Origin of the sequence: Corynebacterium tapiri, assembly GCF_006334925.1 — a bacterium.
Taxonomy (GTDB): Bacteria; Actinomycetota; Actinomycetes; order Mycobacteriales; family Mycobacteriaceae; genus Corynebacterium; species Corynebacterium tapiri.
The window spans coordinates 1-114,104 of the sequence record NZ_VDHJ01000005.1 but is presented as its reverse complement, the minus strand read 5'-3'; the positions used below and the strand labels follow the sequence as shown (position 1 = coordinate 114,104).

The following is a 114,104-nucleotide window of genomic DNA, read 5'->3' as shown; positions in this document are numbered from 1 at the left end:
TTGAGGAAGCCTGCGCGCGGGTCCTCGGTGACGTAGAAGCCGAGGGTGGAGTTGTTTGCGGTAGCTCCGAAGGAGGTGAACAAAACGTTGGCGTCCTTGAGCTCTGGGTGCTTGGCCAGGGCGTTATCTACGTCGGTGTGGATGTCTTCGGTGAGCTTCTTGCCTTCTTCTGCCTTGCCCAGGGCGGCAGAGTTCATCTCGATGCTGGTATTCAGCGGGGTGGACCAGGGCTTCTCCGGGTAGGCGATCACCGGCGCAATTTTGGACAGCGTCTTGTAATCGTCTTCGGTGATGCCGGAGTAGGAGGCCAGGATGACGTCCGGCTTGGTGCCCGCGATGGCCTCGAAGGGCAGGCCGTCGGTTTCGTCGAAAAGCACCGGGGTCTCGCCGCCGAGCTCGGCGATCTTGTCCTCGGCCCAGGGGAGGATGCCGTCGCCGTCGTCGTCGCCGAAGCTGGCCTTGGTCATGCCCACCGGAGTGATGCCCAAGGCGAGCGGAACCTCGTTGTTGCCCCAGCCGACCGCAGCGACGCGCTCCGGGGCGGTCTCGATAGTGGTCTCGCCGAAGGCGTGGTGGATCGTGGTGGGCAGAGCTCCCTGCTCAGAAGAGTTGTGGGCAGAGGTGTTGGTGGCGGGTTCGTTTCCTGAGCAGGCAGCCAGGGTAAGAGCTGCGCTTGCCGCGATGGTGGCGGCGAGGATACGACGATAGGGGGTGGTCACAGCGATACTCTCCTTTGAGTAGGTTAGGCTGCCCTTAGTTGCAAAGTGGTCCCAGTTAATCACGTGTACGGGTGCGAGCAAAACCCCTCGCCCTTTCTCGACTACGGTTTTGGACTGTGAAAATCCTGCCCTCGCTTCCTGCAAGAAGTCCTCGCCCCCGTCAGACCGAAATCAGTTCCCGTCGCCGTGCCATCGCCATGCTGGCGCTCGCGTTGGGGGGATTCGGCATCGGAACCACGGAGTTTGTCTCTATGGGGCTGCTGCCGCTGATCGCCCAGGACTTTGGAATTAGTGAGGATCAGGCCGGTCATGTCATTTCCGCGTATGCCTTGGGCGTGGTCATCGGTGCGCCGCTCATCTCCGCGACGACCGGGCGTGTTCCGCGGCGGCGCCTGCTGTTGATTCTCATGGTGGCCTTTATTCTTGGCCACCTCATTGCGACCTTTGCCGCCGGGTACGGCACTCTCATGGCGGCACGCTTCCTGGCCGGTCTTCCTCACGGGGCGTACTTTTCCGTCGCGGGTCTCGCTGCAGCCAGCATGTCGCCTCCCGGAAAGCGTGGCCAGGCGGTGGCCTATGTCGGTCTTGGCCTGGCGGTAGCCACTGTGGCCGGTGTGCCCGCGGCCCAGGCCCTGGGGCACGCACTCGGATGGCAGAGCGCCTACGCCCTTGTAGCCACGATCGGTCTGGCCACCCTGGTGTCGTTGTGGTTTGTCATGCCCCACATGTCGGAGATGAAACCCACCAGCATGCGCACCGAGCTCGGGGCGCTCAAGCGCACTCAGGTCTGGCTCACCCTGGCGTTGGGCACCATCGGTTTTGGCGGAATGTTCGCGGTATACACCTACGTCGCCTGGACGATGACCGAGCGCGCCGGGCTGCCTCCGGCCCTGATGTGGATCCCGCTGATGGCCTACGGCGGGGGCATGGTCGTGGGCAACTTCGTGGGCGGCTGGTTGGCTGATCGCAACCTTGACCTGGGAATTCTGTTCTCGCTTTCGATGATTGCGATCGCCCTGGTTTGCTACTACTTCACCAGCCAATTCGTCGTCTTGGGCATCATCAACTTCGGCGTGATCGGATTCTTCGGCTCCACCCTCGTGCCCTCCCTCCAGGTGCGCCTGATGGACGTAGCCGGGGATGCTCAGATGCTGGCGGCCTCGCTCAACCACTCCGCTCTCAACCTGGCCAATGCATCGGGCGCGGCATTGGGCGGCGCCGTCATCGCGGCTGGCTACAGCTACTCCGCTCCGGCCCTCGCCGGTGCCTGTCTGGCGGTAATCGCGATTGTCATATGGGTGCCCACGACCCGTCTGCGCCAACGACTAGGCTAACCGTCATGATTATTGCCAGCGTGAACGTCAACGGGATCCGCGCAGCGGTCAAACAACGCAACGAGAACAATCCCGGAATGCTGGCCTGGTTAGAAACCACCCCAGCCGACGTGGTGCTCATGCAAGAGGTGCGCGCGACTGAACAGCAGACTCGCACAGCGCTTGCGCCGGCGTTGGAAGACGGCTGGCACCTAGCCGTCCACGAGGCGGAGGCCAAGGGGCGCGCGGGAGTGGGGATCCTTTCCCACATTCCGCTGGAAAATGTCCAGGCCGGATTCGGGTCTTTCCAGGCAGCCGGACGCTACCTGGAGGCGACGGTCGGGGATGTGCGGGTGGCCTCCCTGTATCTGCCCTCCGGCTCAGCGGGGACAGCTAAGCAGGATGAGAAGTATGCCTTCCTGGATGAGTTTTCTGAGGTGCTCGAGCAGCGGGCGGAAGACTTTCCATCCATGGTGGTGGCGGGCGACTGGAACATTTGCCACCGCGAGCAGGATCTGAAGAACTCCAAGAGCAATCGCAAGAAGTCTGGGCACCTTCCCGATGAGCGCGCCTGGATGGACTCCGTCTTTGGGTGCTTTCCCGATGACGTTGCCCAGACCAAGGCCGGACACGGGGAGTTCTTCGGGGTCGTGGATTATCCCCACCGCCCCGTGCGCCAAGCGGCACAGTCTCCGCGCTGGTTCGACGTGGCCCGGCGCCTTGACCCCGACAACGCTGCATACACGTGGTGGACGTTCCGCGGGCAGGCCTTTAACAACGACGCGGGATGGCGTATCGACGTCCAAGCAGCCACCGAGGCGATGCTCAACCGGGCTCGCCGCTCGTGGGTAGACCGCGCCGAGAGCGTGGAAACCCGTTGGTCTGACCACAGCCCCCTGCTTGTCGACTACTCCGGATAGATGAACACCGAAGCACTCCTCGTCGTCACTTACATCGTTGGTATCACCGCCGAGGCCATCACGGCTGCGCTGTCCGCCGGCCGGCTCAAGATGGATTGGTTCGGGGTAATCGCGCTGGCGTCCATCACCGCGCTGGGAGGTGGCACCCTTCGCGTGGTGCTTCTCGACGACTACCCGATGACCTGGGTGGAGCACCCCATTTATCTGGTCATCGTGGTCGTGGCGGCGCTGGCGACGTGGCAGATGGCCTTTCTCATGCCGCATTTTCGCCGGCTGTTCCTGGTGGCCGATGCCGTGGGTCTGGCCACGTTTTCCGTGCTGGGCACCAAGGCCGCCCTGGAGCTCGGGCACGGCTTCATCATCGCTTCTGTGGCGGCCACGGTTACCGGGGTATCCGGCGGCGTGATGCGCGACATCATGTCCGACCGAGTTCCGCTGGTGTTCTCCCAGGAGATCTACGCTGCAGTGTCTATTCTGACGGCCGCGCTGTACATCATCCTGCTGGAAGCGGGAGTGGATGAGCACTGGGTGATCATCATCTCGTTGGTGGTGGCCTTCGGCGTTCGCCTGCTAGCGATTAAGTCGCACAAGCACTTCCCGCAATTTCACTACCAGGGGCGGGATACTCCCGTGGATCCGCGACTTCGTCTCTCTGCGCAGTTCGTGCGCCGGGGCGTGCGTTCGGCGGCTCGCCGTGCTGGCCAGTTGCGGATTGAGGCATCGAATTATTCCCTCATGGATCGGTTCTCGTCTTCCACGAACGCCCGGGAGCAGAAGTGGACGGTCGGGGAGGATTCCTAAGTGCTACCATGAGGCACCGTTCTTTTTCGTAGACCCCTGAAGGATTGAATAGCGTATGCGCGCAGCCCTCTTGCTCATTCTCGGTGCGATTATTCTGGCCGCTGGCGTGTGGCTAATTTCGAGCGTGGGGTTTACTCCGCTCGCTATCGTGGCCGCACTGGTAACCGCGCTCGGCGGCAGCCTGGTTGTGGCCGGAATTGGCGGTTTCCTAGATTCCGCCGCTCCCACCCGCAAGAAGATTTAACTGCGGCGCTAAACTCGGGGGTCATGAGTCACACGCAGAGTCGAGTCCTATCCGGAATTCAGCCCACCGCGGATTCCTACCACCTGGGTAATTACCTCGGGGCAGTGAAGCAGTGGATCGATCTGCAAGACTCCTTCGACGCGTTCTATTTCATTCCGGATCTGCACGCCATCACGGTGGAGCAGAACCCGGAGGAGCTGCGCGCCCGCACGATCGCTGGCGCCGCCCAGCTCATCGCGCTGGGAATCGATGCTGATCGCTCCACCTTGTTTGTTCAGTCCCACGTCCCGCAGCACGCGGAGCTGAGCTGGATCTTGAGCTGCCTGACCGGGTTCGGTGAGGCCTCTCGCATGACCCAGTTCAAGGACAAGTCCGCCAAGCAGGGCACCGATCGGACCACGGTGGGTCTGTTTACGTATCCCGTGCTGATGGCCGCGGATATTCTTCTCTACAGCCCGCAGCACGTGCCGGTGGGAGAGGACCAGCGTCAGCACCTGGAGCTCACCCGCAACCTGGCTGAGCGCTTTAACTCTCGCTTCGGCGAGACCTTCGTGGTTCCGGAACCCTTTATTCCAGAGGGCTCCGCCAAGATCTACGACCTCCAGGACCCCACCAGCAAGATGAGCAAGTCCGGCTCGAATCCGAAGGGCCTGATCAACCTCCTCGACGAGCCCAAGGTTTCCGCTAAGCGCATCCGCTCCGCGGTCACCGACACCGACAACGTCATCGCATTCGACCGCGAGAACAAGCCTGGTGTGTCCAACCTGCTGGCCATCCAGTCGGCCCTGACCGGTAAGAGCATCGACGAAATCGTCGCGCAGTACGACGGCGCCGGGTACGGAGCGCTCAAGGTCGATACCGCCGATGCTCTCGAGGCGTTTACCACTCCCTTGAAGGCGCGTTACGACGAACTGATGGCCGACCGCGGCGAGCTCGAGCGCATCCTGGCTCGCGGAGCGCAACGCGCCCAAGAGGTGGCCCAGCCGCTTTTGGATACGGTGTACGAGAAGGTCGGCTTCATGGCGCCGCTGCGGTAGCCCGGCCCGCCAATTACCTTGGTGTTGACTGAAAAAAGTTTGGTGAAAGAGGAAACGGACAATGGCTACCAGTACGCAGCCCCGTAAGAAATACACGGACCACTACGGGATCGAGCGCTCCCGGGCGAACGAACCCGGAGCGCTGGACAAGGCCCGCGAGAAGTCTTCGGTCTTTGACCACATCATGCGCATGCAGGATCGTTTTGCCAGCGAGGGCGGCAACCAGTTCTCCGCGGGCATTACGTACTTCTCGGTCATGGCGATCTTCCCGCTGACCATGCTCACCTTCGCGGTGTTGGCCATGGCGCTGGCGGCTCGCCCTGACATGCTGGCCGATATCCAGAATCAGATCTCGTCTGGTCTGCCCCAGGACATTGCCGGCCTGGTCAACCAGATCATCGATCAAGCCATCGAACAGCGCGGCACCGTGGCAGGTATTGGTGCGTTGACCGCGCTGTGGTCCGGCTTGGGCTGGATGGGCAACCTACGTGCTGGTGTCTCTGCCATGTGGCTCATTGATCCCACCGAGGGCGGCAACTTTGTGATGAAGAAGCTGGCCGACCTCGTGGCACTGATCGGACTTCTTATCGCGTTGGTGTTTGCCTTCGGCGTGACGGCGATTGGTACCTCTGGGCTGACTGACCCGATTCTTAACTTCCTTGGCATTGAGTCATTCCCGGGGCTGCGGGCCATCATCTTCGTGCTTGGCCTGGTGATCGGCGTTTTCGCGAACTTCTTGGTTTTTGCCTGGATGCTCATGGCGCTGCCGCGCACCAAGGTGCCGCGTCGCTCCGGGTTTAAGGCGGCGTTGATCGGGGCGATTATCTTCGAGGTCATCAAGCAGCTGTCCACGGTGATCTTCGGAGCACTGCTGGGCAATCCCGCCGGCGCCGTTTTCGGTCCGATCATCGGTCTGATGCTGATCATGTACCTGGTCTGGCGCGTCGTCATGTACCTGTCTGCCTTCGCGGCCACGACGCGTGAGTCTCTGGAAGCTACCCCGACTCAGGCTCCTGACCCGGCAGTGATCCACGTGCGCAACAGCGTGCGCACCGCGCCACGCACCTCGACGACGCTCGGAGTGGGCGCGGCTCTGGGCGCTGTGGCTACCGCCGTAATAACACTGCTGAAATAGCCAGGGCAGCAAGTACGCCCACCACCGCGATCAACCCCGTGCTCTCCGAGCGCGGGGTTTCCTCGTGCGCCTCTACTGGGGGAGCGGGCTTCTCCAGCGTGGCTACGTGGCTATTTGCTTGGTAAGCGGCGTCGAGAAGCGCCTGCGCCTGCTGCCACGGGCGGGTGGAATCAGCTGTCGTGTCCAGCAAGATGGCCATGAGGCGGCGCCCATCGCGATCCAGTGCACCCACAAAGGTGTGGTGGGCGTCGTCGGTGTAGCCGGTCTTTCCGCCGATGCCGTGTGGGTCGTTCATGAGCAGGCCATTGTCGTTCCACACCTGGTACCCGGGGTGCCCCTCGTACCCGGGAAAATCGATGTGGTCGGTGCCCACGATGCGCGCGAAGGTGGGGTTGGCAAAGGCGGCGCGATACATCAGCGCCAGGTCGAAGGCGGAGGAGGACATACCGGGGGCGTCGAGCCCGGAGTAGGTGCTGACATGCGTGTCGGTGGTGCCGAGCGACTGTGCCAGGTCGTTCACCTTGCGCAAAGTGGCTTCGTCCCCGCCGAGCTCTTGAGCAAGCGCGTGGGCGGCGTCGTTGCCGCTGGCTAAGAGGAGTCCATGCAGGAGCTGCTCGACCGTGTAGGTTCCGCCTTCTCCGATGCCGACTGCCGAGCCGTCCTGCGCGGCGGACTCGTGGCTTACCTGCACCGGTTTGTTGAGATCCAGCTCCTCGATAACCACCAGGGCAAGCAGCACCTTGATGATGGACGCCGGGCGATACCGGCCATGCGGGTCCTTCATGGCGACGATGTCACCGGTATCAAGGTCGACCACCAGAAATGCGGACGCCAGCACTTCCGGAGGGACCACCATTCCGGCGGGGACACTTACTCCGCAGTGCGTCGTATCGGATGCCGGGAGGGGAGTGGGGCTCGGCTGCCCGGGAGCGAGTGCTTCGGAGGTGGTGGTGGGCTCGGGTGGCGTCAACGAGTTCGGGCAGGAGTCCGTGTTGGGGGCGATCGAGCGGGTGCTAGATTCCTCGGCAACCACAGGGCTCGCGCACGCTAAAGACAACGCGCAGGCCGCGGCGCCGGCGCGAATGAAAAAGGATTGCATAACGCTTAGGGATATTAGCCCGCTACCATGGCCCGCATGCACGAAGCGCCCTTAATCGATCCCGCACACAAGTCCGCGACCCGCGAGGTGGTTGCCTCCCTTCCCAAGGTCATCCTCCACGACACGCTCACCGTAGACGGCGCGCGTGGGCAGGCCGACGTCGAGGTAGCTGCACGCGATCATGTTGCCCGCCTCGCCGAAGACAACGTGGTGTACGCCGAGCTGCGCTTTGATCCGCTTCTCGACGCGCTATCGCTGGAAGATGCCATTGCCGCAGCTGAGCGAGGTGTGCGCAGCATCGACGGCATCGATGCCCGCCTGATTCTGGTGGCCAAACAGGCGGACGAGGCAATCGTGGATGCAACCATCACGGCGCACGCGCGCGGGGTAGTGGTGGGCTTTGCTGGCCCGGCGGATGCGCCAACACTTCAGAAGCTGCGCCGGGCTTTCGTTCCGGTGACGGTGGATGCGAACACTCCGCTCGAGATCGACGAGGCCCTGGAGCTGGGAGCTACCCGCATCGGGCACGGAACCCGTGTGTACGAGGACTTTGCTGTCGATGAGAACGGGGTGCACCCGGGTCCGGTGTCCTCGTGGGTGCGCGATCGCGGGATCGCGCTGGAGATGACCCCGTCGTTGGACGTGGCCAGCGAAGAGGTCGAGGAGCTCTCCGAGCACCCGATCACGCTGCTGCCGGAGATGGGTTTCACCTGCACGCTTAACCCAGCGGACTCCATGACCGACGAGTTCATGAGCCTGGTGGAAACTGCTGACTTCGGTTACGACGAGATCTTCGGGCTGACCCGGACCGCGCTGGAAAACGCGTTTATTCCCGTTCCCTCACGCACGGCCCTGCTGGCACAGACGATCATTCCCGCCTACCAGAAGCTCACGGCCCTGTTTAACGAGGACTTCGAGTCCTAGAACTTGCTGAATCGCTTGGTCAGCATGTCCTCGAGCTCACGCCAGGAGTTCGCCTTGTCGTCGAAGGGGCGACTCGGCACGTAGCCGGCGGACTCCGAGGAACCGAGCATGTAGCTCAAGTAGTCCTGGAAGCGGGGGTTAGCCAGCAGGTAGGAGTTCAGCGAGTCGTCGCCCGCCCAGTCGGCGGCGTCGGCCATGAGCTCGTAAGCGCGGTTCATCTGCTCGCTGTCCACGGCCTCGGGGCCGGCGGCGATGACCTCGGCTATCCCGTTGAAGGAGTAGGCGTTGTCGGGGTGGACCTGAACCTCTAGCTCGCCCGCATTGGCCAGCGTGGATAGGTCCGACCAGGTGGATACGCGGGCCAGGTCATGGTCGTTGTTCTCCACCATCCAGCGGCCGAGTTGCTTCGCCGAGGGGAAGGTGAAAATTTCCCCATACGAGCCCAGGAACACGGGGCTGGAATCCACATACGTGCGCAGGCTGTACACAGTTTTTCCCTGGAGGGAAATCTTGATCGGGTCGATACCCGCTGCCGCCCAGGCCGAGGAGTCGTAAGGGTCAGCGTTCTCAGCCTCGGCTGCGCGACGTTCCTCGGCCTCGGCGCGGGCAGCCTCTGCCTGCGCGGTGGCCTGAGCGATTCGGTCGTGTGCGTCGTGCTTGCGTTCTTCGCTGAACTGGAGGTCGGGTACGCGCACGACCTCGTTGATGGATTCCATGACGGCGGCCCAGTTGTTGGCCACGGCATGACCGATGGCGTTCCACTCCGCCTGATCCTTGGAATCGGCGAAGTGGTCAGCACCGCGGTGCACACCGCGCGTGACCGAGTTGGACGCAAAGAAGATCGTGGCGGTATCTGCCCCGCCGACGTTTGCGAGAGCTTCGGTCAGCTCGAAGTCGCCAGCAACGCGAGAGACGTTTTCGTAGGACGCGCGTCCAGCCAGTGCTTCCGGAGTGGTGACCAGGTCGTAGTGGTCCCGCTCGCGGGGAACGACGCGGTGGGCCGGCTGGGCGTGGAAGCGGTTCCACTCGGGGTGGCTGCTGAGGTCGTGACGCTCGTGGGTCTCGATGTACAGCAGGAGGTCCTCGGGGTCGTGAAAACCCAGAATCGTGGTGTCGTCGCCAAGGAAGGCCTGCCATTCAGCGCCATTCTCGCGCCAGGGAGGAGCCCAGAGCGTGTAGACGTCTCCCTGGTTGAGCGAGAGTTTGACGGGAACAATTGCGCGCTTGTTCATGGCTGCCGATGTTACCGGCTCCTATCCGGTCGGGCGCCAAAAGCCCTTGAAGGCCATTCCCATGTTGGAGGTGCGCACCGGGTTGGTCTGGACGGGGTCACCAGCCTCGACAAGCATGCCGTCTCCGGCGTACATCGCCACGTGCCCATCCCAGACGGCGAGATCGCCGGGTTGTAGTTCCTCTGCAGAGACTTGGCGGCCCACGGTCTGTTCTTCTGCCAGGCGGGGTAGCTCGATGCCTGCCTGACGGTAGGCGAACTGGGTTAGCCCCGAGCAGTCGAATCCGCTGCTGCTGGTGCCTCCCCAGGCATAGGGCGCTCCGACCTGGCTCAAGGCGGCCTGTGCGGCGGCTTCGCCCGCGGGGTTTCCGGAGGACGGTGGCGGGGCAGGGGTGCTGGAAGTGCTATTCGTTGTTGGTTCGGGGGATTCGACAATCTGCTCGGAGCGCTCAGTGAGGCTGGCGAGGTCACTCTGCAAGGCCGTCACATGTGTTGCAGCAGCGGCAAGGGCCCGTGCAATGTGTCCTTCGAGGGTTGCTCGGGCGGAGGCTTGAGCGGCTGGGTTGGGGATCGCCAACGCGGGCAGCAGAGGCAGGGCCTGGGTGAGCAGGTTAAGGGCTTCGCCAACGAGCTTGCTGATCGTATTTTCGATGAGCGGCTGGGCCTCGGTAGCGATTGCTTCCAGTTCGTTGCGTTGCCGGGAGTGTTCCCCGAGCATGTCCAGGGTAGTGGTGGGATCTGACCCCATCTGCTTCGCCAGCGGGGTGAGAACGTCCAGGTTAGGCAGGGGCGGGACGTGGAACGCAGGCAGTTGGGCCGGCGCTGCCTGAGAGATGGAATGCAGGGCGTCGACAACGTGCTTCATAGCGTGTCTCCCCAGGAGCGTGCGAGGCTCTCGTCGGCGTGCGTCGCGGAGTCGCTAAAGGTTTGTGCATGCGAGGCGAGCGTCGATAAGCGATGCGCAACCCCAGTGGATCGGCGCGCGACAGCCTCCGTGGCGTGGCTAAAGGCGCTGAGAAAGTCGGCGGTGGCAGGGCAGCTGGCGGAAGCTGGGGGAAGCAGGCGCGCGCTGACGTCGGTGTGATCGGCAGCGTGTGCGAGATCGTGGGCGTGTCGACGAATGAGGTCTGGGTCAATGTGAAGGAGGTCCATATCTTCTTTGACTGACCTCGGGCCCCAAAGGTTCCCTCCGGGGATCTAAGCTAGCCAGTATGCACATCACTGTCGTTGATCACCCGCTCGCAGCCGCCCGCCTTTCCATCATGCGCGACGAGCGCAGCGATAACGCCGCTTTCCGCGCAGCGCTTAACGACTTGGGCGCCATGCTCGTGTACGAGGCTTCCCGTGAACTGAACACCGAAAAGTTTTCGCTGCAGACCCCGGTGGCAGCGACGCAGGGAACTCGCCTGGAAACTCCGCCGATTATTGTTCCGGTGATTCGCGCGGGTCTGGGCATGGTGGACCCGGCGCTGTCCATGATTCCGGACGCCCAGGTGGGGTTCATCGGCCTGGCGCGCGACGAGGAGACTCACGAGCCCGTGCCGTACCTGGAGGCGTTGCCGGAGGATCTGACCGGACAGCCCGTTTTTGTGGTGGACCCGATGCTGGCCACGGGCGGTTCGCTCTTGCATGCGGTTCGTCTGTTGGCCGAACGCGGCGCGACCGACATCACCGCCATCTGCGTGGTCTCGGCGCAGCCGGGCGTGGATGCACTGGCGGATTCCGGTCTTCCGGTACGCCTGGTAACGGCCACCGTGGACCCGGAGCTCAACGACAACGCCTACATCGTCCCGGGCCTGGGCGATGCAGGTGACCGCCTCTACGGTCCGCGCAACATCGACCTGTAAGCAATCAAATTGCGAAGTATTCTCCCCTGGGCCACTATGTGACTAGTTTTCGCTGTTGATTACGGGGGAGCGCGGCGCATGGAAACGACAGTCCACTGGAACTCGTACGGGCACGTCCTGGCGGAAAGGCTGCGTAGTTTGCGGGCCGCGCGCGGGGTGAGCCAGGGACACTTGGCTGAACTGGCCGGGCTGTCGCGCAATGTGATCTCCAATCTGGAACGCAACGAGACCTCGGCTGGGTCCTCCTCGGATCCGCGCTTATCCACGATTTATCGCCTCGCCAAGGCCCTCAGCGTGCCTCCATTTGTGTTGCTCCCGGGAGCGCATAGGCACGTGGATGCGGTCTGTGTCTCCCACGAATCCGAGATTTCCGCGCAGTGGCCGACGTGCCCGGAGGACACAGCTCGCTACTCCGACTACTTCCTCGCGCTGGGGGAACGAGGCGATACACCGGAGTTTGCGCTCGATTAGTGAACCGCTTGGTCTATTCGCTAGACTCGTTCGGAAGTACACCACGAGTAAGCGGGAGGCACGGAATGTCCATCACTGACCACGTCCGGGCCTTCATGCACACTCATCGCGACGAAGTCATCGGGTGGCGTCGCCACATTCACGCCCACCCGGAGCTATCTGGCCAGGAGTTTCGCACCACCGAATTCATTGCCGAGGTGCTGCGCTCCTATGGCCTGGAGCCGGTGCTCTTTCCGGGCACTGGTCTTATGGTGGACCTGGGGCCAGACGGTGGGGAGCGAATCGCGTTCCGCGCGGACATTGATGCTCTGCCGCTGACCGAGACGACTGGCCTGGAATTCACCTCCACCGAACCGGGGGTGGCGCACGCCTGCGGGCACGACGTGCACACCACGGTGGCTCTTGCTCTTGCCTGCGCGCTCAGTGACGTTGAGCTCGCCGTCGGGGTGCGGATTATCTTCCAGCCCGCGGAGGAGACCATTGTCGGGGGAGCCACCGACGTCATCTCTTGGGGCGCGCTCAAGGGAGTGCGCGCCATCTTTGCCATCCACGTCGAGCCCAAGCTGCGTGTGGGCCGGGTGGGCGTGCGTACGGGAGCGATCACGTCGGCGACCGACATCCTGGAGATTTCCGTGCACGGTCCGGGCGGGCACACCTCGCGCCCCCACTTGAGCTCGGACGTGGTCTATGCGCTGGGCTCACTGGTGACCCAGTTGCCGGGGCTGTTGTCCCGCCGCGTCGATCCGCGCACGGGAACGGTGCTGGTGTTTGGCCAGATCGAGTCTGGTTATGCTCCCAACGCGATTCCGGAAAGCGGTGTGGCGCGGGGAACACTGCGCACGGCAGACATCACCACGTGGCGCACTATCGAGCCGGTCATCCGGGAGCTGACCGAGCACGTGCTGGCCCCCACCGGGTGTAGCCACACGCTGACGCACACGCGGGGAGTCCCGCCAGTGCTTAACGACGAAGTGGCCACCGCCATGCTCGCTGCAGCCGGAACCCGTGTGGATCCCCAGTCCGTGGTGCAGGCACCCCAGTCTTCGGGGGGAGAGGATTTCTCCTGGTACCTCGAACAGGTCCCGGGATGCATGGCCCGCCTGGGCTGCTGGTCCGGGGAGGGAGACCGCCACGACCTGCATCAAGGTGATCTCCTGGTCGACGAGCGGGCCATTACGGTCGGCGTGAATCTGTTTGGCTCCTTGGTTGACGAGTACTGCCAGAAGCCTTAAAGCTGACAACCAGGTAAAGTCGCGTGCGGTTTTACGTTCACGCACTTACTTGGAGGTTGGGGCTTTTCATGAAGAGGCGAATCGTCATCATTGGCGGTGGCCCGGCGGGATACGAGGCAGCTTTGGTTGGCGCTGCCCAGGGAGCCGACATCACGCTGGTCGAGGACCAGGGCATGGGAGGAAGCTCGGTCCGTCTTGACTGTGTGCCGTCGAAGTCGTTCATTGCCGCAGCCAACATCAAGACCGACCTGCGCCGTGCGGACGACATGGGGCTCAACGAGGGCATCGGCAAGACCCACCTGTCGCTCACTGCTCTGAACGCTCGCGTGACCGAGCTGGCCGAGCAGCAATCGGGCGACATCCACGCGCAGATGGAGCGCGTTGGCGTGCGCGTGATCAACGGACGCGGTTACTTCACCCAGGACGAGCGCCACTCCGCCGTCCACGTGGTCAGCGTCGATGCCGCTGATGGCTCCCATGAAGAGATCGAGTGCGACATGGTGCTCATTGCGACCGGTGCGCACCCGCGCGTGCTGCCCGGAGCGAAGCCGGACGGGGAGAGAATTCTCGACTGGCAGCAGATTTACGGGCTCAAGGAGCTGCCGGAGCACCTGGTCGTCGTGGGTTCCGGCGTTACCGGTGCGGAGTTCGTCTCCGCGTTCGCCGAGCTGGGAGTGAAGGTGACGATGGTCGCCTCGCGTGACCGCATCCTGCCGCACGACGACGCCGATGCCGCCGACACCCTGGAGACCGTGCTGGCCGAGCGTGGCGTTTCCCTGGAAAAGGACGCGCGCGTCGAGGAGGTCGTCAACACGGGTGACGGCGTTGTCGTGCGCACTCAGGATGGCCGCGAGATTGCTGGTTCGCACTGCCTGATGTCCATCGGTTCCATCCCCAACACTGAGGGGTTGGGGCTGGAGACCGTCGGCGTGGAGACCGTGCCGTCCGGGCACATCCACGTGGATCGAGTGTCGCGCACCAATGTTTCCGGTATCTACGCCGCCGGCGACTGCACCGACTTGATGCCCCTAGCTTCGGTGGCCGCGATGCAGGGCCGCATCGCTATGAACCACGTGCTGGGCGAGGGTGTTAACCCGCTGCGCCTGAAGACGGTCTCCCAGGCCGTGTTCACCCGTCCCGAGATCGCCGCGGTGGGCTGGACTGAGAAGCAGCTGGAGGAGCGGGGTATGGATGCGCGCGTGATCACGCTGCCGCTGGCATCCAACCCGCGTGCCAAGATGCGCTCCCTGCGCCACGGCTTTGTCAAACTGTTCTGCTCCGACCGCTCCGGCGCGCTGCTTGGTGGTGTGGTCGTTGCTCCGACCGCTTCCGAGCTGATCCTGCCAATCACCATCGCGGTCGCCAACGGTCTGACGGTCAACGACCTGGCGAATACGTTTACCGTGTACCCGTCCCTGTCCGGGTCGATCACTGAGGCTGCTCGTCGCCTGATCAAGCACGACGAGTTGGACTAGTTTCTCTGGCTGCTGTGAAAGTCGACGACAACACGGCGGCCTTCCTGGGGGAATGCCCGCTGCGCGCACTGCTCGCGCGGGCATAACCGACAGCCGGGTCCGATCTCGGTGGCAGCATCGGGGGAGAGGTTGAGCCCGTCGGAGTACACCAGGCGATGGGCTTGGGAGATCTCGCATCCCAGGGCGACCGCGAATTCCCGGCGGGGAGCGGTGAATCCGCGAGTCGGAGATGAAACGTAGCGGGCTACCCAGAGGTAGGTGCGCCCATCGGGCATGCGTGCCACCTGGCGGGTGGGCCGCGCCGGGGTCTCGAACGCGCGGTGAACCACCCACAAGGGGCACGTTGCCGAGTCGGCGGTGAAATTCACACCACGGGCACTCTGGCGCTTGGATACGTTGCCTGCCCGGTCAATGCGCACGAAGTTGAACGGCACTCCCTTGGCGCCTGGTCTTTGCAGGCTGGACAGTCGGTGGCAGGTGGACTCGTAGGACGCCAAGAAGTGCGAGGCGATGCGATCGACGTCGTAACGCGTGTCCTCGGCGACCTCCAGCACCGCCGAGTACGGCAGAGTGACCGCCGAGGCGAAGTACTGCGCCAACCCGAGCAACGCCACGTCACGTGCGTCGGGGGCGTCGAGATCCTTGACCTCGCTGTCGAGCAAGTCTTGGTGGACACTCAGGGCGTAGTGCAGCGCCATCTCAAAACACAGCTGGGCTTCGTTGAGCCCGGTGCGCAGCGTTAAGGTGCGGGTCAGAGGGTCGTAGCGGCGTCGATGGCCGGTGGCATCCCCGCGGAAGTTGACGTTGACTCCGGCGTCGCTCTCCAGGGCGGCGGCCATGCGACCGGCCCGCAGGTGAATCGGGCCCAGATAGGTGGCAAGTTCCTCGCCCGCCACATCCAGATCGTGGATGTAGGAGCGGGTGGAGAAGAAGTAGTCGCGCACCGTGTCATAGGGGTTGGCGGCGGGGTTGAAACGTGTGGATAGGCCGCGCGCGAGATCTGGGTAGCGGGTGGCGAGGTCGGATAGCTGGTCCGCGGGGACATCGGGGAAAATCCCGCGCAGGGCGGTGAGCTTTTCGACGTCGCTTTCCGGCGCAAAGTACCCAGCATCCACATCAAAGGCCTGCGTGAGGGCGAGAAGGACCGAGACGCTTATCGGGCGTTGGTCGTTTTCTAGCTGGTTGAGGTAGCTCGTCGAGACGCCGATGCGCCGGGCCATCTCGGCCTGCGTGAGGCGAGCCCCGCGCCGAAGCGTATGGATGCGTCCCCCCGCGAAGTGCTGTGCCACCATCTCCTCCTCGAGAAAAGGGTCTGTGAGCTGACCTTTTTGCTGTATTTGCTTATTGTTTCTCTCTTCTTTGCAAAAGTTTACCCGTTTTACAGTGATGTGCGACACACTTTGTGGCTTTAGTGTCTCGGATAACCCACATCGCCTTGCTGAGAAGGGAGAACCCATGATCGACCACGAAGTACGCACCCGACGATCGGCAGAAGACTTCCCCTACGAGGAGCACCTGGCCTATCACATTGCCCGAGTGGCCGCGGACCCGGTGGAGGTTCCCGCCGAGACCGAAGAGATGATCATCAACCGCATCATCGACAACGCGGCGGTCTCCGCGGCCTCGGTGCTCCGTCGGCCGGTGACCGTGGCGCGCCAGCAGGCCCTGGGTCACCCGAAAGCCGGCGGGGCGAAAGTTTTCGGTGTGGAAACAACCGTCTCGGCGGAGTGGGCTGCCTGGGCCAACGGCACCGCCGTGCGCGAATTAGATTTTCACGACACGTTCCTGGCGGAGGAGTACTCCCACCCTGGAGACAACATTCCGCCGATCCTCGCCGCGGCACAGGCGACGGGAGCGAATGGCCGCGATCTCATTCGCGGATTAGCTACCGGCTATGAGATCCAGGTCGACCTGGTTCGCGGGATGTGCCTGCACAAGCACAAGATCGACCACGTCGCGCATTTGGGTCCTTCCGTGGCTGCCGGCGTGGGAACGCTGCTCGGACTGGACGTCGACACCATTTACCAGGCGGTCGGGCAAGCCCTGCACACCACGACGGCCACGCGCCAGTCCCGCAAGGGTGCGATCTCCTCGTGGAAGGCCTTTGCGCCGGCCTTTGCAGGGAAGATGGCCTTGGAGGCGGTCGATCGTGCGATGCGTGGCGAGGGCGCACCGGCTCCCATCTGGGAGGGCGAGGACGGCGTCATCGCCTGGCTGCTGGGAGGCCCTGGGCACAGCTATAAGATTCCACTGCCGGCAGAAGGCGAGCCCAAGCGCGCGATCCTGGACACCTTTACTAAGCAACACTCCGCGGAGTACCAGGCCCAGGCCATCATCGACCTGGCTCGTCGCCTGCGCCAGCAGATCGAGGATCTTTCTGCGATCGAGTCCATCGTGTTGGAGACGTCCCACCACACCCACAACGTCATCGGCACCGGCGCCAACGACCCACAGAAGATGGATCCGGACGCATCCCGCGAGACGCTCGACCACTCGATCATGTACATCTTCGCCGTCGCCCTCGAGGACGGCACCTGGCACCACGAGCGCTCCTACGCGCCCGAACGCGCCCACCGCCCTGAAACCGTCGAGCTCTGGCACAAGATCTCGACCGTGGAAGACCCGGAGTGGACGCGCCGTTACCTCAGCACCGACCCCGCGGAGAAGGCCTTTGGCGGCCGTGCGGTGGTCACGCTTAACGACGGAACGGTGCTGGCCGACGAACTAGCCATTGCCGACGCCCACCCGCTCGGTGCTGCCCCCTTCAAGCGAGCCGATTACATCGCGAAGTTCCGCGAGCTTGCCGAGGGTGTTGTCGACGAGCAGGAACAGGACCGCTTCCTGGCCGCTGCCGAACGCACCAGTGAGCTCACCGACTTAAGCCAGCTCAACATCGAGATCAGCTCGGATGTGCTCGCCCAAGCTCCCCAGATCCCGGAAGGACTGCTCTAATGCCTGGCCTCTACGCTCCCCAAGAAACCCCCACCCAACGCCGGCAGGCGCTGCGCGCTGGCCTGACGTCTGGCAAGATCCAGAAGCTTCCTGGTGCTTTTTCCCCGCTGGTCGCCCGGCTGATTGAGGACCTGGGCGGATTCGAAGGCGTCTACGTCTCAGGCGCGGTACTCGCCAATGACCTCGCGCTGCCCGACATCGGGCTCACCACGCTGACCGAGGTCGCTGGCCGCAGCCGTCAGATCGCCCGGGCGACCTCGCTTCCCGTGCTAGTCGATGCCGACACCGGATTCGGCGAGCCTATGTCAGCAGCCCGCACCATTTCCGAGCTGGAGGACGCCGGCGTCGCCGGCTGCCACCTGGAGGATCAGGTCAACCCCAAGCGCTGCGGCCACCTCGATGGCAAGGAGGTGGTTCCGGCAGAGGTGATGGTTCGACGCATCACTGCGGCTGTCAACGAACGTCGAGACGCGTCGTTTGTCATCTGTGCGCGTACCGACGCCGCAGCCACCGAGGGAATCGACGCCGCCATTGAGCGCGCCAAGGCCTACGCCGACGCCGGCGCGGACCTGATTTTCACCGAAGCCCTACGTACCCCAGAAGACTTTGAGCGTTTCCGGGCAGCGGTCGATGTGCCATTGCTGGCCAACATGACGGAGTTCGGCAAGAGCGAGCTGCTGAGCGCTCAAACGCTTGAGGACATTGGGTTCAACGCCGTGATCTACCCCGTGACCACCCTGCGCATCGCGATGGGGGTCGTGGAAGACGCACTGAAGGACATCCGTGACACCGGCACCCAGACAGCCTGGCTGGACACGATGCAGCACCGTTCCCGGCTCTACGAGCTCGTGCGTTACGCGGACTACAACGCCTTTGACACGTCTGTTTTCACCTACCGAGGAGAGTGATCCCCATGACCGAGATCCACAAGGGTTTGGCCGGCGTCGTCGCCGATTACACCGCCATTTCCAAAGTCAACCCCGAGACGAATTCGCTGCTCTACCGGGGATATCCGGTGCATGAGCTTGCCGAGAACTGCTCCTTCGAGGAGGTGGCGTACCTGCTGTGGAAGGGGGAGCTGCCCACCGCTGAGGAACTTGCCCAGTTCAAGCAGGAGTGCTGGAACGGCCGAGAGCTGGACCAGAAGACGATCGACGTGGTCATGAACATGCCGGTGGATTGCCACCCGATGGACGTGCTGCGCGGAGCGATCGCTTTCTTGGGGACCTACGACACCGAACACTTCACCCCCGACTCGGACCACATCCGGCGCATCGCTCGCCAACTGCTGTCCAAGATCCCCACCATCGTGGCGCTCGATATTCGTCGCCGCCGTGGGGAAGGCTACGTCAGCCCGCGCAAGGACCTGGGATTCACCGAGAACTTCCTGTGGATGGTCTTTGGCGATGGGCCGGATTCCCCGCTCAACCGTCCGGGCGATGTCGAATGCTTTGAAAAGTCGATGATCCTCTACGCGGAGCACTCCTTCAACGCATCGACGTTTACCGCGCGAGTGATCACGTCGTCCATGAGTGACACGTGGTCGGCCATTGTGGGCGCGATCGGAGCGCTGAAGGGGCCGCTGCACGGTGGTGCTAACGAGGCGGTCATGCACAACATGCTGGCCATTGGGGATCCGGACAAGGCCGAGCAGTGGTGCAAGGACAAGCTCGCACGCAAGGAGCTTGTCATGGGCTTCGGTCACCGCGTGTACAAGAAGGGCGACTCTCGCGTTCCGACGATGGAAGCAGCCTTTAAGAAGCTGGCGGCCGAGCACTCTGATGAGTCGACGGATACCTGGGTGAAGATGTACGACATCATGGCCGAAACCATGTACGAGAACACGTCCATCAAGATTCGCCCCAACCTCGACTTCCCGGCGGGCCCGGCGTACTACATCATGGGCTTCGACATCCCGTTCTTCACGCCGCTGTTTGTCATGGCGCGGATTACGGGTTGGACAGCGCACATTATCGAGCAGTTTGAAAACAATTCACTGATCCGTCCGCTGTCCTCCTACAACGGCCCAGCTGAGAGGCACCTGAAAGCCTAAAGTGCTATCGCCGGCTTTACATGATGCATAGAATCAGTCAGGTATCCGTATCAAGGAAAGGATCCCCCTCGTGGCTGAATCCCCATTGCCGTCGTTTGGCAAAGTTCTGGTAGCCAACCGCGGTGAAATCGCCGTTCGAGCGTTTCGCGCCGCCTTTGAGACTGGCGCGAAGACCGTCGCAGTCTATCCACGCGAAGACCGCAACTCCTTCCACCGCCCCTTCGCCGATGAAGCGGTGCGGATCGGGGAGGAGGGAAACCCGGTCAAGGCATACCTCGACATCGACGAAATCATCCGGGCAGCGACCCAGACCGGGGCGGACGCCATTTACCCCGGCTACGGATTCCTTTCCGAGCGGGCCGACCTGGCGCGTGCCTGCCGTGACAACGGAATCACCTTTGTAGGACCCACCCCGGAGACGCTCGATCTCACCGGTGACAAATCCGCGGCTGTCGAAGCAGCCAAGGAGGCGGGGCTGCCGGTGCTCCAGGACTCCGAGCCGTCTACGGACGTGGACACTCTTGTGGGGTACGCAAAGGACTTTCAGTTCCCCGTCTTCGTGAAGGCAGTAGCCGGTGGCGGCGGGCGTGGCATGCGCTTCGTCGAGAAGCCTGAAGACCTCGCCTCCCTGGCAGCTGAGGCCTCCCGCGAAGCCGCGGCAGCCTTCGGAGACGGGCACGTCTACTTGGAGACCGCGGTCATCAACCCGCAGCACGTCGAGGTGCAGATCCTTGCCGACGCCCACGGCGACGTCATCCACCTTTACGAACGTGACTGCTCTTTGCAGCGCCGCCATCAGAAGGTCGTCGAGATCGCGCCAGCGCAGCACATCACCGACGAGCTGCGTGAGCGCATCTGCTCCGACGCCGTGAAGTTCTGCCAGCACATCAACTACCGCGGAGCCGGCACGGTCGAGTTCCTGGTGGATGAGGCCGGCAACCACGTCTTCATCGAGATGAACCCGCGCGTTCAGGTTGAGCACACCGTGACGGAAGAGGTGACCGGCGTTGACATCGTCAAGAGCCAGATCCACATCGCCGCCGGCGCGCGACTTGCCGACCTCGGGCTAACCCAGGACTCCATCGAGATCACCGGTGCTGCGCTGCAGTGCCGCATCACCACAGAGGACCCGCACAACGGCTTCCGCCCAGATTCGGGAACCATCACGTCCTACCGCTCCCCAGGCGGTGCGGGCGTGCGTCTCGACGGCTCTGTAGCCGTAGGAACCGAGATCACCCCGAACTTCGACTCCCTGCTGGTCAAGATGACCTGTCGTGGCGCCGACTACGCCACCGCAGTCTCCCGCGCCCTGCGTGCACTCAACGAATTCACGGTGTCCGGAGTCTCCACCAACATCGGATTCCTGCGCGCCCTGCTCAGCGAAAGCGACTTCCAAAGCGAGCGCATCTCCACCAGCTTCATCAACGACCACATCCACCTGCTCGAGGCCCCGCCCGCTTCCGACGAGAGCGAGCGCATCCTCGACTACGTGGCGGACGTGACCGTCAACAAGCCCAACGGCGCTGCCCCCACTCGCCTGCAGCCGTGGCGCAAGCTCATGCACCTGGACACCTCACACGAGCGCCCGCGCGGCTCCCGCGACGAACTACGTGAGCTGGGGCCAGAGGAGTATGCACGTCGCCTCCGTACCCAAAGGAAACTCGGCGTCACCGACACCACCTTCCGCGACGCACACCAGTCACTCCTGGCCACCCGCGTGCGTACCGACACCCTCGTCCACGCCGCCGTGGCCACGAGCTACCTCACGCCTGAACTGTTTTCCGTAGAGGCCTGGGGCGGAGCAACCTACGACGTAGCCATGCGCTTCCTCTTTGAGGACCCCTGGGAGCGCCTGGACAAACTGCGCGAGGCCATGCCAAACGTGAACATCCAGATGCTCCTGCGCGGCCGCAATGCCGTCGGATATACCCCGTACCCCGAGAGCGTGAGCACCGCCTTCGTTGATGAAGCCGCTCGTTCCGGAGTCGATGTATTCCGCGTGTTCGACGCGCTCAACGACGTCTCACAAATGCGCCCAGCCATCGAAGCCGTGCTGAACACCGGCACGTCCGTTGCCGAGGTAGCGATGGCGTACTCGGGTAACCTTCTGTCCCCCAAGGAAGACCTGTACACGCTGGACTACTACCTCAAGCTCGCCGAAGAAATCGTCGGTACGGGTGCTCACGTGCTGGCGATTAAGGACATGGCTGGATTGCTTCGCCCCGAAGCGGCGCGGCGTCTGGTTACTGCGCTCCGTAAGGAATTCGACCTTCCGATCCACGTGCACACCCACGACACCGCAGGAGGTCAGCTGGCGACGTACCTGGCGGCCGCCGAGGCAGGCGCAGACGTCGTCGATGGTGCTTCCGCTCCGCTGGCCGGCACGACGTCCCAGCCGTCCCTGTCAGCCATTGTGGGAGCATTTGCCAACACTGATCGTGACACGGGGATCTCGGAGCAAGCCGTGGCTGAGCTCGAGCCGTACTGGGAGGGCGTACGTCAGGTCTACGCTCCGTTTGAGTCCGGCATCCCCGGCCCCACTGGTCGTGTCTACCGCCACGAGATCCCGGGAGGTCAGCTATCCAACTTGCGCACCCAAGCGGCAGCACTGGGCCTTGCGGACCGCTTCGAACTCATCGAGGATGCCTACGCTGGCGTGAACGAGATTCTCGGTCGCCCCACGAAGGTGACCCCGTCCTCCAAGGTGGTCGGCGATCTTGCTCTCTCGCTAGTGGGTACGAACACAACTCCGGAAGAGTTTGCTGCGGATCCCCACAAGTACGACATCCCCGACTCCGTTATTTCCTTCCTTCGCGGGGAATTGGGCACGCCTCCTGGCGGATGGCCAGAGATCACGGAGAAGATCCTGGAAGGCCGCGGCCAAGGACAGCAAAGCTTGGTTGAGGTCCCCAAGGAGGAGGCCGAGAATCTGGCAAGCGAGGACCACAAGGTTCGTCGCGCAAGCCTGGATCGGCTGATGTTCCCCAAGCAGGCACAGGAATTTCTTGCGCACCGCAGGCAATTCGGAAACACCTCCCAGCTTGAGGACCACATTTTCTTCTACGGGCTCGAGGAGGGGCAGGAGTCGGTTATTCGCTACGGAAGCGACGAATCCTCCCCATCCATGGTGGTGCGTCTCGACGCCATTGGTGAGCCTGATGAGAAGGGGCACCGTCGTGTAGTCCTCAACGTCAATGGCCAGATTCGCCCGCTCCTTGTTCGGGACCGCAGCGTGGAGTCTTCCGTAGCGGAGGTTGAAAAGGCTGACGCTTCTCAGCCAGGCCATGTCGCTGCGCCTTTCGCTGGTGTGGTCAACGTGACGGTTGAGCCGGGGGACAAGGTGAAGGCTGGTGATCCTGTGGCATCGATTGAGGCGATGAAGATGGAAGCCAGTATCTCGGCAACGATCGATGGCACTGTCGAGCGCGTTGCTCTGAAGGCAGCAACGAAGGTCGAGGGCGGCGACCTTATCGTGGTGATCGCACAGGATTAGGCTGCGAGCGCGAGTTGGCGGGCACTCAGGCGCCGGACTGGGAGTCGGTTGGGGTGCCCGTCCCAATAGAGTTCGCCGTCGTCTCCGCGGCTTAGGTGAGTGCCTACCTGTGCGTGATGACGTGGGCAAAGCAGCGCCAGGTTGAGTATGTCCGTGGAGCCGCCGTCTGCCCAGGCGACGATGTGATGAGCTTGGCATTCGGCGGCTGAGAATCCGCAGCCGGGGGCCGCGCACGTGAGCTGATGGGCCGCGAGGGCGGCCCTTTGTGCTGGGGTGGCGAAGCGATGGATCCGGCCGACTGCCAGGGGCGTACCGCCATCACCGTAGGCCATAGCCCAGCCACTGGTAGCGATTCGCTTGTTGATGAATTCGGCCAGCGGCATGGTGGTGCCGTCGGTAAGCGCAACCGAGCCATGAGACACGTGGCCGACGAGGTCGCGATCTGTGATGACCACGCTCGGTGCCAGAGCAGGTGAGGGGCCGGCGCCGGCGCGGAACAGCTCGACGAATGCGTCGGCGGCCAGTTGATCGAAGCGGGGTCCGCCTGAGCGGTCGAAACGCGCGGAGGCGATGGAGTTCACGCGGTTCATCACCTCGGACATCACGGGCTCAGGCAGGCGCAGAAGGAGGGTGCGGCACCCATCGGCGTCGACGTTGCGGGAAAAGCGCGCGGTGCGCTGTTGGAAGGCATGGTCTGTGGGGTTGGGGCGTCGCTTAGCGACGACATCGCGCCCCACCGCGATCAGCTCCTTGACGCTTAACCCGGGTGCCTGGCGAGAGATTTCCAGGCGAATGCTTTCACGCTGGTCAGGGATCTTGCGAGCGGCTTTTGCGATCTCGAGCATGGCGAAGATCGACACGGAATGGCGGGTGTAGAGCTCGAGCGATTCTTGGCGTTGCGCCTCGTCAATCGGGTTCTTGAGGGGCTTGTGGAGTTCGTTGGACAGGCGCACGATGGCGCGGGCCGTTTCGGTCTTCAATCCCAGGAAGTAGGCGAGATCGTCGATCTCAGTGGCGGAATCATGAACCGCCGAAACAATATCGACGCCGCGCTTGAGAAGCTGAGCGAGCTGCGTGAGGAGTGCGGTCATGGCAGCGAGACTAGGACCCGGGTAGCTCTAGACCCTATGGCCGCGGATGGCGTTGTGTGGATAACCCAAGTTTTTGGGGTTGTTGTGGATAACTTGGCTAGTGGGGCGTCGAGAAGCGTTCAGTAACGCCATAATGAGAAGACACGCCACCACTGCCTGGGCCGCGTGCTGCGACCACAAGGACGTAATTCGCTCGCCTTCCCGATAGGTCCCCAAGAAAACATCAGGGCGAGCGAGCCGAGCGCGGCCCCTATCGTGAAGATTCGCTTACGTCCGGAAGAGTCGGCGAGTCCACCCAAGGATAAAGCCGGCGAGGGCCCTGTTATCACCGCGATAAGTCATGCGCTGAATGTAGGGACTGCCTCGCCGGCGCGTCAGGCTCCTGGGCTATTTGATTTCCAGAAGTACCGTGCCCTTGGTGACCTGCTGGCCCGCCTCGATGCTGAGTCCGGTGACAGTACCGGACTTGTGCGCCTTGACGGGGTTTTCCATCTTCATGGCCTCGAGAATGGCCACCACGTCACCCTCGGCGACCTCGGCGCCTTCTTCGACGTTGAGCTTGATCACAGTGCCCTGCATCGGGGCAGTGACGGCATCGCCGGACACCGCTGCTCCGGCGGAGCCACGCGAGCGCTTGCGCTTCTTGCGGGGCGCAGGGCCACGACCGAAGCGAGCCGGCAGTGCGACCTCGATGCGGCGCCCGTTGACCTCTACGACGAAGATTTGCTTCTTCTCGTCCTCAGTCTCTTCCGGAGCGTCAGCAGGATCCACGTAAGCAGACAGCTGGTTGTCCCACTCCTCCTCGATCCAGCGGGTGTACACGCTGAAGTTGTTGCCATCGCCAACGAACGCGGGGTCGGTCAGCATGGCCTGGTGGAACGGGATGACCGTAGGTAGCCCCTCGACGGTGAACTCGGACAAGGCGCGGCGGGAACGCTCGATGGCCTCCTGGCGGGTCTCGCCGGTAACAATCAGCTTGGCCAGCATGGAGTCGAATTGCCCGCCGATTACGGACCCCTGGCGAACACCCGAGTCGACTCGCACACCAGGGCCGGTGGGCTCGTTGTATGCGGTGATCGTGCCGGGGGCGGGCATGAAATTCGTGGCGGCGTCTTCGCCGTTGATGCGGAACTCGATGGCATGACCGCGCGGCTGGGGGTCCTCTGTGAACCGCAAGGGATGGCCCTCGGCGATGCGGAACTGCTCACGCACGAGGTCAATGCCGGTGGTTGCTTCCGTTACGGGGTGCTCGACCTGCAGGCGAGTGTTGACCTCTAGGAAGGAAATCAGGCCGTCGGAGCCGACCAGGTACTCCACGGTTCCTGCGCCGTAGTAGCCGGCGGCGCGGCAGATATCCTTGGCGGAGGAGTGGATGCGCTCGCGCTGTTCGTCGGTGAGGAAGGGGGCCGGGGCCTCCTCCACCAGCTTCTGGAAGCGGCGCTGCAGGGAACAATCGCGCGTGCCGACGACGACGACGTTTCCGTGCTGGTCCGCAAGAACCTGCGCCTCGACATGGCGGGCCTTGTCGAGGTAGCGCTCGACGAAGCACTCGCCGCGCCCGAAAGCTGCCGTCGCCTCGCGGGTGGCTGACTCAAAGAGCTCAGCGACCTCGTCGTGCGAGTAGGCAACCTTCATGCCGCGCCCGCCACCGCCGAAAGCAGCCTTGATGGCGATGGGGAGTCCGTGCTCTTTAGCGAAGGCCTGGACGTCGGCAGCATCGGAGACCGGGTCTTTCGTACCGGGAGCCATCGGAGCGTTGACGCTCTCGGCGATGTGGCGGGCGGTGACCTTGTCGCCGAGGTCGGCGATTGCCTTGGGGGAGGGGCCGATCCAGGTCAAGCCGGCGTCGATAACTGCCTGGGCGAAGTCGGCGTTCTCCGAAAGGAACCCGTAACCGGGGTGGATGGCGTCGGCGCCGGAGCGGGCTGCGGCGTCGAGGATCTTGTCGAAGTCCAGGTAAGAGTCAGCAGAAGTGGTGCCTCCCAAGGCGAAGGCCTCGTCGGCTAGGGCGACGAACGGAGCGTCTGCGTCGGGTTCTGCGTATACCGCTACGGAAGAGATTCCCGCATCCTGGGCGGCGCGGATTACGCGCACCGCGATCTCGCCACGGTTGGCCACGAGGACCTTGGTGATCTTTACGGTCTCAACTGCCACTAGGGATACCCTTCTGGTTTAATGCGTCAGCTTTAACGTCATGAATGATTATCCGTAGAGGCTAACCTACTCTACGGTAACTTTCCACTACCAAAATACTTTCGAGGGGAACTTCGCGGATTAATCCTTGGCGATTGGCACCCGTACCAAGTTTCCCCACTCCGACCACGATCCGTCATACACCCGGATGTTTTCAAATCCCAGCAGGTTACGGAGCACAAACCACGTGTGTGCGGAGCGATCACCCAGGCCGTCGTACACGATGGTCGGGGTTGCCGGGTCGAACTGCTCGTAGCGCTGCTTGATCTCGTCGAGCGAGCGGAATCGAGCATTGGGGTGAATACACTTGCCCCACGGGATGCTGACCGCTCCGGGGATGTGACCGGTACGCAAGACGCCGGGATTGTCACTGGTCTTGCCAGCGTATTCGTCGGCCTCGCGGACGTCGATAAGCGCAATGTCGGAGCCCAGCAGCTGGCGGACCTCGTCCTGGAACACGCGGTGGGTGGAATCGTCGCGCGTAACGACGGGGTAGTCCGTCCGCGGATAATCCGGCACATCGAACGTGGTGTCGCGCTCTTCACCCATCCACGCGTCGCGGCCGCCGTCGAGGAGCCGGACGTCCGGGTGCCCAAACAGCTCGAAAACCCACAGGGTGTAGGCGGCCCACCAGTTGCGCTTGTCGCCATAGATGACCACGGTGTCGTCGCGAGAGATGCCCTTCTCGCTCATGAGGCGGGCAAAGGCCTCTCCGTCGATGAAGTCACGCGTGAGCTCATCGTTGAGGTCGGTACGCCAGTCGATGCGCACCGCGCCGGGCAGGTGGCCGATGTTGTACAGCATGGAGTCCTCGTCGGACTCCACCACCTTGAGCCCCTTAACCCCCAGGCGAGCAGAGAGCCAAGCGGCCGAAACCACCTTCTCTGGGTGGGCGTAGTGAGCAAACTCAGGAGACGGGTCAGCCTCGATAGTCACGGCATTTTCACCTCACACAGGGGACGGGTTGGTACCTTCGGACACTTTACCCTTTCCGCTCCTCAAGCAACCGCTCAACGGAGGCAGGGTCAGCATCCGAGAGCATTTGGCGGCAACGATCGTACTCGGCGTCCTCGCCGATCGCCCGAGCGGCCAAGGCGAGTGCAGCGATGGCGCGCAGCACACCCTGGTTGGGCTCGTGGTCGAAGGGCACAGGACCCCAGCCCTTCCACCCGTTGGCGCGCAAGCGGTCCAGGGAGCGGTGGTAGCCGGTACGCGCGAAGGCGTAGGCGACGAGAGTCTCTTCCGGAGCGGAAGAAGAAGCCAGCGCCTGCTCAGCGCGCTGTGCCCACGCTAGCGGCGATTCCGGATGAGCAAAGAGCACCTGGGGATCGCTCGCATCGCGTCCCTGGGCGGGGTCGGCGGGCAGACGGATTGGCTGGGGAGCGAGCATGTCCTGAAATTCCATGCCGCCCAGCTTAGCTATGCCAGAACTCGCTGACGTCCACCCCGAACGAATAGAGAGCGCGACGCACCAATGGCAGCGACAGCCCGATCACGCTCGAGGGATCACCCTCAATGCGGTCGATGAACCAACCGCCGAGAGCCTCCAACGTGAAGGCCCCGGCGCACTGCAGGGGCTCCCCGGTGGCGGCATAGGCTTTGATGTCCGCCTCCGTTGCGGGGGCAAAATGGATCTGGGTGCGACCGGTGGCGATGAACTCCTGTGCTCCGTAAGAGATGCAGTGCCCGGTCAAAAGCTCCGCCTGCCGGCCGGCCTGGGCACGCCAGCGTTCGATTGTGGCTTCCCTTGTGTGGGGTTTGCCTTGCAGCTGGCCGTCGAGAAGCAGCATCGAATCGCAGCCGATGACCACGTCGTCGGGGTACAGCTCGGAGACTGCCCGGGCCTTTGCGGCAGCGAGCGCCTCGACGGTTTCCTCCGTACCGGAAGAGACCGCCTCGATGGCCCGTTCATCAACATCTGCGGGGTGAACAACCGGTTCCACCCCAGCGGCGCGCAGGATTTGCAGCCGCGAGGGCGACTGAGAGGCGAGGACGATGCGCATTCTCTTTAGAAGTAGGAGACGTTGCGGAAAGCGTTGGGGTTGTACACGTGCTCGCGGCGGCGCGACTGGTGCTGGCCCCACAGGTTTCGATCCCCGCGGGCATCGCTCTGGGCCTCGGCCGTGATTTGGGCGAGAACTGCCGAAAGGGCCGCCACCTCATCGTCGGATGGGTTGCCGCGTACGACCTGAAATTCCGGTGCGCTCATGTCAGCTTCGGTGTCCTTTTCTTACAAGGGAAGGTTGCTGTGCTTCTTCGGCAGGGTCGGGACCATCTTCCGATCCAGCATTCGCAAGCCCTCGACGAGGTGGTGGCGGGTGCGCGAGGGCTCGATGACGGCGTCGACGAGACCATGCTCAGCAGCCTGATACGGGGTGAGAAGATCGGCCTCTGCGCCGGGCGTTGCGATCTCGGCGGTCGGCCAGGCAAAGACGAGGTCAGCACCCGCGGCCTTCGCACCGAGCAATGCGTAAGCGCTGCCGTGGGCACGGCGAGTGACCACAGTGACCAGTCCCACGGTGGACTCGGCGAAGGCGTGGACCAGCTGTGCTGCGGCGCGTGCCGAGCGGGCATCGCCGTGCGCGAAACCAGGGGAATCGACGACGAAGATTACCGGCAGGTTGAACGCGTCGCACAGACGCAGGAAACCGGCGGCCTTGGTCGCGGCTTCCGGGGTGACGGCGCCGAGATCGTGCTGCGGGTTGGTGGCCACGACGCCGATGGCGCGGGAGTCCACGCGCGCGAAACCGGTGAGGATGTGGGGCGCGTGTTCGGGGTGCAGCTCGAGGAACGAGTCGGTGTCGATGAGTTGCTTGACGACGTCCGCTGCGTCGTAACCCTGTGCGACATCATCCGGCATGAACGTGTCCAGGTCTGCATCGACAGGGTTCTCACCGGCGGTGCGAGGCGCTTCGGCATGGTTGTTGGTCGGCAGGTAAGACACCAGCTGGCGAGCACAGGCCAACGCGCTGGCGATGTCTTCCTGGACCAGGTGGGCCGGGGTGGCTTGCTCGGCGGAGGGCTGGTTGGGGGCGTCGTCGAGATGCAGCGTCGTCCCCGAGACCTGGATGATGATGTCGGCGAGATGAGGTGCGACGGCCGCCAGGCCAGAAGTTTCTCCGGCAACGATGGCGATCTGGGGAACCAACCCCGAGGCTGCGGAGGCGGCCTTGAACAGGCCGGCGTAGGTGCTCAGGGCGGCCACGCCTTCGACATCGCGCACGCCGTGGGAGGCGTGGATGCTGATGATGGGAACACCAGTCTTGGTGGCCAGCGCGTACATCTTGGCGATCTTCTCACCAAACACCTCGCCGAGAGCGCCATCGAAAATGGACTCATCGTGTGCGTAGAGGCAGACGCGTCGCCCGTCGATGGTTCCATAACCGGTAACCACGCCGTCGGTGGCGGGTCGGTTGCGGTCCATCTTGTTGATGGTCACCCGGTGACGGGCCAGTGCGTCGGTCTCAATGAAGGAGCCAGGATCGACCAGCGCTTCGATCCGCTGGCGTGGGGTCAGGCCTTCGGCGGCCTCCGAGTTTCCAGCGTCGAGGGATTCGGCAATGCGGGCGCGCAGATCGGCCAATTTGCCGGACGTGGTCTTCAAATCGGGCTTGGCTTCGCTCATGGGTCCTTACTCTAAAGCGTTGTGGGGGTTAGCAGTAATAATTGGTCGCCCCCACAGTACGGCGTTGCGGTTTAGAGCGGAATATTGCCGTGCTTGCGGGCGGGGCGAGAGACCTTCTTGTCGCGCAGGAATCTTAAGCTGCGCGACAGAGCTCCGCGGGTTTCCGAGGGCATGATGACCGAGTCGATCAACCCACGCTCAGCCGCGCTGTACGGGTTGAGCATGTGATCCTCGTACTCGCGCTCAAAGCTGAGCGCCAGCTCTTGGACATCGATCCCGCGCTCTGTCGCCTGCTTCAGTTCCTTGCGGTAGATAAAGCCCACTGCCCCGGCAGCGCCCATGACCGCGATTTGGGCGGTCGGCCAGGCCAGGTTGAGGTCCGCGCCCAGGCCTTTGGAACCCATCACGCAATACGCACCTCCGTAGGCCTTGCGCATGGTCACCGTGATCTTGGGCACGGTGGCCTCACCGTAGGCGTACAGCAGCTTTGCGCCTCGACGTAGGATCCCGCCGTATTCCTGGCCGGCGCCGGGGAGGAACCCGGGGACGTCGACAAGCAACACCAGGGGAATGTTGAAGCTGTCGCAGGTGCGCACGAATCGCGCTGCCTTCTCTGAGGAGTCGATGTCGAGGCAGCCGGCGTTGACCATGGGCTGATTGGCGACGAAGCCGACAGATTGGCCGTCGATGCGCCCGAAGCACGTGACCACGTTGTCGGCGCGATCAGCTTGGATTTCTAGGTACTCGCCGTCGTCGGTAAGCGCTTCGATGACGGTGTGGACGTCATAGGGCTGGGTGGGCGAGTCGGGGATGAGCTCGTCGAGGGTGAGATCGTCGGCGGTGATGTTGTCGCCGATCGAGCCGACCTCGAGCTCGTGAGGTTCCACCGGAGCGAGTTCGCGATTATTGCTAGGCAGATACGCGATGAGGTCAGCGACAAAGTCCAGCGCCTCCTCATCCGTCTGCGCGACATAGTGGCAGTTTCCGGCGGTGGACATGTGCGTGGAGGCGCCGCCCAGCTCCTCTTGGGTGATCTCCTCGCCGGTGACGGTCTTGATCACGTCTGGGCCCGTCACAAACATCTTGGACGTCTTATCCACCATGACCACGAAGTCGGTCAGGGCCGGGGAGTAGGCATTGCCGCCGGCACACGCGCCCATGATCACGGAGATCTGTGGGACCACGCCGGAATTGTTGATGTTGTGCCAGAACGTCTTGGCGATCCAGTCCAGGGACACCGCGCCATCCTGGATGCGTGCCCCCGCGCCCTCGTAAAGGCCGATCAAGGGGCGGCCGGTGGTGACCGCCAGCTCCATGATCTTGCACATCTTCTCGCCGTACACCTCGCCGAGCGCTCCTCCGAAGACGGTGCCGTCCTGGGAGAAGATGCAGACCTCGCGCCCGTCGATGGTTCCCCAGCCGGTGACGATGCCATCGGTCTCGGGGCGCTTGGCCATCATGTTGAAGTCATGGGTGCGGTGCTTGGCCAACATGTCGGTCTCCACGAAGGAGCCGGGGTCGAGCAGGTGATCGAGGCGCTCACGTGCGGTCAGGCGTCCAGCGTCGTGAACCTTGGTGACCGCGGCGGGGCCCATGGGGTAGGTGGCGGCGGCGCGGCGTCGGCTCAGCTCGGCAATTTTGTCGGCAGTGGTAGCGCGCGCGTGCTCACCTGTGATCTCGGGCGATTGTGAGGAAACGGTCATGCTGGGGGAGTGTAACGCGCTGCGCGATTACTTTCCACCCCAAAACACTATGTTTCTCTAAAAAACTTACGAAACCGTAGGTAGCGGGAGTGCAAGCGCATCCTGAATGCTGGGATTTTATGGCTACAGAGTATGACCTGACGCGGATTCGCCACGACCTGTTGGGGAAGGGATTGCTGCGCTCCATCGACTTCGTGGAGTCCACCGGCTCCACCAATGCCGACCTCCTGGCTGCCCGGCCGAGCGATGGCGCTGTTCTCCTAGCCGGTGAGCAGACCGCGGGCCGTGGACGGCTGGGGCGGCGTTGGGAGAGCCCGGCCGGGGATCAGCTCATCTTCTCCCTGGGGTTGGTGGTGGACGAGGCGCGCGTCAAACGACTCGGCACCCTTCCGCTGGCGGTTGGCGCTGGTGTGGCAGACGCGGTGGTCGGCGTAGCTCCGAACGCTGGGTTGAAGTGGCCCAATGATGTGCTTATCGACGGCCGCAAGCTCGCCGGCATCCTGGCAGAGGCAGCCCCTCTGGAAGCGGGCAAGTACCACGTCGTCGTCGGCTGCGGGATCAATACGGGAATGCCGGCCGAGCGCCTGCCGGTTGCGCATGCCACCTCGCTGCGAGTCTGTGACATCGAATTTGACCAGGAGAAACTGGCTGTTGCGGTGCTGGGGAGCGTCGAGAAGCGTGTCCAACAATGGCGGGCGGATGACCCGCAGATGCTTCAGGACTATCGCCAACACTGCGTGACTATCGGGCAGCGGGTGAAGCTGGAAACTCCGCGGGGTGAAATTGTGGGCCTGGCGGAGACCGTGGATGACGAGGGGTGTGTCGTTGTAGACGGGCAGGCGTACTCGGCGGGCGATGTGACGCACTTGCGGCCGCGTCAGTAGTGGCCCCTGTGACGCAATAACAGCTAAGTTGTAAGGCACTATGAGGATGCCAACGATGATGCCCGGGGAGCAGGTCCGCGCTGACCTGACCTCTTCGCCGCGCGTCATGGTTTTTCCCGTCATCGAATTGGTGGCCACGACGGGACTCTTGTGGATGGCTATTGGTTTTCTTGATAGTCCAGCCTCGCCGTTTCCTGATCAACTGCGCAATCTTTTCGTGGTGGCCTGGATGCTCGCGGTGCTGCTGCGTTTTGTAGTTCCGCTGGTTCGGGCTCGGCGCCGGCGGTTCATCGTGACCAATCGGCGCGTAATCGCCCGACAGGCACAGCTGCGCGGGCGAGTGGACTCCATTCCCTTCGCGGACATCCACTCCGTGCGCCGTCGCAAGGGTGGGCTCTCTGTGGCAATCCTGGGGCAACCGGCGCCGCTGTTCTACCCCGAGGTGCCTAAGTCGCGCCGGGTTGAGGAGATGATTAATCGCTCCTTGCCGCCGCGCCTGTATCGCTAGCGCGCATCCCCCGTATGATCGGAAAACGTGACTTCGACGAACCAATCTGCTCACGCTTCCGGCGCTCCTGTGGTGGTTGTGGTCGGCGACGGCCAACTAGCACGAATGATGCACACCGAGGCCATCGAGCTTGGCCTATCCCTGCGTGTGCTGGCATCAGCCCCTGACTCGTCGGCCGCGCAGGTCGCTCACGATGTGGTCCTGGGGGACTACCGCGAACGCGCGGACCTGAGTGCGGTGGCCGCGGGTGCCGACGCCGTGACCTTCGACCACGAGCACGTGCCCAATGAGCTTCTCGACGAACTCATCTCCCAGGGGATCAATGTGCAGCCCCAGCCCAGTGCCCTGATCTACGCGCAGGACAAGCTGCACATGCGCACCAAGCTTCAGGAGATCGGCGCCCCCGTCCCACCCTTTAGCGCGATCACGTCCGTCGAGGACGCCCGAGCATTCTCGGAGTCGGTCGGCGGGAAGGTCTGCCTGAAGTCCCGACGCGGTGGCTACGACGGCAAGGGCGTGTGGTTTCCCAAGAATGACGAGGAGCTGAACTCCTTGGTCACGGAGCTTCTCGACGCCTCCGTCGACCTCATGGCGGAAAAACTCATCCCGTTTGAACGTGAGCTCTCTGCAATGGTGGCCCGCACTCCCTCCGGCCAGACACAACCGTGGCCGGTGGTGCAGTCTCGCCAGTCCGGAGGCATCTGCGTGGAGGCAGTTGCACCGGCTCCGGACATGTCGGACGAGCTTCGTCAGCGCTGCGAGGAGCTGAGCGCGCGAGTGGCCACTGAGCTGGGCGTAACCGGTGTGTTGGCGGTGGAACTGTTTGAGTACCGCGACGAGGACGGCCAGCCAGCCATTAGCGTCAACGAGCTAGCCATGCGCCCCCACAACACCGGGCACTGGACGCAGGATGGCTGCGTGACCAGCCAGTTCGAACAACACCTGCGGGCGGTGCTCGACCTGCCGCTCGGTGATACCCGCACTGTTGCTCCCGTGACCGTAATGGCAAATGTCCTCGGCGGGGAAGAGGACGGGACCCCATACGAGCGGGTCGCCGAGCTCATGCGCCGTTTCCCGGAGGCCAAAGTGCACCTTTATGGCAAGGATGTGCGCCCGGGCCGCAAGATCGGGCACGTCAACATCGTTGGTGCCTCCGAGGACAGCGTGGCCGAGGTGCGCGAGCGCGCCCAGCAGGCGGCGCGGTTCCTGGCTACCGGATCCTTCTAAAGAAACCACAAGGAGAAAACTCGAATGTCACCCCAGGTTGGAATCATCATGGGCTCGGACTCTGATTGGGACACCGTAGCCCCGGCTGCCGAGGTCCTCGCCGAGTTCTCGGTGCCCTTCGAGGTGGGAGTCGTCTCTGCCCACCGCACCCCAGAGAAGATGCTGCGTTACGCCCAGGAAGCGCACAAGCGAGGTATCAAAACCATCATCGCCTGCGCCGGTGGAGCCGCCCACCTGCCCGGCATGGTGGCGGCAGCCACGCCGCTGCCGGTTATTGGTATCCCGCGCGCGCTCAAAGACCTAGACGGCATGGATTCTTTGCTGTCAATCGTCCAGATGCCCGCCGGTGTACCGGTAGCGACTGTGTCCATCGGTGGTGCTAAGAACGCCGGATTGCTGGCTGTGCGCATCCTGGGGGCGGGCGATCCCGAGCTCGTGGAGAAGATGGCGGACTACCAGGCCGAGATGGCCCGTGAAGTCGAGCGCAAGGACGAGCGTCTGCGCGAGAAACTCATGGGTAATTAGTGGCAGTCGTTGTTCTGGGGGCGCAGGTCCGCGATGGCTACCCACGCCCTGTTCTCGCCAGGCGTTTAGAGCGTGCCCTGCACATCGCCCGGGCGCAGGGCCAGAGGATCATCGTCAGTGGAGCCGGCGAGGCACCAGCGATGGCGCGGTGGCTGGGCCAGCGTGGCTTTACCCAGCTACTCATCGAGGATCAGGCACGCAGCACCAATGAGAACTTGGAAAACTCCCAACGCCTAGCTCCCGGGGAGCCACTCATCGTGGTGACCAGCAACTATCACGTGCTCCGCACCCGGTTGTGGGTGTGGCACCTGGGAATAGACGCCCGGGTGGTGGGGGCGACCTGCCCGCCATCGGCGCGTCGTAAAGCGATCGCGCGAGAGACGCTGGCGTTGGCACACTCTGCACTGCGCGTCGGCTGGCGACGCCTAGTGTCCTAGAAGGTCCGCGCAGTCACGCGCTCATTGCCGGCAATGTCCTCCAGGCGCTCGGTCGACGCAGGTCCTGCGACCACGACCGCAGAACCGCCGGCAGCCAGCGGCGCGATCACCTGGGCTTCGAACTCCTCCTGATTATTCCACCCCAGGCTGAGCAGGCGTTCCGCGCTGGGGGCGGGTGCTACCACGCTGGGGAGATCTGGGGCGTCGCCGAAGTACTGGTCGGGATAGAAGCGAACCGTCGGGCCAAAGTCGATGGCCCCGTCCGGCAGCGTGTCTCCGGATTCCTCGATGCCGCGGCCGAATGGGTCACCGGAGACCAGGGAGCATTCCACCCCGGCGGCCTCCCAGGCGGGGTAATTATCCAGCGCACAAAATGCCACGCTGGCCTCCTCTACGGGGCCGGAAGCAAAAACCGGGCGAATGCGGGCCGTATAGCACCCCAAGGCAATAACCACGGCTTGCCAACTCACGGGCAGGTCGATGGCTACGACCGAACCGGGCTCGAGGTCGTGCTCCTCCTCGAGCATCGCGGCGATCTTTGAAGCCCAGTTATCCAAGGTCTGGGCGGAGAAATCCATGCGGGCACCGGTGGCTTCGTTGTATACGGTTAGGCGCGGGGAGGCGGGGTCGCTGTGCAGGAGGTGCTCGAGAAGCTTCATGACGCCCCACCATAGGCGTTTTCTACCGGCCGGTAGCATGAATGCGCACTGAAGTACGTAACTGGCGAGCACAGGAGGGCCAATGGCTGCACGCTCCCCATTGGAGCTATTCAACGCCGCGTCCCACCGAGCTGCCGCGGGAATCATCGGCGAATATTCTTCCAGCTTTTCCCTGGCCACCGCGCTACTACACCCATCGATACGGGCAGACATCCGCAACCTCTACGCCATGGTGCGCATAGCCGACGAGATCGTGGACGGAGCAGCCGCTGGAGCAGGACTTCACCCAACCGAGATCGCCGCTGTGCTCGACGACTACGAGCAGGCAGTCCTGAGCGCACCCCAGCGGCATTTCGATCCCAACCCAGTCCTCCATGCCTACGGCAGAAGTGCTCGCCGGTGCGGTTTCGCCCCCGAGCACGTGCGCGCCTTTTTTGCGTCCATGCGTAGCGACGTCCCCACCGCCGACCAGCCCAGTACTGACCTGAGGACCTACGTTTACGGCTCGGCGGAAGTTATTGGTCTGCTTTGCCTCGCGGTGTTCTTCGCCGACCAACCCCGTCCGGCGAACTTCCCGGAGCTAGAGGCGGGCGCGCGCCGCTTAGGCGCGGCGTTTCAGAACATCAACTTCCTGCGTGATCTGGGTGCTGACACCCAGGAGCTGGGGCGGGAATACCTCTCCGGTACACAAGAAACCCTCGACGAAGACGCCAAGCGGCAAATCATCGCTGGGATCCGCGCTGATCTGGGTGCGGCATACGCGATGATCGGCGAGCTTCCGCTGAGTTCCCGCGCCGGGGTATTGGCTGCCGCGGACTTGTTCAGCGAGCTCACTGACAAACTGGAGGCGACCCCGGCTCGGCAGCTTTATCTCTGCCGAGTACGCGTCTCGCAACCGCGGAAGGCGGTCATCGCTGCACGCGCGCTTGCCCGGGCGCGCCGTAGATCTCTTCGGGGAGGTTTATCATGACTAGCCCACACTCGGTGGTGGTCATTGGGGCCGGAATCGCCGGTCTGGCCACCGCCGCCTTGCTGTCCAAACATGGTTACCGCGTCACCGTTGTGGAAAAGAACCCCACCACCGGCGGCCGTGCCGGAGAGATCACCGTGGACGGTTTCCGCTTCGAGACCGGCCCCTCGTGGTACCTCATGCCCGAAGCCTTCGACCACTTCTTCGAGCTCATGGGGACGAGCACAGAGGCCGAGCTCGACCTGGTTGCCCTCGATCCGGGGTATCGGGTCTTCAGCGAGGATGGCTCGTCCATCGATGTTCCTTTCGGAGCAGAGAACGTCTGCGCTCTCTTCGAATCCCTCGAGCCCGGCGCGGGGCAGCGTCTGCGGGACTACCTCGACTCTGCGCAGCACGTCTACGAGCTGGCCATTCAGCGCTTCTTGTACACCACGTTTTCCTCCCCCGGGGCCTTTGTGCACCGGGAGGTGCTTACCCGCTTGGTCGATCTGGTGGGTTGGCTGAGCACCTCGCTGGCACGCTACGTCGAAAAGCGTTTTAGCGACCATCGCCTGCGGCAGATCCTGCAGTATCCGGCAGTGTTTCTCTCGGCTCGTCCAGAGACTGCGCCGGCGCTGTATCACCTGATGAGCCACACGGATCTCACCCAGGGGGTGCGCTATCCGCAGGGAGGTTTTAGCGCGGTCGTCGCCGCCATCGAAAAGCAGGCGCGGGCGCACAAAGCGGAAATTCGCACAGGCGTTACTGTCACCGCCATTGAGTGCGCGCAAGGGCGGGCCACGGGTGTGCGGGTCATCGATGAAGACGGGGCCGAGGATGTCATCGCGGCAGACGTCGTGGTCTCGGCGGCGGATCTGCGGCACACCGAAACAGCACTGCTCCCCAAGGAACTGCAAACCTATCCCCACAGGTACTTCGAGCGGCGAGACCCAGGGCTATCGACCGTGCTGGTCCTGGCCGGGGTTGCCGGGAAGCTGCCTGAGCTGACGCATCACAACTTGCTGTTCAGCCAGGATTGGCAGCCCGACTTCGACGCGGTCTATGCCGGGGGATCAGCTCTGCGTCCGAGTGGGGCGTCGCGTTCGATTTATGTGTGCAAGGCGTCGGAAAGCGACGACTCTGTAGCACCCGCGGATAGCGAGAACCTGTTTATTCTCGTGCCCGTTGCCGCCGATTGTGCGCTGGGAACTGGGGATGCCTATGAACCGCAGGCGAGCCCCGCGGTGGAGCGCATTGCGCACGAGGCGCTGCAGCAGCTGGGGGAGTGGGCCGGTATTGCAGACTTGGATCAGCGAGTTACCACGTTGCGCACGATCGGTCCGGCGGACTTTGCTCAGCGCTATCACGCCTGGTCGGGCGGGGCGATTGGGCCCGCGCATACGCTGCGCCAGTCCGCGTTTTTGCGGGGGAAGAACAAGTCGGCGAAGGTCGCCAACCTCTATTACGCCGGGGCGACTACCGTCCCGGGAGTGGGCGTTCCGCTTTGTCTGATTTCGGCGGAGAACGTGCTCAAGCGCCTGACCGGAGACACCAGCTCCGGCCCGCTCACACCCTAGTTCACGCAGCGAGGGCCGTTGCCACCGGCGTTGATCTCGGGGGAGACCTCCGCGGCGCCGAAGTCCGCGCCAGGGGTGCCCACGGTTTCGGAGGGGGAAGCCGAGGCGGTTGTGGCGTCTGCTGCGTCTACCGGCTCCTGGGCCGAGGTCGGCCCGGAGTATCCGTCGTGCGTGACGACGATGATCGTCGACGCATCGAGCGAGGCATTGGCCACGACCTCGAGCCCGCCCAGTTGCTGGGCAAGCTCCTGCGCAGCAGGGCTCGAGGGATCGGCGGCCAGAACCTGCGAGGTGGAGTACAAGCCCGGCTGGGCGTTGGCGACCTCGGCGACCTTGACACCGTGTTCCTTAAGCCAGGAGCCGACTCCGCCCGCCATGCCCGAGGTGGATCCGGCGTTGAGGACGTGGACTTCCACGCCGCGCAGCGCGTCGCTGGCCTCGGCGGGTGCGTCGGCTGGCGCGTCTTCAGCAGGGGATTTACTTGCTGCAGCCGCTTCTTCCTTGTCCACGACGAGGTCGTCGAAGAAGTTATGGACCTCCTCCGGGTCGACGGTGATGATCGACTCGCCGTAGTCGCCAACTCCATCCACGGAGGTCACCGGGATGGTGCTGAAGGTGACGTTGCCGCCGGCCAGGTCGGAAAGCTGGGTGGCAAAGGAGGCGATGTCCCATCCCTCGTCGATGACCACGGAGCGCTCCACGGCGTCTGCCATGTTCGACAGCTTGGATGGGTTGGTCAGCGTTCCAGTGGACAACACCTTATTGACCAGAGAGGCCATGAAGGCCTGCTGGCGCACGATGCGGTCCAGGTCGCCGCGCGGAAGGCCATGGCGTTGGCGCACGAAGGCCAGGGCTTGGTGGCCGTCCAGGCTCTGCCGGCCGGCGTCGAATTGTGCGCCCGAGTACGGGTCGTCCACGGCCTGGTTGAGGCAGACATCCACCCCACCGACGGCGTCGGTGAGTAGGACGAATCCGTTGAGGCCCACCTCCGCATAGTGGTCTACATCGACGCCGGTCAGGCGGGACAGAGCGGTGATCAGTCCAGTGCGGCCGGCCTGAATGGACTGCTCTGCGATCTCCTTTTCGCTCGCCCCTTGAGCTGCGAGTTCCTCCGCCTTGTGCTGCTTGTGGGCCCCATAGACGCCGTTGATCTTCATGTTCCCGAACTCCGGGTCCTTGACGTAGGTGTCGCGGGGGATCGACACGGCGGTGGCCTTGGAGCCATCCGCGGGCACGCGCACGATCATCATCGTGTCCGTGTTTTCCTCACCGTCGGCCACGCCGGCGTTGAGCCTGGCCAGTTCCTCCTCGCTGAGCGGGTTGCCCTGGGCGTCGGTGCGCGAGTCGGTGCCCACCAGCAGGATGTCGAGCGCGCCATCGGCCAGCTTTTCCTGGCGCTTCTTGTCGCCACCCAGGGCGAGGTTCGAGGCCGAGGCAATGTCGTTGCCGAGCCGGCCGACCGTGGCGTATCCAATGCCGGATACCGCCAGCACCGCCGCCGAGAGCACGGTCAGGCCCACCTTTATCGGAGCTGGGCCATGCTGGCGCAGCGAGCGGGCTGCGCGCGGCGCCGGCTGAATGTCACGAACGTAACGGCGGTGATCGGTCACGGTACGGCTGCTCTTCCAAGTATTCGGCGGGTAGCGGGGCAAGAACCGCAACGTGCGAGCTCGCCCGCGCTGAGAGTGAGAGTTGTTAGGCAGTTTAGGGCATGAGAGCCGGAGCGCTCGAAATTCTCGGTGCGCCGCACCGGGCGGGGCGTCAGGTGCCTTGTAGCATCGACCGCATTGTGACTCAGAATGCCTCGAAAACCTCCGGCCACTCCTCAGGCCCTGCCTTAGGAGTGGTCACGGTGACCTATTCGCCCGGTAAGCACCTGACGGCCTTCCTGGACTCGTTGGCTGCGGCCACCACCCGCGAGGTGGAGGTGGTGCTGGCAGACAACGGATCCACTGACGGTGCCCCGGAACGCGCGGCAGAGCTGCGCCCAGAGGTCAGCCTCGTTCCCACCGGCGGCAACATCGGCTACGGTGCGGCGATGAACGCCGGCGTCAAGGCGTTGCAGGCCAGCGACGGCGAGTTCGTGTTGCTGTCCAACCCGGACGTCGAGTTCCATGCAGGAGCTATCGACGAACTCCTTGCCTGCGCGCAGCGACACCCACAAGCGGCAGCGATCGGTCCGCGCATCGTGGAGCCCGATGGTTCGACCTACCCCTCGGCCCGCAGCGTACCCACGCTGGGCACAGGCATCGGCCATGCGCTGCTCGCCCCGATCTGGCCGAACAACCCTTTCTCAGCGCGCTACCACGCAGACCAGGATATGGAGTCAGAGCGCGCTGCAGGCTGGCTCTCGGGTTCGTGCTTGTTGGTGCGTCGAGAAGCATTCGCTCAGGTCGGAGGGTTTGACGAGAGCTACTTCATGTACATGGAGGACGTTGACCTCGGAGACCGCTTCGGGCGCGCCGGGTGGAGCAACATCTACTGCCCGCAGGCGAAGATCTCGCATGCGCAGGGGCATTCCACAAAGGCTCACAAGTCATCGATGGTCCCGGCGCACCATGCGAGTGCCTTTAAGTTCCAAGCGGATCGTCACGTGGGTGCCGCCTGGTGGCCGCTGCGGGCAGCGCTGTGGGCAGGGCTGAAGCTGCGATCTGGCCTAAGCACCCGCCTTGCCCGGCGAGCCGGACGTTAAATCCGCCGGTAATCGAATTACATTGCTAGAGATACAAGCCGCATACATCCAGATAGACCGGAGAGGCGAAAGAGTCGGATGACAAGCAATCCCGAGACCAGCACGCGTGATGTGGATGCCGTGATCTTGGTGGGAGGCCGAGGCACACGCCTGAGGCCGTTGACGGTGAACACTCCGAAGCCGATGCTTCCTACCGCCAACTACCCGTTCCTGCAGCACCTGCTTGCGCGCATTAAGGCGGCGGGCATTACCCATGTGGTGTTGGGCACCTCCTATAAGGCGGAGGTCTTTGAGGAGTACTTCGGCGACGGCTCTCAGATGGGCCTGGAGATCGAGTACGTCGTGGAGACGGAGGCACTGGGCACCGGCGGTGGCATTCGCAACGTCTACGACCGCCTGCGCAGCGAGACGGTCATGGTGTTCAACGGCGACGTGCTGGCTTCCACCGACCTGAATGCGGTGCTGGATACGCACTACAGCAAGCAGGCGGACCTGACCATGCACCTGGTGCGCGTCTCCGACCCGCGCGCTTACGGCTGCGTGCCCACCGACTCCAACGGCAACGTGACGGCCTTCCTGGAGAAGACCGAGGATCCACCGACGGATCAGATCAACGCAGGCTGCTACGTCTTCCGCCGCGAGCTCATCGCGGAGATCCCGGAGAACCGCGTCGTTTCCGTCGAGCGCGAGACCTTCCCGTCCATTCTGCAGTCTGGGCGAAAGGTGGTGGGCCACGTAGATACCGCCTACTGGCGCGACATGGGGCGACCGGATGACTTTGTACACGGTTCCGCTGACATCGTGCGCGGCATCGCGGATTCCCCGCTGGTGGAGGGACGAACTGGCGAGTCCATCGTCGACGAGACCGCGGGCGTGGCCGGCGGCGTGCTTCTGCTGGGCGGTACGTCCGTGGGGCGGGGAGTGGAGATTGGTGCCGGTTCCCGCATCGACGGTTCCGTCATCTTCGACGGCGCGACCATCGAGCCCGGTGCCCAGATTCGCGATTCCATTGTGGCGGCAGGTGCTCGGATCGGAGCAAACGCGCACATCAGCGACTGCGTCATCGGCGAGGGGGCGTCCGTAGGTGCACGCTGCGAACTCCAGGGGGGAATGCGCGTGTGGCCCGGGGTCTCGATCCCGGATTGCGGTGTTCGCTTCTCGACGGACGCCTAAGCGTTTCCCACCCCTTGGGTCGGCAACCACAAGATGTAGTACCCCCGGTTGCTGCCCCCAAAGCGCGCCCAGTGTTACTCGTGTGACTTGAGTTAACTTTAACCTGCTGATTTATCAAAATGCCGCCGATAACCTCGCATTCGGGTTGACGATATTTAGTGGTGACGGGTTTAATCACAGTCGTGTAACTCACCCGCCTCCTCCACGGGGCGGGCTACGAGTAACCTGGCGAGACCAACGGGCAGCTGCAGAAAGGACAAGGCGTGGAAGATATGGCGGGCGGCGCTATTCTCCGTGGCGGAGCTGCCGCGCAGATGTCCCTCGATGAGCTCTTTGGTGCGGTAGAGCAGGAGTGGCAGGACCAGGCCCTCTGCGCACAGACCGACCCGGAAGCATTCTTTCCTGAAAAGGGCGGATCGACTCGCGAAGCCAAGCGAATCTGCCAGGCCTGCGCTGTGCGTGATGAGTGCCTGGAGTACGCGTTGGAGCACGACGAGCGCTTCGGTATCTGGGGAGGCCTCTCTGATCGTGAGCGGCGTCGTCTGAAGCGCCAGATCGGCTAGCGCAGACAAGCCTTCTTAAAGCTCAAAATCGGGGTCAATATCTCGGGGGTCGAGATTCATGTGGGTGGCGGTAAGCGCCGTGATCACCCACGTCAGTAGCTCCAGCTCCTCAGCCGGCGTAGTGCAGCGCTGTTGAATGGGCTGACGAAATACCACCATGCGTGCCCGGGTAGGGCGACCGTGCGCGTCCACGCCGGCCGGCAAGACGCGGCCGAGTGGAACGGGGCCGTCTGCAGCGATGTCATCAGGCAAAACGGTGGAATCTGCGCTCAGGCGCATGCGGGGGATAACGTCCACCGCGATGTCCAGATTGGCCAGCTGGTCCGCGAAACGTCGATGGATCGGCGCGTAGGCCTGTAGTACGCGGACGTCGAAAAGCTCCGAACGCGTGCGAAAGCGCGGGACGGATTGGGGCAGCAATGGGCCCCGAATTCCTCGGCCGCGACGGTCTCTCGACGTTCTCATGTGCACGATGTGTACTTTAAGCCGACCGGGGAGCCGCAATTTCCAGCCACGCCGATCGCTAAGCCAAGAAATCTCAATGCTGGGTTTAGACTTGCGGGCTGTGAATCAGTTCCGCCGATGCTCCCGCCCAGGCTGCGGCAAACCTGCCGTAGCGACGCTGACCTACGCTTACGCGGAGTCCACTGCCGTCGTGGGGCCACTTTCTCCCACGGCGGAACCCCACAGCTGGGATTTGTGCGAACACCACTCGGGCCGTATCACCGCCCCGCGCGGATGGGAGCTGGTGCGCGTGACCGACGTGGACCTGGACGACGAAGAGGAGCTCACCGCCTTGGCCGAAGCCGTGCGTGAAGCGGGACGGGTGACCAGTGGGCTGGTGGACATCGACGGGGGAGACCCCATCGAGCATCCTCACAACGACGTTGCTGATCCGGCTACCTCGGACCACCCGGTGTTTCGCACGAAGCGACTGGCCGAAGAAAACTCTCAGCGGCGCGCACACCTGCGCGTGGTTCGCTCCCACACCGACTAGACTGCTCCCCCATACACGGCCTAAAAAACCGGGAACTACTCAAAGGAAGAATGTAATCGTGGCTCAACGCACCCATGAAGCCCTGGCGAACGTGATCAAGGCGTATGACATCCGCGGAGTTGTCGGCGAGAATATCGACGCCGAGCTAGTCAAGGAAGCGGGTGCAGCCTTCGCTTCCATCCTGCGCGGGGAAGGCGAGAAAACCGTCGTGGTGGGCCACGACATGCGCCCGAGCTCCCCGGAGCTCTCGCACGCTTTCGCTGAGGGCGTGTGCGAGCAGGGACTGGACGTGACTTTCATTGGTCTGGCCTCCACCGACCAGCTCTACTACGCTTCCGGCTCGCTCGGCTGCGCTGGCGCCATGTTCACCGCCTCGCACAACCCTGCCAAGTACAACGGCATCAAGCTGTGTCGCGCAGGCGCCAAGCCCGTGAGCACCGCCACCGGCCTGTCGCAGATCACGGACATGCTGGTCGAGGGCGTGCCTACCTTTGACGGGGAGCGCGGAAGCATCAACGAGCGCGACGTCCTGGAGGGTTATGCAGACTTCCTGCGCGAGCTGGTGGACATCAGCTCGGTGCGCCCCCTGGTTATCGCGGTCGATGCAGCCAACGGCATGGCAGGCCACACTGTTCCCGCCGTGCTCAACGGGGAGAACCTGGACATTCGCGATCTCTACTTCGAGCTGGACGGCACCTTCCCCAACCATGAGGCCAACCCGCTGGATCCGGAGAACCTGAAGGATCTGCAGCGCTTCGTCGTGGAGCAGGGCGCTGACATCGGCCTGGCCTTCGATGGTGACGCTGACCGCTGCTTCGTTGTAGATGAGCGCGGCGAGCCGGTTTCCCCCTCGGCAATCACCGCCCTGGTGGCCAGCCGCCACCTAGCAGAAACTCCGGGCGCGACGATCATCCACAACCTGATCACGTCGAAGGCTGTTCCGGAGATCGTGGCCGAGCAGGGCGGCACCCCGGTGCGCACGCGTGTGGGCCACTCCTACATCAAGGCGGAGATGGCTGAGCAGTCCGCGATCTTCGGCGGCGAGCACTCCGCGCACTACTACTTCGCCAACTTCTACAACGCGGATTCCGGAATGCTGGCCGCCCTGCATGTGCTCGCCGCGCTGGGGCACTCGGACGCCCCGCTCTCCGAGCTGATGAATTCCTACGAGCGCTATGCCGCCTCGGGGGAGATCAACTCCACGGTGGACGATCAGCAGGCTGCCGTCGACGCGGTCCTTAAGGAGCTGGAGGCGGACATCGAGTCCGTGGATCGCCTGGATGGAGTGACCGTCGAGCTCAAGGGAACCCCCGCCTGGTTCAACCTGCGCGCCTCCAACACCGAGCCGTTGCTGCGCTTGAACGTTGAGGCCCCGACCGAGGCTGAGGTCCAGGAGATTGTCACCCGTGTATTGGGAGTCATTCGGCGCTAGTCTGGCGCTATGGACTCAGACCTGCCTTATGACGCACCGGCTGCCGGGTATGACCCGGAAGCGGTGCGTTTTTTCGACGTCGCGCATGAGGGCGCGCAGATCAGAGCGATCGCGGAGGCGGCCTCCGATCAGGGCATCCTTTCGACCCTGCGAGGCATACAACCACGCAGCGTGGTCGTTGTCGCCCCGGCAAGTGAAGCACAGGCGTGTGCGAGGTTGGCCTGCGCGCTGCGGTCTCCCTTGCGTGTACCCGTCGTTATTTCCGACGTCCTCCCCGCCTACGTCGGAGCCTTGGACGTGGTGGTCGTGCTCTGCGACGCTGCCGATGACCCGGAAGTAGCACACGCCGCGTTGAGCGCAGATCGCAGAGGCGCGACCGTGGTCATCGCTGGTCCGGCGCGCGGTCCCATCGTGGAGGACTTCCCAGAGCGGGCTTTGACCATCCCGGCTCTTCCCACGACTGCTTCGTTTTCTCCGCTGCGCGCGTTGGTCACCGTCGTGAGTGTGCTGGACCTGCTGGAAGACGCGGAGCATCTGTGCACGGATTGCTTGCTCAAGACCGCCGAGTGCGTCGATGAGGAATTGTCTAGCCTGGCTCCGGATAAGGACGTCAGCATCAATCCGGCGCGTCAGTTGCGAGAACAACTCGAGGGCGCGCGCATCGTTCACACTGGAGTGGACCACCTCACGCAGACGGTCGCCCACGTGGCTTCTCAGCTGCTCACGGCAGCGGGTCTGACCGGCGGGACCGTGGACCAGGAAGCCCTGCCCGCTCTGTGGGAGCGCGAGCCCAGCTCGCAGCAGAGCATCTTCCACGATCCCTTCCTGGACGGGCCGGATACTCTGCTACCGTTAAAGGTCATTGTGTGGGGTGTCGACACCACCAGCGCACCTAACGCGTATGCCGTCCGCGTAGATGGGGCATCGCGCAGCGCCGCCACGTTGGATGATGCGGCGCGTTTACTTGTGCGCGCACTCGCAGCGGGTGTGTACACCCTGCCACTGAACGATTAACGCCTGTGCACTGGCACGGGTGACGTCGATAAGCCCACCGGCGAGGAAAGGACTACCCACCACCATGCAGCACCTACACGGAGCGCTTCGTTACTACCCTTGGGGTTCGCGCACCATGCTGGCGAAGCTTCGGGGAATCGAGGAGCCCAGCCAGCGTCCCGAGGCTGAGATGTGGTTCGGCGCGCATCCCGCTGCCCCGGCGCAGGTCGACGGCGTGGATCTCACCGACATCATCGCGCGGGATCCGGAAGGGGAGTTGGGGGCGCCAATAATCGAGCGCTTCGGCGAGCGCCTTCCCTTCCTGGTCAAGCTCCTGGCTGCCGACCAGCCCCTGAGCCTGCAGGCTCATCCCTCCCTGGAGCAGGCCCGCGAAGGCTTTGCGCGGGAAAACGAGGCGGGACTCCCGCTGGACGCCCCGAACCGAAACTACCGCGACGCCAGCCACAAGCCCGAGGTCATCATCGCGTTGACATCCTTCCAGGCGCTCACGGGATTCCGTCCGCTGGATAAGACGCGGGAGCTTTTCGACGTCCTGGCGTGCCCAAAGCTCAGCCACTACGCCGATATCTTGGACGGCCACACAGCGGAAGATTCTGCAGAAAACGGCGACCTGCGTGCGCTGTTTACCACCTGGCTAACTATTCCGGCCACCACGCGCTCTGAGCTCATTGACTCCATCGTCGAGGCAGCTCAGGCGCACCTGGATCGGGATGACTGGATTGGTGATACGCTGCGCGTTGTCGTCGATCTCAACGAGCGCTACCCCGGTGACCCCGGAGTGTTGGGGGCGCTGTTGCTTAACCTGGTGACTCTCGAGCCGGGAGAGGCCGTCTACACCGAGGCCGGCCAGCTTCACGCCTACGTGCATGGCCTGGGAGTCGAGGTCATGGCCAACTCGGACAATGTGCTGCGCGGTGGGCTCACCCCCAAGCATGTGGACGTTCCGGAGCTGGTGCGCGTCCTGCGCTTCGAGGAAACCATCGATCCGCGTGTCGCCGTGCACAGTGATGGAACCGTGGACGCACCCGCCGCGGAGTTCCGCGTGCAGCGTGTGGACCTTCAGCCAAACGAGTCGCTCACGGTGGCAGAAGACGGCCCGGTCATTGTGTTGTGCGTGGCCGGAGAACTCTCGGGGGCACAGGCTGCAGAGGCGCTGTGGATCTCGGCTCAGGAGAGTGCGACCGAGCTCACTGCGGGCCCCGAGGGCGCGCAGGCGTTCAAGGTGACGGTCTAAGAACCTGACTTCAGCCCGAACGGCCACCACGCAGGAATGGTGGCCGTTTGCTTGTTTTCTACCGGCTGTTCCTCACGCGCGGGCTGGGTAGGCTGAGCGGTCTCGGCTGGTGACTGCGTCGGGGTGGGCGCCTGGTAAGGAGCCTGGCTGGGGGCGGGCTCCAACACGGGGGGCTGCGGCAGATCCTCGATCCGCGGGGCTTCGATTTCGCTCGGCAGACCCGGTACTGGCGGCAGCGGAAGCACGGGCTGTTCGGTCGGTGTCTGCTCAGGCGTGGTTGGGCCGCTCTCTGTGGGCTGCTGAGCTTCAGACGTCGGCGTGCCGCTCACCGTAGGAGTCGCCTGGTCGGTGCTGGGCTGCTGCGTCGGTGAGACGGGATTCTGTTGAGTAGGCTCTGCGCCCGTGCCACTCTGCGTGCCCACGATGTTCTCGGGACGGTAGACGGTCGTCGGCGCAGACTGCCGTGGTGCAGCAGCGATAGCGTTGGGCGCCAGGTAGGGATCGTCTTGCGCAGGGGCGGCAAAGTTGGAGGGGCCAGAGGGTTCTCCAGCGGCCTCGTTGCTGCCTGTCGACTCCGCGTTAGAGGATTCCGTCTCGGTCGTCGCGCTCGTGCGCGATGTGCTCGACTCGAGAGTTCGGCTTGCGCTACTGGTGACTCCGCCGTTAGAGGCGGTGTGATCGACGGCAGTGGGAGATCCAGCACGCCAGACACCCACCGCGAGAGCAAACGCGGCGAGCAGTCCCACGATCACAAAGATCAGGACATTGCGGGTCTCTGATTTCACCGGGATGTACGTCCTCACTCAGGTCTCGAATGTCACAACTCGATAACAAGGTAACAGATTTTTTGCCCGGTGCACATAGATTGCAATGGCGCAGAGCAGAAGTAGGCTCAGCTCTAGTAAGACGTCTCTTAATACAGTCCTGCAAGGAGAACGCAGATGAGTACGTGGGATTCGGAAATTTTTAACGACGACGCGAACGAGGAGTTCCTCGCCGAATTGGATGGGCTCCCGGAGGACGACATCGTGGAGGCTGTTCGCGATGCGTGCCTGCTTACGCTCAAGCAAGGCAACGTCTCCGCCGAGGAAGAGGCGAATGGTCTGGCCGCTGCCACCATCGCCGCGATTTGGGCGGGCGCGCCGTTCTCGGCGGCGGAGATCGTCGATACGCATCCCTTCATCCGCGACCTGATCGGCAGTGCGGACGCTGAGCTGTGTGAGGCCGCGGCACAGGTACTCGAGACCGCCGAGACGGAAACGGACATCGATCAGTTCATCGAAGCCGTTTCCTAGCCAACCCGATAGAGTGGGCGGAGTTCACTAACAAGACTCACTTCCTCTAGCCCGCAAAGGAGCGCTCACTCACTATGGCGAAAGAGATCGACTTTAAGGTCGCTGACCTCAGTCTCCACGAGGCAGGACGCCACCAAATTCGGCTTGCGGAGCACGAGATGCCGGGGCTGATGGCGCTGCGCGAGGAATACGCAGACGAGCAGCCACTGGCCGGGGCGCGCATCGCTGGGTCGATCCACATGACCACGCAGACGGCCGTGCTCATTGAGACCCTGACGGCCCTTGGTGCTGAGGTTCGTTGGTCCTCCTGCAACATCTTCTCCACCGAGGATGCCGCAGCGGCCGCCGTGGTCGTGGGTAAGAACGGAACCCCAGAAAACCCGCAGGGTGCGTCCGTATTCGCCTGGAAGGGTGAGACCCTGGACGAGTACTGGTGGTGCGTGAGCCAGATTTTCGACTGGGGCGAGCGTGAGCCCAACATGATCCTGGACGATGGCGGCGACGCCACTATGGCCGTGATCAAGGGCCGTGAATTCGAAAACGCCGGTGCCGTGCCGGCGGACCAGCCCTCCGATTCGGATGAGCAGAAGGCCTTCTTTGCCATGCTGCGCACCAAACTCGCTGAGGACGGCCAGTTCTTCACCCGCATTGCCGAGAGCGTCAAGGGTGTTACGGAGGAGACCACCACGGGCGTCCACCGCCTCTACCACTTTGCCAACGAGGGCACCCTGCCGTTCCCGGCCATGAACGTCAACGACGCGGTGACCAAGTCCAAGTTTGATAACAAGTACGGCACTCGCCACTCCGTGATTGATGGTCTCAACCGCGGCACCGACATGCTCATCGGTGGCAAGCGCGCACTGGTGTGCGGATACGGCGACGTGGGCAAGGGCGTGGCCGAGGCACTGGACGGTCAGGGAGCCAACGTTAGCGTGACCGAGGTCGATCCGATCAACGCTCTGCAGGCCATGATGGATGGCTTCGACGTGGTCACGGTGGACGACTTCATCGGCAAGGCCGACATCGTGATCACCGCCACCGGCAACAAGGACATCATCTCCTTCGAGCAGATGGAGAAGATGAAGGACCACGCGGTGTTGGGCAACATCGGTCACTTCGACAATGAGATCGACATGCACTCGCTGCTGCATCGCGACGATGTCACCCGCGTGCAGATCAAGCCTCAGGTCGACGAGTTCACCCTGCCCAACGGCAAGTCCATCATCGTGCTCTCGGAAGGTCGCCTGCTCAACCTGGGCAATGCCACCGGGCACCCCTCCTTTGTGATGTCTAACTCGTTTGCGGACCAGACGATCGCCCAGATCGAGCTGTTCCAGAAGAGCGACGAATACGACGCGCAGGTCTACCGCCTGCCCAAGCACCTCGACGAGAAGGTCGCCCGCGTCCACGTCGAGGCCCTCGGCGGCAAGCTGACCGAGCTCACCAAGGAGCAGGCTGAGTACATCGGCGTCGATGTTGCCGGCCCGTACAAGCCGGAGCACTACCGCTACTAATGATTTTGGCAGTAGAAGGCGTCGACGGCGCCGGTAAAAACACCCTGGTCACGGCCCTATCCCAGCAGCTGGGGGCCGAGCGTGTGAGCTTTCCGCGCTACAGCGAATCCCTGCCGGCGCACCTGGCGCAGGAGGCCCTGCACGGGCGCATGGGAGACCTCACGGACTCGGCCTACGCCATGGCCACCCTGTTTGCCCTGGATCGTGCTGGTGCGCGCGAGCAGCTGCTCAGCTATGCGGGTTCTCCGGACAAGGTGATCATCCTGGATCGCTACGTCGCCTCCAACGCGGCGTATTCCTGGGCTCGGACGGGAGACGAGGGCATCGTGGAATGGGTAGCCGACTTGGAGTTCTCGCAGATGGGGCTGCCCAAGCCTGATCTGCATGTGCTCTTGGCCACCGCTCCGGAAGAAGCCCGCCGGCGGGCGCAGCGTCGAGAAGCCACTGATAACCGACAGCGTGATCGCTACGAAAAGGACGCCGGGCTCCAGGACCGCACCTTCGCGGCCTATCAAACCCTGGCGCGGCGAAACTGGATGTCGCAGTGGGTGGAGACCTCCAACCCGGACGAGGTGGCCGCTAGACTGGCAGAGATTAGATAGGTAACCGTTTTTCGAGGGAAGGAAGCGGCCGTGGCAGCAACGATTTTGGTGGTCGATGACGATCCCGCAATCTCCGAAATGCTCACCATCGTGCTGGAGGCGGAAGGGCTCAAGCCCGTTCCGGTCATGGACGGTGGGGAGGCCGTGGAGGCTTTCCGTAAGCACCAACCGGACCTCATCCTTCTGGACCTCATGCTGCCTGGCATGAACGGCGTGGACATTTGCCGCGCGATCCGCACGGAGTCCTCGGTGCCGATCGTCATGCTCACGGCCAAGACGGATACCGTCGACGTGGTTCTGGGCCTGGAATCTGGCGCGGATGACTACATCACCAAGCCTTTCAAGGCGAAGGAACTCATCGCGCGCATCCGCGCTCGCCTGCGTCGCACCGACGATCATGAGCCGGCCGCAGAGATTCTCGAGGTGGGCGATCTGCGCATCGACATCGGTGAGCACACCGTGATGCGAGGGGGCGAGGAGATCGGGCTGACTCCGCTCGAGTTCGATCTGCTCCTCGAGCTGGCCCGCCGCCCCGGCCAGGTGCAGTCGCGCGAGGAGTTGCTGGAGAACGTGTGGGGTTATCGCCATGCCTCAGACACCCGATTGGTCAACGTGCACGTGCAGCGCCTGCGCGCCAAGATCGAGAAGGACCCGGACAACCCGCAGATCGTGCTGACGGTGCGCGGCGTTGGCTACAAGACCAACAAGTCAGCGCACGCTAGCAACTAGAGGCACGACGTACACGATTGTGACTACCGTTTTACGTCGCGCCCGGTCGCTGCAGGAGGCTGCCTCCGAGGCCTGGCGGACCTCCCTGCAGGTCCGCGTTATCGGCTCCATATTCGCGGTATCTGCAGTGGTCATGCTGCTGCTCGGATTCGCGCTGGCCAGCATGTTCTCTCAGCGGTTGGTGGACGCGAAGATTGACATCGCCAGCAACGAGATTGATCGTGCCCGTTCGGTCGTGGAGCAACAGGTCAACGCCAGCGGCACGAACGCCTCCTTGCAGGCCCGCCTGAACTCAGCGCGCGCCGCCCTGACCCAATTGCCGCAGCAGCCCAGTGAGGCATCGAGCGCATTCGAGTCGGTGCTCCTGGTCGATCAGTCCAACGGGGGCGTGGTCACGAGCCCGGAGAACTATCGCATCCCGGATGGTCTCCAGCATTTTGTCTCCGAGGGGCAGGTCTCCTATCAATTCGCCGAGACCGAGCGCGCGGATGGCTCCCGCTACAATGCGCTGATCATCGGTACGCCTACTGACTCCGACATCCCTAATCTCCAGGTCTATCTGGTGATGAGCATGGAGAGCGAAGAGGCAACGCTAGCCCTCATGCGCGGTCTGCTCGCCCTGGCCGCAGGTGTTGTGGTCGTGTTGCTCGTGGCCGTGGTGTGGTTGGCAACCCAACAGGTGACCACTCCCGTGCGGGCCGCCTCGCGCATTGCCCAGCGTCTGGCCGCCGGTCACCTGCGCGAGCGCATGGCGGTCAACGGTGAGGATGAGATGGCCCGCCTCGCCCTGAGCTTCAACGACATGGCGGACAAGCTGTCCAACCAGATTCACCAGCTAGAGGAATACGGCGACTTGCAGCGCCAGTTCACTTCTGATGTGTCCCATGAGCTGCGCACCCCGTTGACCACGGTCCGCATGGCAGCAGACCTGATCGCCGCCGATGCCGACGACTTCGAGCCCCACACCAAGCGCGCAACCGAGCTGATGATCCGCGAACTCGATCGCTTCGAGGTGTTGCTCGGGGATCTGCTGGAGATCTCGCGTCACGACGCCGGTGTGGCCGACCTGTCTACGGCGCGCATCGATGCGCGCCAGTGCCTGGAGTCTGCGTGGGAGCAAACCCAGCACCTGGCACAGCAGCTCGACGTGGAGGTGCGTTACGACGTCCCCGAGGAGCCCGTATGGTTTGTCGGCGACTCGCGCCGTATCGAAAGAATTCTGCGCAACCTCATAGCCAATGCTATCGACCATTCGGAACACAACCCCGTAGACATCAAGCTCAAGGCCAACGAGGACACGGTGGCCTACACCGTGACTGACCACGGCGTGGGACTCAAACCCGGGCAGGAGGCCCTGGTGTTTAACCGCTTCTGGCGCGCCGATGCTTCTCGCAAGCGTCACTCGGGCGGTACAGGTTTGGGACTGGCCATTGCCCAGGAAGATGCGGTGCTGCACGGCGGTACTCTCGATGCCGCTGGCACATTCGGCGTGGGCTCGCAATTCCGGCTGGTGCTTCCACGTGAGCCAGGTGACCCGGTGGATAACCCGGCGATTGCCCTGCATGCCCCGGGGGAGGAGCGATGATGGTGAAAAATGCACGTCGATACGCGTGCGCCCTCGTACTTAGCGCAAGTTTGGGATTGAGCTCCTGCGCAACCCTGCCGCACAACAGCGCGCCGCAGGCGCTGCGCACCTTTGAACCCCTACGCGATAAGCCCACCAACCTGGGCCCCACGCCCAACCAGGAACCTGACCTTCTGCTGCAGGACTTCTACTCCGCCTCGGCCCATCCGTCGGGCAACTACGAGGGGGCGCGCTCGTTTTTGGCGCCGGAGATTGCGGATGAGTGGGTGCCCAAGGACGGCCCGCTCGTTGTGGATCGGCTTTTTGTCACCGCGAAGGCTGGCGGGAATGCCAATGAGCGATCGTTTCAAGTTCGCGGGCGGCTGATCGGCAAACTCAGCGATGGGGGAGCCTACCAACCGCAGAACGCCGAGTATGAGGCCACCGTGGTCATGCACAAGGTGGGTGGCCAGTGGCGAATCGCTTCGCTGCCCGGTGAGGTGGTCATCGAGCGCACCGAGCTGCTCAATCACTTCGAGCCTCACTCACTTTTCTTCTTCGACCAATCCGGCAGCACGCTCGTGGCGGATCGTCGCTGGGTCTACGCCGACGAGGAGTCTTTGGACTCGGTGCTCATGACCATGCTCATGGAGGGCCCCAGCAACAAGATCGCCCCCGCGGTCAAGCCCGCTGCTCCGGAAGGGGCTGAATTCGCCGGCAAGGTAGACGGCGTGTACACCTTCACCGGGTTCCAGAGCCTGGATCAGCAGCAGCGCTTGCGTTTCGGCGCTCAGCTGACCTGGACGCTGGCTGGCGCGGATGTGGCGCTGCCCTATGAGGTTGCACTTGATGGGTCACCGGTGGAAGAGGGGATGCACACGCTGACCCCGGACGACTTCGCAGACCTGAATCCGTCGATAGCGGCCACCCAGGTAGCGCCTTTGTACGCGCTCTCGGGTGGGGTTCTGCAGTCGGTATCGTCTTCCGAGGCCACGCCGGTAGCCGGGGAGTTCGGCTCCCTGGGCCAGCTGACGGCGGCCGATGTGACCATCAGCGGGCGAGCCGCCGCAGTCCGCCGGGTCGGCGACAAATCCCAGCTGCTCATCGGTCCGGTGGATGGGCCGGCCACCAAGGTGCTGGAGGACGATTCCATTACTCGTCCTTCGTTCAACCGGGAGGGCAACGCCACGTGGGTGGTCACCGGCAAGGACAAGGTCGTGCGCGTAGTGAATTCCACCAGCGGCAACGAGCTCGTCTCCAACGAGGTGGACACCGCGCAGCTGCTCGACAACACCAACTTCCGCAGTACTAGCGGCTCGATCTCGGAGCTACAGCTTTCTGCCACCGGTGCTCGCGTGGCCATCATCTCCGACGGGCGACTGTTCGTCGGCGTGGTTACCCGCAACACCGCAGGGGCACGCGCGATTGTCAACGTCGAGGAGATCGCGACCGAACTTGGAGGTTCCGCCCTGTCGGTGGAATGGAATCCGGACGGCTCGCTGCTGGTGGGTACCGCAAGCCCGGAGACCCCTGTGTGGCGCGTAGAGCAGGACGGTTCCGCGGCCGTTTCCTTGCCGGCCGGCAACATCTCCGCACCCGTCGTTGCGGTTGCCGCGAGCGCCACGACGCTGTATGCCACGGATGAGCTTGCGGTGCGCCAGCTGCCAATTTCCGGTGCCGGATCAGGTGGTTCGTGGCGCGATGTACCTGGATTGCGCGGTGTGCGTTCGGCTCCGATTGTGGCGGACTAGTGAGCCTCTCCGAACTGGTCTTTCCGCGCCGCTGCGCCGGTTGCGGTCGGGCCGGCTCGGTGCTCTGTCCTCAGTGCCGAAAGGAACTCGGCAATGCGCCGTTTCGCGTTTCGACGACAGTGCCCACCCATGTCCCTGTGTTCGCCATGGGAATGTATGCGGGGGCGCATCGTGGGGTGATCCTGGAAGCGAAAGAGCGCCTGAATCTGGCGGTGCGCCCGTACGTGGGGGCAGTCCTGAGGTCAGGATTGGAATTCCTTATCGCTAGAGGTGACATTGAGCACGACACGGTGCTCGTTCCAGCCCCGACACGCAAGCGCAATGCACGATTGCGTGGGGGAGACCCGGTGGCCGAATACGCACGTAGCTCGGGCTTTGCCGTGTGCGAGGCGCTGCGCTTGAGGTCAACGAGCGCGGACCAATCAGAACTGTCCGCAGCGCAACGACGGCGCAACCTTGCTGGAGCGGTCGAATTGGTCGCGAGCGTTCCTGACCTGCCGATCGTCGTGGTCGACGATGTCGTGACAACTGGAGCCACCCTAGCCGCCTCCGTAGAGCGACTATTAGCGGCAGGGGCACAGGTGCGAGCTGCCATAGCTATTGCCGCGGCGTAGCAATGATCTAGGTGTACCCCCGTTGGTGGTTGGAAGGAGAATTTTTTCCAACCGCACGGTTATTCCCAGATGTATTCTGGGTTACGAAGCCTGGTACGGCGAGAGTCCTCTTACAGGGCAGTCGTACATAGGGTCCGTCTACCAGAAATGGGGAGGTCGTTTTTCTCATGACCACTGCACCGAACGCCGACACGCTGCGTCCCGAGTCCCAGGTCAGCATCACCGGCCGCAATGTAGAGGTGCCCGAGCACTTCGCGGAGCGCGTGAACAGCAAGCTCGCCAAGATCGAGAAGCTGGACCCCACCCTGAGCTTCTTCCATGTGGAGCTCCAACATGAAAACAACCCGTCGCGCGGAGACCGCACTGATCGTCTCCAGATCACGGCAACGGGCAAGGGCCACATCGCCCGCGCCGAGGCCAAAGAGGACAGCTTCTACGCCGCCCTCGAGGTCGCGCTGGGCAAGATGGAGCGCTCCCTGCGCAAGGTAAAAGTTCGCCGTGAAATTTCCCGCTCCGGTCACCGTGCCCCCAAGGGCACCGGCGAGTTGGCTGCGGAGTTGCAGGCCGACCTGAAGGCTGAGGCTGCCGCTGCTGAGCGCAACCGTGGCGAGTTCGACGTTGATCCTTACGAGGATAAGGTCCAGGACGTCGTCCCCGGCCAGATCGTCCGTACCAAGGAGCACCCGGCAACGCCGATGACCAAGGATGAGGCGCTGAGTGAGATGGAGCTCGTGGGCCACGATTTCTACCTTTTCGTGGACTCTGAGACGAACCGTCCGTCGGTGGTCTACCGTCGTCACGCTTTTGACTACGGGTTGATTTCCCTTTCTGAGCCGAAGGAAGCCTAAGGACTTGCCAAGCTAAGTCACAGGTAAAACGTCGCGGCCGTCGGCCCCCGAGCTGGGGCGGCGGCCGCGATGTGCGTACAATGCATGGCTGACCTATGCCTCATGATTGTCATGGGCAACTCCATCCAAGGGAGGACGTAAATCAGTGTTAGGACTCTCCAAACTGCTGCGGGCCGGCGAGGGCCGGACGGTCAAGAAGTTTGAAAAGATCGCCCAGCAGGTTCTTGACCTCGAGGACGAGTACGCCGAGCTCTCGGACGCGGACCTTAAGGCCAAGACACAGGAGTTCCGCTCCCGCTTAGAGGGCGGCGACGACCTGAATGACATCCTCCTCGATGCCTTTGCCACTGCTCGCGAGGCTGCCTGGCGCGTGCTTGGTCAGAAGCACTACAAGGTGCAGGTAATGGGTGGTGCTGCCCTGCACTTTGGCAACGTCGCCGAGATGAAAACGGGTGAGGGCAAGACCCTGACCTCCATCCTTCCGGCGTACCTCAACGGCCTCGCCGGCAAGGGCGTGCACATCGTCACGGTCAACGACTACCTGGCGCGTCGTGACGCCGAGATGATGGGACGTGTGCACCGCTTCCTGGGCTTGGAAGTCGGCGTGGTTAACCCTGATTTGCGCCCGAACGAGCGTCGACAAGCGTATGCCGCCGACATCACCTACGGCACCAACAACGAGTTCGGTTTCGACTACCTGCGCGACAACATGACCCGCTCGCTGAGTGACGTCGTGCAGCGCGGGCATAACTTCGCCATCGTCGACGAGGTCGACTCGATCCTGATCGATGAGGCGCGTACCCCGTTGATCATTTCCGGCCCGGTGGAGGGTTCCTCGCAGTTCTACAACGTGTTTGCGCAGCTGGCGCCGCGTATGCGCGAGGGCCGCCACTATGAGGTGGATAAGCGCAAGCGCACCATCGGTGTCCTGGAAGAGGGCGTGGAGTACGTCGAGCAGCAGCTGGGCATCGATAACCTCTACGCGCCCGAGCACTCCCAGCTGGTCAGCTACCTCAACAACGCGCTGAAGGCGAAGGAGCTCTTTGAGCGCGACAAGGACTACATCGTGCGCTCTGGGGAGGTCCAGATCGTCGATGGCTTTACCGGTCGCATCCTCAAGGGGCGTCGCTACAACGAGGGTATGCACCAGGCCATCGAGGCCAAGGAAGGGGTGGAGATCAAGAACGAGAACCAAACCCTGGCCACGGTGACCCTGCAGAACTACTTCCGCATGTACGACAAGCTGGCGGGCATGACCGGTACCGCCGAGACCGAGGCGGCCGAGCTGCACTCGATCTACGGCCTAGACGTGGTGGCCATCCCGACCAACGAGCCGAACCAGCGCAAGGATCACCCGGACGTGATCTACAAGACGCAGGAAGCCAAGTTCTCCGCGGTTGTTGACGACATCGTCGAGCACGTCGAGGCTGGTCAGCCGGTCCTGGTGGGTACCACCTCGGTGGAGCGCTCCGAGTACCTCTCCGGTCTGCTGACCCGTCGTGGGGTGGACCACAAGGTGCTCAACGCGAAGTACCACGAGGAGGAGGGACGCATCGTCGCCTCGGCCGGTCTGCCGGGTGCTGTCACGGTGGCCACCAACATGGCCGGTCGTGGTACCGACATTGTGCTGGGCGGAAACCCCGAGGTCCTGCTCGACGCCAAGCTCAAGGAGCGCGGCCTGGATCCCTTCGAGGACGAGGAGCGCTACCAGGCGGCGTGGGACGAGGAACTGCCCAAGGCTAAGGAGCGTTCGAAGCGCCTGGGCGATGAGGCCCGAAGCAATGGTGGCCTTTACGTCGTGGGCACCGAGCGCCACGAGTCTCGCCGTATCGACAACCAGCTGCGCGGTCGTTCCGGCCGCCAGGGTGATCCCGGCGAGACGCGCTTCTACCTGTCTATGCGCGATGAGCTCATGGTTCGCTTCGTGGGCCAGCGCATGGAGCAGATGATGAACCGCCTGAACGTGCCGGATAACGTGCCAATCGAGTCCAAGCTGTTCTCTAACTCCGTCAAGGGTGCGCAGTCCCAGGTGGAGGGCCAGAACTTTGAGATGCGTAAGAACGTGCTCAAGTACGACGAGGTGCTCAACGAGCAGCGCAAGGTGGTTTACCGCGAGCGTCGCTCCATCCTCGAGTCTGCCGATCTGAAGTCCAACGTCCGCGCGATGATCGACGACACCATCGATGCCTACGTCCACGGTGCTACTGCCGAGGGCTACGTGGAGGACTGGAATCTCGACGAGCTGTGGCAGGCGCTCGAGCAGCTGTACGGACCGAGCATGTCGTACCAGTCGCTTATCGACGGTTCCGAGTACGGAGCCGCCGGAGAACTCAGCTCCACCGACCTTGCTCAGGCACTGAAGGATGACGCGCACCGGGCCTATGACGAGCTGGAGCAGTCTGTGAGCGCCATCGGCGGCGAAGAGCAGATGCGCAATGTCGAGCGCACAGTGATCCTGCCGATCATCGATACCAAGTGGCGCGAGCACCTCTACGAGATGGACTACCTCAAGGAGGGCATTGGCCTGCGTGCCATGGCCCAGCGCGATCCTTTGGTGGAATACCAGAAAGAGGGCGGCGACCTGTTCCAGGCCATGAACGATGGTGTGCGCGAGGAGACCGTGCGCCAGCTGTTCATGCTGCGTAAGCAATTTGCCCAGCAGGCACAGGCCCCAGAGACAACTCAGGTCTAGAGGACGCGGAAAGCGCTCAGGCGGGGGATTCCCTCAAGGGTAAAGCGCGCGGTGTAGGCAAGCGTTTCAGCTGAACACCGCGCGCTTCCTGTTATCTCCACCTCGTCGCCTGCCGATGGGCAGATGTGCAGAGAATGCAGCGCCACGGGCCCACTAACGCTCAGTGTGCGCCGGCGCATGTGGGCGTGGCGGCGCACAGCGGTGGCGAAGCGTCGCAGCGAAAGGTGCTCCACCGGGCGCACACTGCAGCACACCTCCAGCGCGACCTGGATGAGGGCGCGGGCGAGACGTTCTGATTCTGAAGCCAGGGCCGGTGGAGTCTCGACGACTTTCGGTTCAGGTGGATCGGGGACGATCATCTTGAGGTGAACCGTCCCAGGGATTGGTGCAAGCATGACTCGTTGAATCTCCGTCCTTGAAATTGAGTGACTACAAGGGCGGGGGCTGGCGCCTACTGGGGTAGGTACTATTGTGTCAGCGCTGCGCCGGATTTTCGAGCCGGACCACAGCGAACCTAACCACAAGCGAGCAAAGGATTAGTGGACTACATGCGTGGACTCATCGTCGATTACGTGGGTGTTCTCGACGGCCCCCAGGAGGACCAAGATCGCTGGCGTCGCCTGCTGGCAGCCGTTGCCCAGCAGGATGTGCAGACCGCCATCCTGTCCAACGACCCGGGCGGCCCAGCTGCTGAGCCCATCCGCGAGTGGGAGTACCGCGGAATCGTGGACGCCGTGGTGCTTTCCGGTGAGATCGGTGCGGAGAAGCCGGAGCGGGCAGCTTTCCAAGCTGCCGCGGATGCGGTGGCTCTGCCGCTGAGCGACTGCGTGATGATTGACGACGGCATCCACAACGTCAAGGCCAGCGTGGAGGCCGGCATGGTCGGCATCCTGCATACGGCCTTCGAGCGCACCGCCGTGGAGATCCAGTCCATCTTTGGCATCGACGGGGAGTTCTAAACCGTGCGCGTCTACGTTCCGGCGACCTTTGACATGCTCGTCTCTCTCAATAACGACGGCGTCCTTCCGGTGCGCCAGGGGTGGGCTTTTGCGGTGACCCCCGCGGTCCGCGAGATGTACACCTCGGGTGACGAGGAGGACTTTGAGGCGATCGTCTTCGACGAGGCCGCTGAGGCTTCCCTGCGCCTGCTCGCTATCGGAGACGAGCATTTCCCGCACCGCCGCGTGGTCGTCTCTGCGGACGTGGATGATTCCGCCGCCACGCCCCAGCCGGACACGCTCGAGGCCGTGGTCAAGCTGGACCCCGCGCAGTTGCGCGTGGAGGACATCGCGGCGGTTCACGTGGACGTCAAGGAGGCGGAGGACGCTACTCGACGCGCTGTCGAGGTGATTGATGCCGCCGACCTGGGTGACCCGGATGCCGAGATCGCGGTGGGTGAGGCGCAAGACCACTACATGGCCTTCTACGACCCCTCTGAGCTGCCCTTCCTCATCGAGCTGATGTAGCTACATTTCCCACTCGTTGTTGGCGCGCAAAACGCCCAGCAAAGAGCGCACTGCGGTGGCTCGGCGAGCGCTGGGGCTGTCTTCGGGCAGTTGATCCAGAGCACACTCCGGATCGGCCGGTGGGCCGAGGTGAGTACAACCACGTGGGCAATCCTCGATGGCTTGGGACAGGTCGTCAAAGACTCCGATGACATCGTCGGCGTCGATGTGTGCCAGGCCAAAGGAGCGGATCCCGGGAGTGTCCACGATCCAGCCGTCGTTGCCGGGCAGGCGCAAGGCAACAGACTGCGTGGAGGTATGCCGGCCCTTGCCCACGCCGGAGACCTCTCCGGTGGCTCGGAATGCGTCCGGTACGAGACGGTTGACCAGGGTTGATTTGCCCACACCGCTGTGCCCGATCAGGGCTGTGACCTTGCCCTGGGTAAGTCCCTGTACCTCGTCGAGGGGATCATCGATACCCGCGATGACCACCTGCACATCCAGATCGGCGAACTCCTCGGCGAATAGCCGGGGATCGGTCAGGTCGGACTTAGTCAGGCAGAGGATGGGGCGAACCCCGCCGGCGAAGGCAGCGATGAGCGCGCGCTCGACAAATCCCGAACGCGGGGGAGGATCCGCAACCGCGGAGACGATCAGTAGCTGGTCCGCATTGGCCACCACGATGCGCTCGTAGGCATCGTTGTCATCAGCGGTGCGGCGCAGCACCGAGGTCCTCTCCGCCAGCTTTACGATGCGCGCCAGAGTGTCCTTCTTGCCCGAGGTATCACCCACCACACCGACGCGGTCGCCCACCTCGATGGCGGTTCGCCCGAGCTCGCGGGCGCGCATGCACACCACGGTGTCCTCGCGGCCGTCGAGAACCACTCCCCAGCGGCCACGATCCTTGGTCACCACCATGCCGAATTCAGCGTTGGCGTGCCGTGGGCGGTCCTTGGTGCGGGGGCGGGAGCCCTTACCCGGACGCACCCGAACATCGGACTCATCCCAGTACCCGCGGGCGGAGCGTGCCGACCTAGCCATGGAGCATCTCCGCCCACATCGCAGCGAAATCGGGCAGTGTCTTGGAGGTGGTGGCGATGTCGTCGACCTCGATGCCTGGCACGCGCAGCCCCACGATCGCACCTGCGGTGGCCATGCGGTGATCCGCGTAGGCGTGCCACAGTCCGGCGCGCAGCGGCTGTGGGGTGATCTCCAAACCATCCGCCAGCTCGACGCAGTGGCCTCCCAGGTTGTTGATCTCGGTGGCCAGGGCAGACAAGCGATCCGTCTCGTGCCCACGCAGGTGCGCGATTCCGGTCAGGCGCGAGGGGCTATCAGCCAGCGCAGCCACAGCGGCGACCGTGGGGGTGAGCTCTCCGATGTCACCCATGTCGATGTCGATGCCGGTGAGCGATCCGTTTGCGGGGCCGGAGACCACCAGGCCGTCGTCCTCTAGGCTCACCTGGCAGCCCATCCGCTCCAGGATTGCTCGAATGTCATCACCCGGCTGCGTGGTGTGCGTGGGCCAGTGCTTGACCTTCACTGTTCCGCCGGTGACGGCGGCGGCAGCGAGGAAGGGGGTGGCGTTGGACAAGTCAGGCTCGATGATCCAATCGCGGGCCTGGACGGGACCGGGGGAGACCTTCCATTCCTTGTCACCAGCAACGACTTCCACGCCAGCCTGGCGCAGCACATCCACCGTCATGGCGATGTGTGGGGCGCTCGGAAGCGTCTCACCGGTGTGGCGCACATGGAGCCCGTCGGGGAACAGACTAGCGCTGAGCAAGAGCCCCGAAACAAACTGCGAGGACCCGGAGGCATCCACGTCGACCGTTCCGCCGCGGGCTGTGCCGGGGTGCACGCTGAAGGGGAGGCTGTCACCTTCAATGGTGACACCGGCTTGGCGCAGCGCGTCGAGAAGCGCGGACATTGGTCGAACGCGCGCCTGCTCGTCACCGTCGAAAAGCACGGGAGCGGTGGCGTGTGCGGCAAGCGGAGGCAGAAACCGCATGACGGTGCCGGCTAACCCGCAGTCGATTGCACCGCTGGAGAAGCGCTGACGGCCGTCGACCGTGACGGTGGAGCCCTCGATGCTTACCGGAACACCCAGGGTGCGCAGGCCGTGGGCCATGAGCTCGGTGTCGCGTGACGTGAGCGCCCCGGTGATGGTGGACGTGCCGGAGGCGATGGCGGCGAGGATAAACGCGCGGTTGGTCAGCGACTTGGATCCGGGAACCACCACGTCAGCGTGAATGGGGCCGGGTGCGAGCGGGGCAGACCAGGATTGCGACATGCAGTACATAATAGAGGCTTATGTGCGGACGATTTGTCATGTTCACCGTGGGCGAGGCGCTTTTGGAGCGCATCGGCCAATTGCCCGGCGTCACGCAGGTGCACGCCCCGGACAACACCCCCAGCGAGCGCTACAACATTGCTCCGACCACGCCAGTGGGATTGGTGCGTCTCGACGGCGAACAGGCCCTGCTCAATCCGGCGCGCTGGGCCCTGTTGCCACGCTGGAAGAAAGACGACAAGGGTCCGCCCCTGTTCAACGCGCGGGCCGAGACTGTGCAGGAGAAGCCGAGCTTTCGCCAGGCCTTTGCTGATTCCCGTGGGGTGATTCCTCTCGACGGCTACTACGAGTGGCACGTGAATGAAGAAGGCTACAAGCAGCCCTACTACGTGCATCTTCCCGAGGGGGAGATGTTGTTTGCTGCCGCGCTGTGGTCGACGGGACTCGACATGCTCTCGTGCACCATGATCACCACCCAGGCCGCTGAACCCATGGATTGGTTGCACCATCGTCTGCCTAGGTTCCTGCTGCCGGAGGAGATTCGCCAGTGGTGTGAGGGCACCCCGGAAGAGGCGGCCCAGCTGTTGACTCCGGCGCCCGCGCAGCTCAGGGAGCGACTGCAGTGGCAACCCGCGGCGAAAGAGGTGGGCAATGTACGCAACGATCACCCCGGCCTGCTCGGAGAGGTAGAGTAAATGCCCATGACCGGCGCAGCGACGATGACCGAACGCGAGCGCGCGCAGCGCTTCGAGGAGGAAGCCCTGCCCTTGCTGGATACCCTCTATGGCGGTGCCCTGCGCATGACGCGCAATCCGCAGGACGCAGAGGACCTGGTGCAGGAGACCTACCTCAAGGCCTACAAGGCCTTCGACTCCTTTAAGCCGGGGACGAACCTGAAGGCGTGGCTGTACCGCATCATGACCAACAGCTACATCAACACCTACCGCAAGAAGCAGCGACAGCCCGCGCAGACTCCGACCGAGGAAATCTCGGACTATCAGCTCTACACCACCAGTTCGCACGACTCGACTGGCCTGAAGTCCGCTGAGGTTGAGGCGCTGAATAACCTGCCCGATGAGCAGGTCGTGGAGGCGATGAACCAGCTCAGCGACGATTACCGCATGGTGGTTTACTACGCCGACATCGAGGGGCTGGCATACAAAGAAGTCGCCGAAATTATGGACACTCCCTTGGGGACCGTGATGTCGCGGTTGCACCGCGGAAGAAAACAGTTGCGGGAGTTGTTGAAGGACGTAGCCCACGAACAAGGAATTGGTCTCGGCCACCCGGATATGGCCGGCGCAACGGAGAAGGAGTCGTAAATGGATACCGATCCGTGTCAGTGTTCCCCAGCTGAGGTGCAGCAGCTGCTGTGCGAGTTGCTCGACCCCGGGGTGAGCGCCCAGCGCGCCGAGGCCATTCGCAAGCGTTTGGCGCAGTGCCCAGAATGCGTTGAGCGCTTCACCACGGAGCGCCAATTGCGCACACTCATGCAGCGCTGCTGCTCAGCGCAGGCGACCGCGCCGGTGTATTTGCGTGAGCGAATCACCACGCAGATCCGCATCGTGCGGAGGGGCTAAAGGATTTTCCGGGCATGACAAAGCCCCTGCCAGCCTCGTTCTTTCCGGTGAGGAAAGGGTGAGGGGCAGGGGCTTTAGCTGTGTGCGCTCGGTGCGTTAAGCGTTGGGACGCTTGCCGCGGTTGGCGCTCTTCTTACGACGATCCTTACGCTTACGGCCACGCTTGCTCATGAGCGTTCTCCTTTTAGATGGGGTTACTTCACGGGTATGTAGTGAGCAACTTTAGTCGCCTGGTGCCGCGAAGCCCCAAACGGGGTCTGCGGTATTAGGCGCTGACGCGGGCGCGGTTGCGACGGTTGGCGCGCTTGAGAGCGCGTCGCTCCTCCTCGCTGAGGCCGCCCCAGACGCCGGCGTCCTGGCCGGTCTCGAGAGCCCACTTGAGGCAGTGGGAGGTGACGGGGCAGCGGTTGCAGACCAGCTTGGCCTGGGCGATCTGGGTCAGGGCCGGACCGGAGTTTCCGACCGGGAAGAACAGCTCGGGGTCTTCGTCGCGGCAAATTGCTTCGTGGCGCCAATCCATGATGGTGTCTCCTAAAAATTGAATGCGTGAATGTGGCTGTAATAGCCGGGGTCGTACGGAAGAAGTAGGGCGCACCACATCGAACCCGCCCTGGCGAGGTGGGACAGCATGCGTGTGCGCGAGTCTCGTGTGGGCGGGGCAGGGATTCTGCCGGCGCGCTTGGGCTGGTGGAAAAAGGGAGTGCACCTTCCCCTGCCAGCGTTCACGAGGCGTTAACTTTCCGATTTACGGAAGTTAATGACCGGTTTGTTTTCCGGTCGTTTTTGCTACCCAGGAATAATGACACGTTCAGCTAGCCGGCGCTAGGGTTAACCCCTAATTTGTGGCGAAGGTCACTAATTTCTATGCGAGTTTCGGTGGTCATGCTGAGGTGGTGAACCGTGTTGTCTATTCGTCAGCAATGCTCTGACCAGCATAAATGATAAATCTTGCGCTAACCATGCTTTGCTAGCTGCGGTCAAATCCCTACACCCTCTCCAGGGGTAGAGCCCGCTGAGGAATCCAACTTTTGGACGTCAGTCTTAAGGGGAAACCCTTAGCTGGCGCTAAACTCAGCCGCTGTGAACTCGCTATTTCAACGCCTTCCTGCCCCTTTGATCGTTGGTTGCCTCGTGGCCGGGTTGCAGGCGCTCATCGCCTTCGGATTCGCGTTGGCGTTGATCGTCTCTGACATTCGCAGCAATGGCACATCCTCGGCCGTATCCGATGCTTCGGCGGTCAACTGGATTGGCACCGGAACTGCGGTATTCATTTTCATCGTCTTCGGCGTCGTATTCGCCGGTGCGCTCAGCCTGCTGGCTGGACGTGGCTGGGGGCGAACCCCCCTGGTGATGATCTCGCTTCTGCTTCTTCCCATCAGCTTTTACATGGCCAGCGAGTCTCTTCCAGCAGCCGGCATCGCTCTTGGGCTTAGCGCGGTGGTCTGCCTGGTGTGCGTCCTGCACCCGCGCTCCACGGAGCACGTGGCCTCCCTCTACCGGATCTAGTCGGCGCGCAGGCCCACGAGGGTGTCGTCGCGCTTTTCGACGATTGTGGAGCCGGCGATATTCAGGTGCACCGGGGCGTCGACACGCGCCCTGTCCACGGGGATGACCCTCTCGATTGTGGAGCCCGACTCCGCGAGCACCCCGATGCCACCCTCAACCGGGACGAGGGTGCGGCCGGCCACGCTGATGCCCAGGCCAAGGGCGTCGTCGATGATGGCGCTCACACTTAAGTCGTCCGGATCAAACAGGTACAGGCGCTCGCCGTCGAACCAACTCATGTGATGAGGCAGGTCGGCGGTAGGGGGAACAAGTCCGAGGCCGTTGCCTGCTGCCGGCACTGAGCGCTGCGTGAGCTCTGCGCCGTCCTCTGCATAGCTGCGAATAGTTGAATCGCTATAGATTGCGGCGGCATGTTGTCCGATGGCGACGAGCCGAGCGGCGGGGTCGTCAAGCGGGACCTCGCTGATTACTTCCGGCTTGCGGGAGTCCTCGGGGGTAGCTTCCAGAAACCGCAGGGTCGCACCGGGAGAACCAGGGCAGGTTTCTGTAATTGCCAACAGCTCCGTGCGCGTGAGCGTAGACGTGATGGTGCACTCGGGATGGGGCTGGGCCCCCGGCTCCTGAGGGGCCTCTACCTTGCCGTATTCAACGGTGCGCACCAGGTCCGAGCGCCAAAGCTCCACCCTGTCAGAGCCCGCCAACCCCACACGGTCATTGGAGCTAAGTACCGCGGGGGAGTCCGTGGCCAAGGCGCTTCGGGTTGCGGCATAAGTGCCCTTTCGCGCATCCACCGCAACCACGTCACCGCAACCAAAGCCCTCATCAAAGGCCAAGACAACCGAGTCCCAGGCCTCTGCCAGGGCGCACGCGGGGTGATCGCGGTGATAGCTCCACAGGGGCTGGCCGTGGGCATCGAGGCCTTGGGCGGTGGAACCCTCGTAGGCGAGGACAGTGCCTGCGGAAACAATTGGGCGCGGGGTAGCGGCCGGGTACTGCGCTGGGGCTTGGAAGACCTCGGTCAGGGTTTGCGGAACCTCGCGCGGCGGGGGAGGAGTGTCCTGCCGTTGGGTGGGATCGGCCGGTTCCAGGTGTGCGTCGCGTGCCGGAGCTAACCACCAGGCGCCTGCGACGAGGAGCAAACACACCAGTGCTATGAGGGCGGAGACGACGTAGTCGCGACGCCGGGCGCCTAAGGGAAGGCTGGGCCTCATCGGCGGCGCCCGCTAGGAGCCACGCGGCCGAGTGGGCTACGGGGCGGTCCCACAGAATCAGCTGCATCCGCGGGGATGTCCAGGGCAGCGTAAAGCTCGGGCGAGGTAGAGAACCACTCCGGCGGCGTGGGATTGCCCAACTCCAACTCATCGTTAATGAGCTGCCACTTGGCCACCTCGTCGTAGCCCACCAAGGTTACGGCCACTCCCGAGTTACCGGCACGGCCCGTACGCCCGATGCGGTGGACGTACGTCTTGGGGTCGTCCGGGGTTTGATAGTTGACCACGTGGGTCACCTGGTCGACGTCGATTCCGCGGGCGGCCACGTCCGTGGCCACCAGGATGTCGATGTCGCCTTTCTTAAAGGCCGCCAGTGACTTCTCTCGTGCACCCTGGCCGAGGTCGCCGTGCACGGCTCCGACCGAGAAGCCGCTGTGTGCCAGATGCTCCGCCACCTCCGCGGCGGTGCGCTTGGTGCGTGCGAAGATGATGGTGCGACCCCGTCCCTCAGCCTGCAGGATTCGCGTGAGTACGGCCGCCTTGTCCATCCGGTGAGCCTTGAATACCACCTGCGTGGTGCTGGCGTGCGTGGCCGAATCCGTTGGATCCTCGGCGCGAATGTGAATGGGTTTGGTCATGAACGTGCGGGCGAGGGTGAGAATCGGCCCGGGCATCGTGGCAGAAAAGAGCATGGTCTGGTGCTCGTGAGTAAGGCGCTGGAGAATCTTTTCAATGTCCGGCAGGAAACCGAGGTCGAGCATCTCATCGGCCTCGTCAAGAACTAGGACGCCTACCTTGCTCAGGTTCAGCTCCCCGCGCTGATTGAGGTCTAGCAACCGGCCCGGAGTGCCCACAACCACATCGACTCCGCGGTGAAGCTGCTCGATCTGTTCGTCCATTCCTCGGCCGCCACAGATCACGGCCACGCTGACCGGTGTGCGGGCTGAAGCCAGGGAGAGGTCCGCGGCGACCTGCTGGGCTAGCTCGCGGGTGGGCGCAATGATCAACGCGCGCGGTGTGCCGTCGAGCTCGGGGAGGTCGGCGTCGTCGAAAACGCGGTCGAGCACAGGAACGCCGAAGCCGAAGGTCTTGCCCATGCCCGTGCGCGCTTGTCCAATAAGGTCCTTGCCCGCCAAGGCGATGGGCAGGGTGAACTCCTGGATGGCAAAGGTATGGGTAATCCCCTGAGCGTCCAGCGCGGCGCAGATCTCCTCCGCTACCCCGAGCTGACGAAACGTGGGAGAGGGACCGGTGTTCGCCGTGCGCGAAAGTGAAGCAGACACGCGTCTTATCCTACGGGGCGCGTCCTATGATGGGGCAGGCGAACCCAAGAAGCGGCACGTCCGCTTTTTGTCATTAGACACGAATTGGAGCAGACATGGACATCAAAATTGGTTTTTCGGAGAACCCCCGAGAGCTCGTGCTCTCGGCAAAGGATAACCGCGAGGAGCTGCTGCAGCGCCTGTCCGAAGGGCTGAAGTCCGGTGCCGGCTTCATCGAGCTGGTTGATTCGAAGGCGCATACCTACTTTTTGAACGCCGCTGAGGTGGCATACGTAGAGGTCAGCAGCGCTGCCCGTCCGGCCGTGGGTTTCGGCGGGGCCTAAAGGCCCCAATTAGGTAGCCTCATAACCTATGACCGCATCGCGTCCCGTTTCACCGCGTTCCCCACGCCGGCGTCCAGGGGATTATCCCCCGCAGGAGTCAGCCCTGGCGCGGTACAAGCGCGAGCTGGGATGGCGCGCCTATGCGATTCCAGTGCTCGCCGTGATCACGGTGTGGTTGCTGGTGGATATCGTCGCCGGCGGAGACAAAGCGCAGGAGACGGTGCAGGGGGCCTCACCGTTCGAGGTGCAATCCTCCTCCCAAGAGGGGCGGCGGGGCGCGGGGCCTGATCCGGCCGATAGTGCGCCGTCCGACCTCATTCCGAGTCACCTGCCGCCGGGAGGCCCATTCGCGCAGACTGGTGCGGGTACGTTCCGCGTAATCGGTAGCCCGCAAGAGCCGGTAGGTAAGGGCACGGAAAAGACCCTGACCTACATCATTGAGGTCGAGGACGGCGTGAACACGGCGGTGTACGGCGGTGACGATGCGGTGGCCCAGATGATTGACGCCACCCTGACTGACCCTCGCAGCTGGATCGCAGATCCGCGCTTTAGGGTTCACCATGTTTCCCCTGGCGATAATCCGGAGATGCGCATTCGCCTGGCCAGCGTGGATACGACCCAGAAGACGTGTGGTGCCGAGGACTTTGCAATTGAGACCAGCTGCCGTACCTCGCTCGGCGGCAACACGGTGATGATCAATGACTCGCGCTGGGCTCGTGGCGCGGTGCCATTCGAAGGCGATCTCGGTTCCTACCGCCAGTACGTGATTAACCACGAGGTCGGTCACGGTTTGGGCTACGCCTCCCACGTGCCGTGTGGTGGAGACGGCGAGCTAGCTCCGGTCATGATGCAGCAGACCATTGGTCTGAATAACTCGGAGTTGCACAAACTCGCCCCGGAGGAGGTCTATCCGGACGACAATGCGACCTGCCGCTACAACCCGTGGCCATATCCGACCGGAGTGGTCACCCCAGAGAATGCTCAGGAACTCAAATGACGATCCCCGCTCACGTGCTTACCGCGTTTACCTCCTCGTCGACCGTAGATCTTGGAGACGGGGAACCCGTTCAGCTCGGCCCGGAGTGGGGATATGGGCAGGCTCTCGGATCGGTGGTGTTTACCCCGGCTAGCGACACGGCCCACTTCTCGGCTCGGGTCCGCGACAAGCTCTCGATCTCCGGAGTACGGGTATCACGGCCGCTGCGCTCAACTGATGGGCGATTTGTGGTGGGTGGTTACGCCGCGTCCACACTTATCGACGGTCACCTCGCCGAGCGGGCAGATGAAGCCGTGGCGGCCAGCCTGCGCATTGCGGACAGTCTGAATCCCATCGCCCCTCCGGGCGGAAGTGCCCGTGGTGACGCATTTGCGCAAGCCGAGCGACAGGCCTTCGCAGAGGCTGAGGAGCGTTTTGGGTCCATCGACGCTCCACTGCAGGTGGGGCATGCTGACGTTGCTGGAACATTGCTTTTCGACGGCCCCCACGCGCCCGGGTTAACTGACGTCGTCCCGTTTGCGGAGGTTCGTCCCCATGCAGCAACCGCGGCGTGGTGCATCGCGGATCATCTGATCTACGGAGTGAGGGACGAGGTGGATCTGAGTCTGCTCGATCGTTTTGCGCACATTCCGGACGTCGAACATCTGGTGTGGGCCGGGGTGCGTTACCGCGAGCTGGTCGCGGAGGGTTTCCCCGACGTGAATTCGCTCACCTGTTCGAACATTTCCCGGGTTAAGGAAGCTCTGATGTCCAGGAGTTCTGACACAATCTAGGGCATGACGCTCCTTCCTCAGCCCACCCCGCCGCCCAACCCCCGTGTGCGATTAGTTAACCGCTCTTTAGATGATCGGCCGCACGATTTTGACCTCGATATACCCGCGGCGGGACGGTGGAGAATCACCGGTGATGCGGGCTCTGGAGTGAGCTCCTTTCTAGTGGAAGCAGCGGTAGAACGAATCGCTGGTGGTGCGGATCCCAACGGGTTGATTTTTATTACCCCGTCGAAGGAAAGCGGGTCCCGGGTTCGCCGACAGTTGCACGAGCGGTTGCTCGCCCGTGGCCGCTATGTCTCTAGCGCCCCGCTGGTGCGCAGCGTGCATTCGCTTGCCTTCGCCTTGGTGCGCCAGGCGCAGGAGACAGACATTCGTCTGATCTCCGGAGCTGAGCAAGACGGGGTAATCCGCACGCTCCTGGCGGGTCATGCGGAGGACGGCCGAGGCTTGTGGCCGGACAATGTGCGAGAGGCGCTTACGTATGTGGGCTTCGCTCGCCAGCTGCGCGATCTCTTGCTGCGTGCGGTGGAGCGCGGACTCGGACCACAGGACCTCATGGATCTCGGGCGCCAGCACGGGAATCAACTGTGGGTTGCTGCCGGAGACTTCCTGGGGGAATACGAGCAGGCCATGGCGCTGACCGGTACCCACAACTACTCGGCGAGCGAGCTGACTACTCTCGCGCTGGAGACTGAGATCGAGCGCGCGTGGCATACGGTTCTTGTGGATGATGCCCACCACCTGGATCCGCAGGCCGGTCAACTCATCAATCGAATTCTGCCCGGGGAGTCATCCGGGCTCACCATCATCGGGGGCGACCGCAGCCAGTCCGTGTTCCACTTCCGCGGTGCCACCACAGCATTCTTCGATGAGTTCGAGGCAGACCCAGGCTGCGATGTATCTCTCGGCGCATCGAAACGCTGCCCAGAGCGAGAGATCCTCGTGGCCGACAGCGCCACGGCCGAGGGTGCAGCGGTGGCTGACCGCATTCGCCGGCACCATCTGGAAGGAGGGATCGATTACTCCGACATGGCGGTGATTGTTCGGTCGACCTCCCAATTGGCCGCAATGCGTCGAGCGCTGCTGAGCGCTGGCGTGCCCGTTGCCTCGGACCCCACGGACATTGTCCTGGCAGAACACCATCTTGTTTCCTCCCTCCTCCTGGGGCTACGGGCGCTGGAGCACACGCTGAGCCCGAGAGAGTGGGAAACCCTCATCGTGGGCCCTATTGGCGGAGCCGATCCCGTGACGCTGCGTCGCCTCATTCGCGGCCTGCGAAGGCTTGACCCCAGCATGCGCGGCATGGACACCCTGTTGATGTTGCTGTCGTCCTCGGCTGATCTTCCGGACCTCAGCGAGGTGCTCACGGAGGCCGAACAGAACATCCTGGTAAGGATCCGCCTCGTCCTCGACGCCGGTCGAGCAAGCTTGCGCAGCGGCGGAAGTCTGGAGGAGGTGCTCTGGGAGGTGTGGAACGCCACCTCTCGAGCAGATTCCCTGATGGCCGCCGCGCTGCGTGGTGGGCCGACCGGATCCCAGGCTGATCGGGATCTAGATGCCGTCATGGCGCTTTTCGACTCCGCAGGAGACTTCGTCGAGCGGCACCCCGGCACCGCCAGCATCACGAGTTTTGTGGACCATATCGCGGCCCAGGAACTGCCCACCGGAGTGCGCGATCGCCGTGCGCAACGCCCCCAAGCCGTGAACTTGTTGACTGCGCACGCTGCGGTCGGGCGAGAGTTTTCCGCCGTCGTCGTGGCCGGAGTGTACGAGGGCGTGTGGCCAACTCTGGGAGAGACGGGCTCGCTGTTCGGGCAGGAGAACCTGTTGGATCTTGTCGACCGTGGCATCGATCCTTCCGTGCCCGTGTCTCACGCGGCAGCTCGCTTGCAGGAGGAGCGGCGTCTGCTTCACGTTGCCACTAGCCGTGCCTGTGACTTTGTCACGGTGACCTCGGCCAACAACCTCGAAGCAGCTGAACCGATCGAGCAGTCTCGGCTTATCGACGAGCTTGCGAAAACCTGGAATCTACCGGTGCAACTGGTAACTACCGAGCGAGTTGATGAAGCGACTTACCAGCCCGGCGAAGACAGTTCCGTCTCGCCGGTGCGTTTGCTCTCTGCTTCCTCTCTGGTTGCGCTTTTGCGCCGAACTGTGTGTGATCCAGACGCGCGGGAGGACGAGCGCACGCAGGCCGCCCGCCAGCTTGCTCGACTAGCACAGGCGGGAGTGCCCGGGGCTGACCCAGAGCAGTGGTGGTCGATGACAGAGCCGACGACTGAGGAGCAATTGTTTGCTAACGGTCGTCTATCGCCTTCTCGCATTGAGGCGCTTATGGCCTGCCCCCTTAACGCGGTGGTCGGGCGCATGGTGGAAGACACCGAGAAACCGCTGCACATGATTCGCGGAACGCTCGCACACATTTACTTGGAGGCCCTAGGCCGCGGAGTGGACGAGGAATACGCTCGACTGTGCACCATGGATGCGTACCGATCCGTCCAAAATGATCCCGAATGGCGCCTGAAGGAAGACGCTGGGGCCTTCGAGCGGCTCTTGCAACGGACCGCCGAGTGGGTAGAGAATTCTCGGTCGACATTCACCCTCGTCGAGCCCGAGGTGGACGTCCACGTCGACGTCACCCCTGGCGTAAGCATCGCTGGGCGCATTGACCGGTTGGAGATAGATGACCAGGCGAACTATCACATCATCGATTTGAAAACCGGAAAGACTCCTCCGACCAAGAAGGAAGCCAGCGAGCATGTGCAGCTACGTGCATACCAGTTGGCCTTGAGCCGTGGCGTTTTCGATGGGACTGGAGTCCGTACAGCTGTTCAGGACGACGAACCTATGGAGGTAGGCGGGGCCAACCTGGTCTACCCGGCGAGCGCCAACGTCAAGGTCCCGATTTTGCCGCAGGCTCCGCAGACTGCAGAGGACAATGAGGCTTTTGCCCAATTGCTGCCCGGGTTGGTCGAGTCTATGAAGGGGCCACGGCTTACGGCGGTGACTGGCCCGCAGTGTGACCACTGTCCGATTCATTCCCTATGCCCGATCCAACCGGAAGGACAGGCGATTACCCATGGCTGAAATTTCCCCCACCATCCTGTCTCACATCGTTCATGGTCCAGGTCGCGCACCCACTGAGCAGCAGGCTGCAGTGACGCAGGCTGAACCGGGCCCCATGCTCGTCGTTGCCGGTGCAGGTGCAGGCAAAACGGAAACCATGGCCTCTCGCGTGCTGTGGCTCGTCGCTAATGGGTACGCCACTCCCGACCAGGTGCTGGGGTTGACCTTTACGCGCAAGGCCGCGCAGGAATTAGGCCGGCGCATTCGTGGGCAGTTCCAGGCCTTGGCTGCCAGCCCAAAGATCAAGGATCTTGATCCCTCCGGCAGGCTGGCTGATGATTTGGTCACTTTGCCTCCCACCGTGGCCACCTATGACTCCTACGCAGGCAACTTGATTAGGGAGTACGGCCTTCTCGTTCCGGTTGAGCCCGGCGCTCGGCTAATTACCGAAGGCGAGCTGTACACCATTGCCCACGACGTGGTGATGGATTATCGGGGAACTCTGCGTACCTCGCACTCTTCGCAGACGGTGGTGGCTCACCTCCTCGATCTGGTGACAAACCTGGACAACGACCTCATCACTCTCGATGAGGCGCTGGCACGTAGCCAGGAGCTCATCACCACTATCGAGGACCTTCCCAAGGGACCGAAGCAGAGAGGGGACGGTCTAACCAAAGATCTCCAGGCGTGGATTGCCACCGCCACCCAGCGCATCGACATGTTGGAGCTGGTCAAGCGCTTTAAGGCCGAATTGGTGCGCCGATCCGTGGTCACGCACAACGAGCGCATGTCGGTGGCAGCACGCTTGGTTCGCGACCAACCGGAGGTGGCAGCGTCGCAGCGTCGTCGGTTCCGAGTGGTCATGTTGGACGAATACCAGGACACCTCGCACTCCCAGCGAATTCTGCTTTCTCACTTGTTCGGCACTCCTGATGGCCGGGGTGTCGTGGACGAATCGCTCACGGTGACCGCAGTGGGCGATCCCATGCAAGCTATCTATCGCTGGCGCGGTGCGACGGTGGAAAACCTGGCGCAATTCGGAGAGGACTTCCCCGTGTCGGCTGGGGGAGAAGAAGACATAGTGCCCGCCCCCAAGCGTGAACTCACTACGTCGTGGCGCAACCCCAGCCAGGTGCTCTCGATGGCCAATGGAGTCTCGGAGGATGTGTTTTTCCCAGAGGGACGTACGAGCCAGAACACCCGCCCGGTGGCCGAACTTGAGCCTCGCCCGGGGGCGGGAAATGGCGTAGTCAGCCTGGGAACGTTCGAAACCCGGGAGGAAGAAATTTCCTGGGTGGCTGATGCCATGGCACAGGAATATCACCGAGTGCGCGACTCCGGCGAGGTGTTTACCGGTGCGGTCTTGGTACGCAAGAACAAAGACAGCGCTGCCATTGCCCAAGCCTTTGCCGAGCGAGACATTCCGCACGAAATCGTGGGGTTAGGCGGACTGCTCAACGTTCCAGAGGTCGCCGATCTCGTTGCCCTGGCCACGATGCTGGTGCGCCCGCACGACGATGCCGCGGCTCTGCGAATACTGACCGGACCATTGGTAGGACTCGGTGTGGCAGACGTGCAGGCATTGGCAGATCGGGTGAAGAACTTAAACGGCATCAAGGAGCGTACGGAGCTGCCGCTGGACCCTCAAGAGCGGATGAATAATCAGCTAGCCGAGGCCGTGGATCAGGCCCCCGAATCCGTGGCTGGTTTCACGGATGCGGTAGCTGACCTGGGCGAGCGGGAACGCTACTCGCCAGAGGCAGTTGCCCGCTTGGAGCGACTTGGCCAGTGCCTGCGCTATCTGCGCACGCACAGTCTGAGTAATGACGTGGTGGATATTTTTGCCGAGATCGACAAGGTCTTCGGCGTGCGCACTGAGGTCATGTCGCGGCCTGGGCGAAACACTCACGCGGCTGTGCATATCGACGCCTTCCTTGACCAGGTGGAAAGCTCGAACGTCGATACGCTCCCCGCACTACTGGATTATCTGGCGATTGCGCAGGAGCACGAGAAAGGCCTCGAACAGGGCGAGGTAAAACTCAAGGGCGACCGTGTGCAGATACTCACGGGGCATAAGGCCAAGGGACTGGAGTGGCACGCTGTGGCGGTGCTCCATGCAGACAGTAGGACTTACCGCGCGCAGGGGGAAACTCATCTCACAATGGTGCACAAGGTACCTCCTGCCCAGGATGCAGAGCAGTATGGCGAGCTCGGGGACCGCAAAGAAATGTTGGACCTGGGAAAGCAGATCAAGGACGCTGACCGAGCAGCCGCAGCGGAGGAAAATGCTCGCCTGTTCTATGTGGCCATGACCCGAACCGAGCAGTGGCTCAGTATCACTGCGTCGGAAAAGGAGGCGTACACGCCGTTTGCCAAGCTCATGGATGCATTCCCCGAGTCTGTTGTGTCTCGCTTTGAGCCAGCGGATGACCAACAGAAGACACCTCCCGATCCCGTCACCGGGACCTTCCCAAACTTGCCCGTTGATGAGAACATTCGTGCAGGTGCACGGCTCGTTCGTGAAGCCATGGGCGACCTTCCGGCTCACACCAGCGGCGAGATGTTCGACATCCTCGAGCGAGAAACAACGGCACTCATCCAAGAGCATGAGGCGTCCCAGTCTCCGGTCGTCGACGTCGAGCTGCCGCAGGAGCTAACGGCCACCGACCTGGTTGCCATCAAGCGCGACCCGCTCCAGTTCGCGCGCCGTCAGCGTCGACCCGTCCCCTTTAAGCCCAACCTTTATGCCAAGCGCGGAACGGCCTTCCACCAGTGGCTCGAGGATCGCTTCGGGGCGCAATCGCTTCTCGACGACACCGAGCTGCCTGGAATCGACGAGCCTGCCGTCGATGCCGCTCAGCTAGAAGAGCTGAAGGAGGCCTTCCTAGCTAGCGAGTGGGCTCAGCGCACTCCCACCTACGTGGAGCATCCCTTCGAAGTTTCCATCGGGGAGACCATGGTGCGTGGCCGCATGGACGCGATCTTCCAGGACTCCGATGGAACGTGGACCGTCGTGGACTGGAAGACTGGCCATGTTCCCACGGGCCAGCAGCTGCGCTCCGCCGAGATCCAGCTGGCGGTGTACGCCGAGGCGTGGCGGCGAATCATTGATTCCGATCAACCTGTGCACGCCGCGTTCTATTACGTCGGCAGCGGTACGACGCTGGCTCCACGAAACCTGCCGAGTGGTCAGGACCTTGCCCACCTACTGCAGGAAGCAGCTGGTGAGTTCACTGAGGACTAAGGTAGCCAGGCAGAAAATGTCCGCGTGCCAGAGAGGTTGAGGAAGGCCCCACGCATGAGCAAACCGTTTCGCCCACGCTTCCAAGGAGATGTGGAGCTCAACGAGCTGCCGGATCACGCTCTGCTGAGCGTGATCAACATCCCGGGAGCCGTTGCGGCGAGCCCTTGGGCGCTGATCGGACGGCGGTTTCTTTACGCCTTCGTCCTACTCATCGCCATCACCTTGCTGGCCTACTTTGACCGGGGCGGTTATAGCGAGCCGTTGACGTTTGTTGACGCCCTGTATTACTCAGCGGTGTCGCTCTCGACGACGGGGTATGGCGACATTACCCCTGTGACCCAAGGCGCGCGCCTGGTCAATATCCTTATCGTCACCCCGGCCCGTATCGCCTTCCTTATCCTCCTGGTCGGCACCACCCTGTCGGTGCTGACGGAGAACTCCCGCAAGACTCTGCAGATTCAACGATGGAGAAAACTCGTGCGTAACCACACCGTCGTCATCGGCTTTGGCACCAAGGGCCGCTCTGCCGTCTCCGCCCTCATGGCGGACGGCATGCCCGCCAGCAACATCGTGGTGGTCGATACCGACAAGGCGGCCCTGTCCCGCGCTGAGCGGCTAGGCCTAGTCACGGTGCACGGCTCGGGAACCAAGGCCGACGTGCTTAAGATCGCCGGTGCCCCGCGTGCGCGGAGCGTGGTGGTGGCGCCCAGCTCCGATGACACCGCTGTGCTGGTCACGCTCTCCGTGCGCGAGATCGCCCCGAAGGCCATGATCGTGGCGTCGGTACGCGAGTCCGAGAACCAACACCTGTTGGAGCAATCGGGTGCGGACTCTGTGGTGATCTCTTCCGAAACGGCCGGCCGCCTGCTCGGCCTGGCTACTGTCACCCCCACGGTGGTGGCGATGATGGAGGACCTTCTCAGCCCTGATGAGGGACTCGCGGTTGCCGACCGCCCGGTTGCCGAGGACGAGGTTGGGGCCAACCCTCGACACCTGGCAGACATTGTCTTGGGCATTGTGCGCTCCGGGGAGCTGTACCGCATTGATTCTCCGGAGGCGGAAACCGTCGAGCCGGGTGACCGCCTGCTCTACATTCGCCGTACCGCCGGCGAGCGACCAGAAAAGGTAAGGGACTAGCTCTTCGTGTCCACCTTCCTAGTCACGCAATCGCTCGAGGTCGCCGTCGACGAGCATGGTCATGCCCTGCGCGTGGACGATGGCTTCGCAGTCGAGCGGCTCGTCAAAATTTCCGACGATCTCACCGCCGTGCAACTAACCGCCGACGAGGAAGCCGCCTACGCCAATTCCGGAGTTAGGTTCAGTGCTGGTAGGACGCTCATTTCAGATCGTCGGGTAGCCCGCGCTTTGGCGTTGTTGTCCCATCGCCAAAAGCTGCGCTTCGATCCACTGGATGGCACGCCAGTGCTTTTCGACGACGCGGGCATCGTGGCTAGCGGGGGAGCAAGCGGCAAGATCTTCCCGCGCGTTGATCCCGCGGTGATCGGGCTGGTGTGGCTTGCCGATACCGGAAAGCTGCTGCTGGCCCGCGGGCGACACCGCTCCTACTTTTCGCTGGTGGCGGGATACGTGGATGCCGGGGAAAACCTCGAGGAAGCGTTCATCCGCGAGGTGAAAGAGGAAACCGGAAGAAGGATCAGCACCCCGCAATACTGGGGGAGCCAGCCTTGGCCGATCGGAGAATCTCTCATGGTCGGATTCAGCGCGGTGACCCAGGATGAGCATCCGATAAGCGAACCGGATGGAGAGTTGGCAGAGACGCGGTGGGTCAGACCGGCCGAACTCAGCGAGATCCAGCTGGCCGGGCCGGGCTCGATTGCCAGGGCCATGTTGGGGCAGGTGTACTACGAGGAGACGGGAAGGCAGCTGTAGATGATCGATCTGTCTCAACTCGATGAGGACCAACGCGTCGCGGCAACCGCCCCGCGCGGCCCGGTGTGCATCCTGGCGGGCGCTGGAACAGGTAAGACGCGCACGATCACTTACCGGATCGCCCACCTGATCGACAACGGATTTGTGGGACAGCACCGCGTGCTCGCCGTGACCTTTACCTCACGAGCTGCGGGGGAGATGCGGGACCGTTTAACCCGCATGGGAATCGGTGCCGTGCAGGCGCGCACCTTTCACGCCGCGGCCCTGCGCCAACTGCGATACTTCTGGCCCCAGGTGGCAGGCGATCTGCCGTGGCGCTTGATCGACAACAAGTTCCCCTTAGTGGGACGAGCTGCCCGCTCAGTCGGCCTGCCCACCACCAAGGACAGCGTGCGTGACCTGCTGGGCGAGATCGAGTGGGCGAAGGCGTCGTTGATCACAGCTGATGGGTATGCAGGAAGCGTCGATAAGCATCGTCGAACTCCGCCGGCCGATGCTGCCAAGGTCGCCGAGGTGTATCGACGCTACGAGCAGGCCAAGACCACGCCAGAGGGGATGCTGCTCGATTTTGATGACCTCCTCTTGCACGTGGCTGGGGCCTTGGAGAACGCCCCCGGGGTGGCGGAGGAGTTTCGCCAGCAATACCGCAGCTTTGTTGTCGACGAGTACCAGGACATCACCCCGCTGCAGCAACGCGTGCTCGAGGCGTGGCTGGGGGAGCGCGACGACCTGACCGTGGTGGGTGATGCGAACCAGACCATTTACTCGTTTACCGGTGCGACCCCGGATTATTTGCTGGGGTTTTCACGCACCTACGAGAACGCGACCGTGGTCAAGCTGCAGCGCGACTACCGATCCACGCCGCAGGTCACACAGCTGGCCAACACAGTAATCTCCAAGGCCACCGGGCGGGTGGCGGGCACACGCCTTGAGCTCACCGGCATGCGCCCGGCCGGGCCGGAGCCGACTTTCCGTTCTTTCCCAGACGAGCCGACGGAAGCCCGAGAGGTGGCTGGGGAGATTCTCTCGCTGCTGAATAAAGGGGTCCCGGCCAGTGAGATTGCGGTGTTGTACCGCATCAATGCCCAATCGCAGGCGTTTGAGCAGGCGCTCGCCGACGCGGGAATCAGCTACCAGGTGCGTGGCGGGGAGGGCTTTTTCCATCGCCCGGAGATCCGGGACGCCCTGGCAGAACTCACTAAGGCGAGCCGACGGGACGACCTCCCGCCGGATCCGGTAGCCATCACCAAGGCGGCATTGGCACCGCTGGGGTTGACCACCACAGAGCCGGAAGGCGCCCAAGCCCGGGAGCGCTGGCAATCCCTGCGCGCCTTCGTTGACCTGGTCACCGAAATCGCCCAGAGCAAACCCGGAATCGATCTGCCGGGAGTGATAGCCAACCTGCGCCAGCGTGCAGAGGCCAAGCAGCCCCCGACACTGCAATCGGTGACCCTGGCCAGCCTGCACGCAGCCAAGGGCCTGGAATGGGACGCAGTGTTCCTGGTTGGGCTGGTGGAAAACACGTTGCCCATTTCGCACGCCATCAAGGCAGGGGACGCCCAGATCGAGGAGGAACGCCGGCTCTTCTATGTGGGCGTCACGCGTGCTCGTGAGCACCTCGTGTGCTCGTGGTCGCTGGCTCGACAGGAAGGCGGGCGGGCCACGCGTAGTCGCACCCGCTTCCTCGACGGGATCGCCCCGGAGCTGGATGCCCCGAAGTCCACGAAGGCCACTGGTCGCCCCAAGCGCTGCAAGGTGTGCGACACGCCGCTTTCCTCCCCAGCCGAGAAGGTCCTGGGGCGCCACGAGTCCTGCCCACCCGGTGCGGAGCAGGAGGTCTTTGAGTCCTTGCGTTCCTGGCGAGCGGGAATCGCCAAGGAAGAGGGGATTCCTGCCTACATGGTCTTTAGCGATGCCACGCTGATGGCGGTGGCTGAAACCCTGCCCGAGAACGAGGCGGAGTTGCTGAGCATCAGCGGCATTGGCCCGATCAAGGTGGAGCGTTACGGCGCAGACCTACTCGGCGCCCTGCACCTGCACCGCTAACACACCACAGCCTCAAGCAACCCGGGCGGCAAAACAGATCGGACAGCCGGGGTGGGGCGGCAGCACGAAGCGGTGGGCCGCAACCGGATCATAAGGGTCGATGACCCAACAGGTCCCGACCTCCGGGGTCGAGCGCGCCTCCACCAGCGCGCCGACCACCGCAGTGGCTGTGGCCGCGGTGGCAGAGATAGCTAGCGGATCCTGATCTGGCTGCTCGAGTTCCCTGGCCATGAGGTGAAACAGGGGATCGTTGCGCACCCAGGTCAGCTCGACGCACATCGGACAGGCTCCCCGGCCATCCAGGCGCACGGGCCCGACCAGTCCGCGATGGTCCAGCGCGGCCGCGGTTACCGTGTTCGGGTGTGTTCGTACCGCCATGGCTCTGGTCTCGATGTTGCTTCCCCATTGATCCACCAGAACCGCCGGCGTGGAGGGACTTAGACCTCGCAGGAAATCCCAGGTTGGTTCGCTGCCCAAGGGCCGGCGCACCACAAATCCCGTCTGGGCGCACAGCTCGCGTATCGCTTCGGCCAGGGCAGTGGAACCGACCACGGCCACACTCGCGCGTCGGGCAGGGCGAAGAATTCCGTGCGAAACCAAGTCCTCGACGATCTGCTCGGCGGTGGTGACATCAAGACCTGCCTGCACAAGGCGCTGGCTTAGTGCTCGACAATCGGTGGGGCGATGCGCTGTGCGCAAGGCGCGCGCGACCACCGAGGGACGAGAACACTCGATGATTCCGGCACGCGAGGCATCCAGGCCGCATTGCACCGCTGTGCGGCCACGGGTGAGAATCTGCGCTCCAGGGCGCAGCTTGATCGCGAAAGAGGGGTCCATACTTAGTATTGACTGCTATGACCCCGTCATCGGTTCCCTCGGAAGTCACAATTGTGCGCTCGACGCGGCGCAAGAAGACTGTGCAAGCCAGGCGCACACCGCAGGGAATCGAGGTGCGCGTGCCTGCGGGGATGAGCCCGCGGGCTGAAAAGAAGGCAGTGGACTCGCTGGTAGCTAAGCTGCAGCGCCGGAGAGCTCCCCGCAGCGATGCGCAGTTGCTCACGCGAGCCCACGAGCTGAACCAGCGCTACCTGGACTCCCAGGCGAGGATCGGTTCGGTGCGTTGGGTGGATAACCAGCACACCCGATGGGGATCATGCACCACCTCGACCGGGGATATTCGCCTTAGCTCCCGCCTCCAAGGAGCTCCCGAATACGTGGTGGACGCGGTGCTCATCCACGAGCTGGTGCACACGTTTGTGCCCAACCACTCGCGGGAATTCTGGCAGTGGGCGGACCGTGCGCCCAAGGCCGAGCGCGCCAAGGGGTACCTGGAGGCGCTCAGCCAGCTTGGGTAGCGCCCGGCTGGGTTAGAGCTCGGTGCCGTCCTGGGAGCCGTCGTCCTTGCTGCGCTCCTCGTCGCTCTTCGGGTTCTCGTCCTCGCGGCGCAGCATCTCCTCGAGCTTGGCAAACTCCTCATCAAACCCATCGGTAGAAGAGTCGTCGAGAAGCCCGTCGATGAAGTCTGCCGGTGCGTCGAGGTGCTCCGCGGTCGGCAGGAAATCCGGGTGATCCCACACGGCGTCGCGACGCTCGATGCCCACCGCAACGGTGGCGCGGCGCCAGAGCTCCACGGCGTCGGCAACCTTGGGCGCATTGAACTCGATGCCCACCACCTGGGAGAACGCAGTCTCTGCGCTGCCGCCGGTGGCGCGGCGACGGCGCCACGCCTCGGTGAGCTTGGAGGCAGAGGGGATGCGCTCGCCGAGAGCCTCGGTGGCAACAAACTCGGCCCAGCCCTCGATGAGCGCCAGGAGCGTCTCCAAGCGAGTCACGGCAACCTGGTTGCGCGAGGTGATGCGTGGGGAGAGGTCCTGGCCCTGCAGGCGGGAAATCGCGTCCTGGATGGCCTGCGGATCGCCGGACTCCAGGTTGAGCTCGCGCGTGGCTTCCTCGATGTGCGAGGTGTCGATGACCAAGCCGTTGGCGTATTCCTCCACAGAGGAGACCAGGCGCTCAACCAACCACGGAACGTGCGTGAACAGGCGCTGGCGAGCGGCCTCGCGGGTGGCCACGTAGACCATGACCTCCTGGCCAGGGATGTTGAGCTCGCGGGCGACCGCCTGCACGTTGGCCGGCAGCAAAGCGATGGTGTCATCGGGGGCGATCGGCAGGCCGAAGTCCGAGCCGGTCAGGGACTGCTTGGCCAGATCGCCCAGGGCGTGGCCCAGCTGCATACCGGTGTTCATGCTGCCCATCTGACGCATCATCTGGCTCATGGGGCCCATCATCTCGCGGGCCTCGCCGGGCAGGGCCTCGAACTGGGCTTCATTCATCTGCTCGGCAACCGGGGAGACCATGCGCTTCCACTTCGGCAGGGTGTTTTCCAGCCAGTCGGTGGCGTTCCAGGCTGCGGAGCGTCCCGAGGTAGCCGGGAGGGTGGTGGCGTCGTCGATCCACAGCTGGGCCAGACGCACGGACTCTTCGACGGCGGCGCGATCCTTGCTGCTTACAGCCTCGGTCTTGCCGATCTGCTGCTGGGCGATCCGGTTAGCCAAGTCGTAGTTGACCGATTCCCCGCCGTTGCTGTTCATCGATGAACCCATGCCAGAGAGCATCTGCCCGAACTGGTTCAGGATGTCGCCTAGGCCTCCGCCACCACCGGCGGAGTTGCCGTTGCCGGGGTTGAACCCGAAGCCAAACATGCCAAACGGGTTCTGGTTCTGATTTCCGTCGCGGCCGTTCTCGCCGTTGCGGTCGTCGTCAGAACCGTCGGAGGAGGAGAAACCGAATCCGTTACTCATGTCGACCAATCTACAGGAGCCACCCCCACCGCCCGCCACGTCGAGGACAACGCTGAGAGCGAACACGGGTAGTGTCTTTCGGCGTGACTGACCCGAAGAACGAAGAGTCTGCTACTGCCAGCCGGGCGTTGGGTTCCCCGCGCCTATCGACGCTCGCCTTCGGCGCCATCCCCGTCGTTGCCCTGACCGTGCTAGCCACCGTGCCAAAGATTCCCTTCACCGACATCTCTCTGACCGTGCCCTATGCGGCCGAGGGGCCGGGGCCGGTCTTTGACACCCTCTCCGAAGTCGATGGTCAGCCCGTGGTGTCTATCGATGGCACTCAGGTAGACCAGACCAGCGGTGAGCTGAATATGACCACGGTCTCCGTGCGCACGCAGATGACCCTGGCCCAGGCATTGGCCAGGTGGGCCACCACCGATGACACCATCGTGCCCATCGAGCAAGTGATCCCGCCGAACCATTCGCCCGAGGACATCGAGGAGCAGAACAAAGCCGCCTTCACCCGATCCGAATCCGCGGCAACGATCGCGGCCCTGAACCATTTGGGCCGCCCGGTTAAGGTGACCGTGGCGGAGCTAGTGGAAGACTCGCCTGCCCAGGGTGTGCTCGCCCCCGAGGATGTGATCACCTCGGTGGACGCCCAGCCGGTATCCACACCGGGCCAGGTGCAGGAGCTGGTGCGTGCCAAGAAGCCAGGCGACTCGGTGGCTCTGGGCATTCGCCGAGGCGAAACCGACCGCACGGTCGAGCTTGAGCTGGCGGAAAGCCCGAAGAATAAGTCGGTGCCCATGCTGGGCATTCTCATGATTTCCACGCCCGCAGACGGCGTAAGCGTGGAGTACAACCTGCAAGACGTTGGTGGTCCTTCGGCGGGCATGATGTTTTCGCTCGCGGTGATCGACAAGCTTTCTCCCGGCGAGCTCAACGGTGGGCACAACGTCGCCGGCACCGGGACGATCAGCGAAAACGGTGAGATCGGCCCCATCGGGGGCATTCAGCACAAGGTGACCGCCGCGCACGGTGAGGGAGCGGAGCTCTTCCTCGCACCCAAGGCGAACTGCCAGGAGGCACTGGCGGGCAATCATGGTGATATGGCGATTGCGTCTGTGGAAACTCTCGATGACTCCATCCACGCGATGGAGGCCTTTAGCAGCGGAAAGGACTTCCCGCGCTGCAGTTAATCGCTGCTAGTGAGCGGGTTTCTGTTCCTCTGAGATCTCCTTCGGCTCGGCCTGATCCGCAGCCTTCTCGCCCTTCTCATCTCCCGGCGGGAGAGTCAGGCCGAGCTTCTTGATGTGCTCCTCTGGATCCACGATGTCCGAGGAAACCAGCTGCTGCATGACCAGCCCTTCCTCGTTATCCACGACCGTGATCACCGCGCTGGTTCCCAAGGTGGACCACCCCACGATGTAGCGGCCGTTGTCTTCCAGGACGGTGGAGCTGCGCAGCTCCTCCAGTACCTGGGTGGTGGAGGCCGCCTTGGACTTGGAGTCGAAGAGCTGGAATTGGCCCACGGCTGGGCCCGAGCACTCATAGGCGTTGTCCAGGCCGGTGGAGTCACAGGTATCAAACTGCTCCCACAGGGAGTCCGGGGCAATGGAACCGAAGCGCTTCTTCACCTTGGCCACGCCCTTGTCCGCGGCAGCGCTCGTGCTGTGCTCGGTGGACTTCGCGGTGGTGGTAGGGGTCGCCTCGGTGCTGGGGACTACGCTTTCCGACGCCGCAGGAGCCGCCGAATCGGGAGCAGCAGGCTGCTCGCCGGAACCCGAGCAGGCGCTCAACGCTAGTGCGGTACTTAGGCCAACGGCTGCGATCCCCAGGAATCGACGCGGGGTGTGGGGGCGATGCTCAACATTCACGGTGAAGGATCGTGCTCCTGTTATCGGCGGGGCAGTGGTGTCACAGTCTTTTCAGCTTAGGCCAGCTCGTCGGGATCTCGCTCAAGGCCCGCCCGCAGGGCCTCAATCACTCCCGGGGCCACGGATGGGCCGCCGCGCAGCTCAGGCTCGTCCTCGGCGAACGGGCCACGCTCGGCCAGTTCTGCCTCAGTCGGGCGCAGCTGCAGGATGGTGAGGTGAATATCGGAGTCGCGCAGAACGCCCGAATACAGCCGGGCCTCGCGCGCCGGGGCATTCGGCCCTTCCGACTGGTCGCGGAACATGATCTCTTGCGCCAGGATCACTCCGGCGACCTGCTCTGGCCACGCGGCTCGGGCGCAATAATCAACGAGTTCCTCGCTGCCGGCCGGGAGATTCTCGGGCAAGGAGTCCTGGACTACCAGGGACAGCGGCGAGGCAGACTCGTCGGTCAGATCGATGTGATCGCCCAGAAGGTCCGTCGGCACCAGCGCGAATAGGGTCGGCGGGTTGTCCCAGCCTTCGGCGTGAATGAAGTCGACAGCCTCTCGCATGGCAGAGTTCAACGCTTGCTGAGTGGGCTCGTCGTAAAGCATTGCCTTAAACATCCTTTTGGTCGATGGTCAGTGTTCCCTAGAGTAGGGGATGACGTGCCGGAAAAGGCACCACACCTTCTGTACTTAGAAATGGAGTCTGCAGCTCTTGTCGGCCCCTGCCTCGTCTCGTCCCGCCCGTTCCGGCCAGCCGCCTCGCGCGCTCGGCTGGATCATGGGCATTCTGTCCATACTCTTCGTCGTTATTCCGCTGTTGGTGGGGATCTACACCGACTGGCTGTGGTTTGGAAACCTCGACTTCCGCGGCGTCTTTACCACCACCTATCTCACCCGCATCGCGTTGTTTATCGGCGCTGGTCTGCTCTCTGGGCTGGCGGTCTTTCTTGCTGGTTATGCCGCATGGAAGTCCCGCCCGAAGGACATCGCGGCCTTCGATGCCCAAGCGGCTGACGCCAATTCCCCCATTGGGGTATATCGCCAGCAGATCGAGGGCACCGTCCGCTCGCTGCTGAAGATCGGCCCGGTGATCGTCGGTCTGATCGTGGGCTTCTTTGCCCAAAACGCCTGGCGCTCGGTGCTGTTGGCTATCAACGGTGGCAGCTTCGGCGTGACCGATCCGCAGTTCGGGCACGACCTCGGTTTCTACGCCTTCACTCTCCCCGTGATCCAGGTGCTGGTGGGCTTGCTGGGGCTGGTGCTCATCGTCTCTTTCCTGGCCAACTTGATTACGCACTACCTGCTGGGTGGAGTGCGCATCGGCAGCCGCACCGCTGGTGTGAGTGGCCATATTTCCGTTCCGGCGCGCGTGCAGCTTGGAGTGTTGGCTGGGCTGTGGATGCTCGTGCAGGCTGCGGGGTATTTCTTGGGGCGTTACGACGTCCTTTTTGCCAAGCAGGGGATCTTCACCGGCGGTGGGTACACCGACATCAATGCAGTTCTGCCGGCCCGCATCATTCTCATGGTGATTGCTGTGGTCGTGGCAGCGGCGTTCTTTGCCTCGATCGTGTACCGCGACCTGCGCATTCCCGCCCTTGGGGTGGTGCTCATGCTGTTGTCCGCCGTCATGGTGGGCACGGTGTGGCCGATGATTGTGGAGCAGTTTTCCGTGCGTCCTAATGCGCAGGCCAAGGAAGCCGAATACATCGAGCGCAACATCGAGGCGACTCGTTTTGCCTACGGCATTACTGACGAGGATGTGACCTACCTGGACAACTGGGGCGAGGGCTCGGTCAGCGACGAGAAGGTGGCCGCCGACGAGCAGACCATCTCGAATATCCGCCTGCTTGATCCGGACATCCTGGCGCCGACCTTCACCCAGATGCAGCAGCTGCGTAACTTCTACGGTTTCCCGGACACGCTGCAGATGGACCGCTATGAGGTCGACGGGCAGATGCGCGACTTTGTGGTGGCCGCGCGCGAGCTCGACCCGAACTCGCTGCGCGAGAACCAGCTGGACTGGATCAACCGTCACACCGTGTACACCCATGGCAATGGCTTTGTGGCAGCCCGCGCCAACACGGTGGACGAGGCTCCCCAGGAAGCTGGCTCTACCCGCGGTGGCTTCCCGGTGTTTACCGTTTCTGACCTACAGACCAACAAAGCAGCGCAGGAGAGCGAGAACGCCGAAAAGCTGGGTATCAAGGTGGACCAGCCGCGTGTGTACTACGGACCCGTGATTGCTTCGGCTCCCGATGGAGCTGATTACGCCATCGTCGGTGACAACGGCCAGGGTGCTGTGGAGTATGACACGGATACCTCCCAGTTCACCTACGACGGCGAAGGCGGCGTGGAGATCGGCAACTGGATCACTCGTGCTGCCTACGCCGCCAAGTACCGCGAGATGAAGCTCCTGCTGTCTGATCGCGTTGGGGGAAATTCCAAGATTCTGTACGACCGCGACCCGCGCGAGCGCGTGGAGAAGGTCGCTCCCTGGCTGACCACGGATTCGGAGACCTATCCCGCGGTTATCGACGGTCGTATCAAGTGGATCGTGGATGGCTACACCACCCTGAGCAAGCTGCCGTATTCAGAGCAGACCTCGCTGAGGGATACGACCCAGGACGCCCTGAACCCGGAGGGCACGGACCAGCGCCTGGTCAATGATCGTGTGGGTTACATTCGCAACTCCGTCAAGGCCACCGTGGACGCCTACGACGGCTCCGTTGATCTCTACGAGTTCGACACTGAAGACCCCGTGCTGGACGCCTGGATGGGTGTGTTCCCGGGAACGGTGCACCCGGAGTCGGAGATTTCTGACGAGCTGCGCGATCACCTGCGCTACCCAATGGACATGTTCAAGGTGCAGCGAGCACTGCTGGCGCGCTACCACGTGGATGATCCCGGCGTGTTCTTCAGCAATGATGCTTTCTGGTCCGTCCCGGGTGACCCAACTGCAGGGGGAGAGGGTCAGAACCTTGCCCAGCCGCCGTACTACGTGGTTGCTGCTGAGCCGGGAAGCCCCGAGCAGCCGAACTTCCAGCTGATTACGCCCTACCGTGGCCTGCAGCGCGAGTACTTGGCAGCGCACCTGGCAGTGAGCTCCGATCCGGACTCCTACGGCAAGATGACCGTGCGCATGCTGCCCACCAACACCCAGACCCAGGGTCCGCGTCAGGCGCAGGACGCCATGATGTCGTCCGACCAAGTAGCGCGTGACCGCACCCTGTGGGAGGGAACCAACACCCTGAAGTACGGCAACCTGCTCACGCTGCCGGTGGGCGGGGGAGAGATCCTCTATGTGGAGCCGATCTACTCGCAGCGCTCTAACCAGGACTCGGCCTTCCCGAAGCTGCTGCGCATGCTCGTCTCGTACAAGGGACGCGTGGGATACGCCCCGACGATTGCCCAGGCTCTGGAGCAGGTCGGCATTGACCCCAAGGCCGCGCAAGAAATCAAGGGCGAGCCCAGCTTGCCGGGCGAATCAGCTGACCCGAGCGCTGGGGACGCCGAGAAGAAGGACGAGAAGAATGCGCAGCCTTCTGCTCCTGCGGGCGGTTCAGGTTCGGAGGGCGAGGCGATCAAGGCAATTAACGACGCCCTGAATAACCTGGATCGAGCCAAGAACGGCTCGTTTGAGGAGTACGGCAAGGCTCTTGATGAGCTGGACAAGGCAGTCGAGTCCTACCGTTCCACTCAGCGATAGAAACTCGGGTTGACCTGGCGATTTGGCGTGCCAACGGGATAACCCCTATAGTTAATCCCGTTGCCGACGCCGGATGTTAAACATCAGGTTGCGCAACGGTGAATGAAGAAATCACCCGACGCGGGGTGGAGCAGCTCGGTAGCTCGCTGGGCTCATAACCCAGAGGTCGTAGGTTCGAATCCTGCCCCCGCTACCAATTTCTTCAACGGCACCCCCTCCACTGCGGTAGAGGGGGTTTCGTTTTTCTCGCTCGCCGGAAGAGTTTGCGGGTTAAGTGAAACGATTAGCGCGCGGGGGTAACAGCGCGGTGGATATGCACGGCGTCGTGACTCGTGATCCTCCACAGACTGCCGGCTCATCGCCGAAGACAGCGCAAGGCGGAAGCGGGGCAATAGTGATGTCGTGTACACCAAATTCCCTATCCCTGAGCACCGCTCTCGCAGCGGTGCTCTGATGGGGGCCATTGGCTGGGGTTAGACGTTCCTGGGGTGGCTCTATTCTTTGCTGGAACTCCTTACATCTGAAGCTGGGGAATCCTCATTGCGTAGGCGCGAAGGGGCGTGGGGCAAGCGCTCGGCCTACTCCCAAATGATGGATCAGCGAACGACGATTCTCGTCACAATGATCGTGGTGATTCTCAAGGCTGTGGCCACCGCAATATTTCACAAATTGCAGTGGAACTTGCGTTAACTTGTAGGTAGGCGGGATGCCCAGAGCGGAAGGAATGCTTGATGAGTCTTACTAAACACCACCCAGGTGGTTTCCGGCGCACCAGTGCGGTCATCTCCTCTGTGCCGCTCGCTTTAGCGATGCTTGGTTTGACGGCGTGCTCGCAGGACGATGGCGACCGGCAGGTCGCTTCCCAAGAGCAACCAACAACCGTTCAGTCCTCGTCAGTGATCAGCTCCGCGAACCCCGCGGAGAGCGACCGGTCCACACCTTCTTCCTCCGTGGAGCCGAACCCCACCGTTGGTGCCAACGGTGCAACGGGTGGCGCGTCGGAAAACAACGGGCAGGACAATGCTGGCCAGGAACAGCAGTGCTCCGGTCTTACCGGAGAACAGGCCGCGAGTCGTTGGATCGGGGAGGTGGCTCAGTCCACACCCGGCTGGGAGTGGACTACTGAGCACGCTAACACCTTCAGTTACGACGATTGCGCACCCTTGTCTGCGATCGCGGTAACGGTTCGTGGCGGGACGGCTTCATCTCCTTATCACATCATGCTCTTCCATCATGGCCGCTACCTTGGCACGGCAACGAAGGACGCCTATGGGTTCGCTCCATCTGTTGACCGTCTGAGTGACAGCGTCGTTGCGGTCACGTACCACTGGCGACGACCCGGTGAGACCACCGCTGAACATAGCGGCGAAACTTATGCGGAGTTCGCATGGGACTTCGATGCAGGCAAGGTCGTCATGACCGGTGACGTTCCACCCACTGGTTAGCGTGTCACCCTAATTGGAGCCGTTCGGGGTTAAAGAAGTAAAGGGATGGCGCAGGAATGCGTCCGCATCCGTTTTTACCCTTTAACCCCAGGTTAAACACCAACGTTCCCAAAGAGTGGTGAATCTTTGAAAACTCTGAGTCAGTTTCAAACGTGTGTGAACGCTGAGGTGTGCGGTTGCGTCCGTTAGCGTGGTGTATCTGTAGCTGCCGGTGACGCCCCCATCAACGACGTGGGCGACCACCACAGTACCTTTCGAATCAACTCTTACCTCTCCTCTTGAGGACAACCCACGATGGTCGCTGGCCCCAGTTATATCGACCCGACCGCCTACCTCGACGACCTGCTGTCCCAAGCCTCCCCAGACCTGATGCGCCAGATGCTCCAAGGCTTCACCAACCAGATCCTGTCCACCAAGGTCTAAAAACAACTGTCACCTAAACCCGCAGCAGTCCCGGCGGGGTGGCCTTGACTCCACCCAGTCCGACCGAGCGGCGACGGTGATGACCAAGGCTGGTGTTAACCCCGCCGGCCGCACGGTCGTAGCCCCGGCGCGGGAGGTGGAACAGCGGACAGACAACCCCGGCGCTGCGATCGAGCTGTCCGACGGAACCATCATCACCGAGCGGACCAGCGAACTCCTGGGGTGCTCCTCGGCCATGCTGCTCAACGCCCTCAACCACCTGGCCTGCGTGGATCACGACGTGCACCTGCTTTCCCGGGTCCATCACCCCGATCCAGCCCCTCAAGACGAAGGAACTTGGCAGCCGGAACCCCCGCCTGCACACCGACGAAGTACTCATCGCCCTGAGCGTGCCCGCAAAGACAAACCCGGAGGCCGCCCGCGCGCTTGAGCAGGTCAAGAACCTGCGGGGCTGCGATGTCCACGTCACCACCATCCTGAGCTCTGTGGACGAGAGCGTCTTCCGCAGCCTGGGCGTTCTGGTGACCTGCGACCCGAAGTTCCAGCGCAAGGCCCTCTACCGGATGTAGCGCGTCACCACAGCGCCCTAGATGCCTCCACCGCCAACCCCCCATCGGCGGTGTCCTGCACCGTCGCGCTCACGCCGTATACGTCGCGCAGCATCTCCTCGGTGATCACCTCGCGGGGCTGCCCCGCGGAGTGCACTTTTCCGCCGGCCAGCACCACCACGCAATCGCTAAACCGCGCGGCATGCCCCAGGTCGTGCACTGTCATCGCCACGGCGGAAGGGATCTCCCGCGCGTAGTCCCTGATCCGACTCAGCAGCAGCAGCTGATTACGTAGGTCTAGCGCGCTCGTGGGCTCGTCGAGTAGCAGCGCAGTTGGCTTGCGCACCACCGCCTGCGCGAAGCTGACGAGTTGCCGTTGCCCTCCGGACAGCTGCGCCATTGTTCGCGACGCAAACCTCTCCAGCCCCAGCATCTCCACCGTGGCCTCCACGTCGCGCCGAGCCACGCGGCCCACGCGGAAACCGGCAAAGCCCTTGAAAGACTGCTGCCTGGCGAGGAGCACGCTTTCGTACACCGTCAGGGAACTGACCGGTGGCGGGTCCTGCGGCAGGTACAACGCCTTATCAGCCTGCACGTCGCCGTCGTGCTTCTCCAACCCCGCGATACAGCGCAGGAGGGTCGATTTCCCGGCTCCATTGGGTCCGACCAGCGCGGTAACTGTACCGGAGTGCATGTCGGGCAAGGTGACGTCGGACAAAATGGGGGCCTGTCCAGCACCACCATAAGAAAACCCCACACCGCGCACTGAAACGGCGACGGGTGAATCGCCACAGTGACTGTCAGCTAGGAACGCCACGATTGCCTCCTCTGCCCGGCGATGATGAGGACGAACACAGGCACGCCAACGATGGCGGTGATGATGCCGACCGGCAGGATCACTCCGGGCTGAATCACCTTGGACACGGCCGAAGCCGCCACCAGAAGCAGTGAACCGGCCAGCGTGGATGCGGTGAGGAAGTAACGCTGATCCTCACCCACCAGCAGCCGCGCCACGTGGGGACCCACCAGGCCGATGAAGCCGATCGTGCCCGCCATGGACACCGCGGTGGCGGCCATGAAGGAGACAGCCACGAGCGTCAGCGCCCGCATCCGATCCACCTTCACACCCAAGGCACGGGCGCGGTCGTCGCCCATGCGGAACGCAGTGAGCGTCCACGAATTGCGGTAGAAAAACAGCAGGCCAACGGCCATAATCGCGCCTAACAGGGCAATCTGCGTCCAGGAGGAGCGTGTGAGGCTGCCCATCGTCCAGAACACCACCTGCTCCAACTGAGTCTCCGAGGCGAGGTACTGCATCAGGGCCAAAAGCGCATCGAAGAAGAACACGATGGCGATACCCAGCAGGATCATGGACTCCGCCCCGGGCCCGCGCAGGCGGGAGAACACCAGGATGATTCCGCAGGCCAGCATGGCGAAAAGCCACGCGGTTCCGGCCATACCCAGGGCCGCGCCCAGCCCCGCTGCGGTGAAGCCGGTGACGGTGGCCAGAGCTGCTCCGAAGCCGGCGGCCGCGGAAACTCCCAAGGTGTAGGGCTCTGCCAAGGGGTTGCCCAAGATGGTCTGCATCTGGGAGCCCGCCGCCGCCAGGGCACCGCCCACGAGTATCGCGGTCACGGTCATGGGCAGGCGGATGTCAAAGACAATCTGCCGGTCAATAGCCCGGGCCTCCCCGGGATGCGTCAACGTGTAGAGCACCTCATTGGCGGGCATACTGCCGCCGCCAAGGAGGAAGTCCATGAGGGATGCCCCCAGCAGCGCTACGGCAAGAATCCCGATGACCAGCCACTTCCTCCGTAGGGAACGTTGGTACCACTGGGGTTGCGGGCCGTCCTCTGCCGCACCGGTTGTCGCGTTCTCCACAATGCGTTTGGCAGCGTCCTCCGCTGTGCCTTTTAGGTATGTCGCCTCACTTCCTATCACTGCAAACCAGTCCAGAAGGTGCCGGAGGCCTCGATGGGCAGGAACTGCTCATGCAGCTCGCGGACTTCACGCTGCGGGTCGATGTCCTCGAACAGTTCGGGGTGCATGGCCTTGGCGAACATCTCCACGGCCAGGAAGTTATAGGGCGAGTCGTAGAAGTGATGCCACGCGGCGAAGGTGCGGTTGTTCTTCACTGCGTCGGTTTCCCGCACGGCCGGCTGCTTGTCCACGACTGCGCGGAGGTCGGCGGCGGCCTTCTCCGGGGCCTCGCTGTAGCCCAGCGACACGTAGGAACCGGGCTTCACCGGGGTTTTGCCCTGCGCCCAGTCGGCGCCGGTGGCGATGATGACCTCGGGGTTCTTGCCCGCCAGCGCTTCCGGGGAGACCTGGCCCTGCTTGGCGTCGATCATGCTGTTGCCTAGGTTGTCGCCGCCGGCGAGTTCCACGATCTCCGCCAGGTTGGACTTGGCAAAGGTGGAGCAGCAGTCGAAGTAACCAGGTGCGCGCCACAGGAAGGTCGGGGTGGGCTCTGCCTTGGCTTGCTCGAGGCGCTCGGTGACCATGTTCACCTTCGCCTCGTAGTACTTTATGAACTCCTCGGCGTCCTGCTCGCGGCCCATGAGCTGCCCCATCAGTCGGATGCTGGGCACGGTGTTCTTCACAGGGTCCACGAAGTAGTCGACGGTCACGGTCGGAACGCCGGCCTTCTCCAGGCCGTCGATGATGCCCGCGTCCTTGGCGGCGTCAAATACACCGGCGTTGAGCACGAAGACGTCTGGGCGGGATTCCAGCGCCTGCTCTAAGGACATGGTGTTGTTGTAGATTTCGCCGGTGGTGGAGATGTCCTTGACCTGCGGGAACTTTTCCGCGTAGCGGTCGTAGGTGGCCTTGTCGTTTTCTTTGAGGTCTTCGGGCCATGCCACGATCTTGTCCGTGGGGTTGTCCTTGTTGAGCAGTGCTGTGGTGTACAGCATCTTCTGCCCGCCCATGAGGATGCGATCGACCTTCTGCGGCACCGTCACTTCGCGGCCCATGGCGTCCACGACCACGCGGGTTGGCCCCTTTGCCTTGTCCCCGTTGCCATTTTCGCCCCCGTCGGAGCATGCGGTGAGTAGGAGCACGGCCAGCGCGGTGATCGCAGCGATCACCACTCGCAGCCACGTGGTTTGACCTGGCCTGTTTTGGGCTCCCGCTGTGTGGGCTGCGGGGAGGTGTGCGGGGTGCCGGAACGTTAGCGCCGACGCCACATCATTGAACATCATGGTGTTGTCATCCTTCTTCGTGTGTATCCGTGCCGGTGACCCGGCAGCGGGAACGCATCTGGGGCCACTGCCCCAACGTGCGCAGGTAGGTTGATTGACGGTTAAGAGGGGGGCGGCCCGCGGAGCCGGAGGACTCGGAGGTTGCCCTCTTGAATTGGGGGGTCAGGTCATGGCTGCGTCCCCTTCCGGCACCTCGGACAAGCGGCGCGCGAAAGCTCGGGCCAGCAACACGGCGGTGGTTCCGAAGCCCAGGATCAGGCCGAGCCACACGCCGTAGCCCTCCCAGTCGAGGCCGAGCCCCAGGAGCAGCAGCGCTGGCACGCCCACTAGCCAATAGCCCCACAGCGTGGCCTTGAGACCGGAAGTCGTGTCCTTTACACCGCGGAGCAGGCCCACCAGGACGTTTTGTGAGCCCTTGGCGAACTGTTGCGCCACGGCCAGGCACAGCAATAGGGTGGCGATGTGCAGGGTGTCTGGGGTGGCGTCGGTGAGGAAGAGCCACACGACAAAACGGCCGAGAGCCAACCAAACCACGCCGACAACGGCGAGGTAGATGCCCACGGAGATCATCACCCGGCGGGCCACACTGCCTACTGCCGCGCGACCGGCGGTGCGGGCGCGGCTGACCAGGACGGATCCACCGTGCGAGAAGCCGATGCACACCTGGTAGACGATGTACGCCAGCTGGTTAACCACCGTGTGCGCGGCAAGCATGGCCGGGCTGACCAGGCCCATCGCCAGGCCCGCGATGGTGGTGATAGCCGCCTCCGACCCGTATGTCAGGGAGACGGGCACGCCCAGGCGGACGAGGTCGCGGATGCAGGCGGCGTCTTCCCGGCGGGGAATGACGGCGAAGAACTGACCGAGGGAACTATCGCGGCGCAAGGTGCGGGCGAAGGCCGCCAAGGTGAAGATCTGCACCAGCGTGGTTGACAGGCCGATGCCCGCCACACCCCACGCCGGGCCCCAGCCCAGGGAATGTACCAGCCACAGCAGCGCCGCGTTCGCGCCCGCATTGACCGCGATGGAGATGAGGGTGACCACCAGCAAGGAGCCGGGGCGGCGCATACCCACGGCGAACTGGCGAAGTACGTTGAGCCAGATCATGGGGATCAGCCCCGGCGCGAGCGTCAGGGTCATCGCGAAGGTCAGGCGGGATACGGCGTCATCGACCGGCAGCACCAAAACCAGGGCGCCCAAGGCGATCACGAGTAGTGCACCGACCAGGGCCGTGACCGTTCCCACCGCCATGCAGCTGCGCACGGCCTGGCGGATTTTCTCCGTACCCGGGGAGTCGGTTGGCGAGGTCGCGGGGGCGGTACCCTTCCGCGCGTGGTCCTGCGCTTGCTGCTCCTGCTCCCGCTCCCGCTCGGCGGCGGCTTCCGCGACCAGGTTGCCCCCTGCTGTGACCATGCCCACGCACATCGTCCGGATCTGGTTATAGAACTGCATGGCCAAACCACCACCGGCGATAGCCACCACCCCGAGGGTCTGCAGCATCAGCACGTCGGTCGTGGTCAGCGCCACGCCCGCCAGTTGCACACCCGCGATGGGCAGGGCCAGGGAATAGACCTCCCGGTAGCTCGTGGTCGTCGAACTCACGCGACCATCACCTCAGCGCAGGAGATGGCGTGCGAATCGCGGTAGGCCTCAAACATGCCCACTACCTGGCGCTCGACCGGCTCAGAGTGCAGCTGGTGGGACTGCAGCCAGGTGTCGTTAAAGACGGTGTCGAGGTATTTCTCCCCAGTGTCGCAACCAATCGCCACCATAGTGGTGTTCGGTGGGTAATCCTGCAGGTGACGCAGACCTTCGTGCACGGCCGCACCCGCCGTGCCACCGACCATCAGCGCGTAGGGAGTTCCGTGCTCGTCGTAGAGGCTGATGGTCGTGTCGTACGTGTCTGGATTGTCGATGCCGTGCCGGTAAGAGGTCTTATACCCCACGAGGTCGCGGCGGCCATCGAAGCACAATATGGAAAAGGCGATGGAGTCGCGGTTGGCGACGGACCGGTCGATCACCATCTTGGTTGGGCACCCGGAGTTGCCCTCTTGCAGTGTCATGTATCCGTCTTCGACTGCTTGGATCACTCGGGCGGGTTCCAGCTCGATGTCCGCGAGGGCGGATCGAATGAGCAGGCGAATAGTGAGGGCTTGTGAGGCTGACAATGGGGGTGTCCTTAGGAAAGGTAGGGGAGGTTGCTGGTGTTGAGCACCATCTATCCGTCGTGACATTTGGGAAGCCTACCCTAAGTAAGGGTAGGCTTACTATATCCCAATTTAATTAGACCAACGGATTAACCCCTCATGCCCCCGGGGCGGGTTTCGCCGTACTTGGAGGAATCTAACGCGTTTTCTTGAGCTCGCGATATGGTCCGATGAACCACCAAGAGATAGGGACAAACACCGCGGTAATCGTCCAGTACAAGAGCCAAAAGGATCCTTGTGCACCTACTATGGCCACCCCGATAGCAAGCAGGACAATCGTAACTGCGGACCCCACGAGAGCTCTCTTCCACAGCGACAGTTGTTCCGCATAGGTGCTTTCTGCTCTGGGCTCAGGTTGGTGTCCGCCAAAACGCTTCACGGCTCGCTGATCCATCGCTTTGATAGCCACGGGGCCAAGGGCTAAGGAGTATCCGATGTAGAACGCGGAAAGTCCATGGACGAATTTTGAGTGACCCCCGCCGGATAGGTCTGCGTATGTCAGCGCCAACAGAATGAGATCGATCGCAGGGGTCAAAGCCAGCATCACCATGCCAACAGACTTCATGCCCGCGATATAACGAACTGCGAGTCCCCCGAATAGTAAAACCCAGAACAACACCTCGGCAATGATGATGGCAACTACCAGCAACTGTTCTCCTATAGGTTAAGCACCTTCCCTTTGAGGCGCTGTAGGAATCTAAGCGGGAACTCGTTGGAGGGCAGCGGAAGCGTTCTACAGCTGAGGTTAAACCTCCTAAGAGTCGCGCGCAGTCCATTACCATTAGTTACAAACTTTAAGCTGAATCACAGTCGGGTTTTAGGAGCGGGAAGTGGATAGTGTGAATACGCGCAGTCACTGGGGGCGGATGTTCACGGTAGCCGTGACCGGGTTTTCGGCAGCCAGCGTGGTCTCGGCTTGTAGCGCTGACACGACCGAAAAGGAAGAGCCGGTAGTCGTGACGGTGACCCAATCGCAAACCGGAGCTCCGCAGGGGCAGACAGCATCTTCACAGACTGCGGATGCGAAAGCCACCCAAGTTAACCCCGAGAACCGAGAGCCAGCTCCGAATGGCAACAACTCCGGTCGCTCCAAGGCAGACTTCCCCGGATACACCGTAGGGCGGACTGGCACGGGCCCTGCATGGGAACCCAATAACACGTCGCCGGAATTTGGTAGCAAGGTCTACTACGCCTTCATTGACCACTGGATCGCCACCGGGAACACGCAACCCACTCTTAACGTGACATCGCCCGTCACTGGCCAGACCTACGAAATGAGCTGCACTGGTGGCCAAGGCACTGATTCCGTTCTGTGCCAGGGTGGCAATAACGCCAAGGTGTACATCTATCGCCCGATTCCGGAGTCTGTGACCAAGCCCACTGGTTACACCTACGGGTAGATGCCCGTACGGGTGAGCAGGCAAACGTCGTAAAGCATCCGCCAAAACGGGGCACAACTCCCCAAAGGCGAGGTCAGAAGCATGTGGGGATCGGGGAGGTCGCCTCTTACCCCCTGTTAATTTCTAGTGCGATAAGTCACTATTGTTCGTTTAGGTGATACCGATCAACCGGGTCTAGCGTGAGAATTATCTACTACTAGAAGGATTCAAGCGTATGTTCGCCGCTGTTCTTGATCCGGCATCCGTGGTCGGAATCATCGTCCAATCACTAGTGGTCCTGGGATGTTTGCTCCTGGGCACGAGGTACGGGGGAATGGGGCTCGGCCTCATATCCGGAATCGGATTGACCATCCTGGTTTTCCTCTTCGGTTTGGTCCCCGGCGAGCCCCCGGTGTCTGTCATCCTCACCATCGTTGCGGTCATCGGTTGCGCGGCCACGCTCCAGCGGGCCGGCGGCCTGGACGTGATGATGCAATACGCGGAGAAGTTCCTGCGTAAAAAGCCCGAATTGATCACCATCTTCGCGCCGCTGGCCACCTGGTTCCTCACTGTGCTGTGCGGCACGGGGCACGTGGTGTACACGATGTTCCCGATCATCGAGGACATTGCGGTGAAGAAGGGAATTCGCCCGGAGCGTCCGATGGCCGTGGCCTCGACGGCTTCCCAGATGGGCATCACCGCATCTCCGGTTTCTGTAGCCACCGTGTCCCTGGCCTCGATCCTTGCCGAGAACGCCGGCATAACGCACACGAGCTACTCCATTCCGCAGATTCTCATGGTGGCAATCCCGGCCTCGCTCAGCGGTGTTCTGATCGCAGCACTGTGGTCCCTGCGCCGCGGTAAGGATCTGGACAAGGACCCCGTGTTCCAGGAGAAGTTGAAGGACCCGGAGTTCAAAAAGACGGTCTACGCCAAGAGTGAGACGCTGCTGGGCAAGACCTTCCCCAAGCAGGCTCACCTGTCCATGTGGATCTTCTTCGGCGCGATCGCCTTTGTCACCCTCCTGGGCGCCTCGGATGCACTTCGCCCGGCCGTGCCCGGCAAGAACGGCGAGCTTGCTCCGATGTCGATGAACCTGGTCATCCAGATGATTATGCTGCTCGCCGGCGCGATCATCCTGCTGACCTGCAAGGTCGAGGGCAACAAGATCGCCTCCACCCAGGTATTTAAGGCCGGCATGACCGCAGTCTTCTCCGTGTTCGGTGTGGCATGGATGGCCGACACCTTCTTCCAGACGCATATCGACGCCCTGGAAACCGGCCTGTCCGGAGTAGTCCAGCAAGCTCCGTGGGCATACGCGCTGGTGCTGTTTGTGGTCAGTAAGCTGGTCAATTCTCAGGCAGCGGCCCTGGTGGCCATCGCCCCGGTGGGCCTGGCGTTGGGCGTAGACCCCAAGGTGATTGTGGGCTTCTATGGTGCCGCCTACGGTTACTTCATCCTGCCGACCTACCCGTCCGACCTCGCTTGCATCGGCTTCGACAACACGGGTACCACTCGCATCGGTAAGTACATCATCAACCACTCCTTCCTCATCCCGGGCCTGATCTGTGTCAGCGTCTCGTGCCTGGTGGGTAGTGGTCTGGCGCAGGTTCTGCTGTAGGGCGTCGCTTCTCGACGCCCCTCCTCCGGCACACACGTAGATGATGCACATCACCCTTCCGCGGGTAAGTGATACGTAACTGCCGGCATTACCATCACTTTTGTCTGCTACTAGAAGGATGCAAGCGTATGTTGGCTGCTTTATTAGACCCGGCGTCTGTGGCTGGAATCATCGTGCAATCAATCGTGGTGCTGGGGTGCCTGATCCTGGGCACCCGCTATGGCGGAATGGGCCTGGGCCTCATCTCCGGCATCGGCCTGACCGCCCTCGTTTTCTTGCTGGGCCTGGCTCCTGGTGAGCCCCCGGTCCAGGTCATCCTCACCATCGTCGCCGTGATCGGCTGCGCCGCGACGCTGCAGCAGGCTGGCGGCCTCAACGTGATGATGCAGTACGCGGAGAAGTTCCTGCGTAAAAAGCCGGAGATGATCACCATCCTCGCGCCCTTGTCGACCTGGCTGCTGACCGTTCTGTGCGGCACCGGCCACGTGGTGTACACGATGTTCCCGATCATTCAGGACATCGCGGTAAAGAAGGGCATCCGCCCGGAACGCCCGATGGCTGTCGCCTCGACGGCATCGCAGATGGGCATCATGGCGTCGCCCGTCTCGGTGGCCACCGTGTCGCTGGCCTCCATGCTTGCCGAGCATGCGGGTGTTACAGACACCAGCTACTCCATCCCGCAGATCCTCATGGTCGCCCTTCCCAGCTCCCTGGGTGGCGTCCTCATCGCGGCCTTGTGGTCGCTGCGTCGCGGCAAGGACCTGGACAAGGACCCGGTGTTCCAGGAGAAGCTCAAGAACCCCGAGTTCAAAAAGGCCCTGTACTCCAAGGGTGAGTCCTTGATGGGAACCACTTTTCCCAAGCAGTCCTACCGCTCCATGTGGATCTTCTTCGGCGCGATTGTGGTGGTGACCATCCTCGGCGCATCCGAGGCGCTGCGCCCGCTGGTGCCTAACGACGACGGCAAGCTCGCTCCCATGTCCATGACCCTGGCCATCCAGATGATCATGCTCCTGGCCGGCGCAATCATTCTGCTGACCTGCAAGGTCGAGGCCAACAAGGTCGCCTCCACGCAGGTTTTCAAGGCCGGCATGACCGCGGTGTTCTCCGTGTTCGGTGTGGCGTGGATGGCCAACACGTTCTTTGCTTCGCATATCGACGTCCTCAAGGGCGGCCTGGGCGACGTAGTCCAAAGCGCTCCGTGGACGTATGCGATTGTGCTCTTTGTGGTCAGCCAGCTGGTCAACTCCCAGGCAGCAGCCCTGGTTGCGATCGCGCCACTAGGCCTGGCACTGGGTGTTGACCCGAAGATCATCGTCGGCTTTTACAGTGCTGCTTACGGTTATTTCATCTTGCCGACGTATCCTTCTGACCTGGCCTGCATCGGCTTCGACAACACGGGAACGACCCGCATTGGCAAGTACATCATTAACCACTCGTTCATCATCCCGGGTTTGATCTCCGTGATCATGTCCTGCGTGATTGGCACCGTGCTGGCTCAGGCGTTGCTGTAGGGGCGCTAGCTCCCCAGCATCCCCAGCACATCCTCGTGCAACACCCCATTCGTGGCCACCGCATCGCCACCGTGCGGGCCGTCCTCACCAGCCAGTGAGGTGAATCGCCCGCCAGCCTCAGCCACCAGCACGGATAAGGCAGCCAGGTCCCAGAGCGAAACCTCCGGCTCAGCTGCGATGTCGACTGCGCCCTCAGCAACCAGGCAGTAGGAGAAGAAGTCGCCATAACCGCGCAAGCGCCAGGTCTTCTCGCTCAGCTCGAGCACGTTATTTAACAACCCGCGCTCCTTCCAGCCGGCAAGGCTGGATAGGGAGACGGAGGCGTCGTCAAGCGATGCCACCCGAGAGACCGCGAGTTTCTTGGGGGAGGAGCCGTCGATCGTGCGCCACGCGCCGGTGCCGCTGGCCGCCCACCAACGGCGGGACAGAGCGGGGGCGGAGATGACGCCGAGGACGGGCACGCCGTCCTGCAACAGCGAGATAAGCGTGGCCCACACCGGTACCCCGCGCACGTAGTTTTTGGTGCCGTCGATGGGGTCGATGGCCCATTGGCGGCCGGAAAACTGCACGTCGCCGCCGAATTCCTCGCCAAGGACTGCGTCGTCAGGCCGCGCGGACTCCAGGCGCGAGCGCAGCTCCTTCTCCACGGTCAGATCGGCCTCGGTGACCGGGGTGAGATCGGGCTTGGAGTCGACCTGCAGGTCGCTGGCCTCGAAGCGCTCGGTGGTCAGGGCGTCCGCGGCGTCGGCAAGCTCGAGGGCCAGGGCGAGGTCGTCGGCGTAATTAGTCATGCGTCAAGAGTGTAGCGATCTCATCGACCACCTCGGCCGATCCAGCGATGCACCACTCGACCCCACCGGCGGAAATCTTGCGGCCCACCCCGCCGGCACCTTCGATCAACGCCTTGCCCGGCAGCCAGTCCCAGGCGGGAACGGAGTGCTGGATCCAGGCGCCACTCGTGCCGTCGGCAACCCCGGCCAGATCAACCGACCCGGCACCCAGCATGCGCAGCGTGGCGGCGGTACTGGCTACGCGGTTCCAGGGCTCGCGCACCTGATCGTTGGCAAGGAAGCTGGGGTGAAGATACGTGGCCAGGCAGGTCTTTTCCAGGCTGGGGGCGGCGTCGATACGCACCTTCTCACCATCGCGCATCGAGGGAATGTTCGGGCCACCGACCCACGTGTATCCCATAGCCGGGCGATGCACCGCGCCCAACACCAGCTCCTCCGGTTCCTGCGGATCCCCCTTGACCAGCGCGAGCGCCGAGCACCAATAATCCGAACCGCGGGTGAAGTTGTACGTCCCATCCACCGGATCGATCACCCAGGTGCGCCCGCTCGAACTCTCGCGCGCGGTGCCCTCCTCGCCCAAAATTCCGTCTTCCGGGCGTAGGGTCGAAAGCACCGCGGCGACGAACTGCTCGGCGGCGCGGTCGGCGTCGGTGACAACATCGCTAATCGACGTCTTGAAGTCCGTCTCCACACCCTGCTCGCGCAAGCGCCACGCCAGGCGGCCGGCGTTGTAGACGAGAGTGGCGGCCAGACGCTGGTCGTCGTCATCCGCATGCGCGACGCTATAGGTCTTAGCGATGGCATCGACCATCTCGGTGAGGGTGGGCTGCTGCTCTGGGGAAGTGCTCATAGTCACCCATTGTGCCTTGCCAGGCTCCCGCGCACGGGTTAAGTGGGGCAAGCGGCTAAACTGTGTGCCCATGCGACCGGAGATTGCCGAACGTGTTGATGCCCTCGAATCCACCTTGACCACCATCGAAAAGGTGCTGGACCTCGAGGAGCTGTCCGCGCGCGTGCGTGAGCTTGAGCAACAGGCCTCCGATCCCTCGCTGTGGGACGACCCGGACCACGCCCAGCAGGTCACCAGCGAGCTGTCCTCGGTCCAGGCCACCCTGCGTCGGGTGCGTGACCTGCGCCAGCGTCTCAGCGACCTGCCGGTGATGTACGAGCTCGCCGAGGAAGAAGGCGACGCCAGCCTGGCGGACGAGGAACTGGACTCCCTGGCCAGCTCGATTGATTCGCTCGAGGTGACCACCATGCTCTCGGGGGAGTACGACGCCCGCGAGGCCGTGATCAACATTCGCTCCGGTGCCGGCGGTGTGGATGCTGCCGACTGGGCCGAGATGCTCATGCGCATGTACACCCGGTGGGCCGAGAAGGCCGGCCACAAGGTGGATGTGTACGACATTTCCTACGCCGAGGAAGCCGGCATTAAGTCCGCCACGTTCGTGGTCCACGGCGAATACATGTACGGGACGCTCTCTGTGGAGCAGGGAGCACACCGCCTGGTGCGCATCTCGCCGTTTGATAACCAGGGACGCCGCCAGACCTCGTTTGCTGAGGTGGAGGTTCTGCCGGTCGTCGAAAAAACCGACCATATCGATATTCCGGACTCCGACATCCGCGTGGACGTTTACCGCTCCTCCGGCCCGGGCGGTCAGTCAGTGAACACCACCGACTCGGCCGTGCGCATTACGCACCTGCCCACGGGAATTGTGGTGACGTGCCAGAACGAGAAGTCGCAGATCCAAAACAAGGCATCGGCTCTGAACGTTTTGCAGGCGAAGCTGCTCGAGCGCAAGCGCCAGGAGGAAAAGGCCGAGATGGACGCACTGGGTGCGGGCGGAAATGCTTCCTGGGGCAACCAGATGCGCTCCTATGTGCTGCACCCGTACCAAATGGTCAAGGACCTGCGAAACAACTACGAGGTTTCTGATCCATCCAAGGTGCTGGATGGGGACATCGATGGTTTCCTCGAGGCCGGAATTCGTTGGCGCATGAGCCAGCAGCAGGAATCCTAAAATTTCCTGTATCTGTAACGCCAAGGGCCTGTGTGCCCTATAGTCCTTACGTAAACGTCATCGCTTGGTTTCGAGCGGTGAACTATGCGATGTGAGAACAGGATAGTTAAATGCGCCTTAAGGCTCTGCTGGCTGCGGCTGCCGCCGCTGTTGCCACGCTTACTGCCCCTGCTGTGGCTTCAGCTGCCCCGAACGGAAACATCGTGGTGTTTGGCGACAGCTACGCGTCGAACCCCTACCTGGGCAACTTCGGGCCCATGGGTCTTCCGGGCTCCTCCGCTCCGGCGCCGGTGAACAACATTGACAGCGAAGGCTGCCTGCAGGGCGAGAACAACTGGCCGCGCAAGTTGGGCGCAATCACGGGCGCACCGGTGTCTGACTGGTCCTGCCCGGGTGACACCTCCCGTTCCATGCTCGAGCGCATCGATCGCGCGATCGCTACCGGTGAGTTGCACGCCGGCACCCGCTCTGTGGTGATCAACGTGGGCTTCAATAACTTCGGCCCGCTTGGTGTGATTGAAGATCAGCGCAACATCCTCAACTTCGATGAGGTTCACCGCGGCTTCATCAACGATCACAAGATCGCTGCCGACAAGATCCGCTCTGTGGCTCCGAACGCCAAGATCATTGAGGCTGGCCACGTTGCTGTGACCAACAACGATGTGTACTGCGCTGTAAACGTGGTTCCCAACCTGCCGGGTGGAATCTGGCTTGGCCTGCTGGGCGAGGTCGAGCGCGCCAACCAGAACAACCAGTACTGGGCCGCCGTCAACATCGGTGCAACCTACGTGGACATGAAGGATGCCTCCGCAGGCCACGGCTCCTGCGCCCCGGACCAGGAGCGCTTCGTCTCCGGCATCATTGACACCACCACGCCGAACTTCCAGATCGTTGCTCACCCGACGGAAAAGGCCAACGACTTCGTTGCCCACCGTCTGGCCCCGGTGGTCTAGGACCTTCCCGGTCAGCTCGCCCGCCGTGGTCTCGCCCTCGGGATTGACGGCGGGTTTTCGCTGTCTACAGGCGCCGGCTGGCAACAATGTCGGACGGGCAGCCGCCGTTTCGGGCCTGGGTGTCCGACAAAGTTGCCACAATCAGGCGAACCGCGCGCAGTCGAACCGCGCGACCAACCCGTTTTCGCTGTTTAACCCCCGTAGAGGGTAAGATGAAGCGCCATTATGGCCAAGAAGAAAAAGCAGGCCCCCGGGACCATTGCTACTAACCGCAAGGCCCGCCACGACTACACCATCCTGGATACGTACGAGGCGGGCATCGTCCTCGTGGGCACCGAGATTAAGTCCCTGCGCGAGGGCAAGGCATCCCTGGTGGAGTCCTTTGCCACGATCGACAAGGGTGAGCTGTGGCTGCGTAACCTGCACATTCCCGAGTACTCCATGGGCCACTGGACCAATCACTCGCCGCGGCGCACCCGCAAGCTGCTGATGCACCGCCGAGAGATCGACTCCATAGAAGGCAAAGTGCGTGACGGAAACCGCACCCTCGTCCCCTTGAGCCTGTACTTCAAGGACGGGCGCCTGAAGGTTGAGCTGGGGCTTGCGCAGGGTAAGCAGGACTACGACAAGCGCCAGGCCATCAAAAAGCGCACCGCTGAACGCGAGGTCGTGCGCGAGCTGGGCCGCAAGATCAAGGGCATCAACGCCTAAGAACTTCTGGCGCGGCGGCGACATTGTGCGGACAATGGGCTCCAGCAGTTGCCCATTGAACACAAGGAGCCTGATTTAGCCATGCGTACTGTTCTTGTTACCGGCGCTTCCCGCGGAATCGGGCGCGCCATCGCCCACGAGTTGGGGACCGATAGCCATATTTTGGTGGGCTCCACCAGCGAGGAAGCCGCGGCCAAGGTCGTCGAGTCCCTGCCCAGTGCAGAGCCCTTTGTTGCGGATCTGAAGGATCCGAAGGCCTTGGCCAGGGCGGTTGAGGGCGTCGACAAGCTCGACGCCGTTGTCCACAGTGCTGGAGTGCTCGAGCGCACCAGCGTTGCCGAGGCCTCGTGGCAGCAGTGGAGCTCCTCATTTGAGCTCAACGTCTTTGCCATCGCCGAACTCACGCGACTGGTCCTGCCCAAGCTGCGCGCCACCACCGGAACAGTGGTGACCATTAACTCAGGCTCTGGCCTGCATTCTGGGGCGGGCCAGGCGATCTATGCCGGCACCAAGTTCGCGCTGCGCGCTTTTACTGACGCCCTGCGCGCCGAGGAAAAGGGCGCTATCCGGGTGACCTCTGTCCACCCCGGACGGGTAGATACGGATATGCAACGCCAGTTGCGCGCGAGCGAAGGTATCGCTGCGGAGGACTACGACGGCCACCGCTGGGCGCGACCGGAGTCTATCGCCCGGGCGGTTCGCCTTGCACTGGATATGCCCGCTGACGCCTGTGTGGACTCGGTGCGCGTCAACCCCAGCGGGCTGTGACTTAGAGTCGCTCGTTGATCCAGTTGATGGCGGTGTTGATGACGTCGTCACGCACCGTCTCATTCATGGTCTCGTGCTTGAGGCCGTCCCAGATGATGTAGCGCTTATCCTGCGACCCAACCGCGTTGAACCAGTTGGTGTCGAGTTCGACGGGGACCACGCCATCGTTGTAACCATGCATGATCAGCGTCGGCTTGGTGTACTTCTTCGCGTTGTACGCGCTGTATGCCAGGGCTTGCGACAGCTGCAGCGAGGTCGAGGCCGAGATCTGGCGAGCGAAGAGCGGGTCGTTGGCACCGTCCTGAGCAATGCGCGGGTCGGAGTACACACCGTCGCCTAGCAGTCCCGGTGGCTGGTACTCCAGCATCAGCGGGTTGGGCAAGAACGCATCCTGCAGCGGCTGCGGAGACGTCTGCGGCATAACAGCCTGGTCTGGGTTCGAGGACGCCAGCGCCTGGTTCAGCGGGTCGTAGATGCTCTGGCCGAGCAGATCCTCCAGGTGCAGGGGAGCGGTCACCGGCTCGCCCAGCGCGGCGCTTTCGGGTGAGAGATTATTCAGGCGGATGTGCTCTCCACGCAGGGTGTTCGGTCCGTGAATGTTCGCCGGTACGCCACCACCGTTAGTGACGGTCATATCCACCTTGTCCGGGTGCATCGTCGAATACATCTGGGTGGCCATCGCGCCCATGGAGTGGCCCATCATGACCAGCTTGCCGGGAGACTCGGCGCGAGCTTGGTCGACCAGCTGATCCATGTCGTCGATAAGCCACGCGAAATTATCGACGTTTCCCCGCGCCACATTGGTCTCCGGCGCAGCAGAGTGTCCGTGGCCGCGGTGGTCAAGGCGGTAGACGTTGAAGCCCGCTTCGTTGAGGCGGTAAGTCACGTAGTCGTAGCGCCCGGAGTGCTCTGCCAGGCCGTGGATGAGCAGAATCGTTCCACGGGCGTTGGGGACGGTGTTGCGCGAGTACCACACCTGGGTTCCCTGCGGGTCGCGTGAGGTCATCCAGCCTTCGGTTTTGGTGGCACCGGGCCACACCATTCCGCGGATTTGACCGTCAAGGTTGGCGGTGGCGCTGGGGGCTGGGGCTTGGGCCTCGGCCGCAACGGGGGTTGCGGTGAAAAGGCTGATCGCTGCCAATGCAGTGAGTGCTCGGCGAGCGGTTGTGGACTTCATGAGCGCCTCCTTGGTGTGCACTCGAGTGGGGCTTGGGTGAGCTGAACTATATCCAGCTCACAATCAATTCAAAAAAGAGGGGTGGGTCACAATGTGGGGTGTGGGGGTGACGGAGGGGGATTATTGACTTGGAGGGTAAAGGCCAGGTAGTTTGAGTTATTCCCATGCAGGTATGGCGTGTAACAGCCTCCCACTGCGGGGAGCCGAACGAGGGGCTGACATGGTTTCGACTTCGGACACTGAGCCAGGGGAAGCGTGCCGGTGCAGGCTGGTGACCACCGTAAGCGTCGCAGCAAACTGATAAGCGCCGAGAAGAACTCTCAGCGTGACTACGCTCTCGCTGCCTAAGTAGCGACTTGCGTGTCTGTCAGGCCGGGTTTGTCACCGACCCGGACCCTGGCATCGACTTAGGTGACTTGCCTGTTGGCCGCGTCGGCGGGGCCAACAGGGACACCTTTCCGCCGACTGGGCTCATCATCCGGGACGGCGTCCGCCCAAGCCGGAGGGCCGAGTAGAGATCCTTGCGGACTGCGCACGGAGAAGCCCTGGCAACGTGCCGGAGGACCGGGGTTCAATTCCCCGCAGCTCCACCAAATGGCGAAATGCCCGGTTCGAAAGAGCCGGGCATTTGGCTTATCCGGGTCCATATCACCGGTGTGTACACCTCGTGCAACTACCCTGGCTGGCATGGAATCGTCGACAAGCAAAGCCCAAACCGGTGGCGTCGTTCTCGGCATGGTGCTCACCGCGCATCGCGAAGCCCCGGAGCAGCTCGCCAAGAACGTGCCGGGCGCGCAGCTCAATGACAACGTGTTTGCGGTCGAAGTTGACGGTATTTCGGTATTTCTTGCGCCTGTCCAGCGGGAATATTCCAACGAGGACGTGCTCAACAACATTCATCCGGTGTTTACGTCCGAGGATGAGATGCAGGCGATCGCCGAGCACGAGGGGCATCTGATTGTCACCGCCGCCAGCTTTGCCGATACTCCCGCCGCGCGTCTCGACGTCGCCCGTGCTCACCAAAAGGTCCTGAAAACCTTGGCGCGCAGTGAGCAGGTCGTGGCGTACTACCGCGAAGGAACCACCTTCGGCCCAGCTGCTCTTCAGCAGGCTGTGCAGGAGGATCCGCCCGTGCGCCTGAGCTGCCCGGTGTGGGTGTGGCAGGGCGAGGAGGGGGTTACCGCGTACACGTTTGGCCTGCATGAATGGGGGCTTCCGGAGCTGCAGGTTGTGGACTCGCAGGCCTCTCCGGTCGAGGTTATGGCGCACATTGAGGACCTGGCAGGGCTATTGCTCGTTGGGGGAGCGGTGCCGGACAATCTCGTCGAGAAGCAGTCGCGGTGGCTGGTCGCCGAGGCGGATGCCCTCAACCTTTCGCTCTGATTGCGCGGTGGGGCCTGGCGACCTACGCTGGAGCCTGTTGTAGATACGACAACATTCAAATGACCTAGAGAGGTAATGCAATGAACTTCCTGTCCAGCGCGGCCCTGCGAGTAATCCCCGGTGCCTTCATTCTCAATGCCGGCGTTCAGAAGATCGGTATGCCCGCCGAGGCTTCCGAAGGCTTGCAGGAGTTCGCCGCAACCGGTGTTCCCGCCGTGAAGGAGCTGCCGAAGGAGAAGTTTGGCACCATCATCGGTTGGTCTGAGGCTGCTGTCGGCGGCGCATTGCTGGCACCTTTCGTCCCTAACTTCGTCGCCGGTGGTGCACTCACCGCCTTCTCTGCCGGCCTGCTTTCCCTCTACTTCGCCGACGAGGAAAACACCGAGGACGACGGCATTCGCCCGACCGAAAAGGGGCTGGATCTATCCAAGAACGCGTGGCTGCTGGCCATCGGTCTGGGGCTGCTGACCAGTGTTGGTGGAAAGAAGAAGCGCAAGTAGTCTCGGTGCTCATCTCGGCCCCTCCAGTCTTTGTTGGCTGGAGGGGCTTTTCTGTATGGAGTTCCCTCCATGGCCGATTTAAGAAACACTATTGTGACGCAATTGGGGAATCATGTACGTTTAGGTAAAGCAACCCTAACTTAGCCTGTTGGGGACTATCACCGTTCAAACCAAAAGGATTCGTGGACACTGTGAACAAGCCTCGTCTGATCATCGCCGCCCTCGCAGCCAGCGCACTGAGCTTAAGCGCCTGCAGCACGGGAAACGATTTCGCCCAGTCGACTTCCTCCTCGGCATCCGCCGCAAAGGAAGGCGCACAGGCAGATTCCGGTGACACCATCTCCATCGAGGACAACCACGGCACCCAGCAGGTGCCCAAGAACCCGCAGGCTGTCGCCTCCACGGACAATCGCACCTTTGAGGTTCTGGCCAAGTGGGGTATTCCGCTGGTGGCAGCTCCCAAGCCGATCGTTCCGTTCACCGTCGAGCAGTACAAGAAGAACGACGAGGTCATCGACTTGGGCTCTCACCGTGAGCCTGACCTGGAGGCGCTCACCGCGGCTGAGCCCGATCTGATCGTCAACGGTCAGCGCTTCAAGCAGCACTACGACGACATCAAGAAGCTCAACCCGGACACCGCCATTGTCGAGTTCGAGCCGCGCGAGGGTGAGCCCCTGGACGCAGAGCTTAAGCGTCAGACCACGGCCATGGGCGAGATCTTTGGCAAGCAGAAGGAAGCCCAGGCACTCGTCGATGACTTTGACAAGGCCCTCGAGCGTGCCCGCAAGGCCTACAACAAGGACCAGAAGGTCATGGCCGTCAACGTCTCCGGCGGAACTATTGGCTACATCGCGCCGTCCAAGGGGCGCGTGTTCGGCCCGATCTTTGACATGGTGGGCATGACGCCGGCGCTAGAGATCGCCAACGCCTCTGATGACCACCAGGGTGACGACATCTCCGTCGAGGCCATCGCTCAGGCCAATCCGGACTGGATCCTGGTGCTCGACCGCGACGCCGGAACGAGCAAGCGCGACACCGCCGAGTACGTCGGTGCCAAGCAGGTCATCTCCGGTGCCGAGGCTCTGAAGAACACCAAGGCCATCTCCGAGGACCACGTGTACTACGCGCCGGAGGACACCTACACCAACGAGTCGATCATCACCTACACCGAGATCCTCAACCAGATTGCTGACCAGTTCGAGGCAGCGCAGAAGTAGCTTCTGCTCTGGTAATTCGGGGGAGAAGGGGCGTCGAGAAGCGATTTCCAACCCCCGAGTGTAGGTTTGCCTAACCAACCTGAAACAATGACAGCTATGAGCACAGCCGTTGACCGCACCCCTCGGACGCGTCAGCGGCTTTTTTCTGTGCCCTTTTTGGGGTTCCTCCTGCTCGTGGTCGGTCTCCTCATCGCTTCGCTCTTTATCGGGCAGTACGATCTGTCGAGCCCGGACGGCCGCGACATGTTCCTGATAACGCGAGTCCCGCGCACCATTGCTCTCGCGCTGGCGGGGGCCGCGATGGCGATGTCCGGGCTGGTGATGCAAATGCTCACACAAAACCGGTTCGTCGAGCCCACCACTACCGGCACAACGGAATGGGCAGGTCTGGGGCTGCTCTTCGTGATGTACTTCGCGCCGGCAGCGACGATTACCCAGCGCATGATTGGTGCGATTGTCTTTGCATTCATTGGGACGATGGTCTTTTTCCTCTTCCTGCGCCGAGTTTCGCTACGCTCCTCGCTCATCGTGCCGATCATCGGCATCATGCTGGGCGCTGTAGTGGGATCCGTCTCGACCTTCTTCGCACTACAGACTGAGATGTTGCAGCAGCTGGGCGTGTGGTTCGCAGGCTCGTTTACGGACGTCTACCGCGGCCAATACGAGGTGCTGTGGAGCGTCGTCCTCGTGGTGCTCGCGGTGTTCTTTGTGGCGGATCGGCTCACGGTCGCGGGCCTGGGCCAAGACATTGCCACCACCATGGGTGTGAACTACCAGCGCGTTGTTTTGCTGGGCACGGCGCTGATCGCCATCGCCACCGGCGTGGTCACCGTCGCGGTGGGAGCGCTGCCTTTCCTGGGACTGATCGTGCCCAACATTGTGTCCATGATGCGTGGCGACGACCTGCGCTCCAACCTGCCGTGGGTATGCCTCACCGGCATCGCCATCGTCGCGCTCTGCGACATCCTGGGCCGCGTCATCATCGCTCCCTTTGAGATGCCCGTTTCGGTGATCTTGGGCGTGGTCGGCGCCGTGGTGTTTGTTGCGCTCATCGTTCGGAGGTCGCGCCGTGGTTAGTACTGCAACAACGCCGCGATCCTCCGGGGCTTTTGCCACTCCTAGGGCTGCGCGCCGTTACTGGCTGCTGCTGATTGCGCTCGTCCTTGTCGGCGGTGCCGCCGGCTTTGGGCTGCTGGCCTACAGCAACCCCATGCCCTTTGGCACGGAGAAATTCTGGCTCATTGCCGAGCGCCGCCTCAACGGGGTGATCGCCATGGCCGTCGTCGCCGTGTGCCAGGCCGTAGCTACCGTGGCGTTTCATACCGTGACAAACAACCGCATCATTACCCCCTCGATCATGGGCTTCGAATCGCTGTACCTGGCGATTCATACGGCAACCGTCTACTTCTTCGGCGTCACGGGGCTTCTCGACGCCCGGAACACCACCATGTTCCTCATCCAGGTCGCCCTCATGGTCGGACTATCCCTAGTGCTCTACGCCTGGCTGCTCACCGGCAAGAACCCCGACATGCACGCGATGCTGCTGGTAGGCGTGGTCATCGGCGGGGGACTGGGATCGGTGGCGACCTTCATGCAGCGCATGCTCACCCCGAGTGAATTCGACGTGCTGACCGCGCGCCTATTCGGTTCCGTCAACAACGCCGACCCACAGGACTTCCCAGTTGCGCTGCCGCTCTGCGCGATCGCCGCACTAGGGCTCATCCTGCTCTCTCGCAGGCTCAACATTGTGGCGCTGGGGCGGGACGCGGCGGTCGGCCTGGGTGTGAATTACCAGCGACACGCCATAGCAGCGCTTATTTTGGTCAGCGTATTGATGGCGGTCTCCACCGCACTAGTAGGCCCCATGACCTTCCTGGGCTTCCTAGTGGCAACGCTGACCTATCAAATCGCGGGCACCTACGACCACCGGTATGTGTTCCCGATGGCAATCTCCGTTGCCTTCGTCGTGCTCGCCGGCGCCTACTTCCTCATGAACCACGTCTTCTACGCCCAAGGTGTGGTGTCCATCATCATTGAGCTCGTGGGCGGAAGTGTCTTCCTCCTCGTCATTCTGCGAAAGGGCCGACTGTGATCACGCTGTCCCAGGTATCCAAGTCCTACAGCTCCGAGGTCAACATCGGCCCGGTAGACATCGACATCCCGGCCGGGGGTATCACGGCGCTGGTGGGTCCGAATGGCGCAGGTAAGTCGACCCTGCTCACCATGATCGGTCGCCTGCTTGCCGTCGACTCCGGAACGATCTCCATCGCTGGCCACGACGTTGCGTCTACCAAAGGGACGGAACTGGCCAAGGTCGTATCGATCCTGCGCCAGGAAAATCACTTTGTCACCAAACTGACCGTGCGCCAGCTCGTGGGCTTCGGGCGGTTCCCCTACTCCAAGGGGCGCCTGACCGCCGAAGACGAGGAGATCATCTCCAAGTACATCGACTTCTTGCACCTGCGTGAATTGGAGAATCGCTACCTTGATCAGCTCTCCGGCGGCCAGCGCCAGCGCGCCTACGTTGCGATGGTGCTATGCCAAGAGACCGATTACGTCCTCCTTGACGAGCCACTCAACAATCTCGACATCGCCCACTCCGTGGACATGATGCGTCATCTCCAGGACGCCGCGCGCTCCCTCGGACGAACCATCATTGTGGTTCTTCACGACATCAACTTCGCCGCACGCTATGCCGACCACATCTGCGCTGTGAAGGACGGTCACATCGCGGCGTTCGGCTCTGTACAGCAGGTGCTTGACGACGACTTGCTCACCGACATCTTCAACACGCCCATCAGCGTGATCGACGGGCCCAACGGTCCGATCGCTTGCTACCACTAGCTGCGAAAATTACGCGAGTTTGCGTGTTTCTGGGGTAGTGGTCTAAAGTAATCCAAGTCGCCGCGCAGAGATGACCGCAAGGTTACATGCAGGTGGCGGAAGAAATTTTCAGTGAACTTTCCAGCAACGGTTTGACTGGGGTTGGTTGGTTACTGTAGTTTCACTCAGGCTTCCATCGTGATTGGTTGTTGTGACTGGTTTTCGGTGGTGTGCGTGTGTTGTGTGAGAACTCAATAGTGTGCCAATAACAGCATCATCATGTTTGTGTGGTGATGTGCACAAGTATGGATGTGCTGGCCTGTTTTGTACCCCGTCAATGGGTGGGCCGGCATGTTGATATTTTTCATT

General features: G+C 62.9%; 108 protein-coding genes, 1 tRNA gene, 1 other RNA gene and 1 pseudogene (1 of these 111 running past the window's edge). 74 read left to right on the top strand and 37 right to left on the bottom strand.

What is annotated here, in order from left to right:
* Window positions 1-719 carry the 5' portion of an iron-siderophore ABC transporter substrate-binding protein gene (locus tag FHE74_RS04505; RefSeq protein ID WP_139465311.1) on the bottom strand. Its footprint begins 331 nt before the window's first position, so only the first 719 of its 1,050 coding nucleotides appear in the window; it begins with the start codon at window positions 717-719; the stop codon falls past the left edge of the window.
* 197 nt (window positions 720-916) lie between these two features.
* On the opposite strand from FHE74_RS04505, the gene FHE74_RS04500 reads away from it, so the two are divergent.
* From FHE74_RS04500 to FHE74_RS04475, 6 genes are all read left to right on the top strand, one after another.
* Complete coding sequence (locus FHE74_RS04500) at window positions 917-2,053, top strand: MFS transporter (RefSeq protein ID WP_139465443.1); 1,137 nt, start codon at window positions 917-919, stop codon at window positions 2,051-2,053.
* 5 nt (window positions 2,054-2,058) lie between these two features.
* Window positions 2,059-2,952 (top strand): exodeoxyribonuclease III, encoded by an 894-nt coding sequence (locus FHE74_RS04495; RefSeq protein WP_139465310.1) that lies wholly within the window; start codon window positions 2,059-2,061, stop codon window positions 2,950-2,952.
* Window positions 2,953-3,753 carry a trimeric intracellular cation channel family protein gene (locus tag FHE74_RS04490; protein ID WP_139465309.1) on the top strand — a complete coding sequence of 267 codons (801 nt, stop codon included), beginning with the start codon at window positions 2,953-2,955 and terminating at the stop codon, window positions 3,751-3,753.
* A gap of 55 nt (window positions 3,754-3,808) precedes the next feature.
* Window positions 3,809-3,997, top strand: a complete 189-nt coding sequence (locus FHE74_RS04485) for a hypothetical protein (RefSeq protein ID WP_139465308.1) — start codon at window positions 3,809-3,811, stop codon at window positions 3,995-3,997.
* Window positions 3,998-4,020: 23 nt separating this feature from the next.
* Window positions 4,021-5,034 (top strand): tryptophan--tRNA ligase, encoded by a 1,014-nt coding sequence (gene trpS / locus FHE74_RS04480; RefSeq protein WP_139465307.1) that lies wholly within the window; start codon window positions 4,021-4,023, stop codon window positions 5,032-5,034.
* Between the two features lie 61 nt (window positions 5,035-5,095).
* Window positions 5,096-6,169, top strand: a complete 1,074-nt coding sequence (locus tag FHE74_RS04475) for a YhjD/YihY/BrkB family envelope integrity protein (RefSeq protein ID WP_139465306.1) — start codon at window positions 5,096-5,098, stop codon at window positions 6,167-6,169.
* On the opposite strand, the gene FHE74_RS04470 is transcribed toward FHE74_RS04475, so the two are convergent.
* A complete protein-coding gene (locus tag FHE74_RS04470; RefSeq protein ID WP_139465305.1) occupies window positions 6,141-7,268 on the bottom strand; it encodes a D-alanyl-D-alanine carboxypeptidase family protein in 1,128 nt (375 codons plus the stop codon). The two genes, FHE74_RS04475 and FHE74_RS04470, sit on opposite strands and share 29 nt — an antisense overlap.
* A 36-nt stretch (window positions 7,269-7,304) precedes the next feature.
* Here FHE74_RS04470 and FHE74_RS04465 point away from each other — a divergent pair, with 36 nt between their 5' ends.
* On the top strand, window positions 7,305-8,192 hold the full coding sequence (locus FHE74_RS04465) for an amidohydrolase family protein (protein WP_246049186.1): 888 nt from the start codon (window positions 7,305-7,307) through the stop codon (window positions 8,190-8,192).
* Here the strand turns inward: FHE74_RS04465 and FHE74_RS04460 are convergent.
* Both FHE74_RS04460 and FHE74_RS04455 read right to left on the bottom strand, forming a co-directional pair.
* Window positions 8,189-9,424: a hypothetical protein gene (locus tag FHE74_RS04460; protein WP_139465303.1), complete on the bottom strand. Its 1,236-nt coding sequence runs from the start codon at window positions 9,422-9,424 to the stop codon at window positions 8,189-8,191. The genes FHE74_RS04465 and FHE74_RS04460 overlap by 4 nt on opposite strands.
* A 21-nt stretch (window positions 9,425-9,445) precedes the next feature.
* The gene (locus tag FHE74_RS04455) at window positions 9,446-10,288 is read right to left on the bottom strand and encodes a C40 family peptidase (RefSeq protein WP_139465302.1); all 843 of its coding nucleotides are present in this window, start codon (window positions 10,286-10,288) and stop codon (window positions 9,446-9,448) included.
* A gap of 134 nt (window positions 10,289-10,422) precedes the next feature.
* On the opposite strand from FHE74_RS04455, the gene FHE74_RS10645 reads away from it, so the two are divergent.
* The 5 genes from FHE74_RS10645 to FHE74_RS04435 all read left to right on the top strand — a co-directional run bounded on the left by FHE74_RS10645 (window position 10,423) and on the right by FHE74_RS04435 (window position 14,448).
* Complete coding sequence (locus FHE74_RS10645) at window positions 10,423-10,590, top strand: hypothetical protein (protein WP_180339675.1); 168 nt, start codon at window positions 10,423-10,425, stop codon at window positions 10,588-10,590.
* A 44-nt stretch (window positions 10,591-10,634) separates the two neighbouring features.
* A complete protein-coding gene (gene upp / locus FHE74_RS04450) occupies window positions 10,635-11,270 on the top strand; it encodes a uracil phosphoribosyltransferase (protein WP_139465301.1) in 636 nt (211 codons plus the stop codon).
* A 78-nt stretch (window positions 11,271-11,348) separates the two neighbouring features.
* Window positions 11,349-11,741 (top strand): helix-turn-helix domain-containing protein, encoded by a 393-nt coding sequence (locus tag FHE74_RS04445; protein WP_139465300.1) that lies wholly within the window; start codon window positions 11,349-11,351, stop codon window positions 11,739-11,741.
* Window positions 11,742-11,806: 65 nt separating this feature from the next.
* Window positions 11,807-12,973 carry an amidohydrolase gene (locus tag FHE74_RS04440; RefSeq protein WP_139465299.1) on the top strand — a complete coding sequence of 389 codons (1,167 nt, stop codon included), beginning with the start codon at window positions 11,807-11,809 and terminating at the stop codon, window positions 12,971-12,973.
* 68 nt (window positions 12,974-13,041) lie between these two features.
* Complete coding sequence (locus tag FHE74_RS04435) at window positions 13,042-14,448, top strand: NAD(P)H-quinone dehydrogenase (RefSeq protein WP_139465298.1); 1,407 nt, start codon at window positions 13,042-13,044, stop codon at window positions 14,446-14,448.
* On the opposite strand, the gene FHE74_RS04430 is transcribed toward FHE74_RS04435, so the two are convergent.
* Entirely contained in the window at window positions 14,445-15,740 is a 1,296-nt protein-coding gene (locus FHE74_RS04430; protein ID WP_342773732.1) for a short-chain fatty acyl-CoA regulator family protein, read from the bottom strand. The genes FHE74_RS04435 and FHE74_RS04430 overlap by 4 nt on opposite strands.
* A gap of 163 nt (window positions 15,741-15,903) precedes the next feature.
* Between FHE74_RS04430 and prpD the strand changes: the two genes are divergently transcribed.
* From prpD to FHE74_RS04410, 4 genes are all read left to right on the top strand, one after another.
* A complete protein-coding gene (gene prpD / locus FHE74_RS04425; protein WP_139465296.1) occupies window positions 15,904-17,400 on the top strand; it encodes a 2-methylcitrate dehydratase PrpD in 1,497 nt (498 codons plus the stop codon).
* Window positions 17,400-18,308, top strand: a complete 909-nt coding sequence (gene prpB / locus FHE74_RS04420; RefSeq protein WP_139465295.1) for a methylisocitrate lyase — start codon at window positions 17,400-17,402, stop codon at window positions 18,306-18,308. Before prpD ends, prpB begins: the two co-directional genes overlap by 1 nt.
* A gap of 5 nt (window positions 18,309-18,313) precedes the next feature.
* On the top strand, window positions 18,314-19,453 hold the full coding sequence (locus tag FHE74_RS04415) for a bifunctional 2-methylcitrate synthase/citrate synthase (RefSeq protein WP_139465294.1): 1,140 nt from the start codon (window positions 18,314-18,316) through the stop codon (window positions 19,451-19,453).
* A gap of 70 nt (window positions 19,454-19,523) precedes the next feature.
* Window positions 19,524-22,946: a pyruvate carboxylase gene (locus FHE74_RS04410; RefSeq protein ID WP_139465293.1), complete on the top strand. Its 3,423-nt coding sequence runs from the start codon at window positions 19,524-19,526 to the stop codon at window positions 22,944-22,946.
* Here FHE74_RS04410 and FHE74_RS04405 read toward each other — a convergent pair.
* The 8 genes from FHE74_RS04405 to FHE74_RS04370 all read right to left on the bottom strand — a co-directional run bounded on the left by FHE74_RS04405 (window position 22,943) and on the right by FHE74_RS04370 (window position 31,558).
* Window positions 22,943-24,037, bottom strand: coding sequence for an HNH endonuclease signature motif containing protein (locus FHE74_RS04405; RefSeq protein ID WP_139465292.1), 1,095 nt, complete (start codon window positions 24,035-24,037; stop codon window positions 22,943-22,945). The two genes, FHE74_RS04410 and FHE74_RS04405, sit on opposite strands and share 4 nt — an antisense overlap.
* A 387-nt stretch (window positions 24,038-24,424) precedes the next feature.
* On the bottom strand, window positions 24,425-26,191 hold the full coding sequence (locus FHE74_RS04400; protein ID WP_139465291.1) for an acetyl/propionyl/methylcrotonyl-CoA carboxylase subunit alpha: 1,767 nt from the start codon (window positions 26,189-26,191) through the stop codon (window positions 24,425-24,427).
* A 120-nt stretch (window positions 26,192-26,311) separates the two neighbouring features.
* Window positions 26,312-27,166 (bottom strand): sulfurtransferase, encoded by an 855-nt coding sequence (locus tag FHE74_RS04395; protein WP_139465290.1) that lies wholly within the window; start codon window positions 27,164-27,166, stop codon window positions 26,312-26,314.
* A gap of 46 nt (window positions 27,167-27,212) precedes the next feature.
* Complete coding sequence (locus FHE74_RS04390) at window positions 27,213-27,635, bottom strand: DUF3151 domain-containing protein (RefSeq protein WP_139465289.1); 423 nt, start codon at window positions 27,633-27,635, stop codon at window positions 27,213-27,215.
* Between the two features lie 10 nt (window positions 27,636-27,645).
* Window positions 27,646-28,233, bottom strand: a complete 588-nt coding sequence (locus FHE74_RS04385; protein WP_139465288.1) for a Maf family protein — start codon at window positions 28,231-28,233, stop codon at window positions 27,646-27,648.
* Between the two features lie 5 nt (window positions 28,234-28,238).
* The gene (locus FHE74_RS04380; protein WP_139465287.1) at window positions 28,239-28,439 is read right to left on the bottom strand and encodes an acyl-CoA carboxylase subunit epsilon; all 201 of its coding nucleotides are present in this window, start codon (window positions 28,437-28,439) and stop codon (window positions 28,239-28,241) included.
* Window positions 28,440-28,460: 21 nt separating this feature from the next.
* Entirely contained in the window at window positions 28,461-29,855 is a 1,395-nt protein-coding gene (locus tag FHE74_RS04375) for an acyl-CoA carboxylase subunit beta (RefSeq protein ID WP_139465286.1), read from the bottom strand.
* A 71-nt stretch (window positions 29,856-29,926) separates the two neighbouring features.
* Window positions 29,927-31,558, bottom strand: a complete 1,632-nt coding sequence (locus FHE74_RS04370) for an acyl-CoA carboxylase subunit beta (RefSeq protein WP_139465285.1) — start codon at window positions 31,556-31,558, stop codon at window positions 29,927-29,929.
* Window positions 31,559-31,677: 119 nt separating this feature from the next.
* Here FHE74_RS04370 and FHE74_RS04365 point away from each other — a divergent pair, with 119 nt between their 5' ends.
* Genes FHE74_RS04365 through FHE74_RS04345 form a run of 5 tightly spaced genes read left to right on the top strand, consistent with a single transcriptional unit; the run spans window position 31,678 to window position 35,139 of the window.
* Complete coding sequence (locus FHE74_RS04365) at window positions 31,678-32,442, top strand: biotin--[acetyl-CoA-carboxylase] ligase (protein ID WP_139465284.1); 765 nt, start codon at window positions 31,678-31,680, stop codon at window positions 32,440-32,442.
* Window positions 32,443-32,482: 40 nt separating this feature from the next.
* A complete protein-coding gene (locus FHE74_RS04360; protein ID WP_139465283.1) occupies window positions 32,483-32,950 on the top strand; it encodes a YdbT family protein in 468 nt (155 codons plus the stop codon).
* 27 nt (window positions 32,951-32,977) lie between these two features.
* Entirely contained in the window at window positions 32,978-34,177 is a 1,200-nt protein-coding gene (locus FHE74_RS04355; protein WP_139465282.1) for a 5-(carboxyamino)imidazole ribonucleotide synthase, read from the top strand.
* Between the two features lie 24 nt (window positions 34,178-34,201).
* Complete coding sequence (gene purE / locus FHE74_RS04350) at window positions 34,202-34,702, top strand: 5-(carboxyamino)imidazole ribonucleotide mutase (RefSeq protein ID WP_139465281.1); 501 nt, start codon at window positions 34,202-34,204, stop codon at window positions 34,700-34,702.
* Window positions 34,702-35,139 carry a YdcF family protein gene (locus FHE74_RS04345; protein WP_139465280.1) on the top strand — a complete coding sequence of 146 codons (438 nt, stop codon included), beginning with the start codon at window positions 34,702-34,704 and terminating at the stop codon, window positions 35,137-35,139. Before purE ends, FHE74_RS04345 begins: the two co-directional genes overlap by 1 nt.
* Here the strand turns inward: FHE74_RS04345 and FHE74_RS04340 are convergent.
* A complete protein-coding gene (locus tag FHE74_RS04340; RefSeq protein ID WP_139465279.1) occupies window positions 35,136-35,798 on the bottom strand; it encodes a TIGR03089 family protein in 663 nt (220 codons plus the stop codon). The genes FHE74_RS04345 and FHE74_RS04340 overlap by 4 nt on opposite strands.
* Before the next feature lie 82 nt (window positions 35,799-35,880).
* On the opposite strand from FHE74_RS04340, the gene FHE74_RS04335 reads away from it, so the two are divergent.
* Both FHE74_RS04335 and crtI read left to right on the top strand, forming a co-directional pair.
* Window positions 35,881-36,768 carry a phytoene/squalene synthase family protein gene (locus FHE74_RS04335; protein WP_139465278.1) on the top strand — a complete coding sequence of 296 codons (888 nt, stop codon included), beginning with the start codon at window positions 35,881-35,883 and terminating at the stop codon, window positions 36,766-36,768.
* The gene (gene crtI / locus FHE74_RS04330; RefSeq protein WP_139465277.1) at window positions 36,765-38,324 is read left to right on the top strand and encodes a phytoene desaturase family protein; all 1,560 of its coding nucleotides are present in this window, start codon (window positions 36,765-36,767) and stop codon (window positions 38,322-38,324) included. Before FHE74_RS04335 ends, crtI begins: the two co-directional genes overlap by 4 nt.
* Here crtI and FHE74_RS04325 read toward each other — a convergent pair.
* Entirely contained in the window at window positions 38,321-39,934 is a 1,614-nt protein-coding gene (locus tag FHE74_RS04325; RefSeq protein WP_139465276.1) for an LCP family protein, read from the bottom strand. The genes crtI and FHE74_RS04325 overlap by 4 nt on opposite strands.
* A gap of 101 nt (window positions 39,935-40,035) precedes the next feature.
* Between FHE74_RS04325 and FHE74_RS04320 the strand changes: the two genes are divergently transcribed.
* From FHE74_RS04320 to FHE74_RS04310, 3 genes are all read left to right on the top strand, one after another.
* A complete protein-coding gene (locus FHE74_RS04320; protein ID WP_139465275.1) occupies window positions 40,036-41,016 on the top strand; it encodes a glycosyltransferase family 2 protein in 981 nt (326 codons plus the stop codon).
* Window positions 41,017-41,094: 78 nt separating this feature from the next.
* Window positions 41,095-42,189, top strand: coding sequence for a mannose-1-phosphate guanylyltransferase (gene manB, locus FHE74_RS04315; protein WP_139465274.1), 1,095 nt, complete (start codon window positions 41,095-41,097; stop codon window positions 42,187-42,189).
* Window positions 42,190-42,503: 314 nt separating this feature from the next.
* Window positions 42,504-42,752, top strand: coding sequence for a WhiB family transcriptional regulator (locus tag FHE74_RS04310; protein WP_173405502.1), 249 nt, complete (start codon window positions 42,504-42,506; stop codon window positions 42,750-42,752).
* Between the two features lie 15 nt (window positions 42,753-42,767).
* Here the strand turns inward: FHE74_RS04310 and FHE74_RS04305 are convergent, their stop codons facing one another.
* Window positions 42,768-43,217, bottom strand: a complete 450-nt coding sequence (locus FHE74_RS04305) for a metallopeptidase family protein (RefSeq protein WP_180339674.1) — start codon at window positions 43,215-43,217, stop codon at window positions 42,768-42,770.
* 100 nt (window positions 43,218-43,317) lie between these two features.
* Between FHE74_RS04305 and FHE74_RS04300 the strand changes: the two genes are divergently transcribed.
* The 4 genes from FHE74_RS04300 to manA all read left to right on the top strand — a co-directional run bounded on the left by FHE74_RS04300 (window position 43,318) and on the right by manA (window position 47,429).
* Window positions 43,318-43,749, top strand: a complete 432-nt coding sequence (locus FHE74_RS04300; RefSeq protein WP_425456322.1) for a DUF3499 domain-containing protein — start codon at window positions 43,318-43,320, stop codon at window positions 43,747-43,749.
* A gap of 58 nt (window positions 43,750-43,807) precedes the next feature.
* Window positions 43,808-45,181, top strand: coding sequence for a phosphomannomutase/phosphoglucomutase (locus tag FHE74_RS04295; protein ID WP_139465270.1), 1,374 nt, complete (start codon window positions 43,808-43,810; stop codon window positions 45,179-45,181).
* 9 nt (window positions 45,182-45,190) lie between these two features.
* A complete protein-coding gene (locus FHE74_RS04290) occupies window positions 45,191-46,195 on the top strand; it encodes an acyclic terpene utilization AtuA family protein (RefSeq protein ID WP_139465269.1) in 1,005 nt (334 codons plus the stop codon).
* A 64-nt stretch (window positions 46,196-46,259) separates the two neighbouring features.
* On the top strand, window positions 46,260-47,429 hold the full coding sequence (gene manA, locus FHE74_RS04285; protein WP_139465268.1) for a mannose-6-phosphate isomerase, class I: 1,170 nt from the start codon (window positions 46,260-46,262) through the stop codon (window positions 47,427-47,429).
* On the opposite strand, the gene FHE74_RS04280 is transcribed toward manA, so the two are convergent.
* Window positions 47,426-48,214 carry a hypothetical protein gene (locus FHE74_RS04280; RefSeq protein ID WP_139465267.1) on the bottom strand — a complete coding sequence of 263 codons (789 nt, stop codon included), beginning with the start codon at window positions 48,212-48,214 and terminating at the stop codon, window positions 47,426-47,428. The genes manA and FHE74_RS04280 overlap by 4 nt on opposite strands.
* A gap of 156 nt (window positions 48,215-48,370) precedes the next feature.
* Between FHE74_RS04280 and FHE74_RS04275 the strand changes: the two genes are divergently transcribed.
* The 9 genes from FHE74_RS04275 (at window position 48,371) to secA (ending at window position 59,038) form a co-directional block, all read left to right on the top strand.
* Window positions 48,371-48,724 carry a DUF4259 domain-containing protein gene (locus FHE74_RS04275; RefSeq protein WP_139465266.1) on the top strand — a complete coding sequence of 118 codons (354 nt, stop codon included), beginning with the start codon at window positions 48,371-48,373 and terminating at the stop codon, window positions 48,722-48,724.
* A 74-nt stretch (window positions 48,725-48,798) separates the two neighbouring features.
* Window positions 48,799-50,238, top strand: a complete 1,440-nt coding sequence (gene ahcY, locus FHE74_RS04270; RefSeq protein WP_139465265.1) for an adenosylhomocysteinase — start codon at window positions 48,799-48,801, stop codon at window positions 50,236-50,238.
* Window positions 50,238-50,840, top strand: coding sequence for a dTMP kinase (locus tag FHE74_RS04265; RefSeq protein WP_139465264.1), 603 nt, complete (start codon window positions 50,238-50,240; stop codon window positions 50,838-50,840). The genes ahcY and FHE74_RS04265 overlap by 1 nt, the downstream gene beginning before the upstream one ends.
* 30 nt (window positions 50,841-50,870) lie before the next feature.
* Window positions 50,871-51,569 (top strand): MtrAB system response regulator MtrA, encoded by a 699-nt coding sequence (gene mtrA / locus FHE74_RS04260; protein WP_139465263.1) that lies wholly within the window; start codon window positions 50,871-50,873, stop codon window positions 51,567-51,569.
* A 19-nt stretch (window positions 51,570-51,588) separates the two neighbouring features.
* Window positions 51,589-53,154 (top strand): MtrAB system histidine kinase MtrB, encoded by a 1,566-nt coding sequence (gene mtrB / locus FHE74_RS04255; protein ID WP_281279393.1) that lies wholly within the window; start codon window positions 51,589-51,591, stop codon window positions 53,152-53,154.
* A gap of 56 nt (window positions 53,155-53,210) precedes the next feature.
* Window positions 53,211-54,884, top strand: coding sequence for an LpqB family beta-propeller domain-containing protein (locus tag FHE74_RS04250; protein ID WP_246049184.1), 1,674 nt, complete (start codon window positions 53,211-53,213; stop codon window positions 54,882-54,884).
* A 146-nt stretch (window positions 54,885-55,030) separates the two neighbouring features.
* A complete protein-coding gene (locus tag FHE74_RS04245; protein ID WP_246049192.1) occupies window positions 55,031-55,498 on the top strand; it encodes a ComF family protein in 468 nt (155 codons plus the stop codon).
* 167 nt (window positions 55,499-55,665) lie between these two features.
* Complete coding sequence (gene hpf / locus FHE74_RS04240) at window positions 55,666-56,346, top strand: ribosome hibernation-promoting factor, HPF/YfiA family (RefSeq protein ID WP_139465260.1); 681 nt, start codon at window positions 55,666-55,668, stop codon at window positions 56,344-56,346.
* Window positions 56,347-56,491: 145 nt separating this feature from the next.
* Complete coding sequence (gene secA / locus FHE74_RS04235; RefSeq protein ID WP_139465259.1) at window positions 56,492-59,038, top strand: preprotein translocase subunit SecA; 2,547 nt, start codon at window positions 56,492-56,494, stop codon at window positions 59,036-59,038.
* Here the strand turns inward: secA and FHE74_RS04230 are convergent.
* Window positions 59,035-59,433, bottom strand: coding sequence for an Rv3235 family protein (locus FHE74_RS04230; protein ID WP_139465258.1), 399 nt, complete (start codon window positions 59,431-59,433; stop codon window positions 59,035-59,037). The two genes, secA and FHE74_RS04230, sit on opposite strands and share 4 nt — an antisense overlap.
* A 153-nt stretch (window positions 59,434-59,586) precedes the next feature.
* On the opposite strand from FHE74_RS04230, the gene FHE74_RS04225 reads away from it, so the two are divergent.
* Window positions 59,587-59,997, top strand: a complete 411-nt coding sequence (locus tag FHE74_RS04225) for an HAD-IA family hydrolase (protein ID WP_139465257.1) — start codon at window positions 59,587-59,589, stop codon at window positions 59,995-59,997.
* A 3-nt stretch (window positions 59,998-60,000) separates the two neighbouring features.
* Window positions 60,001-60,504 (top strand): DUF6912 family protein, encoded by a 504-nt coding sequence (locus FHE74_RS04220; RefSeq protein ID WP_139465256.1) that lies wholly within the window; start codon window positions 60,001-60,003, stop codon window positions 60,502-60,504.
* Here FHE74_RS04220 and rsgA read toward each other — a convergent pair whose 3' ends face one another.
* On the bottom strand, window positions 60,505-61,524 hold the full coding sequence (rsgA, locus tag FHE74_RS04215; protein ID WP_139465255.1) for a ribosome small subunit-dependent GTPase A: 1,020 nt from the start codon (window positions 61,522-61,524) through the stop codon (window positions 60,505-60,507).
* Window positions 61,517-62,776 (bottom strand): 3-phosphoshikimate 1-carboxyvinyltransferase, encoded by a 1,260-nt coding sequence (aroA, locus tag FHE74_RS04210; RefSeq protein WP_139465254.1) that lies wholly within the window; start codon window positions 62,774-62,776, stop codon window positions 61,517-61,519. Before aroA ends, rsgA begins: the two co-directional genes overlap by 8 nt.
* Window positions 62,777-62,796: 20 nt before the next feature.
* On the opposite strand from aroA, the gene FHE74_RS04205 reads away from it, so the two are divergent.
* The 3 genes from FHE74_RS04205 to FHE74_RS04195 are packed head-to-tail and all read left to right on the top strand — an operon-like array spanning window position 62,797 to window position 64,356.
* Window positions 62,797-63,471, top strand: a complete 675-nt coding sequence (locus FHE74_RS04205) for an SOS response-associated peptidase (protein ID WP_139465253.1) — start codon at window positions 62,797-62,799, stop codon at window positions 63,469-63,471.
* A gap of 6 nt (window positions 63,472-63,477) precedes the next feature.
* Complete coding sequence (locus FHE74_RS04200; protein WP_139465252.1) at window positions 63,478-64,098, top strand: sigma-70 family RNA polymerase sigma factor; 621 nt, start codon at window positions 63,478-63,480, stop codon at window positions 64,096-64,098.
* Window positions 64,099-64,356, top strand: a complete 258-nt coding sequence (locus tag FHE74_RS04195; RefSeq protein ID WP_139465251.1) for an anti-sigma factor — start codon at window positions 64,099-64,101, stop codon at window positions 64,354-64,356.
* Window positions 64,357-64,452: 96 nt separating this feature from the next.
* Here FHE74_RS04195 and FHE74_RS10850 read toward each other — a convergent pair whose 3' ends face one another.
* Both FHE74_RS10850 and FHE74_RS04190 read right to left on the bottom strand, forming a co-directional pair.
* A complete protein-coding gene (locus tag FHE74_RS10850; protein WP_100227335.1) occupies window positions 64,453-64,527 on the bottom strand; it encodes a 50S ribosomal protein bL37 in 75 nt (24 codons plus the stop codon).
* Between the two features lie 94 nt (window positions 64,528-64,621).
* Window positions 64,622-64,876, bottom strand: a complete 255-nt coding sequence (locus tag FHE74_RS04190; RefSeq protein ID WP_139465250.1) for a WhiB family transcriptional regulator — start codon at window positions 64,874-64,876, stop codon at window positions 64,622-64,624.
* A gap of 560 nt (window positions 64,877-65,436) precedes the next feature.
* On the opposite strand from FHE74_RS04190, the gene FHE74_RS04185 reads away from it, so the two are divergent.
* On the top strand, window positions 65,437-65,862 hold the full coding sequence (locus FHE74_RS04185) for a hypothetical protein (protein WP_139465249.1): 426 nt from the start codon (window positions 65,437-65,439) through the stop codon (window positions 65,860-65,862).
* Here the strand turns inward: FHE74_RS04185 and FHE74_RS04180 are convergent.
* Both FHE74_RS04180 and FHE74_RS04175 read right to left on the bottom strand, forming a co-directional pair.
* Entirely contained in the window at window positions 65,859-67,073 is a 1,215-nt protein-coding gene (locus FHE74_RS04180; RefSeq protein WP_139465248.1) for an Rv3212 family protein, read from the bottom strand. The genes FHE74_RS04185 and FHE74_RS04180 overlap by 4 nt on opposite strands.
* Entirely contained in the window at window positions 67,070-68,356 is a 1,287-nt protein-coding gene (locus FHE74_RS04175; protein WP_246049183.1) for a DEAD/DEAH box helicase, read from the bottom strand. Before FHE74_RS04175 ends, FHE74_RS04180 begins: the two co-directional genes overlap by 4 nt.
* 95 nt (window positions 68,357-68,451) lie before the next feature.
* Here FHE74_RS04175 and FHE74_RS04170 point away from each other — a divergent pair, with 95 nt between their 5' ends.
* The 8 genes from FHE74_RS04170 to FHE74_RS04135 all read left to right on the top strand — a co-directional run bounded on the left by FHE74_RS04170 (window position 68,452) and on the right by FHE74_RS04135 (window position 80,695).
* Window positions 68,452-68,679: a DUF3107 domain-containing protein gene (locus FHE74_RS04170; RefSeq protein WP_139465246.1), complete on the top strand. Its 228-nt coding sequence runs from the start codon at window positions 68,452-68,454 to the stop codon at window positions 68,677-68,679.
* Window positions 68,680-68,782: 103 nt separating this feature from the next.
* Window positions 68,783-69,676, top strand: a complete 894-nt coding sequence (locus tag FHE74_RS04165; RefSeq protein ID WP_246049191.1) for a DUF3152 domain-containing protein — start codon at window positions 68,783-68,785, stop codon at window positions 69,674-69,676.
* Complete coding sequence (locus tag FHE74_RS04160) at window positions 69,673-70,449, top strand: hypothetical protein (protein ID WP_139465244.1); 777 nt, start codon at window positions 69,673-69,675, stop codon at window positions 70,447-70,449. Before FHE74_RS04165 ends, FHE74_RS04160 begins: the two co-directional genes overlap by 4 nt.
* Window positions 70,450-70,452: 3 nt before the next feature.
* Window positions 70,453-73,536 (top strand): ATP-dependent DNA helicase, encoded by a 3,084-nt coding sequence (locus FHE74_RS04155; protein ID WP_139465243.1) that lies wholly within the window; start codon window positions 70,453-70,455, stop codon window positions 73,534-73,536.
* The gene (locus tag FHE74_RS04150; RefSeq protein WP_139465242.1) at window positions 73,529-76,759 is read left to right on the top strand and encodes an ATP-dependent helicase; all 3,231 of its coding nucleotides are present in this window, start codon (window positions 73,529-73,531) and stop codon (window positions 76,757-76,759) included. The genes FHE74_RS04155 and FHE74_RS04150 overlap by 8 nt, the downstream gene beginning before the upstream one ends.
* A gap of 54 nt (window positions 76,760-76,813) precedes the next feature.
* Window positions 76,814-77,896, top strand: coding sequence for a potassium channel family protein (locus FHE74_RS04145; RefSeq protein WP_139465241.1), 1,083 nt, complete (start codon window positions 76,814-76,816; stop codon window positions 77,894-77,896).
* A 6-nt stretch (window positions 77,897-77,902) separates the two neighbouring features.
* Window positions 77,903-78,649 carry an NAD(+) diphosphatase gene (locus FHE74_RS04140; protein ID WP_139465240.1) on the top strand — a complete coding sequence of 249 codons (747 nt, stop codon included), beginning with the start codon at window positions 77,903-77,905 and terminating at the stop codon, window positions 78,647-78,649.
* The gene (locus FHE74_RS04135) at window positions 78,650-80,695 is read left to right on the top strand and encodes an ATP-dependent helicase (RefSeq protein ID WP_139465239.1); all 2,046 of its coding nucleotides are present in this window, start codon (window positions 78,650-78,652) and stop codon (window positions 80,693-80,695) included.
* Window positions 80,696-80,707: 12 nt separating this feature from the next.
* On the opposite strand, the gene FHE74_RS04130 is transcribed toward FHE74_RS04135, so the two are convergent.
* Window positions 80,708-81,532, bottom strand: a complete 825-nt coding sequence (locus FHE74_RS04130) for a hypothetical protein (RefSeq protein ID WP_139465238.1) — start codon at window positions 81,530-81,532, stop codon at window positions 80,708-80,710.
* Window positions 81,533-81,549: 17 nt separating this feature from the next.
* Here FHE74_RS04130 and FHE74_RS04125 point away from each other — a divergent pair, with 17 nt between their 5' ends.
* Window positions 81,550-82,050, top strand: coding sequence for a M48 metallopeptidase family protein (locus tag FHE74_RS04125; protein ID WP_139465237.1), 501 nt, complete (start codon window positions 81,550-81,552; stop codon window positions 82,048-82,050).
* Window positions 82,051-82,062: 12 nt separating this feature from the next.
* On the opposite strand, the gene FHE74_RS04120 is transcribed toward FHE74_RS04125, so the two are convergent.
* Entirely contained in the window at window positions 82,063-83,496 is a 1,434-nt protein-coding gene (locus FHE74_RS04120; protein WP_139465236.1) for a zinc-dependent metalloprotease, read from the bottom strand.
* 83 nt (window positions 83,497-83,579) lie between these two features.
* Between FHE74_RS04120 and FHE74_RS04115 the strand changes: the two genes are divergently transcribed.
* Complete coding sequence (locus FHE74_RS04115) at window positions 83,580-84,680, top strand: YlbL family protein (RefSeq protein ID WP_246049182.1); 1,101 nt, start codon at window positions 83,580-83,582, stop codon at window positions 84,678-84,680.
* A gap of 6 nt (window positions 84,681-84,686) precedes the next feature.
* Here the strand turns inward: FHE74_RS04115 and FHE74_RS04110 are convergent, their stop codons facing one another.
* Entirely contained in the window at window positions 84,687-85,358 is a 672-nt protein-coding gene (locus FHE74_RS04110) for a hypothetical protein (RefSeq protein ID WP_246049181.1), read from the bottom strand.
* A gap of 56 nt (window positions 85,359-85,414) precedes the next feature.
* Window positions 85,415-85,951, bottom strand: coding sequence for a PPA1309 family protein (locus FHE74_RS04105; protein WP_139465235.1), 537 nt, complete (start codon window positions 85,949-85,951; stop codon window positions 85,415-85,417).
* Between the two features lie 106 nt (window positions 85,952-86,057).
* Between FHE74_RS04105 and FHE74_RS04100 the strand changes: the two genes are divergently transcribed.
* From FHE74_RS04100 to FHE74_RS04080, 5 genes and pseudogenes are all read left to right on the top strand, one after another.
* Window positions 86,058-89,051 carry a UPF0182 family protein gene (locus FHE74_RS04100; protein WP_281279392.1) on the top strand — a complete coding sequence of 998 codons (2,994 nt, stop codon included), beginning with the start codon at window positions 86,058-86,060 and terminating at the stop codon, window positions 89,049-89,051.
* Between the two features lie 119 nt (window positions 89,052-89,170).
* A tRNA-Met gene (locus FHE74_RS04095) sits at window positions 89,171-89,247 on the top strand.
* A 535-nt stretch (window positions 89,248-89,782) separates the two neighbouring features.
* Window positions 89,783-90,496 carry an LppP/LprE family lipoprotein gene (locus FHE74_RS10760; protein WP_246049180.1) on the top strand — a complete coding sequence of 238 codons (714 nt, stop codon included), beginning with the start codon at window positions 89,783-89,785 and terminating at the stop codon, window positions 90,494-90,496.
* A 294-nt stretch (window positions 90,497-90,790) separates the two neighbouring features.
* Window positions 90,791-90,919 carry a hypothetical protein gene (locus FHE74_RS10800; protein ID WP_281279395.1) on the top strand — a complete coding sequence of 43 codons (129 nt, stop codon included), beginning with the start codon at window positions 90,791-90,793 and terminating at the stop codon, window positions 90,917-90,919.
* Window positions 90,920-90,950: 31 nt separating this feature from the next.
* A pseudogene (locus tag FHE74_RS04080) lies at window positions 90,951-91,488 on the top strand (DUF1846 family C-terminal domain-containing protein); the annotation flags it as partial.
* 4 nt (window positions 91,489-91,492) lie between these two features.
* Here FHE74_RS04080 and FHE74_RS04075 read toward each other — a convergent pair.
* From FHE74_RS04075 to FHE74_RS04050, 6 genes are all read right to left on the bottom strand, one after another.
* Entirely contained in the window at window positions 91,493-92,161 is a 669-nt protein-coding gene (locus FHE74_RS04075) for an ABC transporter ATP-binding protein (RefSeq protein WP_139465234.1), read from the bottom strand.
* A gap of 110 nt (window positions 92,162-92,271) precedes the next feature.
* On the bottom strand, window positions 92,272-93,348 hold the full coding sequence (locus FHE74_RS04070; RefSeq protein WP_218973317.1) for a FecCD family ABC transporter permease: 1,077 nt from the start codon (window positions 93,346-93,348) through the stop codon (window positions 92,272-92,274).
* 56 nt (window positions 93,349-93,404) lie between these two features.
* On the bottom strand, window positions 93,405-94,670 hold the full coding sequence (locus FHE74_RS04065; protein WP_246049179.1) for an ABC transporter substrate-binding protein: 1,266 nt from the start codon (window positions 94,668-94,670) through the stop codon (window positions 93,405-93,407).
* Window positions 94,671-94,832: 162 nt separating this feature from the next.
* Window positions 94,833-96,272, bottom strand: coding sequence for an MATE family efflux transporter (locus FHE74_RS04060; RefSeq protein ID WP_139465233.1), 1,440 nt, complete (start codon window positions 96,270-96,272; stop codon window positions 94,833-94,835).
* Window positions 96,269-96,838 (bottom strand): PALP domain-containing protein, encoded by a 570-nt coding sequence (locus FHE74_RS10755; protein WP_139465232.1) that lies wholly within the window; start codon window positions 96,836-96,838, stop codon window positions 96,269-96,271. Before FHE74_RS10755 ends, FHE74_RS04060 begins: the two co-directional genes overlap by 4 nt.
* 175 nt (window positions 96,839-97,013) lie before the next feature.
* Complete coding sequence (locus FHE74_RS04050; RefSeq protein WP_139465231.1) at window positions 97,014-97,526, bottom strand: hypothetical protein; 513 nt, start codon at window positions 97,524-97,526, stop codon at window positions 97,014-97,016.
* Window positions 97,527-97,707: 181 nt separating this feature from the next.
* Between FHE74_RS04050 and FHE74_RS04045 the strand changes: the two genes are divergently transcribed.
* The 3 genes from FHE74_RS04045 to FHE74_RS04035 all read left to right on the top strand — a co-directional run bounded on the left by FHE74_RS04045 (window position 97,708) and on the right by FHE74_RS04035 (window position 101,391).
* Window positions 97,708-98,277 carry a hypothetical protein gene (locus FHE74_RS04045; RefSeq protein ID WP_180339673.1) on the top strand — a complete coding sequence of 190 codons (570 nt, stop codon included), beginning with the start codon at window positions 97,708-97,710 and terminating at the stop codon, window positions 98,275-98,277.
* A 214-nt stretch (window positions 98,278-98,491) separates the two neighbouring features.
* The gene (locus tag FHE74_RS04040; protein WP_139465229.1) at window positions 98,492-99,877 is read left to right on the top strand and encodes an anaerobic C4-dicarboxylate transporter; all 1,386 of its coding nucleotides are present in this window, start codon (window positions 98,492-98,494) and stop codon (window positions 99,875-99,877) included.
* A gap of 128 nt (window positions 99,878-100,005) precedes the next feature.
* On the top strand, window positions 100,006-101,391 hold the full coding sequence (locus FHE74_RS04035; protein ID WP_139465228.1) for an anaerobic C4-dicarboxylate transporter: 1,386 nt from the start codon (window positions 100,006-100,008) through the stop codon (window positions 101,389-101,391).
* A 5-nt stretch (window positions 101,392-101,396) separates the two neighbouring features.
* On the opposite strand, the gene hisN is transcribed toward FHE74_RS04035, so the two are convergent.
* Together hisN and FHE74_RS04025 are read right to left on the bottom strand one after the other, a co-directional pair.
* Window positions 101,397-102,182, bottom strand: a complete 786-nt coding sequence (hisN, locus tag FHE74_RS04030) for a histidinol-phosphatase (RefSeq protein WP_139465227.1) — start codon at window positions 102,180-102,182, stop codon at window positions 101,397-101,399.
* A complete protein-coding gene (locus FHE74_RS04025; protein ID WP_139465226.1) occupies window positions 102,175-103,032 on the bottom strand; it encodes an inositol monophosphatase family protein in 858 nt (285 codons plus the stop codon). The genes hisN and FHE74_RS04025 overlap by 8 nt, the downstream gene beginning before the upstream one ends.
* 70 nt (window positions 103,033-103,102) lie before the next feature.
* Between FHE74_RS04025 and prfB the strand changes: the two genes are divergently transcribed.
* From prfB to FHE74_RS04005, 4 genes are all read left to right on the top strand, one after another.
* The gene (prfB, locus tag FHE74_RS04020; RefSeq protein WP_139465225.1) at window positions 103,103-104,203 is read left to right on the top strand and encodes a peptide chain release factor 2; all 1,101 of its coding nucleotides are present in this window, start codon (window positions 103,103-103,105) and stop codon (window positions 104,201-104,203) included.
* 110 nt (window positions 104,204-104,313) lie between these two features.
* On the top strand, window positions 104,314-105,156 hold the full coding sequence (locus FHE74_RS04015) for a GDSL-type esterase/lipase family protein (protein WP_139465224.1): 843 nt from the start codon (window positions 104,314-104,316) through the stop codon (window positions 105,154-105,156).
* Window positions 105,157-105,381: 225 nt separating this feature from the next.
* Window positions 105,382-105,867 carry an SsrA-binding protein SmpB gene (gene smpB / locus FHE74_RS04010; RefSeq protein ID WP_139465223.1) on the top strand — a complete coding sequence of 162 codons (486 nt, stop codon included), beginning with the start codon at window positions 105,382-105,384 and terminating at the stop codon, window positions 105,865-105,867.
* Between the two features lie 81 nt (window positions 105,868-105,948).
* Window positions 105,949-106,635, top strand: a complete 687-nt coding sequence (locus tag FHE74_RS04005) for an SDR family oxidoreductase (RefSeq protein ID WP_139465222.1) — start codon at window positions 105,949-105,951, stop codon at window positions 106,633-106,635.
* A 1-nt stretch (window position 106,636) separates the two neighbouring features.
* Here FHE74_RS04005 and FHE74_RS04000 read toward each other — a convergent pair whose 3' ends face one another.
* Window positions 106,637-107,812 (bottom strand): alpha/beta fold hydrolase, encoded by a 1,176-nt coding sequence (locus FHE74_RS04000; RefSeq protein ID WP_139465221.1) that lies wholly within the window; start codon window positions 107,810-107,812, stop codon window positions 106,637-106,639.
* Between the two features lie 211 nt (window positions 107,813-108,023).
* On the opposite strand from FHE74_RS04000, the gene ssrA reads away from it, so the two are divergent.
* The 7 genes from ssrA (at window position 108,024) to FHE74_RS03965 (ending at window position 113,756) form a co-directional block, all read left to right on the top strand.
* Window positions 108,024-108,405, top strand: a transfer-messenger RNA (tmRNA) gene (gene ssrA / locus FHE74_RS03995).
* 94 nt (window positions 108,406-108,499) lie between these two features.
* Entirely contained in the window at window positions 108,500-109,195 is a 696-nt protein-coding gene (locus FHE74_RS03990) for a hypothetical protein (RefSeq protein WP_139465220.1), read from the top strand.
* An 80-nt stretch (window positions 109,196-109,275) separates the two neighbouring features.
* A complete protein-coding gene (locus FHE74_RS03985; protein WP_139465219.1) occupies window positions 109,276-109,695 on the top strand; it encodes a hypothetical protein in 420 nt (139 codons plus the stop codon).
* 191 nt (window positions 109,696-109,886) lie between these two features.
* Window positions 109,887-110,912, top strand: a complete 1,026-nt coding sequence (locus tag FHE74_RS03980; RefSeq protein ID WP_139465218.1) for a siderophore ABC transporter substrate-binding protein — start codon at window positions 109,887-109,889, stop codon at window positions 110,910-110,912.
* 87 nt (window positions 110,913-110,999) lie between these two features.
* Window positions 111,000-111,989, top strand: coding sequence for an ABC transporter permease (locus FHE74_RS03975; protein ID WP_218973316.1), 990 nt, complete (start codon window positions 111,000-111,002; stop codon window positions 111,987-111,989).
* Window positions 111,982-113,004, top strand: a complete 1,023-nt coding sequence (locus FHE74_RS03970) for an iron chelate uptake ABC transporter family permease subunit (protein ID WP_246049178.1) — start codon at window positions 111,982-111,984, stop codon at window positions 113,002-113,004. Before FHE74_RS03975 ends, FHE74_RS03970 begins: the two co-directional genes overlap by 8 nt.
* Window positions 113,001-113,756, top strand: a complete 756-nt coding sequence (locus tag FHE74_RS03965) for an iron ABC transporter ATP-binding protein (RefSeq protein ID WP_139465215.1) — start codon at window positions 113,001-113,003, stop codon at window positions 113,754-113,756. Before FHE74_RS03970 ends, FHE74_RS03965 begins: the two co-directional genes overlap by 4 nt.
* The last annotated feature ends 348 nt before the right edge of the window (window positions 113,757-114,104 follow it).

What these genes read in the sequence shown, in the direction of transcription:
- aroA (WP_139465254.1), bottom strand. Translation starts at nt 62,776, where the DNA reads ATGTCGCAATCCTGGTCTGCCCCGCTCGCACCCGGCCCCATTCACGCT.
- FHE74_RS04360 (WP_139465283.1), top strand. Translation starts at nt 32,483, where the DNA reads ATGAGGATGCCAACGATGATGCCCGGGGAGCAGGTCCGCGCTGACCTG.
- FHE74_RS04120 (WP_139465236.1), bottom strand. Translation starts at nt 83,496, where the DNA reads ATGAGTAACGGATTCGGTTTCTCCTCCTCCGACGGTTCTGACGACGAC.
- FHE74_RS04145 (WP_139465241.1), top strand. Translation starts at nt 76,814, where the DNA reads ATGAGCAAACCGTTTCGCCCACGCTTCCAAGGAGATGTGGAGCTCAAC.
- FHE74_RS04340 (WP_139465279.1), bottom strand. Translation starts at nt 35,798, where the DNA reads ATGAAGCTTCTCGAGCACCTCCTGCACAGCGACCCCGCCTCCCCGCGC.
- FHE74_RS04015 (WP_139465224.1), top strand. Translation starts at nt 104,314, where the DNA reads ATGCGCCTTAAGGCTCTGCTGGCTGCGGCTGCCGCCGCTGTTGCCACG.
- FHE74_RS04500 (WP_139465443.1), top strand. Translation starts at nt 917, where the DNA reads ATGCTGGCGCTCGCGTTGGGGGGATTCGGCATCGGAACCACGGAGTTT.
- prpB (WP_139465295.1), top strand. Translation starts at nt 17,400, where the DNA reads ATGCCTGGCCTCTACGCTCCCCAAGAAACCCCCACCCAACGCCGGCAG.
- FHE74_RS04025 (WP_139465226.1), bottom strand. Translation starts at nt 103,032, where the DNA reads ATGAGCACTTCCCCAGAGCAGCAGCCCACCCTCACCGAGATGGTCGAT.
- FHE74_RS04475 (WP_139465306.1), top strand. Translation starts at nt 5,096, where the DNA reads ATGGCTACCAGTACGCAGCCCCGTAAGAAATACACGGACCACTACGGG.
- FHE74_RS04305 (WP_180339674.1), bottom strand. Translation starts at nt 43,217, where the DNA reads ATGAGAACGTCGAGAGACCGTCGCGGCCGAGGAATTCGGGGCCCATTG.
- FHE74_RS04440 (WP_139465299.1), top strand. Translation starts at nt 11,807, where the DNA reads ATGTCCATCACTGACCACGTCCGGGCCTTCATGCACACTCATCGCGAC.
- FHE74_RS04320 (WP_139465275.1), top strand. Translation starts at nt 40,036, where the DNA reads ATGAGAGCCGGAGCGCTCGAAATTCTCGGTGCGCCGCACCGGGCGGGG.
- FHE74_RS04455 (WP_139465302.1), bottom strand. Translation starts at nt 10,288, where the DNA reads ATGAAGCACGTTGTCGACGCCCTGCATTCCATCTCTCAGGCAGCGCCG.
- FHE74_RS04040 (WP_139465229.1), top strand. Translation starts at nt 98,492, where the DNA reads ATGTTCGCCGCTGTTCTTGATCCGGCATCCGTGGTCGGAATCATCGTC.
- FHE74_RS10800 (WP_281279395.1), top strand. Translation starts at nt 90,791, where the DNA reads ATGGTCGCTGGCCCCAGTTATATCGACCCGACCGCCTACCTCGACGAC.
- FHE74_RS04290 (WP_139465269.1), top strand. Translation starts at nt 45,191, where the DNA reads ATGGACTCAGACCTGCCTTATGACGCACCGGCTGCCGGGTATGACCCG.
- FHE74_RS04405 (WP_139465292.1), bottom strand. Translation starts at nt 24,037, where the DNA reads ATGACCGCACTCCTCACGCAGCTCGCTCAGCTTCTCAAGCGCGGCGTC.
- FHE74_RS04135 (WP_139465239.1), top strand. Translation starts at nt 78,650, where the DNA reads ATGATCGATCTGTCTCAACTCGATGAGGACCAACGCGTCGCGGCAACC.
- FHE74_RS04225 (WP_139465257.1), top strand. Translation starts at nt 59,587, where the DNA reads ATGCGTGGACTCATCGTCGATTACGTGGGTGTTCTCGACGGCCCCCAG.
- rsgA (WP_139465255.1), bottom strand. Translation starts at nt 61,524, where the DNA reads ATGGCTAGGTCGGCACGCTCCGCCCGCGGGTACTGGGATGAGTCCGAT.
- FHE74_RS04035 (WP_139465228.1), top strand. Translation starts at nt 100,006, where the DNA reads ATGTTGGCTGCTTTATTAGACCCGGCGTCTGTGGCTGGAATCATCGTG.
- hisN (WP_139465227.1), bottom strand. Translation starts at nt 102,182, where the DNA reads ATGACTAATTACGCCGACGACCTCGCCCTGGCCCTCGAGCTTGCCGAC.
- FHE74_RS04385 (WP_139465288.1), bottom strand. Translation starts at nt 28,233, where the DNA reads ATGCGCATCGTCCTCGCCTCTCAGTCGCCCTCGCGGCTGCAAATCCTG.
- FHE74_RS03990 (WP_139465220.1), top strand. Translation starts at nt 108,500, where the DNA reads ATGGAATCGTCGACAAGCAAAGCCCAAACCGGTGGCGTCGTTCTCGGC.
- smpB (WP_139465223.1), top strand. Translation starts at nt 105,382, where the DNA reads ATGGCCAAGAAGAAAAAGCAGGCCCCCGGGACCATTGCTACTAACCGC.
- FHE74_RS04230 (WP_139465258.1), bottom strand. Translation starts at nt 59,433, where the DNA reads ATGCTTGCACCAATCCCTGGGACGGTTCACCTCAAGATGATCGTCCCC.
- FHE74_RS04435 (WP_139465298.1), top strand. Translation starts at nt 13,042, where the DNA reads ATGAAGAGGCGAATCGTCATCATTGGCGGTGGCCCGGCGGGATACGAG.
- FHE74_RS04430 (WP_342773732.1), bottom strand. Translation starts at nt 15,740, where the DNA reads ATGGTGGCACAGCACTTCGCGGGGGGACGCATCCATACGCTTCGGCGC.
- hpf (WP_139465260.1), top strand. Translation starts at nt 55,666, where the DNA reads ATGACCACTGCACCGAACGCCGACACGCTGCGTCCCGAGTCCCAGGTC.
- trpS (WP_139465307.1), top strand. Translation starts at nt 4,021, where the DNA reads ATGAGTCACACGCAGAGTCGAGTCCTATCCGGAATTCAGCCCACCGCG.
- FHE74_RS10760 (WP_246049180.1), top strand. Translation starts at nt 89,783, where the DNA reads ATGAGTCTTACTAAACACCACCCAGGTGGTTTCCGGCGCACCAGTGCG.
- prfB (WP_139465225.1), top strand. Translation starts at nt 103,103, where the DNA reads ATGCGACCGGAGATTGCCGAACGTGTTGATGCCCTCGAATCCACCTTG.
- FHE74_RS04000 (WP_139465221.1), bottom strand. Translation starts at nt 107,812, where the DNA reads ATGAAGTCCACAACCGCTCGCCGAGCACTCACTGCATTGGCAGCGATC.
- FHE74_RS04075 (WP_139465234.1), bottom strand. Translation starts at nt 92,161, where the DNA reads ATGCACTCCGGTACAGTTACCGCGCTGGTCGGACCCAATGGAGCCGGG.
- prpD (WP_139465296.1), top strand. Translation starts at nt 15,904, where the DNA reads ATGATCGACCACGAAGTACGCACCCGACGATCGGCAGAAGACTTCCCC.
- manB (WP_139465274.1), top strand. Translation starts at nt 41,095, where the DNA reads ATGACAAGCAATCCCGAGACCAGCACGCGTGATGTGGATGCCGTGATC.
- FHE74_RS04160 (WP_139465244.1), top strand. Translation starts at nt 69,673, where the DNA reads ATGACGATCCCCGCTCACGTGCTTACCGCGTTTACCTCCTCGTCGACC.
- FHE74_RS04205 (WP_139465253.1), top strand. Translation starts at nt 62,797, where the DNA reads ATGTGCGGACGATTTGTCATGTTCACCGTGGGCGAGGCGCTTTTGGAG.
- FHE74_RS04365 (WP_139465284.1), top strand. Translation starts at nt 31,678, where the DNA reads ATGGCTACAGAGTATGACCTGACGCGGATTCGCCACGACCTGTTGGGG.
- FHE74_RS04190 (WP_139465250.1), bottom strand. Translation starts at nt 64,876, where the DNA reads ATGGATTGGCGCCACGAAGCAATTTGCCGCGACGAAGACCCCGAGCTG.
- FHE74_RS04390 (WP_139465289.1), bottom strand. Translation starts at nt 27,635, where the DNA reads ATGGAATTTCAGGACATGCTCGCTCCCCAGCCAATCCGTCTGCCCGCC.
- manA (WP_139465268.1), top strand. Translation starts at nt 46,260, where the DNA reads ATGCAGCACCTACACGGAGCGCTTCGTTACTACCCTTGGGGTTCGCGC.
- FHE74_RS04310 (WP_173405502.1), top strand. Translation starts at nt 42,504, where the DNA reads ATGTCCCTCGATGAGCTCTTTGGTGCGGTAGAGCAGGAGTGGCAGGAC.
- FHE74_RS04465 (WP_246049186.1), top strand. Translation starts at nt 7,305, where the DNA reads ATGCACGAAGCGCCCTTAATCGATCCCGCACACAAGTCCGCGACCCGC.
- FHE74_RS04375 (WP_139465286.1), bottom strand. Translation starts at nt 29,855, where the DNA reads ATGAGCGAAGCCAAGCCCGATTTGAAGACCACGTCCGGCAAATTGGCC.
- FHE74_RS04490 (WP_139465309.1), top strand. Translation starts at nt 2,953, where the DNA reads ATGAACACCGAAGCACTCCTCGTCGTCACTTACATCGTTGGTATCACC.
- FHE74_RS04170 (WP_139465246.1), top strand. Translation starts at nt 68,452, where the DNA reads ATGGACATCAAAATTGGTTTTTCGGAGAACCCCCGAGAGCTCGTGCTC.
- FHE74_RS03975 (WP_218973316.1), top strand. Translation starts at nt 111,000, where the DNA reads ATGACAGCTATGAGCACAGCCGTTGACCGCACCCCTCGGACGCGTCAG.
- FHE74_RS04275 (WP_139465266.1), top strand. Translation starts at nt 48,371, where the DNA reads ATGAGTACGTGGGATTCGGAAATTTTTAACGACGACGCGAACGAGGAG.
- FHE74_RS04460 (WP_139465303.1), bottom strand. Translation starts at nt 9,424, where the DNA reads ATGAACAAGCGCGCAATTGTTCCCGTCAAACTCTCGCTCAACCAGGGA.
- FHE74_RS04370 (WP_139465285.1), bottom strand. Translation starts at nt 31,558, where the DNA reads ATGACCGTTTCCTCACAATCGCCCGAGATCACAGGTGAGCACGCGCGC.
- FHE74_RS04005 (WP_139465222.1), top strand. Translation starts at nt 105,949, where the DNA reads ATGCGTACTGTTCTTGTTACCGGCGCTTCCCGCGGAATCGGGCGCGCC.
- FHE74_RS04265 (WP_139465264.1), top strand. Translation starts at nt 50,238, where the DNA reads ATGATTTTGGCAGTAGAAGGCGTCGACGGCGCCGGTAAAAACACCCTG.
- FHE74_RS04445 (WP_139465300.1), top strand. Translation starts at nt 11,349, where the DNA reads ATGGAAACGACAGTCCACTGGAACTCGTACGGGCACGTCCTGGCGGAA.
- FHE74_RS04155 (WP_139465243.1), top strand. Translation starts at nt 70,453, where the DNA reads ATGACGCTCCTTCCTCAGCCCACCCCGCCGCCCAACCCCCGTGTGCGA.
- FHE74_RS04130 (WP_139465238.1), bottom strand. Translation starts at nt 81,532, where the DNA reads ATGGACCCCTCTTTCGCGATCAAGCTGCGCCCTGGAGCGCAGATTCTC.
- FHE74_RS04200 (WP_139465252.1), top strand. Translation starts at nt 63,478, where the DNA reads ATGACCGGCGCAGCGACGATGACCGAACGCGAGCGCGCGCAGCGCTTC.
- FHE74_RS04380 (WP_139465287.1), bottom strand. Translation starts at nt 28,439, where the DNA reads ATGAGCGCACCGGAATTTCAGGTCGTACGCGGCAACCCATCCGACGAT.
- FHE74_RS04470 (WP_139465305.1), bottom strand. Translation starts at nt 7,268, where the DNA reads ATGCAATCCTTTTTCATTCGCGCCGGCGCCGCGGCCTGCGCGTTGTCT.
- FHE74_RS04335 (WP_139465278.1), top strand. Translation starts at nt 35,881, where the DNA reads ATGGCTGCACGCTCCCCATTGGAGCTATTCAACGCCGCGTCCCACCGA.
- purE (WP_139465281.1), top strand. Translation starts at nt 34,202, where the DNA reads ATGTCACCCCAGGTTGGAATCATCATGGGCTCGGACTCTGATTGGGAC.
- FHE74_RS04415 (WP_139465294.1), top strand. Translation starts at nt 18,314, where the DNA reads ATGACCGAGATCCACAAGGGTTTGGCCGGCGTCGTCGCCGATTACACC.
- crtI (WP_139465277.1), top strand. Translation starts at nt 36,765, where the DNA reads ATGACTAGCCCACACTCGGTGGTGGTCATTGGGGCCGGAATCGCCGGT.
- FHE74_RS04495 (WP_139465310.1), top strand. Translation starts at nt 2,059, where the DNA reads ATGATTATTGCCAGCGTGAACGTCAACGGGATCCGCGCAGCGGTCAAA.
- FHE74_RS03985 (WP_139465219.1), top strand. Translation starts at nt 109,276, where the DNA reads ATGAACTTCCTGTCCAGCGCGGCCCTGCGAGTAATCCCCGGTGCCTTC.
- FHE74_RS04105 (WP_139465235.1), bottom strand. Translation starts at nt 85,951, where the DNA reads ATGCTTTACGACGAGCCCACTCAGCAAGCGTTGAACTCTGCCATGCGA.
- FHE74_RS04195 (WP_139465251.1), top strand. Translation starts at nt 64,099, where the DNA reads ATGGATACCGATCCGTGTCAGTGTTCCCCAGCTGAGGTGCAGCAGCTG.
- FHE74_RS04180 (WP_139465248.1), bottom strand. Translation starts at nt 67,073, where the DNA reads ATGAGGCCCAGCCTTCCCTTAGGCGCCCGGCGTCGCGACTACGTCGTC.
- FHE74_RS04485 (WP_139465308.1), top strand. Translation starts at nt 3,809, where the DNA reads ATGCGCGCAGCCCTCTTGCTCATTCTCGGTGCGATTATTCTGGCCGCT.
- FHE74_RS04245 (WP_246049192.1), top strand. Translation starts at nt 55,031, where the DNA reads ATGGGAATGTATGCGGGGGCGCATCGTGGGGTGATCCTGGAAGCGAAA.
- FHE74_RS04150 (WP_139465242.1), top strand. Translation starts at nt 73,529, where the DNA reads ATGGCTGAAATTTCCCCCACCATCCTGTCTCACATCGTTCATGGTCCA.
- FHE74_RS04125 (WP_139465237.1), top strand. Translation starts at nt 81,550, where the DNA reads ATGACCCCGTCATCGGTTCCCTCGGAAGTCACAATTGTGCGCTCGACG.
- upp (WP_139465301.1), top strand. Translation starts at nt 10,635, where the DNA reads ATGCACATCACTGTCGTTGATCACCCGCTCGCAGCCGCCCGCCTTTCC.
- ahcY (WP_139465265.1), top strand. Translation starts at nt 48,799, where the DNA reads ATGGCGAAAGAGATCGACTTTAAGGTCGCTGACCTCAGTCTCCACGAG.
- FHE74_RS04065 (WP_246049179.1), bottom strand. Translation starts at nt 94,670, where the DNA reads ATGATGTTCAATGATGTGGCGTCGGCGCTAACGTTCCGGCACCCCGCA.